This is a genomic window from Spirosoma arcticum, from assembly GCF_054779955.1.
Genome location: NZ_BAAGXG010000002.1, coordinates 403,700 through 519,042, shown reverse-complemented (window position 1 = coordinate 519,042; position 115,343 = coordinate 403,700). Strand labels below are relative to the sequence as shown.

Here is a 115,343-nt window from a genome sequence, read left to right as displayed (position 1 = left end):
CATGATGGCCGCCAAGTCGAATTCGGGCGTGTACCTGCAAGGACGCTACGAGGTGCAGTTGTTTGACAGTTGGGAGGTGCGCGGTCCGCGTACCATCGACAACGGCTCAATCTACGAACGCTGGGATGAGAAACGGCCCGAAGGGCAACAGGGCTACGACGGCCACGCGGCCCGCCAGAACGCCAGTCGGGCACCCGGTTTGTGGCAGCACCTGAAAATTTCATTTCAGGCTCCGCGTTTTAATGCGAATGGTCAGAAAACCGAGAACGCCCGCATGGTTCGCGTCGAGTTGAACGGTGTGGTCATTCACGAGGACGTTGAACTCACCGGCCCAACCCGCTCGGCTGCGTTTACTGATGAGAAACCCCTCGGCCCGCTTATGTTTCAGGGCGACCACGGCGCGGTGGCTTTTCGCAACATTCGCTATGTCAGTTACGACAAGCCACGGCCCCAGCTCATGAATCTGAAGTACGCCGTTTACAAGGGAAAATTTGAAAAGGAAGGTGAGTATGGCGGTAAAGCGCCCGAATCAGAAGGTGTAGCCACGGTGCTGTCGGCCGACGTAAGCCGCATTCCCAACGAATTCCTGATCCGCTACACGGGTACCCTGCGCGTGGCCGAACCGGGCGAATACCGGTTCAACTTAGACGCCGTTGGGGGCGGGGGTTTGCTTAAAATTAATAACCAGGCGGTGGTTGCACCCGGAGCCGGGTATGGCCACGCCAATGGCAAGCTGGTCCTGCCCAAAGGTGACGTACCGTTTGAACTGTTCTATTCCAAATTTGTCGACTGGGCGCAACCGGCGCTTGGCCTGGCGGTGGCGGGTCCGGGTATCCGCGAGTATGCCCTGAGCGCGGCCGATGCCCGCAACGGCGAAGAAGTGGACCCAATTATGGTGGAGTCAGCAACGAACACCATCCTGCGCAGTTTCATGGATTTGCCCGGTGAGAAGAATGAAAAAGGTCAAACTGTGCGCGTGGTTCATGCCGTGTCGGTGGGTAGTCCAGAGCAGGTGCATTATACGTACGATCTGGACAAAGGGGCATTGGTGCAGGTTTGGCGCGGGGCGTTCTTAGATGCGACGCCGATGTGGCACGACCGGGGCGATGGTTCCTCGCGGCCAATGGGTATGGTGCAACGCTTAGGGGCGCCCATGCTGTTTCTAACCAAACTCGCGTCGCCCCAGGCCAACTGGACAACTGACACAACTGGCTCGGGCTACCGGCCTAAAGGTTACGTGCTGGATGACGCCGACCGTCCAACGTTCCGATACATGAGTTTTGGCAGTTCGGTCGATGACAAAATTCGGGTGTTGGCTAATGGACAGGGCGTTCAGCGTGAAGTCACCATCACCAACCCGGCCGGTGATCTGTATGCCCGGTTAGCCAGCGGCACGACAATCAGCGCCATGGAAAACGGTATGTATCTGGTTGACGGGCAAGAATATTTGCGGATTGACGATGTGGCCGGGGCAAAACCCAGCATTCGGCCGGGCAGCAATGGACGGCAGGAGTTGATCGTGCCGCTAAAAGGAAAAGTGGTTTACTCGATCTTGTTTTAAATCCAATGAAAAAGATACTAACAACCCTCTTCGCCGTAGCTACAATGCTGACGGTTCGGGCGCAGGAGTCGCCCAAAGAGGAAGATTTCTACAAGATTTTGAAAGTGTCGGCTCCCGAAGGAACACTGCTCGAAGTGGGCGGGCTAACGGTACTGCCCGACGGAAACCTCGGCGTTGCTACGCGCCGGGGCGACGTCTGGATCGTGGAAAACCCAACGAGCCGCAAACCGTTCTTCCGCAAGTTCGCGTCGGGATTGCACGAGATTCTGGGCCTGGCCTACAAAGACGGGGCACTTTACTGCGCTCAGCGCGGGGAATTGACCAAACTGGTTGACACCGACAAAAACGGTAAAGCCGACGTTTTCGAGACGGTCTACGCCTGGCCACTGTCGGGGCACTACCACGAGTACAGCTTCGGCCCGAAGATTGCGCCCGACGGTACGTTTTTCGTGACGGGCAACGTGGCCTTCGGCGATGAAGAGTGGTGGCGGGGCGAAAGCCGGGTTCCGTGGCGCGGCTGGACCATGAAAATCAGCGAAAACGGCACCATGCAGCCGTGGGCGACGGGTATGCGCTCGCCCGCCGGACTGGGCATCTACGACAATGAACTGTTCTACGCTGACAATCAGGGCGACTGGATGGGATCGGGTGGCATTACGCACGTTCAGAAAGGATCGTTTGTGGGTCACCCGGCCGGTTTACGCTGGACGGGCATGGCTAATTCGCCTGTTAAGCTGACGACCGAGCAACTCTACGCCAAGGTTGATCCGCGCCAGCGCCGGGACGAAAACGGCCGGGCTATTAAACCCGAAAACGTAGTCAACGAAACACCCAATGTGCTGTATGCACTGAAAGAGCAATTTCCGAACGTCGATATTCAAACTCCGGCCGTCTGGCTGCCACACGGTGTGCTGGGCATCTCGAACTCCGAAATTCTGGAGATTCCGCAGGGCGTGTTCGGTCCGTTTGCGGGGCAGTTGCTAATAGGCGATCAGGGCATGAGCAAAATCTCGCGGGTGTTTATGGAAAAGGTCAACGGCGAGTACCAGGGCGGAGCCATCGAGTTACGCAACGGCTTCCGGTCGGGCGTGCTGCGAATGGCGTGGGGCAAAGACGGCTCCCTGTTCGTGGGCGAAACTAACCGAGGCTGGGGGTCGGCCGGGGAAGCCAACGAAGGATTGCAACGGCTGACCTGGAGCGGAGCCATGCCATTTGAGATGCGCACCGTGAAGGCCATGCCCGATGGGTTTGAAGTCGAGTTCACGAAGCCCGTCGACCGGAAGTCGGCCGAAGATCTGGCGTCGTACCGGGTCGAGAGTTTCATTTATAAATACCAGCCGGTCTACGGCAGCCCGACCATCAACAAAGAGGCCCTGCCGCTCAAAGGCGTGAAAGTGTCCGAAGATGGCATGAAGGCCCGGATCGTGGTGGGTGACCTGCGTAAATACTATATTCACCAACTGACGCTCGACGGCGTTCGGGGAGCCGAGGGGTCCTATTCGCTCGTTCACCCGATTGCCTACTACACGCTCAACAACATTCCTGAGGGGCAGAAACTGGCCATGAGCGATGTGAGCACGAAGAACTCCGCTACCGCTCCGGCAGCTACGGCAAAGCCAGCTACTGCGGTCGGTAAGAAAACCACGCCCGCCAAAGGAGCCAAATCAGCCGCCACGGGCGAATCCACGCGGGGTGCTAAACCGAAGTTGGTCGAAGGTCAGGCGGTGACGATGGCCAAAGCTCCGACGTATGACGAGGTGAAGGGCCTCTTGTCCCGCCACACCTGCTTAGCCTGCCACCAGACCAACAAACGGCAGGTCGGCCCGGCCTACGCCGACGTGGCGAAGCGCAAATACACCAACGACCAGATTGTGGAGTTGATCTATAATCCTAAACCGCAGAACTGGCCCGATTACGCGGTTGAAATGCCCCCCATGCCGCAGGTGCCCAAAGCCGACGCGCTGAAGATGGCAGCCTGGATCAATTCGCTGGCTCCGGGGAGTGGGAACACGTCGGCAGGCGCACCCAAGCCATAGAGTGGCATTTGAGTGTTTAGGCGTGTTGGCCTTTAAGTGTGTTCGTCATCCCGACGAAGGAGGGATCTCAAGTCTGATGCATAGTAGAGATCCCTCCTCCATCGGGATGACAAACACCCCAAAACGCCCAAACACCGTCAACTCGATACTCCTGAATACCCCGCTGATGCGTATACATTCGTTCAAAAGATTTGCCGTTGGCTTCGTTGCCGTACTCCTGTTAGTCGCCGGATATTACTGGATTCAGCCTGCGCAGGAAACTTCGGCAACCGAAGGTCAGCCCGCGGTTGCATTAGATACCTCCGTGGCTGTTACCGAACTGGACACATCCGCCATTGATACAGCATCAGTTAGGCTGGAGGCTGCTCCCCCAAAGCTGCCAATTGCCCCCGCGCCAACGCGGACCACTAAGGCCAAACCGGTAGCGGATGAGCCGGTTGCATCAGATCAGGAGTCGGCACCAGCGAAAACGGCTGAAAAACCCGTGCCACCGCCCTGCGATCAGCTCGTGATGCGCAACGGTGATTTGATAGACGCAAAAATTCTGGAGGTTGGCGTCGACGAAATTCGCTACAAGCGGTGCAACCACGACGACGGCCCCGATTATGTCGTCTCCAAATCTGATGCACTGAGCATCCGCTTCGCCAACGGTGATATCGAACGATTCCCGGGCCGGTAAAACCACCCGTCTGTTCTAATTCTAACGACAAGTGCAGCAAAGCGCACGGCATCAACCCGTTGATACCGTGCGCTTTGCTGCGCTTATAACTGAGTATAAATCCGCATAAAAAGCAAAAGATACAGTAGATCAGCGATGACTTGCTCTTTGGGTTTATATTCTCTAAGCAAGAATACTTTGATTTATTTTCATATATTATTAACCACTGTCCCCCGCATGAAACGAACTATACGTCTCAAATCTGGTGTGCTACTTTTTTTCCTATGGGCCGCTTTTGTGCTTACCACCGTTGCTCAGGCGCAGGATCGCCGGGTAACGGGCCGGGTTATATCGGGAAAAGACCAGCAACCGATTCCAGGTGTCAATATCCTGATTAAGAATACGCAAGCAGGAACAACGACCGACGCGAATGGAAACTTTTCACTGACCCTTTCTCCAGATCGCAACAATGGATCGGCAACACTCGTATTCAGTGCCATTGGGTTTGCGGGGCAGGAGGTAGCCATTGGCAATCAGTCGCAGGTGAACGTCACGCTTCAGGAAGGCGACCAGAATCTGAACGAGGTCGTCGTAACGGCGCTTGGCATCAAGAAGGAAGCCAAACGCTTAGGTTACGCAACTGCAATCGTGAATCCCGAACAGGTGACGACCAACCGGACTGTTAACTTCATGAACGCCCTGCAGGGCAAAATTGCCGGGGTGAACATCAGCAGTTTAGGTACAGGAGCGGCTGGCACGAGTAAAATCAGGATTCGGGGACAATCGTCGTTTTCTGGTCAGAACAGCCCACTCATCGTTGTCAATGGTGTTCCGATTGACAACTCAAACTTCGGCCAGAACAACGGCAACACGGGGGGCGACAATTCCATTGGTAACCGGGACCGGAACTACTCCGACGGGGGCGATGGCCTGTCGTCCATCAACCCAGATGACATTGAAGGTATGACCGTGCTGAAAGGCGGTACGGCGGCTGCGCTGTACGGGTCACGGGCTAAAGACGGCGCTATCCTGATCACGACCAAAACCAGAGGTTCCGGCCAGGGCATTGGCGTAACCTACAACAGCAACTTCACCACCGACCGGCCCCTGGATTTCACAGACTACCAGTACGAATATGGCCAGGGCGAATACGGCGTTCGTCCTCAGGCGGCCAACCCAACGTCGGGGGTGTGGAGCTGGGGCGAGAAGTTTGCGGGTCAGACTCAGGTGCTTTTTGGTGGTGTGACGGTTCCGTATCAGCCCGTTCGTAACCGAATCAATACGTTTTACCGCGACGGCTCAACCTGGACCAATTCGGTAGCAGTTTCGTCGGGCGGAGAGAAAGGCGGCTTCAGCCTGTCGTTGTCAAACACCGACAATAAGGGAATTACACGCAATAATACGTTCAACCGCAAAACCATCAACCTCGGTTTCAGCTACAACCTGTCGCCCAAACTGACCGTTACGGGTTCAATCAATTACTCGAACGAATACAACAAAAACCCGCCCCAGATCGCCCAGCAGGATAATAGTACGCCGACCGTGATTTACACGCTGGCTAATTCCCTGCCCCTCGATGTGCTGGAAGCGAATCAGATCAATCCGGCTACTGGCAACGAGTTTGTTTATTCGCGGTTTATGAACCGGACAAATCCATACTTCACGCTGAACAACAAATTTGAGAACATCCGCCGGGACCGGTTGTTTGGCAACGTTTCGGCCCGCTATAACTTCACAGACTGGCTGTATTTGCAAGGCCGGGTCGGTCAGGATTACTGGTCGAGGGATCAGGATTACAACTTTCCAACGGGGCAGGCATCGCTGGCAGCCGCTCCGGCTGGTTTCGTCAATGGAGCGTATACGCAGGAGGCCCGCCGTTTCCGCGAAATCAACGCCGACTTCCTGATTGGAGCGAACCGCAAATTTGGCGTGTTTGGCGTCGACATTACCGCTGGGGGGAATCAGTTATACCGCCGGAGCGACCTGAACAGTGTGCTGGCGACGGACTTCATCGTGCGCGGCCTGTATGTTCCCCAGAACGGGCGCGTGAAAGACCCCACCTATAGCCTCAGCGAACGGAAAGTCAATTCATTATACGGTGCGCTTGAATTATCGTATAAAGACTTCCTGTTTCTGAATGGAACGGTTCGTAATGATTGGTTCTCAACACTGGCCCCGGCCAACCGAAGCATTTTGTATCCGTCACTAACGGGTAGTTTCGTTTTCTCTCAGGCGTTCGACAACCTACCGGCCTGGCTTAATTTCGGCAAGCTCCGGGCCGCTTATGCCGAAGTTGGCTCCGATGGCGATGTGGCCCCCTACTCCAACAACCTTTTCTATTCGGTAAGCGGCAACTTGTTCCAGGGGCAGCCGGTCGGCATTATCGGCAGCGGTAACTCCAGCACTATTCCAAGTGCTACCCTAAAACCAAGCCGGACCGCCGAAGCAGAAGTAGGTCTGGAGTTGAAGCTGTTTAATAATCGGGTGGGGGTAGATCTGGCAGTTTATCGCAAAATCACGAGCGACCAAATCGTTCAGGCCCAGTCGTCCGACGCGTCGGGCTTTACCAGCACCCTGATTAACAGCGGTGAAAGCCAGAACCAGGGCATCGAAGTGTTGCTCAATTTGTCACCCGTCCGGACGAAGGATTTCTCGTGGGATATAACGCTGAACGGTTCGTATAACAAGACGAAACTGCTCCGGCTGCTGACCGACGATGACGGTAGTCCCGAAAAAGATTATAATAAGGACAAACAAGCCGAGCAAATTGTGGTCGGCAATGGCATTTACGTCGGCGACCTTCGGCAGGTGGTTGGTCAGGAATTGGGGCAGTTATACAGCTTTGGCTATCAGCGCGATGCGCAGGGACGCATCGTTCACGGGGGCGATGGTCTTCCTGTGCGGACACCCACACCCATCTCGTTTGGCTCGGCCCTGCCCAAATACATTGGTGGTATTACCAACGCATTTACGTACAAAGGGCTTAACCTGTCGTTCCTGATCGACTTTAAACTGGGTGGCAAAATGATTTCGGGAACCAACCTGAACGCATTCCGCCACGGCTTGCAAAAAGAAACGCTGGCGGGTCGGGGCGAGGCCGATAACAAGTTGGTGGGCGTTGGTGTAAACGATAAAAGCGAAGCCAACGCAATTCGGGCATTCGCGCAGGACTATTATTCGGTAGGCCGATCCAAAAGCTTAGGCGAACAGGTCGTGTACGATGCCGGATTCTGGAAATTCCGTCAGATTAGCTTAGGCTACGACTTCACCAAACTGTTACCCGCAAGCCTGTTTATCAAAGGTATACGTCTGAGTGCAGTGGCTAATAACGTGGCGGTTCTGAAGAAATGGGTACCCAACATCGACCCGGAGCAGTTCGGCTTTAGCTCGGATAACTTAGTCGGGCTGGAATCGACGGGGCTACCCATCACCCGTAGCGTTGGCTTTAACCTGAATGTCCGGTTTTAAACTTGGTTTTTGAGTATGTTGGTTTGTAGTTACTCCGGCGGCAGCGATTCTGCGTCAGTCAACTACAAACGGCACCGGCCGCCCGGCTCAAACTACAAACCACAAACTTCTTTTACACATGAAAAAAACACTGTTTTATATGCCCCTGATTGCGTTACTAATTGGGGTGAGCAGTTGCGATAAAGGGTTCGATGAACTGAATATCAACCCAACGGCGGCAACGGCCCTTAATCCTGTTTTCACGTTCAACAACGCGTTGATCAACACTACGTTTCCGGGATCGATGCTGGTGTTTGAAGAAGCCATTGTGCAACAGATGTTTTCGCCTAATTCAGGCGTGTTGGCCGGTGGAAATTTCAACATCGACAATCGCGGCCCGGTGGGGCCAAACGCAGCGCTCTGGCAACGCTATTACCGCGATGTGATTCGCTATCTGGTCGACGTTCAGAACCAAACGCAGGATAATGCCGCACGGTCTAATCTGTATAACATGACGCGTATCTGGAAAGCTTATGCGTTCATGGTGCTGACCGACAGCTATGGCGATATTCCTTACACGCAGGCGGGTCTGGGGTACATTAGTGCGAATGTTACCCCAAAATATGACGCGCAGGAGGGCATTTATAACGATATCATTAAAGAACTTACCGAAGCGGCTACGGCGCTGGATGCCAGCAAACCAACCGAAGCCGGTGAAGTCGTTTATGGGGGTGACATCAGTAAGTGGAAGAAATTTGCTTACTCAACCCTGCTACGGGCGGGTATGCGCCTGTCGAAAGTGAACCCAACGCTGGCTCAGTCGACGGTACAAAAAGCAGTTGCCGGGGGTCTTATGCAGGCAAACACCGACAACGGGGTCCTGCGAAATAACGCCAATTATCAGAATGTAGTCGGTCAGACGCTTAACTCGACCGAAGCCGCCAACTATTACCTAACGAAGTATTTTGTGGATTATCTGAAATCAACCAGCGATCCTCGCTTGCAGTCGATTGCGGTGCGCTACGTGGGTGCCAAAAGCGGTCCCGAACAAATAGCATCACGGGCTAACCGCGACCCAGCCGTGCAGATTGGGATGCCGCTTGGATTTGACAACGGTACGGTTCCAGCGCAGGCGATCAGGGATGGTCTCGCCAGTTTCTACGACTACTCTCAGTTGGATCGCACCCGCATGGGCAAACTCGACGCGCCTACGTTCTTCGTGACGTATGCACAAACGCAGTTGCTTCTGGCCGAAGCGACTCAACGGGGCTGGACAACGGGCAGTGCCGCTACTTCTTATAACGCAGGGGTAACGGCTCACATGAAACAGTTAGGCGATTATGATGCAACCTCTTTAGTGTCAGACGCCAATATCACAGCCTATCTTCAAAAGAATCCCTATGATGCTGCTGCCCGAGGTCTTGAGCTGATCAATACGCAATACTGGATAGCTTCTTTTCTGAACGGTCCGGAAGCGTTCGCTAATTTTCGGCGGAGCGGTTTTCCGGCCCTAACGCCAAACCCCTACCCTGGCAAGGAGATTAAAGGCAACTTTATCAATCGGTTATCCTATCCGGATTCTGAAGTTTCCGTCAACACCACCAACCGGCAGGAAGCCATCACGCGGCAAGGACTTGACAACCTCGATACGCGCGTCTGGTGGGATAAACAATAGAATTCGGTTCCCAGCGCTAAAGCGGTGGGCTGATACAAACTCTGGACAACGTGCTGGCATCGCCCGTGTTTCGTCCAGGATTTTTATTAGCCCACCGCTTTAGCGTTGGGCACCGTTGGGAGTATTATTCAGCCGGTTGGCCGTCGCCAATGGCCGGTCCGGCACCCGTATCGGCGGTGCCGCCAAGCGTATTGCTCTCAATAGTAGCGCTGTCTTCCTCGTCTTCAGCAATCGGCTCCAAACCGGCCATTTGTTCGGTGGTCAGGCCGCCGTTGGTGGTGCCTTCGCCTTCCACCCGGCCACGCCCCCGGTAGTGTCCTTGTCCATCATGTACGTTTTCATAGCGCTGCGTTTTGTTTACCCATAAACAAACCATCTGCCGCAATGTTCGCCTTAGCGTTGACCGCCAAATGACCATACACATACGGGGTGAGCAGGAAGCGGATAAGCGTCAAAAAAGCTTAAAATCTGTGCCTATTCAGGGTCTTTTTCGTTATATTCACACGATGACCGATTCTCAAAAAGATGTCCTTCGCAAAGCCGCTCTGTTTTGCGCCTACCAGGAACGGACCCAGCAGGAAGTTCGTGAGCGTTTGAAAGAATGGGGTGTTTGGGGTGATGATGCGGAAGAAATTATTGCCGAACTAATCAGCCAGAACTACCTCAATGAGGAACGCTTTGCCAGAGCCTTTGCGGGCGGTAAGTTCCGCGTTAGGGGCTGGGGAAAGCGAAAAATTAAGCAGCACTTGCAGCAGCGGGGCATCACCGGCTACAATTTCGATCAGGCCATGAAAGAAATTGCGCCCGAGGATTACCGCACCACCCTCGCCGATCTATTAGCCAAAAAACGCCGGAGCATCCGCGACGATAATCCGCTGGTAGTAAAACAGAAACTGGTTCGGTACGCTCTCAGCAAAGGATACGAGTCGGAGCTGATTTTTGCGGTGCTGGGCAGCGAGGAGTGAGCTACATTTCTCAGATCGGTCTTTTTTGCTCATTTTTGTCTGGTTACCATCCCGCTCTACTTCATGCCCCAACTTTTTTTGGACACCGAACGCATGGCCAACTTAACCAGTGGTATCGGTCAGGTTTGTCTGAATCTGGGTCGCGAACTAATCCGGCAACGGCCACCGGGTTGGGAAGTGACATTTCTGGTATCGCCCGAACAGGTGGGCCTCTTTGGTGACTCGGCCGCGTACATTACGGCAACTCGCTGGCGACAGGTGTGGCATCCCTGGAAATTTGATGTCTGGCATTGTCTATACCAGAATTCCCGGTATTTACCCAAGCGTTCAACTTCCTTTATTTATACCATTCTTGACCTCAACTACCTACAATTACCCAATTATTCAGTCTCGCGAAAGGCCCGCAAAAAAGTCCGTTACCAACGGCTTATCAATCAAGCGGCTGCGATAACGACCATTTCAGACTATGTAGCGCAGGACATCTGTCAACAAATGACAGTTACGCCCGACAAGCGCATCGACGTAATTTATCTGGGCATAAATTCACCTGCCGATCTCGAAACGATTTCGCCTTCGGTCAGGCCCGACAAGCCGTTTTTGTTCTTTGTGGGTATGTTGCAGCCGTACAAAAATGTCCACACGATGCTGCCGTTGCTGGAAGCTTACCCAGCGTATCAATTGGTATTAGCCGGTCCCGATCAACCAGCGTACAGCGAGACCATCCGAAAACAGGCCCGGCAAATGGGCGTTGACGAACGTCTTGTGTTTACAGGGATTATTGACGAGCCGACAAAATGGTGGCTTTACGCACATTGTGACGCGTTCTTGTTTCCGTCACTGCACGAGGGATTTGGCCTGCCAGTTATTGAAGCGATGGCCCTGGGTAAGCCTGTTTTCTGCTCTACGCTGACGAGTTTGCCCGAAGTAGGCGGCTCCGAGGCCTTTTATTTTTTATCGTTCGAGCCAGATGCCGTTGTGGAAACGTTCCGGCAGGGAATGAATGCGTATCGGAGCGACCCGGCTATGTCCGACCGGCTGCGGCAGCGCAGCCAGCAGTTTAATTGGGAAACCACGGCCGCTCAGTATTGGCGGTTGTATCAGGACGTATTGTCGGGATAATGCGCATAGGTGTTGAGTATGTGGGCGTTAAGATGCTTCGGCGTTTCGGGTAACCAAACACGTATACACGCAGAAATTCAATCACAAAAACTCACCGACGTACCGCTTCCATCGCGTGACAAAAGGAATTAATAGGCTCATGCGTAGTTGTATATCCCAGCGATTGCACATACTCGTCAAATGCGATAATGTTGTTCCGATCCTTGTCGATATCATGCACCTCAATGACCATCCGGCCAATGCGCCGGAGGAGTTCCGGGGCCGTGTGGTAGATGATGTCATACTCACCTCCTTCACAGTCTAACTTGAGCAGGTCTATTGCCTGTAATCCGTTTTTCTGAATAATATCGGCAAGCGTGATGCAGGGTACGGTTATTTTTTTGGTATTGTTTTCGTTGAATCCAGCAAAACTCGAAGCTACAACCTGAGCATTGTCTTCGGCTTCGGCAAATAGGTCTAACTGGTCGAAGGGTTGTCCGGTCACAGCCATCTGAAAGAGTCGGATGCTTGGTTGCAACCTTGGATTCTGCTCTAACGTAGTACGGAGCGTATCTACGTTTACAGGCAGTGGTTCGTAGGCATAGATGGTAGCCCGGTCGAGTTTCGATAGAAGCTGAATACCAAAAAAACCGACGTTTGCGCCAATGTCGATAACCACCGGTTCCGCCGGTAGTTTCTCTACCAACGTGTCGATTTCGTACACATCATTCATAAATATCTCTTTAAAGACCAGATATAAGGCTGCCGAGACTCGAAAGTGTATTGGCAGCGGCCTTGTGGTGAATTCAAAATCACGCTGGTGCCGCTTGCTTTTTCTGACAATGTACTCAATGGGGTTGGCGATGTGCTTCCACAACCTAAAATATCGATTGACACCGTATACAGCCATACGTTCGTTTTTTTATGTACAAACTTATCAAAATTCGCCGATCAGACTGTAACTACCTATGGGCGCTTCCAGAACCGGCAGTACGAACAAGTACACATTGCCAATAGTTTACATTCTATCCTGTCTAATGGGGGCCATGTTAAACTAGGTTTCTTTCCGAATCAAACCAGTTCACCACTCACTTACTACCTTAACCAATACAATGCGCACCAACACTGCATTTCTTCAGGTTACCTTAATGCTTACGGTTTCTTTACTCGCCACCTGCGCCCGCAACCCCGTTACGGGTAAGCGCGAGCTGAGTCTGATGTCGACTGAGCAGGAAATTGCCATTGGCAAAGAATCGCACCCGTCGATAGTGGCCAGCATGGGCCTGTACGACGATAAAAATCTCCAGGCGTTTATGAACGAAAAGGGCAAAGCAATGGCCAAAATATCGCACCGCCCCGACTTGCCCTACGAGTTCCACATCGTCGACTCGCCGGTGGTCAACGCTTTCGCCGTGCCGGGCGGATTCGTTTATTTTACGCGGGGTATTTTGGCTCACTTCAACAACGAAGCAGAGTTTGCCGGGGTACTCGGCCACGAGATCGGTCACGTTACGGCCCGCCACTCGGCTCGTCAGCAAAGTAAGCAACTGTTTGGCACACTCGGCACCATCGCCACGGCCATCCTGCTGCCTCAGGCCACCGAAGTTGCTCAGCAGGGAATTGGGTTGGCATTGTTGAGTTACAGCCGTGCTCATGAGTCCGAATCGGACGAAATTGGCGTCGAGTATTCGAGTAAAATTGGGTATGACGCCCATCAGATGGCCAACTTTTTCGCCACCATCAAGCGCATCTCCGACAATGCTGGTCAGGCCATCCCGACGTTCACGTCAACCCACCCCGATCCGGGCAGCCGCAACGTGAAGGTAAACAAGCTGGCAACGGAGTATCAGGCAAAAAACCCCGCCAACTACCAGACCAACCGCGATCAGTACATGCGCCTGATCGACGGAATCATGTATGGCGAGGACCCGAAGCAGGGATTTGTGGAGAACGACGCGTTTTATCATCCCGAACTGCGCTTTCAGTTTCCGGTGCCCCGTGGCTGGGACCATCAGAACTCACCATCACAGTTTCAAATGGGACCGAAAGAAGGCAAAATGGCCATGATTCTGATGCTGGCCAAAGGCAGTTCATTAGACGAAGCCGCCCAGAACTTAGTGAAGGAACTGAATCTGAAAGTATCGGAAAACAACCGCACGACCATCAACGGCAACCCCGCTTACGTGCTTATTTCGCAGCAGCAGCCCCAGCAGGAACAGGGACAACCGCAGCAACAGCAACAGCAGGACCCCAAAACGACCACGCAGATTGCGACGTGGCTCATTCAGTACAACAACGCCGTCTATGCCCTGCATGGTCTGTCGGCGGTGAACACGTTCGAGAATTCGTTTCGTACGTTCCAGAGCGTAGCGGGTGGCTTCCGGGCGCTCACCGACCCCGATAAACTCAACCGCAAACCCGAGCGCGTAGTGGTCAAAAGCGTTCCCCGCGACGGTTCGTTCAGCGAGGCTATGAGCAGTTTAGGCATGCCTGCAGCCCGGCTGGAAGAGTTGGGTACGCTCAACAGTTTAAAAGCCAATGACCGCGTCGCCCGTGGGTCGCTAATCAAAGTGATTGCACGGTAAAGTGCCGAGATCGCACTTTATAAATAGTCAAAATAAAAGCTGGTAAGAAGAATTTTTTCTTACCAGCTTTTTTATATTTTAGATATGGTTTGTTAAAACATATGTCATTGCTCAAAGCGGTTTAGTCTGTACTCTAAAAACTCTCTTTTAGGCTGGTATGTCTTTGGTACTCGAATAGGCTGATTCTCATAACGCCCGAAGTAATCTTGATAGAATTTTTTTGCTGATCCAACCTTCAACCGGCTCGAAATCAATATTTTGTAATCAGTATCAATGCAGATTAACCCTTTCTCATAAGCACGGTCGTACAAATTTGACAAGCAAAGACCGTTTTTTGGGTTCAGCCGCTCATGTTCGTTTTCGGCCCACGGCACAATATGTCCGGCAACCAGTAACTCCGGCAAATCGATTCCAGAAATAGCGCAACGGCTTTCGTAGGTTTTCAGAATCATTTGCCGGAAAACGCTCTGGTTTACCCGGACTTTAACGGCTCTGATTCTGACTTCACCTTTTAAGCCCTTAAGATCAAACTCGATTTCTGGATAAGTTTCTTCAATTGTTGTATGCTGATAATCCGCTAAAATCCGCTCGCTTTCATAAACCAGTTCCTCCTGATTATTGATGAATTCGTTCCAGATTGGCTCAACCTGCTTACGTCCGCCATCCATTCCTTTGACGCCACGCTTTTGGTGATAGGGGTCAACGTTGGCAAAATTGGTCAGACGGATTGCAACGGAATCAGGTGTTCGACGGCCCAGAATGGCAGCTAAATTTTTTACGTCTTCATTACCCTTATGTATCTTGCCGAAGGGAAGTTTTAGGTATAGATTAAACGCCAGAATTAATTCTTCGCGAGTCCAATTAGGAGAGCTTGCCATGAACGAAAATAACGATTTTGTATCTGGGCAGCACGAGGTCGGGGCTACCGGGCAGCTTTTCATCGTGGAGCCGGTAGCGGAATCCGTGGGCGTGGAGAAATTTGCGGACGATAAGTTCGGGCTTGGTGTCTTTACTCCGAACGCGGCTCATATTGAAGCTGCACGGTCCGGCGTTCCGGTTGCGCGGGTGCGCGGGTGCGTGTACGTTAGCCATGAAGGGGTTTGTTGAGCAGGTACTAAAACGCAGTGGCTGGTGTGGTTACCAGATTATTTCTATTATGTCTCGATAACGACTGAAGTTCCCGTCGGCGGAGATCAACCAGATCAAAACTTGCTTATCGAGCAGTAATCTCATTTTACATGTACTCGCTTAGATAGTCAAGTGGTTCGTTGAAATTGGCGGGTAAAGAGCCTCGCCCAGCCAGCGAACCAGCTTTACCCGGTTTTGAAGGGAAGGCAGTCCCCCTTCCCAGAAATGTCACAATCACTTCCGTCTCTTCCTGAATGGGTAGCGTTTCGTGCAGGATGATCTGGCCGTTTCTGTACGTTCCTTTTATGGCTGTCAACATGCGTACATTATTTCGTGTTTACTCCACGGTGATTCCTTTCTTGGTCAGATACGCGTCAATGTTGAAACGGTGCCCGTCCATGATTTCTACGTCTTTGTTCCAGTCGACGGTCTCAATGCGTTCGGGGGTGGCAATCATGACGACCTGCGCGTCGGTCAATACCCAAATGAGTTTTTCAACCCCAAATTCAAACAGTTTACGGGTCTTTTTGTAGATGTAGCCGCTTTCGGTCATTTCATCCGTGTCAGCTTCGATGGCCACCTCAATGGCGATTAGGGGCGGCACGTCGGCGTATTTTTTTGAAATTTTGCTGCCGGGAAACACACGCTGCTCAAAAATAGCAATGTCGTTGGCCAGATTTGTCTGATGATCGAGGTGTAGTCCGGCTTCGTTGATAAGAACGTTATACGTGTCTTCATCAATGAATCAGTTAATGAACCCCGTTAAATAATAAACAATAATGGCCTGAAGGCTGCTCGAACCCATAATATCCTGAATTGTTTTTTCACCTGATAACACGTCGCGGTAGCCCTTTCTATAAATGGGTTTACCATCCATAATCTCGTAGATCAACGCGTCAGGAACCCGTCGGCGGGGCCGGGTAACGGGTCGGCGGGGGGATTCAAGAGCAACAAGGGTCATGTGGGTATATAGTTTTTAGTTGATAAGCCGTCAGCCAAAACAGTGGCCGGACGTGTGGTAGCCGGTTAGTCAAAGATAGGCTTTTTCGGGCGGAACCTCCCCCCGGCCCCTGACGTTGCTGTTTAGAATAGACCGACCGCAACCAACGCAACGTGACGACCGAAGAAAAAGCCACCGGGCAAGCTGCCCACCTGACCGATATTGACCTGACGGGTTACGACCAGATCGACGTGCTGGGTGCCCGCGAACACAACCTTAAAAACATCGACGTCAGCATTCCGCGCAATAAGCTGGTCGTCGTAACGGGCATCAGCGGCAGCGGCAAATCGTCGCTGGCGTTCGATACAATTTATGCCGAAGGCCAACGGCGCTACATGGAGAGCTTCTCGGCTTACGCCCGCTCGTTCATTGGCGATATGGAGCGGCCCGACGTCGACAAAATCAATGGCCTCAGCCCGGTGATTTCCATCGAGCAAAAGACAACCTCTAAAAATCCGCGTTCTACCGTCGGCACGACCACCGAGATTTACGATTTTCTGCGGCTACTCTACGCCCGCGCCGGTGAAGCATATTCGTACCTGACGGGCCGCAAGATGGAGCGTCAGTCGCAGGATCAGATCATCGACACGATTCTCAGCCACTACGACGGCCAGAAACTGACGTTGCTGGCTCCGGTCATTCGCAGCCGCAAAGGCCACTACCGCGAACTGTTCGTGCAGATCGCCAAAACGGGCTACACCAAAGTGCGGGTCGATGGCACGGTGCAGGACATTGTGCCGAAGATGCAGCTGGACCGCTACAAAATTCACGACATCGAAATCGTGATCGACCGGCTCATGCCCAAACCGGACGACCGCTATCGGCTGAGTCAGTCGGTGCAGACGGCGCTCAAGCAGGGCAAAGGCGCCATGCAGATGCTCGACGGAGCGGGGCAGTTGGTGTACTTCTCGCAGAACCTGATGGACCCCGAATCGGGCATCAGCTATGATGAGCCGTCGCCCAACTCGTTTTCGTTCAATTCGCCCTACGGGGCCTGCCCGGTCTGCAATGGCTTAGGCGTGATCGAAGAGATTACGGAAGACTCCGTTATTCCCGATAAGTCATTGAGCATCAGCCGGGGTGCAATTGCTCCGCTGGGCGAATTTCGGGAACTGTGGATTTTTAAGGAGATTGAAGCGATTCTCAAAAAATACAAGCTGAACCTCAGTACGCCTGTTGCCAAGTTTCCTGATGATCTGCTCTACGCGCTCATGCACGGCACGGAAGACGAAGCCACCGTGCCGAGTAAAAAGTATCCGGGCGAAGATTATTACAGCTTCAAGTTTGAGGGCATTGTCAACTTTTTGAAGCGGCAGCAGGAAAACAGCACCGACAAAATTCAGGACTGGCTGAAGGATTTCATGGTCGTGAAAACCTGCCCGGAATGCGACGGTGCCCGGCTGAAAAAAGAGTCGCTGTACTTCAGGATGGACCAGAAAAACATCTCCGAACTGGCCCGCATGGACATTTCGGAACTATCGGCCTGGTTCGACGGCGTTGAAAGCCGCCTGACCGACCGGCAGAACGTAATCGGCAAGGAAATTTTGAAAGAAATCCGCAAACGCATCGGTTTCCTGCTCGACATCGGTCTCGACTACCTCACCCTCGACCGGCCCCTGCGGACGCTGTCGGGGGGCGAAGCTCAGCGCATCCGGCTGGCTACCCAGATTGGGACGCAGCTTGTGGGCGTGCTCTACATCATGGACGAGCCGAGCATTGGCCTGCACCAGCGCGACAACGTCAAATTGATTGACTCGCTCAAGAACCTGCGCGACCTTGGTAACACCGTTCTTGTGGTGGAGCACGACAAGGACATGATGCTCGAATCGGACTATATTCTCGACATTGGTCCCGGCGCGGGTCGGCATGGCGGGCAGGTTGTGAACCGGGGAACGCCCGACGAGTTCCTGAAAAACCAGTATGCCGGGCCAGCGGGCAACAGCACCACGGCTGATTACCTGAGCGGCCGCCTGAACATCGACGTACCTACGGAACGGCGTAAAGGCAATGGCAAATTTCTGATCATCAAGAACGCCACGGGCCATAACCTCAAAAACGTAACCTTGCGGCTACCACTTGGCAAAATGGTGACCATCACGGGCGTATCGGGCAGTGGCAAGTCGTCGCTGATTCACGAAACGCTGTTCCCGGTGTTGAACCGCCACTTTTTCCGGTCTAAGCGCGAAGCCCTGCCCTTCAAAACGGTGGAAGGGCTGGAGCATTTGGATAAGGTGATTGAGGTCGATCAGTCGCCCATTGGCCGGACGCCCCGCTCAAATCCCGCCACCTACACCGGCATGTTCTCGGACATCCGAATGCTGTTTGCCGAACTGCCCGAAGCCAAAATCCGCGGTTATAAACCGGGTCGGTTCTCATTCAACGTGAAGGGTGGCCGCTGTGAAGGCTGTGAAGGCGCGGGCATGAAAAAGATTGAGATGGAGTTTCTGCCCGACGTGCATATCATGTGCGAAACCTGCAAGGGCAAGCGCTTCAACCGCGAAACGCTGGAGGTCCGCTTTAAAGGCAAATCCATCGCCGACGTCCTCGACATGACCGTGGAGCAGGCGCTGGACTTCTTCGCCAGCCAGCCCAAAATCCTGCGTAAAGTGACGACCATGAACGACGTGGGTCTGGGCTACATCACGCTCGGTCAGCACGCCACAACGCTGTCGGGGGGCGAGGCCCAGCGGGTGAAACTTTCCGAAGAGTTATCCAAGAAAGACACCGGCAAAACGCTCTACATTCTCGACGAGCCAACCACCGGGCTACACTTTCAGGACATCGCCCACCTGCTCGACGTACTGAACAAACTCGCTAACAAGGGCAATACCGTCCTGATTATCGAGCACAACATGGACGTCATCAAAGTATCCGATCACCTCATCGACCTCGGCCCCGAAGGCGGCAACAAAGGCGGCTTCATCGTAGCCGAAGGAACGCCCGAAAAAGTGGCGGGGGTAGCCGGAAGCTACACGGGTAAGTTTTTGAAAGGGGAACTGGCGGTATAATCACAATGAAAAGCTCTGTTCAAATGTGAACGGGGCTTTTCATTGCGCAGTCTATCGCGCAAGCAATTCATTCACTGTTATTAGCAATCTGGCACAGACAGTGCCGCGTCGAATGAATCGGTTTCGAAGTGTGAGATGCTGTTCTTGACGGACGAGAATACCCGAACCATGCGTAGCGCCGGGAAAGCGTGCCAGACTCTCCGAAATATTCATTTTGTTTCGACATCGGAATACCAACATCATCTGCTTCTTTCTGCTCTAACACCGCGCTTTTCATAGTTCATATCGTTTGACCTAAGTATACGTACGAAAAAGTGCATTGCCTTCTGTGTCCATGTAGCGCGACACCAAAATCTATTATCTTCGCCGGTCTCAACTGCTCCATGAAATCCGCTTTATGCGTAACCCTTTGTTCTATATTCTTCTCCTTGTATTAATTGTTCTCGACGCGTGGCTGCTGGCCCATCCTAATCTGATTGGCCGGGCCGGGGTATTCTTTTTCGACTACGATTATGTCGACACCTTCCCTAAAGCGCTCGTCACAGTGGCTGTCGTGATAAGCGTCGCCTTATTCGTTTCCTGGTTGGTGGGACAATTGGGTCGGGTAATTGGATCAATTCTGCTGATTGCGCTGCTGGTCGTATCGGGCTACTGGCTGTTTGATAGCTTTCTGCTTTATAATTCAGGCGTTTATAAACTCACGGGCGCAGGCTTCCGGGCGGGAGCCATCCTGCTGCCGGGCTTGCTGGTGCTCGTATTTGGCAAAGGGGTTTCTGATGTGTTACAGACAAAACGCGCCCGCCGGTGAATAATCTGCTATTCCTGATCGCATGGCTGTTTACCGGCATGGTCTCGGCGCAGTCCGTTTACCTTCTCCGCTCCGACCGTGTATTTGATGGCGAAACCGTACACGAGGGTTGGGTTGTGCGCATCAACGGGAATAAAATCGAAGCTGTCGGTCCAGCAAATTCTGTATCGGCAGCGGGTGCCAAAAGCATTAACCTAACGGGTACCACCCTGATCCCTGGTTTAATTGAAGGGCATTCGCATTTGTTACTGCATCCGTACAATGAAACGAACTGGGACGATCAGGTTTTGCGGGAAGCACGGTCATTGCGGGTGGCGCGGGCCACGGTTCATGCTCAGAAGACCCTGCTGGCCGGTTTCACCACCGTGCGCGACCTCGGCACCGAAGGCGCAGACTACGATGATGTTGGACTGAAACAGGCCATTGAGCAGGACATTATTCCCGGACCGCGCATGATCGTCGTGACGCGGGCGCTCATCGCATCCGGCAGCTATGGGCCGAAAGGGTTCAGCCCCGACATTACCGTGCCGCAGGGAGCCGAAGAAGCCGACGGTCACGATGCGCTCATCCGGGCCGTGAGGACGCAAATCGGCAAGGGAGCCGACGCCATAAAGATATACGCCGACTACCGCTGGGGACTGATGGCGGAAGCCCGACCGACGTTTACGCTTGATGAACTGAAGTTGATTGTCGAGACGGCCCGCAGTAGTGGTCGGGGCGTGGTAGCCCACGCCAGCACCGCCGAAGGGATGCGCCGGGCTATTCTGGCTGGTTGCGAAACCCTTGAACACGGCGACGCCGGAACGCCCGAAATTTTTGCACTAATGAAAAAGAACGGCACGGCGCTCTGCCCGACACTGGCCGCTGGTGATGCTGTCAGTCAGTACCGAGGCTGGAAAAAAGGACAGGAACCCGAACCAGCCCGCATTAAAGAAAAGCGGGGGACCTTCAGACAGGCACTTGACGCGGGCGTAACCATCTGCGCCGGGGGCGACGTGGGCGTGTTCAGCCACGGCGACAACGCCCGCGAACTGGAAATGATGGTCGATTACGGCATGAAACCATTAGATGTGCTGCGCTCGGCCACGTCGGTCAATGCCGATGTGTTTCACCTCGCTGACCGGGGACGTATCCGACCGGGTTTGCTGGCCGATCTGGTGGCGGTTGAGGGTGATCCAAGTCGTGAAATAGGTGCCATCCGGCGCGTTCGACTGGTCATAAAAGGTGGCAAAATCTATAAACAATAAGACAAAACTAATTGCACTGCCAGCAGGTTACACAATTAAATAATAGAGGTTTTATGGCCTTTTCCGGTGATTTTCGTCCGTCGTTTAGGTTTTTGGACTAATTTCGCCGGGTTGCTACATAAGCATGAACCTAGCTTTCAACTACCCGCTAACCCGTTCTCTCAGATTATTCTACCCTGATCTTTTGTATGGCAAACGCTGCTGAATTAACCGTCGATGGCAAGTCCTTTTCATTCCCAACTCTGGAAGGAAGCGAACAGGAGAAAGCCTTCGACATCTCGAACCTCCGCGACCAAACCGGATACGTTACCTTAGACCGGGGCTATAAAAACACCGGCGCTACCCAAAGCGGCATTACATTTTTGGATGGTGAAGAAGGAATCCTCCGCTACCGAGGTTATTCCATCGAAGACTTAGCGTCGAAAGCCTCATTTCTGGAGGTCGCTTATCTGCTCATTTACGGCGACTTACCCACGCAGGAGCAGTTTGCTCAGTTCGAGAATGCCATCCGTCGCCATACGCTCGTCAATGAGGATATGCGGAAAATCTTCGACGGCTTTCCGGTTAACGCGCATCCGATGGGCGTTCTGTCGTCGCTGGTTAGTGCCATGAGCGCGTTTTATCCTGATTCGTACGAAGGATCGGGCCTGAACAACATCGACCTGCACATTACCCGGCTATTAGCCAAACTACCCACACTGGCCACCTGGTCGTACAAGCGGGCGATGGGCCACCCCATTAACTATCCCAAAAATAACCTCGACTACATCCCGAACTTCCTCAATATGATGTTCGCGCTACCGGTTGAGGACTACAACGTCGATCCGGTGGTGGCCGAAGCGCTGAACGTGCTGCTCATTCTCCATGCTGACCATGAGCAAAACTGCTCCACGTCGACAGTGCGGCTCGTTGGCTCGTCCCAAGCCAACATTTACTCGTCTGTTTCGGCCGGAATCAGTGCCCTGTGGGGACCCTTGCACGGCGGAGCAAATCAAGAAGTGATTGAGATGCTGGAAGAGATCAAAGCCGACGGGGGCGACGTCAGCAAATACGTCGATATGGCCAAAAACGCCAAGGCAACGGGCTTCCGGCTGTTTGGTTTTGGGCACCGCGTTTATAAAAACTTCGATCCCCGTGCCAAAATCATCAAGAAAGCGGCTGACGACGTACTCTCAAAATTAGGCGTTAACGACCCGGTGCTCGAAATTGCTAAAGGTCTGGAGGAGGCTGCCCTGAACGATGAGTATTTCGTGTCGCGCAAGCTTTACCCGAACGTCGACTTCTATTCGGGTATTATTTACCGTGCCCTGGGCATTCCTACTAATATGTTCACGGTGATGTTCGCCATTGGCCGCTTACCGGGCTGGATTGCGCAATGGAAAGAGATGCGCGAACAAAAGGAACCCATCGGGCGCCCCCGTCAGATTTATACCGGTGCTACCCTGCGCGAATTCAAATCCATTGAACAACGGTAATATTCGCGACCGACTTTTGCAACAAAAAGCCCTGGCCGTTTCGTTTGGCCAGGGCTTTTCTTTTGTGTTCTACTTGACGAATTAGTTTGCGGTATTCACGTGAGCCAATCTTAGTCGTCAATTTCGCCTTCATCGTCAGCCCCGGTAGCAGCCAGAACAGGATCGAGCAGGGCGGTCTCATCTTCGTTGATCTTGGCGCGAATCTTACCTTCCAGTTCGGCACTTAGTTCGGGATTGTCCAACAGCAATTCTTTCACAGCATCGCGGCCCTGAGCTAAACGGCTGGTTCCGTAGGAGAACCACGAACCCGACTTCTTAACGATTTCCATCTCGACGGCCAAATCAAGAATTTCGCCGACTTTCGAGATGCCCTGACCGTACATGATGTCGAACTCAACAACTTTGAACGGAGCTGCCAGTTTGTTCTTCACAACCTTTACTTTGGTACGGTTACCCACAACGTTGTCGGCTCCTTCTTTAATTTGACCAATCCGCCGGATATCAAGGCGAACCGATGCGTAGAACTTCAGCGCGTTACCACCGGTGGTCGTTTCGGGATTGCCGAACATAACGCCGATTTTCTCGCGCAACTGGTTGATGAAAATGCAGCAACATCCCGTCTTGTTAATCGTACCGGTCAGTTTGCGCAGCGCCTGCGACATCAGGCGGGCCTGAAGACCCATCTTGCTTTCACCCATCTCGCCTTCAATCTCAGCTTTTGGCACAAGCGCGGCTACTGAGTCAATAACGATGATATCGATAGCTCCCGAACTGATGAGGTGTTCAGTGATTTCGAGGGCCTGCTCGCCATTGTCGGGTTGCGAGATCAGAAGATTTTTGGTGTCGATGCCTAATTTCTCGGCATAAGCCCGGTCGAACGCGTGCTCGGCGTCAATAAAGGCTGCCAGGCCACCCGCTTTCTGTGCTTCGGCGATGCAGTGCAGGGTCAATGTAGTTTTACCCGACGATTCAGGACCGTATATTTCAACGACACGGCCGCGCGGCAAACCACCAATGCCCAGCGCCAGATCCAGACCCAGCGAACCCGTCGAGATCACCGGAACGTCCTCAACTTTGCTTTCGCTCAGGCGCATAACCGTACCTTTGCCGAATGCCTTATCGAGCTTCTCAATGGTGGTTTGCAGGGCCTTTAGTTTGTTATCAGCGGCAGTCGCCGTAGCCGTTGCCGAATCAGATTTAGCCATGTTAGGATGGTTGTTTAAACAGATAAAATTACCCAAAAAGGGCCAAAAAACCAAACGGTTTTTGAAAATTGTTGGTGGGGCTTGTCAGCCGCTCAGGGCCTTGCTTATGAAGTCGAAAAGCCCATTTGCTGACCAGCTAATAGTAGCAGCAAATGGACTTAATCAGGCATGAATCAGCTTGTTTACAATGTCGAATCGACCGGCACGGCCTGAGGCTGCGTGGGAGCCGTTTGCTGAGGTTGGGGTTGCTGCACCGGAGCCTGCTGCACGGACGGTTGCTGGTTGCCTGGGTAAGCCGATGGATCGCCGTAGGGTCGTGCCGCTGGACCAATCAATTCCACCGACGTAATGTAGTACTTGGTATCGCCGTTCCAGGGCAGGCGAATGATTTTCTCTTCGTAATGAAGCGTTACCCGCTGACCCGACTTAACGGCATTCGTAACCTGAGCCGCCACGGCGTCATCTTTCACCGAGAAATCAAAGTACTGAGGAGTCAGCGAACCGGTTTCGCCCGAAAAGCCGCCCACGTTGAGAACACCTTCATACGTTTTGAAGACGAAACCCCGTCGGCTGAATTTTGAGATTGTACCGGCGCGTTCGCCATCGCTGTAACTCCAACCGGTGAGCGCATACAAAATACCAAAAACAACTAATAGAAATAACAGGAAGTACAGTAACCCTCGCATAGAATTGGTTGGTTTAGTGGCGGTGTAAGACCGCACAAATAGACAAAAAAATTTAGGACATCCGTACTGATTCGTAAATTTTAGAACGACTGGCCGGGTTGATTGTTCGGTAAAATACCACTTGGCGCTGTATTATACCGAACAAAACGATAAACCATCGTCTAATTGTCGGCCTGCTTCGACAAACACAGCACGCCGTGGGGAGCAAAAACGAGGAAATTTCGCCCTGCATTTCGTTACTTTGCGCCCGGTTGGCCAACTGGCGTAACGACTTGTAGTCAACGTCGAAGAACTGGTGCGCCGGACCAATTGATTTTTTGTTGTTAACCCTCATAATTTTTGTAATGAGCACCATCCAAAGCATTCATGCCCGGCAAATTCTGGATTCACGGGGCAACCCGACCGTTGAAGTCGACGTGCGTACCGAAAACGGCTTTTTAGGCCGGGCGGCCGTACCATCGGGTGCGTCGACGGGTTCGCACGAGGCCGTTGAACTCCGCGACGACGATGCCAGTGTATACGTTGGGAAGGGCGTTTTAAAAGCCGTCTCGAACGTGAACGAACTGATCTTTCCCGAGTTGGTCGGCATTTCGGTATATGACCAGAATATGCTCGATAAGATCATGCTGGAGTTGGACGGAACCCCCAACAAAGGGCGGCTGGGAGCCAATGCCATTCTGGGTGTGTCATTAGCCGTGGCCAAAGCTGCCGCTCAGGAAGCCGGTATGCCACTGTACCGCTACGTGGGGGGGGTGGGTGCCAATACGTTGCCCGTACCCATGATGAATATTCTCAACGGTGGCTCCCACGCCGACAACTCCATCGATTTTCAGGAATTTATGGTTATGCCCGCCAGTGCACCAAGCTTCTCGGAAGCGCTGCGCATGGGCACCGAGATTTTTCACACGCTCAAGAAAGTACTGAAGAGCAAAGGCATGTCGACTAACGTTGGCGACGAAGGTGGTTTTGCCCCGAATATTCCTTCTAATGAGGAAGCGATTCAGATCATCTTACAAGCCATTGAGAAAGCGGGTTACCGGCCGGGCGAGGACGTGTGGGTGGCAATGGATGCCGCTGTATCCGAGTTCTACGATGCTGATACCAAACAGTACCATTTCAAAAAATCGACCGGCGACAAGCTGACCTCGTCCGAGATGGCGGGCTACTGGAAAGACTGGGTGAGCAAATACCCGATCCTGTCCATTGAAGACGGCATGGCCGAAGATGATTGGGAAGGCTGGAAAATGCACACGGACACGCTGAAAGGCACAAAAACGCAGCTCGTTGGCGACGACCTCTTCGTAACCAACGTCACGCGTCTGCAGCAGGGCATTGACCAGGGTATTGCCAATGCGATTCTGGTGAAGGTAAACCAGATTGGTTCGCTGACCGAAACCATCGACACGGTGAATCTTGCCAAGCGCAACGCTTACAAAAACATTATGTCGCACCGCTCGGGCGAAACCGAAGACGCGACCATTGCCGACCTGGCCGTAGCGCTCAACACGGGTCAGATCAAAACGGGTTCGGCCTCGCGTTCCGACCGTATGGCCAAATACAACCAGCTTCTGCGCATTGAAGAGGAACTCGGCGAAATGGCGTATTTTCCTGGGTTGAAGTTTTAAATGAAGAATGCTCAATGGGGGCCGCACGTGCGGCCCCCATTGAGCATTCTTCATTATTTATTATGAAAAAGCTCCTTTACCAACTCCGCAACTTCTACGTCGCCACCGCCCTGGCGTTATTGACGTGGATGATGTTTTTTGACGCGAATGACATCCCATCGCAGGCCCAGAATTGGTTGAAACTGCGTGAGTTAGAACAGGAAACAACGTTTTATCAGGCCGAGATCAGGGACGTACAGACCGCCCGGCGGGAAGTGCTTGGCAACGACCGGCTTCGCGAGAAGTTCGCCAGGGAGAAATACCTGATGAGAAAGCCGACCGAAGATGTATTCGTGATTGTAGACGAAAAAAATGAACCGCTGGAAAAGTAATGTATAATGTGCCGCGCGGGCGGCCCCGAATGATGAATGTATAATGGAGACCGAATCACTAATTGTACATTATACATTTACTATTATTCATTATGATAAACGTTCTCTTCGTCTGTTACGGCAACATCTGCCGGTCGCCGGTGGCAGAGGGCATATTCCGGTCGTTGGTTGCTGAGGCTGGATTGAATGAAGCGATTCAATGCGACTCGGCGGGAACAGCTTCGTTTCACCTGGGGCAACTCCCCGACCGCCGTACCCGCGAAAACGCTCTTGAACACGGCCTGACGCTTACTCACCGCGCCCGGCGCATGATTGGCGAAGATCTGGCGCAGTTCGATTATTTCGTGGCGATGGACGAAACTAACCTCGAAGCCATCGAAAAATTAAATTACCGCAGCACAGGTTTGCACACCAACGACACCATTTTTCTGCTGCGCGAGTTCGACCCGGACACCAGCGACCAGCCCAATGTGCCGGACCCTTACTACGAAGGACCTGACGTTTTTGAAGACGTGTACCAGATTGTAGCCCGCTGCTGCCACCAGTTATTGACCTACCTTATTAATGAGCGAATGGGTGAATTGCGAATTAGTGACACATAGAATATTCGCTCATTCGCAATTCACTCATTCACTTATCAGACTCATGAATAAAAAAGTCATTCTTCTCATTCTCGACGGCTGGGGTATCCCCCTGAAGCCATCCGTGTCGGCGATTGAAGCCGCCAACATTCCGTTTATGCGCTCGTTGTATCCCATCTACCCAAACAGTCGGCTGGACGCTTCAGGGCTGGCCGTTGGATTGCCAGTTGGGCAGATGGGCAACTCCGAAGTGGGCCACATGAACCTCGGTGCGGGTCGGGTGGTGTACCAGGATTTGGTGAAAGTTAATAAAGCGGTTGACGAACACACGCTCGATACCGAACCCGTATTGGTCGATGCGCTGAACTACGCCGAACGTACCGGCAAAAAGATCCACTTCATCGGCTTAGTATCCGACGGGGGCGTTCACGCGCACATCGATCATATTAAAGGGCTACTGTCTATTGCTCACGCGCATGGCCTGACGGACGTGTTCGTTCATGCCTTTACCGACGGCCGCGACACCGACCCAAAAGGCGGCATTGCTTACCTGACCGACTTACAGGCGCACATGGCCCAAACGACCGGGCAGATTGCCAGCGTGGTTGGGCGCTATTATGCCATGGACCGCGACAACCGCTGGGAACGGGTTAAAGTGGCTTACGACGCGATGGTGAACGGCGTTGGGAAGCAAGTGGCGGCCGATGCGGTTACGCAGGCCCTCCAGACATCGTACGACCAGGACGTAACCGACGAATTTGTGAAGCCAATTATCGTTGCGCAAGCCGATGGTTCGCCAGTGGCCATGATTGAGGAAGGAGACGTGGTGCTGTGTTTCAACTTCCGCACCGACCGGGGCCGCGAAATCACGCAGGCGCTAACCCAAAAGGATTTCCCGGAGCAAGGCATGAAAAAGCTGAATCTGGATTATATCACAATGACCAACTATGACAGTGATTTTGTGGGCGTGAAAGTCATTTTTGATAAAGATAATTTGCTGAACACTATCGGCGAAGTCATTGCCGGAATAGGCCGAAAGCAGATCAGAATTGCCGAAACGGAGAAATACCCCCACGTCACGTTCTTTTTCTCGGGCGGTCGCGAGGAGCCGTTCCCCGGAGAAAAGCGGTTACTATGCCCGTCGCCCAAAGAGGTGAAAACCTACGACCTCAAACCCGAAATGGCTGCTTACGACATCCGCGACGCTATCATCCCGGAGTTGGAAAAGGAAGAAGTGGATTTCGTCTGTCTCAACTTTGCCAATACCGACATGGTTGGTCATACGGGCGTATTTGAAGCCGTGGTGAAAGCGGCTGAAACGGCTGACATCTGCACAAAAGCCGTTGTCGAAGCCGCGCTCGAACACGGCTACACGACAATCATCATTGCCGACCACGGCAACGCCGAGTACATGATTAATGATGACGGCACACCTAACACGGCCCACACGACTAATCTGGTCCCCTGCATTCTGGTCGACAAAGACTACCACCCTGCGCTGAACGACGGCAAGCTCGCCGACATTGCACCCACCATTCTGCACCTGATGGGCATCCCGCAGCCACCCCAAATGACCGGTGTGAGTTTGATAAAAGACTAAGCACAAAAAAGCCGCCCTAAGCATTCAGGGCGGCTCTTTTGTGTCTTGAATAGGCATTGGCTGTTAAAGACACTCACATGTCGAACAGCATCCGGGCGGGGTCTTCCAGGATTTGCTTCACCCGAACCAGGAAACTAACAGATTCTTTGCCGTCGATGATGCGGTGATCGTAGGACAGGGCTACGTACATGATGGGGCGAATGACGATCTCGCCATTAACGACTACCGCCCGCTCCACAATGTTGTGCATCCCTAAAATGGCCGACTGTGGGGCATTGATGATAGGGGTCGACAGCATCGACCCGAATGTGCCGCCGTTGGTGATGGTGAACGTGCCACCGGTCATCTGCTCGATGGTCAGCTTGTTGTCGCGGGCCAGTCCGGCCAGCCGCACAATCTCCTTCTCGATCTGCGCAAAACTCAACTGCTCGGCGTTCCGAATAACCGGCACCACCAAACCTCGTTCGGTAGACACGGCAATCGACACGTCGCAGAAGTCGTTGAAAATCATGTTGTCGCCGTCGATCTGGGCGTTCACAGCCGGAAATTCCTTCAGCGCAATGCAAACCGCCTTGGTGAAGAACGACATGAAGCCAAGACCAACGCCATTCTTCTCTTTGAACTTGTCCTTGTATTTGTTGCGCAGGTCCATCACCGGCTTCATATCCACCTCGTTGAAGGTCGTAAGCATGGCCGTTTCATTCTTAACGGCCACCAACCGACGGGCGATGGTCCGGCGCAGCGAAGTCATCTTCTCGCGACGCTGTGCCCGTTCGCCGGTCATAACCGGAGCGGGGGCGGGTGCCGGTTTAGCTGCGGCCGGTTGCGCCGGAGAAACCGGAGCCGGTGGGGCAGTTTGGGGTTGAGCGGGAGCGGGTTGCGCTGGACTTGGTGCTGCATTCATGGCATCTTCCTTCGTCACGCGGCCACCTACGCCAGTGCCCTGAACCTGTTGGGCCGGAATGCCTTTCTCATCTAAAATTTTAGCTGCGGCCGGCGACGGATGGTGGACAGCGTATCCGTTTTGTCCGTTTTGAGCCGGTTCAGCAGTCGTTGTTTGCTGAGCGGGTTGCGCGGGAGCAGGCGACGACGTTGGGGCGGGCGCAGTAGCCGTTGCACCTGTTTCAATTTTAGCAATCAACGCGCCAATCGCGAGGGTTTCGCCCGCCTGCGCCACGATACGGAGCGTACCGGCGGCTTCGGCAGGAAGCTCGAAGGTTGCTTTGTCGGATTCAAGTTCGCATAGTACTTCGTCCAGCGCAACCTGATCGCCGTCTTTCTTGCTCCACGATGCAATAGTCACTTCTGTAACGGATTCGCCAACGGCCGGGACCTTCATCTCGATCACGTTCGTACCCGCCGATGCGTTAGCGGCCACCGGTGCACCAGACTGAGCCGGTTCGGCAACGGGTTGAAGCGCGGGAGTTGGATCTTGCTGCGACTTCACATTCTCCGGCTTCGCAGCGGCTGGTTGAGCGGGAGCGGGTGTCTCCGCCTTGGCTGGTTCGGGTGTCGGTGTGGCCGCAGGTGCATTACCCCCACTGTCGATGGTGCAGATGCTGGCGCCAATGGGCAGCACATCGCCTTCCTGCGCCAGAATATGAAGTACACCGTCGGCCTCGGCGGTTAGCTCAAACGTCGCTTTGTCGGAATCGAGTCCGCACAATACGTCGTCCATTTTCACCGAATCGCCTTCTTTTTTGTACCACGTACCGACGGTTACTTCGGTAATCGATTCTCCCACGGCGGGGATTTTCATGTCAACGGCCATGTTTTTATGGTTTGTAGTTTGTGGTTTGTGGCTTGTAGTTGCTAATGCCTAATCTGACGCGTCAGCAACTACAGACCACAAACTATAAACTCATTTACTCGAATGCTCTCCGAACGATGTCGGCTTGTTCCTGAGTGTGTCTTTTGGCGTAGCCCGTAGCGGGCGATGCCGCAGCCTCGCGCGAAACAACACGCATAGTAGACAATGCTGGGTTTCGGCTAACCAGTACGCGCAGCAGGTACCCCCAATAACCCATATTTTCGGGTTCTTCTTGAACCCAGATCAATTCTGCTTTTTTGTATTGGCCCAATACAGCTTCCAACTGCTTTTGAGGCAGCGGGGCCAGTTGTTCCAGCCTGACAAGGGCAACGTCGTCGCGCTGATCAGCCTGTTGTTTATCGAGAAGGTCATAGTATACCTTACCCGAGCACAGCAACACGCGTTTCACTTTTTTCGCCTTCGCATACGAATCGCCCAGCACTTCCTGGAAACTACCCTTGGTGAGTTCGTCCAGCGGAGAAACACACTTCGGGTGCCGCAACAACGATTTGGGCGACATGACCACCAGTGGCTTGCGGAATGACCACGCTAATTGCCGACGCATCAGGTGGAAGAAATTGGCTGGTGTCGTGATGTTAGCCACTACCATATTCTGCTCAGCGCTGAGTTGCAGGTAGCGTTCGGGCCGGGCGTTGGAGTGTTCGGGACCCTGCCCTTCGTAGCCGTGCGGGAGCAACAGGACTAAGCTGTTCTGAATGCCCCACTTCGACTCGCCAGCCGCAATAAACTGGTCGATAATCAACTGGGCACCGTTTGAGAAATCACCAAACTGCGCTTCCCAAATGACCAGCGCATGCGGATTTGCCATGGCGTAGCCGTACTCGAAGCCCAGTACGCCATACTCCGACAGCAACGAGTTATACACCTGAAACTTCTGCTGATCCTCCTGAATGAAATCGAGCGACGAGTAGGACTGGTTGGTTTCGGCATCGTGCAAAACGGCGTGACGGTGCGAAAACGTCCCCCGCTGCACATCCTGACCACTCAACCGAACGGGTCGACCCTCAACCAGCAATGACCCGTAAGCCAGCAACTCAGCGGTTCCCCAGTTTACCAGTTTAGTGTCGGTCAGCATCGTCTGCCGATCCTTAAGCAGTTTGTCGATTTGCTTCAGCGGTTTGAAGCCATCGGGAATTTTCACCAGCGCATCGCCAATGGTTTTCAGCGTCTCGGGCTGGACACCCGTTTCGGGCGACTGATCAAAATCGGAAGCTTCGGCAAACCGCAGTTCGGCCCAGTCCAGATCCAGCCGCAGGGGCTTGTACGGAATTTCAGCTTTCTGCTTAACCCGGTCGAGCCGGTCCTGCAGTTGCTTTTTAAACTCCGTATCCATGCGCGTTGCCAGTTCGGCGTCTACGTCGCCCCGCTCAATGAGCAGTTTATTGTAGAGTTCGCGTGGGTTAGCGTGCTTGTCGATGATCGTGTACATCGTCGGCTGGGTGAACTTCGGTTCGTCGGACTCATTGTGTCCGTAGCGCCGATAGCAAACCATGTCGATGAATACATCACGGCTGAATTTCTCGCGAAATTCAACGGCCAATCGGGAACAGAAAATAACCGCTTCGGGATCATCGCCGTTGACGTGAAAAATGGGCGCGTCGATAATCTTGGCGATGTCGGAACAGTAAATCGACGACCGGGCATCTTCAAAATCGGTCGTGAAGCCAATCTGATTATTGATGACGAAGTGGATTGTACCACCGGTCTGGTAGCCCGCCAGATTAGCCATCTGAGTCACTTCGTAAACAATACCCTGCCCCGCCACAGCCGCGTCGCCGTGAATCAGGATCGGCATAATCTTGGTAAAGTCCCCGGCGTATTCTTCGTCGGCCTGCGCCCGCACAAACCCTTCGACAACGGGGTTGACGGCCTCTAAGTGTGACGGGTTGGGGGCCAGTTTTACATTTATTTTCTTACCCGATTTAGTTTCGGTCAGGCTGGCGTAGCCGAGGTGGTATTTCACGTCGCCATCGCCGTGAGCCTGCTCGGGTACATTTCCTTCAAAGCCATCGAAAACGGCTTCGTACGATTTCCCCAAAATATTACAGAGGACGTTCAATCGACCCCGGTGGGCCATGCCAATCATCACCTCTTCGACGCCCATGTCGGCCGCCGTGCTGATAATGGTGTCCAACGCGGGAATGGTCGACTCACCCCCTTCGAGCGAGAATCGCTTCTGCCCTAAGTATTTGGTTGCCAGAAAGTTTTCAAAAACGGTCGCTTCGTTCAGTTTTTCGAGAATGCGTTTCTTCTCGTCACTCGTTGGCGAAAAGGTGAGCGCTTCTTTCTCAATCTTATTACGCAGCCAGTTCTTTTCATCCATTTCACGGATGTACATGTACTCGAAGCCGATGTTGCCCGCGTAAATTTTTCGCAGCGACTCCATAATGGTGCGGAGCGTGGCGGGACCGATGCCCAGCAGTTTACCCGACTCAAACGTAGTATCGAGATCAGCCTCAGTCAGGGCGTAGTCGGGCAGGTCGACGCGGGGCTGACGATCTTTTCGGGCTTTGAGGGGGTTCGTTTTAGCCAGCAAGTGCCCCCGCGACCGGTAGGCCTTGATCAGACTGGCCACCGAAACCTCCTTCTCTGCGTGACTGGCATCAACTGGTTTAACAGCCTGACCATTACTTTTGGCAGACGTGCCATTGGCCGCAGCACCGTTTGGTACCGTGTTGTTCGATTTGGTGCCGTTGGCGGTTTCGCCGTAGGTTAAGGAGAACTCAAATCCTTTAAAAAATTGCCGCCAGCTTTCGTCAACTAATTGAGGGTCTTGCTTATAAGACTGGTACAATTGATCTACGTAAGCTGCGTCGGAATTGGCAATGTATGAAAACTGGTCCATGACGGGGGCGCGTCGTTGTTTTGACTCGCAAAGGTAGCGTATAGGCTAAACACTTATCCCTAAAAATTATGGTTTTTATACCACTACGCGGTGACAACGACGCCCTTATCAACTGTAACAGCATTCATGCTGGTTTGGTTGAATCGACGACTTCTTACCAAGAGGTGCTGCATCGTTCATGATCCGGGGTTTTGAGTCAAATTTGAAGTCTGTCCGACTCCCGTTACCTTTAGGTCTGAGCTTAACAGTCTCCGCGTCCGGCTTGCGGCAAAAACGAAACAAATGCACCCTAACCAGCAGTTACTCACGTCGTTTTACGAAGCTTTTCAACGGAAGGACTTCGCCACCATGCAGGCTTGTTACGCCGACGATGCCGTATTTACGGATGCCGTGTTTCAAAACCTCAATGCCAGCCAGGTGCGGACGATGTGGGAGATGCTCATCCGGCGGGGAAACGATCTGGAACTGACTTTCTCAAACGTTGACGCCAACGATACAACCGGTTCCGCAGTCTGGACGGCCACGTATACATTCAGCCAAACCAAACGCCGGGTTGTAAACCACGTCAAGGCCAGTTTTGCCTTTAAGAATGGCAAGATCAGCCAACATACCGATCATTTTGATTTTTACAAATGGTCGAGACAGGCGCTTGGACTTTCGGGCTTATTGCTGGGCTGGACGGGCTTTCTTCAGAGGAAAGTGCAGCAAACGGCGTTGAAAAGCCTGACTAATTACATGAAGAAATAGCCGATTCGTTAAGCTGCGGGAGTGAGTCAGCCGCCGACCGAACTAACTTTTTGCCAAAGCTACTGTCGGCGGCTTTGGCCGTAGGTGCGTATATTTGACCATAAATTGCGCCGTTAACGCTACCCATGAACGTCGGAACCGCCCCGTCCTCTGCTTCTACTTCGTCACTCGCTCAGCGCTGGCAACGGGCACTGGGCGTCCGCCCGGACGAAGCCCACACGGTCAGGTTGTTTTTTATCCATAATTTTCTGTTGGGCATCGGCACCATACTGGTCTATGTGGCGGCTAACGCCATTCTGCTCGAAAATCAGCCCGAAACCAGCTTACCCATTGCCTACTTAGCGTCGGCGGCAGCAATGGTCGCCGTTGGCAAACTGTACGGCTATTATGAGCATCATCTGCTCTTGAGCAGCTTAGCCACGCGGGTCCTGCTAACCGTTATCGTTATGACCGTTGTGGTAGGTGCCTTAGTGGCGTTTGGCCATTCGGTGGCGGCTGCCGTAGCGATCATGGTTGGCTACCGGGTCGTTTATTTACTCACTAATCTTGAGTTCTGGGGTGTGTCGGCGGTCGTGTTCGACACGCGTCAAAGCAAGCGCTTGTTCAGCGTTATCAGCTCGGGCGACATGCCCGCCAAAGCGCTGGGAGCGATTCTGGCCGCTTTCGTACACGCTCACACGGGAATTTTACTCCTGGTTCTGGTTGCGTTCGGTGCGTTTCTGGCCGCCTTTTACACCCTTCAACAAACCATACAGTCCCACGAAGTTCATGCAGCCCACCGGCCAGCACGGGCTATTCGGCGCGAACCGTCGCGATTGGTTGGACAGCAGTTTGGCGGTAGTGATCTCATTTTTCTGATGTGCCTGAGTTTAGCGGCTCTGGCTGCCGTTGCCATTGAGATCGAATACAATTTTTTCGTCAACGTGAAACACCGGTTTCATGACCAATCCGACGTAATTACCTACGTCAGCATTGTACTCGCCCTGACGTACGGAGTAGCGATGCTGGTCAAGCTGCTGTTATCCGGCGCGTTACTCGACAAGTTTGGGGTGCGCCGGTCTCTGTTACTGCTGCCGCTGGTAGCGTTAGTCGGACTGGTTGGACTGATTGTCGTCCGGTGGATTGGGGCCGGAGAGACGGTGCTCTTAGTATATTTCTGCATCCTCTATTTAGTATTCGAGGTGGTACGCCGGTCGCTGTTCGACCCGGTATTTCTGGTCCTGTTTCAACCCTTGTCGCCCCCACAGCGGCTGAAAGGCCACACGCTGGCGAAGGGCCTTTATGAGCCGCTCGGACTGGGGCTGGCGGGGCTGATGATCCTGGCGATGCACAGCCATCCAGCCCTCGCCACCGCAATGCCCTTCGTCTGGATCACCCTGCTGGGTGGGGCGCTTTATTTGCTGCGCCGGACGTATCGGCACTACATGCATGAGTTGAACGACGCCATTGGCCGCCGGTTTCTGGAACGCGACCAGTTAGCGATGCCAACAGCCGCCAAAACAACCATGCTTCATCAACTCAGTAGCAATAACCCGACGGAAGTTGTTGCCGCACTCGGCTGGCTCGGTACCCACAGCCCCGATGAGCTTCACGGGCAACTACCGACGCTGCTCCAGCATGCCGACGCGACAGTGCGTCGCCGGACGCTGGCCTTGCTGACGGATCACAACCGGGCGGTTCCGCGTCAGCTTACCCACGTTGCACTGACCGATGCCGAACCGGCCCTGCGCGAACAGGCCGCTTACCTGCTCGGACGACGGATCAGCGCGGAACCCGGCGAACTGGCTCCGCTGCTGAATCATACCGACCTCAGTATTCGGCAGGGGGCGATCCGGGGCGTTCTGGAACTGAATCCGCACGACCCGGCCGGTCAATACAGCCTGACCGGGCTGGCTAACGACCCGGACCCACTCCGGCAGGAAATAGCGCTGAAGCTCATTGGTGCACTGCATTTGACCAATTTTGCCCCGGTGGTGAACCAGCGGCTAAGCAGCCCCAATAATACGCTGAGCAAAGCGGCCATTGCTGCAGCCGGGCAGTTGCCCGACCCTGAACTGACGCGTTTTCTGGTAGCGCACCTGACCGACAAGGGCATTGGCCGGGCCGTGGTAAATGCGCTGAAAACACGGGGGAGCGACGCCGTTCCCCTGATGCGGGCGGCATTGTCGACCACAAACCGGCTGCTGACAGAACGGATTGCGGCCATCTGTGGCACCATCCGCACGCCCGAGAGCCGCCAGTTGCTGAATGAGTTAGCCAGCCAGCCAGACTTGACGATACGGGGCGCGGCACTGCGGGCACTGCGCCGTTTCCCAAACATAACGACCGACGACGCCCTGTTCCGAACCTTGCTGAACGAGGAAATAGCCCTGGCGCACCGGTTGTTGCACGGCAGTCTGACAAACTCCGATCTGACCAGTACGCTCGATTATGAACTAACGGTACTGCTTCAACGACTGTTCGACGTGCTAACGCAGTTATACGACTCCGAAACCATCGTCGGGGCCAGACTTGGGGTCGGCCATCCGGCCCGCGAACGGCGGGCGAACTCGCTCGAGCTGCTCGACAACCTTATTCCAAGGACCGTTTACCAAACGATGCAGGTACTGATCGACGACCTGCCCCTGCCCGAAAAAGTTAGAATGCTGGATGCCGAACTCGGTCCGTTTGACAAGTCCGAATCCATCCGGTCTTTCATTGGACGCACGGGTGAAGCTGTTTTTTCGGCCTGGACGGTCAGTGTAGTGCTGCGCAGTTTGCCCCCCGCCGATGCCGCGCTGGTCCGTCAGTCCCTGTACTCTCAATCTCGTACGTTATCTCCCCTGCTCATGGATCATTCCACCGGCCATCAGAATCACATTCCTGACTATGACCGGGTACTGCTACTGGCCCAAACCCCTTTGTTTTCGCAAACGCCCGAAAATGTATTGGCCAGCATCACACCGATTATGAAAGAGGAACAACACGAAGCGGGCGAAACGATTTTCAACAAAGGCGACCTGGGCACGGCACTCTACGTCATTTACGCGGGCGAGGTCAGCATCCGCGATGGCGACACGGAACTGGCCCGCTTCGGTCGGGGCGACTTCTTCGGTGAACTGGCCCTGCTCGATACCGAAGCCCGGTCGGCCAGTGCCGAAGCCATCACCGACCTGCGGTTGCTGCGGTTGGATCAGGATGACTTTTTCGACCTGATGGAAGAGCGGGGCGAGGTGTTGCGCAGTATCGTCCGGAGTTTGTCGGGGCGCATCCGTCGGCAAAATGAGTTGCTGGCTGGGCGAACCACGACGCGGGCAGATAATTAATGCAGTATTTGTGTTAATTTGACCAGCAAACCTACACCTTCCTACAGCCATGTCAATTCCCGACGGAATAGGAACCGTTGTCATTGCTGCCTTAATGCTGCAATACCTCCGGCGGTTTCTGGACACGCAGACCCGAATGCCCGACTGGGACCACATCCTGAAACGAGTGTGGCCAGCCGCCGGTATCCTCATCGGTATTCTTGCTGTATTGAAAATAGAGCAGGCGTCAACAGTTTGGCTGTGGCTGGCGGTGGGGGCGATTATCGGCTACACGATCTGGCGGGCCTGGGAGTACCGACCAGCCCGAACCATTGCCCTGGCCTTCGCGCCATTCATTTTGACTACGATACTGAGTGAATTGATCGAGCAGATTGCACCCGGTTTCTACAAAGCGTCGGGCGACTATTTTGAGTCTGGGATAGGGTTCTCATTTGTCTGGCTGATTACGTTCGCCATTATCGCATCGAGGCAGAAGAAGTCGGTAGAAAAAGAACAGATAGAACGTGAACAGGAAGCCGAAAAACGCCGGTTGGTTGAGTTTCAAAACGCCGAACTCGAACGCCTGGTAGCCGCGCGGACCGCCGAAATTACCAGTCAAAAAGAAGAGTTAGAACATGCCATCGCCGAATTGAGAATGACCCAAACTCAGCTCATTCAGTCGGAGAAGATGGCCAGCCTGGGCGAACTGACCGCCGGCATCGCCCACGAGATCCAGAACCCCCTCAACTTCGTCAACAACTTCTCGGAGGTCTCCGTCGAACTCATCGACGAACTCACCGACGAACAACTCAAACCCAACCGAGATGCCGACCTGGAAGCCGACCTGCTGGCCGACCTCAAACAAAACCTCCAGAAGATCACCCAGCACGGCAGCCGGGCCTCCTCCATCGTGCGGGGCATGCTCCAGCACTCAAGGGCCAGCACCGGACAGCGCGAGCCGACCGACCTCAACGCCCTCTGCGAGGAGTACCTGCGGCTGGCCTACCACGGCCTGCGGGCCAAAGACAAGACCTTCAACGCCCACTTCACCACTGATCTGGATGCCAACTTAGGCCTGGTCACGGTGGTATCGCAGGACCTGGGGCGGGTGCTGCTCAACCTCTTCACCAACGCCTTCTATGCCGTGCAGCAGAAAAGTGGGCAAGCTGGAGCACTGACTGGTTTAAATTATCAACCAACCGTTCAGGTTCAGACGCGCTGCAAAGACGGCCAGGCTATAATCCGGGTCATCGACAATGGTATTGGCGTTCCTGATTCAGTCCGGCAAAAGATCTTTCAACCGTTTTTCACCACCAAGCCCACCGGCGAGGGCACCGGATTGGGGCTGTCGCTGGCCTACGACATTGTCACCAAAGGCCACAATGGCACATTAACGGTGGAAAGTCAGGAAGGAAAAGGTACGACGTTCACCATTGCGTTACCGGCCTAATGACCTGCTTATGCTGATAACATCGCGTTACCGAGTCATGCTGACTGCCCTCATTATGGTGCTGTTTGCCCCCACCCTGCTGGCACAGTCAATCACCGACAGTTTGCAGCGATGGCTGGCTACTCACCCTAAAGCCGACACGGGCCGCGTCAACCGACTGATTGCGCTGGCGCAGGCGATCCGCCCGGACGATTACGCGGAGTCCCTGTTGCAGGCGCAGGAAGCGCTGACGCTGGCGCGAAAACTGAGCTATCCTGTCGGCGAAGCGAAGGCGATGCTGGCGCTGGGGGTGGCCTACGGCGACCGCAACGATTACACGATGGCCGTTCAAACCCTAACCCAGGCCCGCCAACAGTTCGGACGACTGGGCGACCGCGTTGGGGCGGCCCGCGTACAGGGTCAGTTGGGCTGGATCGACACGCAGCGGGGCAACTACGTACCGGCCCTCACCGTGGGCCTACATTGCCTCAACTTAGCTAAGGAACTGGGCGATTCGGTACTCCTTCGGCAAACTACGGTCCGGCTCGCTATGCTCTACAGTCTGCTTGGTGACTACGACCAGGCCCTGCGCTACTACTCCACCGCACTCGATGGGCTGAAACAGTCGGGCGAAGAAGCTAATATTAGCCGGGTTCTGAACGGCATGGGTGAGCTTTACCGCCATCAGGGCGATTTGCGTCGGGCCGCGCGGTACTACAACAAAGCTATCCGGCTGGCCCAACGGTTAGACAACGCCGGACTGCGGGCCGAAGCCGAAAGTAATCTGGCCGCTGTGGAGGTGGAGGAAGAGATGTATGAGCAGGCGCTGCTTACCGGCCACCGGGCCTTACGGGTGATGCTGGCAAAAGGCGGCTACGAAGTGATTGCCTGGACACAAATTGTCTTGAGCCGGGCACACCTGCAGATCGGCCGGGCTGACAGCGCCATCTACTACGCCCGGCAGAGCTGGAATCTGAGTCGGCAAATTGGCTACCGGGAAGCCACCCGCGACGCCAGCAATATATTGGCCAAAGCCTATGCAAAAACGGGTAATTACCGGCATGCCTACGAATTCAACCAGGTTTATCAGGCCTACGAAGATACCCTGTCGGGACGGCAGACAAGGCAGCAGGTATCCTTATTGCAACAAAACGCTTACGCGGCTGAGCGAAAAGCGCAGGCTGCGCTTCGCCGGGAGGAGAGCCGACGCCAGCAGCAGTGGCTCATCACCGCCCTGATCAGCGTCGTGCTGCTGGCCGCCCTGGCCACCATACTGTGGCGCAGCTATCGACGGCAACAGCGGGCGAACGAGCAACTTCGCGAGCAGCAGGCCCGGCTGAAGGCCACGCAAAACCAGCTCATTCAGTCGGAGAAGATGGCCAGCCTGGGCGAACTGACCGCCGGCATCGCCCACGAGATCCAGAACCCCCTCAACTTCGTCAACAACTTCTCGGAGGTCTCCGTCGAACTCATCGACGAACTCACCGACGAACAACTCAAACCCAACCGAGATGCCGACCTGGAAGCCGACCTGCTGGCCGACCTCAAACAAAACCTCCAGAAGATCACCCAGCACGGCAGCCGGGCCTCCTCCATCGTGCGGGGCATGCTCCAGCACTCAAGGGCCAGCACCGGACAGCGCGAGCCGACCGACCTCAACGCCCTCTGCGAGGAGTACCTGCGGCTGGCCTACCACGGCCTGCGGGCCAAGGACAAGACCTTCAACGCCCACTTCACCACTGACCTGGATGCCAACTTAGGCCTGGTTACCGTCGTGTCACAGGACCTGGGGCGGGTGCTGCTCAACCTCTTCACCAACGCCTTCTATGCCGTGCATCAAAAGCAGAAACAAATTGGACTATCGGTTGGAGCTGCCAGTTACCAGCCTACCGTTCAGGTGCAGACGCGGTACGTGACTGGGGACGGTCAGGCTCAGATTAAAGTGATTGACAATGGCACGGGCATGCCCGAAGCACTGAAAACCAAAATTTTCCAACCCTTCTTCACTACCAAGCCCACCGGCGAAGGCACCGGATTGGGGCTGTCGCTGGCCTACGACATTATCACGAAAGGTCACCTGGGCACGCTCGACGTACAGAGTCGGGAAGGCGAAGGCACCGAGTTTATCATTAGATTGCCTGCATAGACAAACCCGTTTGATACGTTTGCGTAACCCTTCTCCATCAAAACGCTTATTTCTATAATGACATAATTATGCTTATGAAAATTTTAGTTGTCGACGACGAAATCGACGTGAAAGACCTCTTTGAACAGCGGTTTCGGCGCGAAATCCGAAGCGGTGAGTTTGCGCTTACGTTTGCCAACTCGGGCGAAGAAGCCCTGACGTATTTAGCCAACCGCCCCTCCGAAGTAGTCCTGATTCTGTCGGACATCAACATGCCGGGCATGAGTGGGTTTGAACTATTGCGGCATATTCGGTCCGACTTTAACGCCCCGCCCCCGCCCGTTGTCATGATGATTACCGCCTACGGTGACCCCGACTCGCAGCAGCAAGCCGTGCAGTTGGGTGCTAACGACTTCCTGACCAAACCGCTCGACTTTACCGTTCTCAAGGAAAAACTGCGCAGCATCGCATGAAGGCAAAAATATTGGTGGTCGATGATGAAACCGATCTTGAACTGCTCATAAAGCAGAAATTTCGGCGGCAGATCCGCGAAAAACAGTACGAGTTCCTGTTTGCCCACGACGGCGAAGAAGCGCTGGTTGTGCTCGATCAAAACCCTGACATCGATATGGTGCTGACCGACATCAACATGCCCGGCATGGATGGGCTGACGCTTTTGGTCAAGCTGCACGAGGCTAATCCAATGCTTAAATCGGTCATTGTATCAGCCTACGGCGACATGGACAACATCCGCACCGCTATGAATCGGGGGGCGTTCGATTTTATCACCAAGCCGGTTAACTTCGAAGACCTCGAAGTGACGATGCAGAAAACGATGCAGCACGTTGCCCAGCTTCGGCAAACGCTCCAGGCCATCAAGGAAAACGATATTTTGCGCATGTACGTCGATGAATCCGTGCTGGCTTTCATGAGTCGGTCCGAATTTGAAACGTCGCTCTCGGCCAGTGAAACGGTTACGGCTACGGTCATGTTTATCGACATTTGCGGATTCACGGCCATTGCCGAGCGAGAAACCGCCGACACGGTTGTGAAGCTGGTTAACCGTTATTTCGACGTGATGGTGAAAGAAATTATTGCGCAGGGTGGCCACATCGACAAGTTCATGGGCGATGCCGTGATGGCCGTATTCCGGGGCGAGTACCACCTCGACCGGGCCATTGAAGCGGGCTTGGGCGTTCGGGCGCAGATTGCTACCGTCGAAGACACTCTGCCCAACCATCCCAACTATCACCCGCAGGTAGCCATTGGCATCAATACCGGGGAAATGGTTTCGGGTAATATTGGCTCCCGAACCCTCCGGCGATTAGATTACACCGTCATCGGCGACGTCGTCAATATGGCGCAACGGCTTCAGACCGCAGCCCGTGCGGGTCAGGTCGTCATTACAGAATCGGCTCAGCAGAACGTAGCCGAGTCATTCACCTGCGAACGAATTGGCGAGGTAACGCTCAAGAACAAAGCGGTTCCGGTTGTGATTTATGATGTGGTTGGATAATCATTACGACGCGGTGCTACCTCCCAGCGTCAAATATTCCAGTACCAGCGCCCAGCAATGCGCTTCGCACTGCCAGCGCATTTGGGTAAACGACCGGTCGGCCCAACGGCGTACAATTGGTTGCTCGTAGGCCGTTAGTAAACCGGCGATGAAGAAGTGAAACGTGCTGAAATCCTGCTCAATGTCGGCTACCTCAATCACGGGCGGGCGCTCGCCCAGCCGGAGCAGCGATGTATTCAGCACAAGTTGCTCCATGCGGTTTGTCGCTTTCGTTAACAGATGTCGGGCATCAGCGACCAGGCGCGGGCGAATGGAAGCCAGTTCGGGCGGATCGAACGCGGCTATCAACCGCGTCAGGTGATAAATAATCAGCGAAGTTCGGGCATAGTGGGGTGCACAGCGAAACGGCTCCGACACGTACCGACCCGATTCCACCACCGCCCGCAGGTACGTTAGCGAGTCGGCTCTGTGCTGATCCAGAGGCACACCATACTGGTATAAACAGTACAACATATTGCTCATCGCGCAGGCGTCGAAGTCGATGCCCATGTTCTTGCCAAACCAGGTCGAATAGGCCCGCAGGTGGCGGTAGTCGGCAAACGTCGTTTGAATTCGCCGGGTGGTGCCGTTGGCGTGCTGCGCCAGTTTGGTTTTCAACCAGTTAAGTTCGTCAGGACGGTCGGCCGCTGCCGTTGGCTGGGTGGTAAGGTACACCATCGCCGTGTCGTCAATGTCGTCGGGAATGCGAAAATGATCGAAGTGGCGGAACAGATAACCGTTCGGAAAGTGCTGTGAGGGACGCGTGGGCCAGAAATTATACGTGCCCAGGCCGTCTTTGTTGCGAAACAGCGGGTAAGCCGCAACAGCACGTTCCTGAATTTGGTCAATTAACCGCTGCGACTCGGGCGAAATCACCGGACGCAGTTGCCGGAGCGTAAACACGGTGATGGCCGTGAAAAACACGTTTGTGTCGGGACGCCGGTACCCAATAGCCGGGTTGCTGCGCACCGACGGAAACAGACCGGCGTCCGTCTGTAAATCAGCAATGCGTTGGATGAGGGCGTCAGTGGTCAAAGGCTAAATTAATTCGTCCGTAAATTTTGGCAAAGTTAAACCGAACCGCATAGGTCGAACCGCGTAGGTGTTGCCAACGTTGATACGTTGCCATTTTTCAGATTAAGCCTGCATCTTTGCCGCCTGACTTGAGCGTACCTGATGTCCAACTTAATTTTATTTGACGACCCGGCCATCCGCGCGGCCTTATTACCCTTCACGTTTACACGACCCGTGGCGGGTATTCGTATTGGTATCCAGACGGTGGCCGGGAAATGGGCTGACTCGCTCGGCTCAACGCCTTCGTTTCTGACGGAATCGTATTTGCAGACTAAATTTTCGCAAACAGCCGGAGTTGATAATCTATACGTAAACGGAGCCGTTTGTCCGATGCCCGCCCTCACTGAGCGGTTGAAGGCGCTGAAGACAGGCGAAAGTCTAATTTCGCCCGGTGGTTTACTGCTCGCCCTGCGCACCGCTCACACGGCTACCGATGCTGCTCGACTGCCTCATTTGCCCCAACATACGCACACCTTCACCGGCACACTAACTATCGTGAAGCACCCGTGGGATATTTTTGTGCAGAATGGCGACCAGATCCGCGCCGATTTTGCCCGTATTACCGCTAACCGTGAATCGCAACCGCTTACGGACCCGTTTACCCGATGTTACGCGCCCGAAAACATATTTGTGGAACCCGGCGCTACGATCCGGGCCTCCATTCTCAATGCCGAGGGTGGCCCCATTTACATTGGCCGTAATGCCACCATCAGTGAAGGCTCTATTGTGATTGGACCCTTTGCACTTGGCGAAGGATCTACCGTGAACTGGGGTGGCAAAATGCGCAGCAACACCACCATCGGGCCGTTTTGTAAGGTAGGCGGGGAAGTCGGAAACTCCATCTTTTTCGGCTACAGCAATAAGGCCCATGACGGTTTTTTGGGGAATTCGGTCATTGGCGAATGGTGTAATTTAGGAGCTAATGTCAACAATTCGAACCTCAAAAACGATTATACCAACGTCAAGCTTCACAGTTACCCAACCGGACAACTTGAAGACACCGGTCGCATTTTCTGCGGATTGATGATGGCTGATTTTACGAAGGCCGGTATCAGCACTATGTTCAACACGGGCACGGTCGTGGGGGTTAGCAGCAACGTGTTCGGGGGTGGGTTTCAGCCGAAGCACATCCCCTCATTTTCGTGGGGTGGGGCCACCGACGGCTTCACCACTTACCGAATCGACAAAGCGCTGCAAGTGGCCCGCGAAGCGTTCAACCGCCGGAACAAAGCGTTCGATGCGGTGGAGGAAGGGGTTTTGAAAGCGATTTATTTAATGATGAATGATAAGTGATGAATGCGCTCGCAAGGCATATCATTCATCACTTATCATTCATCGTTCATCATTAGTAAGACGTGCAATTCTCCGAAATCATCGGTCACGACGATACCAAGCAGATGCTGCTGCGGGCGGTGCAAACCAATCACTTAGCCCACGCGCTGCTATTCGACGGCCCACCGGGCAGTGCTAATCTCGCATTGGCACTGGCGCTGGCGCAGTATGTTAACTGCGAAGACAAACTACAGAGCGATTCCTGCGGGCGGTGCGCATCCTGTGTGAAAATCCAGAAGTTTGTCCACCCGGACCTGCACATGGTGTTCCCGGTAGCCAACTTAGCGAAAGGAAAAACGTCGGAAGCGTATCTGACCGACTGGCGCAAATTCCTGCTCGATCAGCCCTACCGCACCTTAGGCGACTGGCTCGAAACGGTCGGGGCCGATAATAAGCAGGGCAATATATCGGCCGAAGAAGCCCGGAACATTCTGCAAACGCTGTCACTGAAAGCATACGAGGGCGCCTACAAGATCATGCTCATCTGGCTCCCGGAGTTGATGAACGGGACATCGGCTAACGCACTGCTGAAGGTACTGGAGGAGCCACCCGTACAAACACTTTTCCTGTTGGTAACGAACCAGCCCGACAAATTGCTCATCACGATCCTGTCGCGGACGCAGCGAGTGGCGGTGCGGGCGTTTACGGACGAGGAGGTAGCCACGCATTTACGCCAGCACCTGAATGTCGACGAAACCATTGCCCGGCGCGTGGCTTACCTGAGTGATGGTGATTTGTCGATGGCACTGAAACTTGGTCAGCAGGAAGACGCTGGCACTTCGGCGTCGGGTCAGCATACGTGGTTTGCCGAGTGGATGCGAATGTGCTACCGGCAGGATTTGCTTGGGTTGGTTAAACAGGCCGACCAGTTCGATGGTTTCAGCAAGGAAAAGCAGAAGGGCTTGCTCGACTACAGCATCCGGCTCTACCGCGATCTGTTTTTGTGGCAGCAGGGAGCCGGTGCATTGCTGCGCCTGCCCGATGATGAACTGGCATTTGTAAAGAATTTTTCCAAAGTGCTAACCAGTACGCATATCGAACACATTGTTGCCGATCTCAACGAATCGGCCTATCACCTCGAACGCAATGCCCGCGCCAAAATGATTATGCTCGATATGTCACTCACGTTCAGTCGATTGATCAAAACTAAGTTGTAAAGTAGTGTTTAGGTGTTTTAGTGTGTACGTGTCTTGTGCTTGCAGCTCTACACAAAAACTTATACACTCAAACACTGAAACACCCGCCGTGAAACCGCACATCCATGAAACCCAAGCAGATCATCGGCATGACGGACATTGTTGACTTTCCTGATCTGGGACTGTTCGATGTGCAGGCAAAAGTTGATACAGGCGCATTTACGTCGTCGCTGCACTGCAAAAAAGTCAGGTTAGTGCGGGTGGGGCTTCGGACTAAATTAAGTTTCTGGCTAATTGACAAAACCGGCGAGCCTGCCCGCAAGTTCTATAGCGATGAGTTCAGCGAGCGCATGATTCGTAACTCGTTTGGTGTATCCGAAAAGCGGTATGTTATCAAGACCCGTATTGTATTGTTTGGCCGCATTATTAAAGCGGAGTTTACGCTTGCCGACCGGGAACGGCTCAAAAACCCAGTGCTATTGGGCCGCAAATTGCTCCGCAACCGATTTATCGTCGATGTATCGCAGCGGAATTTGTCTTATCAACTAAAGGCATTCGGTCAGTCAGTGAGTAAAGCGAGTCAGTCAGTAGCTGACTACATCGGCGAACCGGCAGCAGCACAGGACACGCCAGCCTTCACTGACCTCCCAACTCATTGACTCACTACCGAACTAATGCGTATTGCCATTTTATCGGCCAATCCGGCTTTATATTCCACGAAACGACTCCTCGAAGCCGCCAATCAGCGTGGCCACGAAGGTGTTTTGGTAAATCATTTGAACTGCCAAGTTATGATTGAAGGTGGCAATCCTTCGGTACTCTACGAAGGCCGCAACCTGGAACCCTTCGACGCCATCGTGCCCCGAATCGGTGCATCCGTTACTGATTATGGATGCGCCATTGTTCGCCAGTTTGAGATGATGAAAGTGTTTACAACGGCTAAATCGCAGGCCATCATGCGCTCGCGTAACAAACTACGGAGTTTGCAGGTGCTGTCGAAAGCCGGCGTTGGATTGCCAAAGACGGTGTTTGCCAATCATCCCAAAAATGGCAGCGTCACCCAATTGATTGAGTTAGTTGGCGGGCCGCCTGTCGTGATCAAACTGCTGGAAGGTACCCAAGGGATCGGCGTGGTGCTGGCCGAAACGACCAAAGCTGCCAAATCGACCATTGAGGCCTTCTACGGCTTAAAAAAGCATGTATTGGTGCAGGAGTTTGTGGCCGAAGCCAAAGGGGCCGACATCCGGGCTTTCGTCATTGGCGGACGCGTGGTGGGTGCCATTCGTCGGCAGGGCGTGGAAGGCGATTTTCGCTCGAACCTGCACCGGGGTGGTAACGCCGTCGCCGTAACGTTGACCGCCGATGAGGAAAAAACGGCCATTGAAGCAGCCCGCGCCCTGGGTCTGAAAGTGGCTGGGGTCGATATGCTGCCCTCTGACCGGGGGCCGTTGGTACTCGAAGTCAACTCATCGCCGGGGCTGGAAGGCATTGAAACGGCCACCGGTGTCGACGTAGCCTCCGAAATCATCGCTTACATCGAAGACAAAATCCGAACCGACGAAGGCGATATGGTGGGCGTTTAAAAATGATGATGAATGGTGAACGCACTGCGATGCATTAATTTGCCGATCATTCATGCGCTTCGGCGGACCGATTTATTTTTCATCATTATTTTATGCCTCTCGACCCTGACCTAAAAAAAGCAATTGTCCACATGCCAGGTGTGGAAAAGGATAAGCTGTTGCTTCGGCTGATCGCCAAAGATCCGATCTTAGGCGAAAAGCTCCAGTTTGAACTGGTTGAACGGGGACAGACCGTTGACGACCGACGCGAATTGATCCGGGCGTTTATCCACCGGACGGCCGCTCTCAATGCCGATACGCCCGGCTGGCTAATGATGGACATGCGCACCGTTAGTGGCTATATCAGCCGCCATTTGAAGGTAACAAAAGACAAATACGGCGAGGTCGATCTGATGCTTCACATGCTCAACACCTTCTACGACCACAACGCGCACCTGCTCCACAAATACAATTCGCGCTCCGACAAGTGTGCCCAATACATTGCCAAGCGAACCGATCAGGTGCTTAAAAAAGCCAGTAAACTCGATCCTGACTACCACATCGAATTCGCCGATGGAATCAACAAACTGCTACAGTGGGTACACGGCAACGCCCCGGCCCACTACGCCCGGCAGTTGGGCCTGCCCAAGGAATGGGTGATGTGAGTGTTTTCAGTACGTCTTGGTCATGTCGGCGGGAATTGCCAGCACGAAATCGCCGAGGTTGCGACTTTCAGCGGCAGGCTTGTCGGGATCAGCTAACTCGACCGACGAGAGCGTCATAATTTTCAAATCAGGCCGCCCCTTGTGTAAGTACCAACTGATGCCCTCGAAATTCTTGGAGTGGTAATCGCCGTTGAAGTGCAACGCGGTTTGGTCTGGTTTCAGGTTTTGCAGAATAAAGTGAGCCATTGTCGCATCTTTAATAGCCTGAGCGCGGGCAAAATTAGCTGCGGCATCACCGCTGCCATGCGGGTTAGGCTGTTTACTGTCGGTTCCGTGGGCTGACCCCATCATCTCCAGCATAGCCTGATAGCCGGGCAGCGTCAGGTCGACGGTGAGGGGCAACGGAGCCATCTGGCGTTTAGCCGTATCAGGCAACGTATCGAGCGCGGCCAATCCCTGGCGCGACACTAAACTGGCGTACCGGCGCGGTACATTCGTGGCCACGAAGAGAATTTTCCGGTCGCGGGCCAGATCGACAAGCGGTTTGTAGTCCGTGTCGAAATTAGGCCATAGCCGGGCCTGTTTGGCCAGTTCGCTGCTGGTGGTGCGGCCCTGCACGTAGTCACTGAGGGCGGTTTGATTGTCGGCTTCGAACATTTCAGCGCCCAGCACAAGGTTGCCCCCTTTCAATGCGGCTAAATCCCTCGTCAGTTGCAGTTCGAGCCAGTGGCAGATGGGATTGTTATGCAACTCACCAAACAGTACCACATCCGCATCGGCGGCTTGCCTGAGCAGTTTGGCATAGGTCGTTGATTTTAACTTAGCATCGTAAAGTCGGTACGCGGGGCGGTCGGGACCGGAACGAAATGAAAAAGACAGCAGGCAAAGCAAAACCAGAGAAAGACGCATAGAGTCGGCAGGTCGGTTAATCTGGTAACTAATCCCATTCTTAATTAGTTACCCGTCTGTACGCAACAAGCTCTCCCCGCCCAATGACTTTGCTTGAATCGCTCCATCTGTTTCCTGCCTTTGCAACCGTGCCCGACGAGCAGCTTCAGTGGCTTATCGACCGCTCCGAGGAACAGTCGTTTCCGGCGAACCACGTCGTCAGTAAACCCGGCGATGTAGTAGATCACTTGACATTAGTGCTCGATGGCCGGATCGTGATCGACAGTGGACAGAACGGCTCGGGTGATGATATTGCCCGGTTTGAGCCGCACTCGTTCCTGGGTGTTTTACCCTTTTCGCGGCTCCGCGAAATCCGGAACCGGGTCATCACCGACGCCCCGACGCGGGTGCTTCAACTCCACCGCGACCACCTGCGCGAGTTGACCCAAACCAATTATGAACTGACCCAGGCGCTCGTTCAGCAAATGACGACCCGCGTTCGGGACTATACGCGCCAGACCCAGCAGGAAGACAAAATGGCGTCGCTGGGGCGGCTGTCGGCGGGGCTTGCTCACGAACTGAACAATCCCGTAGCGGCCGTTGTCCGCTCGGCCGATACGCTCAAAGAACACATGCGGGCCACGCCCGACGGCTTCAAGGCCATTATGCACCTCAGCCTGACCGACGAGCAGGTAGATTCGGTGAACGACGCTTTCTTCAGCAAAGTCGACCAAAAGTCGGCAAACGGTGGAATAGTGAGGCCGTCGCTGCTGGAGCGAACGACGCTGGAAGACGACGTAACCGACTGGCTCGACGATAATGGCATTGATGACTCGGTAGACCTGGCTGGGCCATTGGTTGAATTTGGATTCACAACGGACGATCTGGACGGGATTCTGGACAAGATTGGCGACGATAATCTGGCGGGTGTGCTGGGCTGGTTAGTCAATAATTTAGTGACCGAGAAGTTAGTTATGGACATCAGCGAAGCGTCTAAACGAATTTCGACGCTGGTTGGCTCCATCAAAAACTACACCCACATGGACCGGGGGGCGGGTAAGGAACGGGTTCCGCTTACGGAAGGAATCCGTAATACGCTGACGCTGCTGGATCACAAACTTCGCCGTAAACACATTGCGGTGACGCTCAACCTGCCGAACGATTTGCCAGAAGTATGCGGCTGGCCCGGCGAACTAAACCAGGTCTGGACCAACCTCATCGACAACGCCATCGACGCCCTGCCCGACGGGGGACAGCTCAGCATCAGCAGTGAACCGGACCGCGAGTTTGTACTGACGAAAATTACTGACAATGGACCGGGCATACCGGAAGACATTCGCGATAAAATATTTGAGCCATTTTTTACGACTAAAGAAATAGGTAAAGGCACCGGGCTTGGTCTGGACATTGTCCAAGGCGTGGTGAAACACCACAACGGCTCCATCAACGTGAAATCGAAGCCGGGCGAAACTGTGTTTAGTGTGTGCTTACCTATCGAATGAGTGAAAAACTTCGGCAATCGCTCATTCACTCCGCTTCGGCGGTCCAGTTTCGCTATTCGCTTATTCACTCTTTCACTCATTTGATGTATGAAACTCCCCATCATTTTTTCCATCGACGACGACCCGCAGGTGTTGCAGGCCATTCAGCACGATTTGCGGCAGCAGTACCGAAAACGATACCGAATCATGTCGACGACTTCAGCCCGCGAAGCACTCGATTCGCTGACCGAGCTCAAGAAGAAGGGGGAAGAGGTAGCCCTGTTCCTCTCCGACCAGCGGATGCCCGACATGACCGGCGTCGAGTTTCTGATTGAGGCCCGCAAGGTATTCCCAGTTGCCAAACGTGCCCTCCTGACGGCCTATTCCGACATCGACGCGGCCGTGCGGGCCATCAATGAAGTGCAGTTAGACTACTACATTGCCAAGCCCTGGGACCCACCGGAGGAGAAGCTCTATCCCGTGGTCGATGATCTGCTCAGCAACTGGCAGTCGGACTACCGACCCGGATTTACCGGCCTGAAGCTGATCGGTTATCAGTTTTCGCCCCGTTCGCACGAATTGAAAGATTTCCTGTCGGGCAACCTGATGCCGTATCAGTGGCTCAACATCGAAAGTGATCCCGAGGCTCAGGCCCTGCTCGATCTGCACGGACTGACGAACAACGATCTACCCGTTGCTGTTCTGGAAGACGGTACGGCCATGGTGCAGCCCAGCATTCAGGAAGTTGGGGCGCAAATGGGCCTGAGTCCAACGGCATCCGAATCGCTCTACGATCTGGCCATCATTGGCGCGGGTCCGGCCGGGCTCGCGGCAGCGGTCTACGGCGGTTCAGAGGGATTGAAGACTATTCTGGTTGATAAACGTGCGCCGGGTGGCCAGGCTGGAACCAGTTCCCGCATCGAAAATTACCTCGGTTTTCCGGCCGGGCTGAGCGGGGCCGAACTCACCAAGCGGGCCATTACGCAGGCTACGCGCTTCGGGGTGGAGTTTCTGGCCCCCCAGGAGGTCACATCCATTGAGTCCAAGGGGCAGTACAAATACATTCACATGGCCGATGGTAGTCAAGTTGTGACGCGGGCCATTGTGCTCAGCACGGGGGTGTCGTACCACAAATTGGACAACGAAAGTCTCGACCGGTTTTCGGGGGCGGGCGTGTATTACGGCGCGGCTACGACTGAAGCGTTTGCCTTCAAAGAGCAGCCGGTGTACATCGTGGGTGGGGGCAATTCGGCCGGGCAGGGGGCCATGTACCTCTCGCGGACGGCCTCGGACGTGTACATCTGCGTCCGGCGGCCCGACCTCTCCGAAACCATGTCGCAGTACCTGATCGACCAAATTGATAAAACACCCAATATTCACGTCCTCGGCTGCACGGAAGTGGTAGAAGCGCTCGGCAAGGAGCGGTTGGAGTGTTTAGTGCTGGAGAATATGGACACCCACGAACGGCGGACGGAAAAGGCGGGCGGGCTGTTTGTTTTCATCGGCACCAAACCCCTCACCGACTGGATAGAAATGGACATCATCAAGGATCCGAAAGGTTTTATTGCCACCGGCCGCGACCTCGGCAAATACGCCGAGTACAAAAAAGTGTGGAAACATAACCGCGAACCGTACCTGCTCGAAACGTGTAGCCCCGGCATTTTCGCGGCTGGCGACGTGCGGGCGGGGGCCATGAACCGCGTTGCATCGGCGGTGGGCGAAGGGGCAATGGCAGTGAGTTTCGTGCACAAATATTTGGCTGAGAGTTAATCGGCTGGGCATACGTCCAGTGACCGACCTGACCAATATATTAAGACTCAATATGAAGACGACAATCCTGTATGGCCCTATTTGGGCTTCCGTAGTTACAATGTTCCTGCTAAGTAGCTGCGGTGACCGTTCCAGCCAAACTAAAACCGAAACAACGTCTGACTCTACAGTCGCATCTCAAACGAGTGCTGTCTGTTATCGGCAGGTGGTAGGACGCGACACGACGAGCGTCCGTTTGGTCATTGACGGATCGTCGGTGACGGGTGAACTGGCCGTGCTGCCCGCCGAAAAAGACCGGGCGCAAGGCTCCATCAGCGGTACACGAACCGGCAGCCAGATCGTGGCCGACTGGCAGCGGTCGGGTGAGGGCGTGACGCAAGTTCACGAAGTAAATTTCACAATGGTCGGCGACTCGCTGCTATGGCGCGAAGGCGAACGAACCGAAAAACAAGGCAAATGGATATTGGCGAACCCGGATCAGGGGTTTCAATATAAACTGACGAAAGTTAACTGCGCCCCTCTGCCCTGAACGGCTCGTCACTTCAACCGATTGGCGAGGAACAAATAGGGCTTCAGAAAGTGGTTCTTGAACAAAATTTTCGGGTCGTCGGGGAACTGCTGATAATACGTTTCATCGGCATCCAGCACAATGGTTTGGCCAGCCCGTACAAAATGACTACTATTGAAATAAGCGGGTTTCTGGTAGTCAGGCAGGTTTTTCTGCACGGCCCGTTCCATATAACCGCCGAGAAACCGCTGATACTGCTTTTGGGCTTTTCGGCTGGGTTTATCCATTTTTTTAAAGACGTAGTTGAGCGCAATGCGGTTGAAAAACTTCTGACGCCGTATTGCATTAGGAATGTTGGCAAAGGGATTTGTTAGATTAAAATCGTCGGTGGTTTGAACAGACAACGGAAATTCGGGCACCCAATCCGCTGAGTTAATCACGTTGAACGCCCAACCATTCTGCGTGGCAATTTCGTAGTCATACGCATAGGAGAGATTCCCCGGCTTAGGACCGGCAATGCAGTAAGTCTTAAAGCGCACATTGGCAGGCAGGCGACTACCCAACTGGCTGTAGAGATACGACGTCATCAAAAAAGCGATGGCTCCCCCCTGACTGTCGCCCGTAATGATGAATTCTTTGGTACCTTTCCCAACGGCCGAGTCGAGTTTGGGCATTATATCTTTGGCTAAATACGCCATGCCAATCAACCAACCGGCATGGACAGCCGCTCTTGGGTTTTTAGCTAATTTGTAAGAAAAAGTATCATTGGCACTAAGTTGGATCTGGCCAGTGGCGGGTACCATCGCTGCATAAATGTTTTCAACCCACCCAGCGGGGTCCAGCGTCGTTCCCCGGATACTGATTACGCCCACGCCGTCGTCTCGTTGCCACAATTCCCATTTATTGTCTAACCCGACAACGGGTGAGCGGTATCCACGTTTGCAGCGGACCGGATCGCCGATGGTGACGGAGTCGACGAAGCCACCCGCAACGTGTAGCATTTCGATGAACTCGGCCTTATCAAAACCGGGTTTCAGTCGGGTTGTTTGCGCCGATACAGGCTCGAAAAACAGGCAAATGGCTGTAATGAGGAAAAGAATAAATCGTGTTTTCATGAGGTAAATTATTTTTTTCTTGACCTAACCAATTGATTAATAGTTTCGATTTCAGAGCCAGTCGACCAGTGATACGGCCACCCCGATTGTCGTTTGCCGGTGGTTGTAGTCGATCAGGGTTTCGCCGTAGCCGTGCAGAATCTGGAGGTCGCCCCGCAGGTTGCCTCTTACCGGAAACGTCCAGTCGAACTGCACCTGCCCCCGGTTTTTGGCCCCGCCCCGGAGCGAATGGCTGCCGACCACGGAAAACAGATTCCGCCCGGTTCGGTAAATGACCGTGGCGTCGGCCCGGCCAATATTGTCGGCTACGGCCGGGTTTTCGTCTTCGGCATCAGGGAGCCGCAGCCACGGCCGGAGCAGCACAACCCATTTGCCTCGTTCAAATCCCGCGTGCAGGATAACCCGGTTCCAGCTTCGCGAGAGCTGTATGGCCCGCCCATTAGACTGGTGGTTGAAGGCAATGCCAAGCATCCGGGTTTTCAGGCCGAGGAACGAAAAATTCGTAGCAAAGTTGAGGATCAGCTCCGGCTCGTAATTAGTCTCCCGAAATGGGCGCGAATACGTGGTATTATAAATTTGCCAGTGCGACTTCTGGGTGTAACCAACCCACAAATCACCGTGCCTGCCAAAGATGCCCTGGAGTGCTTTGACCTTCAGGCTCAACTGCCACCGGGCTTCGTATCGGCCCAGCTTAATGTCGTTGAGTGGGTAATTGTACGCCGGGTTTTCGCTGACAGGCTTTTCGTTCGGATCGCTCGACCAGCGCCCGGCCGTCACGTACAGGGGCTTATAGGGCGTGACCCGAAATGTTCCCTTCCGGGTGGCCGAGTCGAGTTCCCAGCGGTCAGACAGGGAGCGAAAAACGGGCTTCTGAGCAAATAACGGGTCCGTCTGCGCGAACACAGCAGCGTCGGGCTGGCAGATTCCGATAAGGACGGCAAAAAGTAACGGTGTAAGTCTACGAGTCATTCGCTACGAATTAACGGGTCCTGTGCCAACCTAAATCCTGAGGCAAAGCAACTACGTAAAAATCCCGGACGCACACAACAGGCGTCCGAGATAGTATCGAATCAGCAGAATAATACGTGTTGGTAATTTAACGGCGTCAGAAGAAATACGTCAGGCTCAACCGGGCGAAAAACGGGGTGCCGGGCGTGAAGTGAATTTCTTCAACCGGAGCGGCTTCGCCCCGCAGGCGGCTCTCGGTGGCAAACTGGGTTTCTTTCCAGCGCACGTCGAACAGGTTCTGCACCGATAGGCCAAGTGTATAGTTTCGTTTGGTATAGTTGGCCTGCAAATCGTTCACGAAGTAGCCCTTCGCCACAATCGAGTTGTCTTCGTTGGCCGGGCGGTCACTAATATATCGGTAGCGCAGGGAGCCGCTCCAAGGACCGGCGTTTTGCAGCGACAGCCCACCCGTGCTGGTAAACGTGGGAGCCAGCGGCAGGTAGTTCTGCCCGGCTTCGATACCGATGGCGCGGGGCTTGGCCGTGTTCAAATCGACATCGGCGTACAAGCTTTTTGTGAGTTGATACCGCACCGAAACGTCGATACCGGACCGGCGCGTCTGTCCGCCGGGTTCCACCACACCCGCATCGCCCACGTAGACAAACTCCTGCTGCAACCACAGATACCACGCAGCCGCGTTGATAAGCAACTTCGGAAAGGGCTTAAAAATCAGCCCTAAATCAGAACCGTATGCGGGCGGCAAAATTTCCCGGCCTCCCTGCGGAACAACTACCCGCGTGTCATTGGAGTGAAAGCCGCGGCCGGTGTTGAGGTATAGTTGCAACCGGGGGTTAACCGTGTAGTAGAGATTCAATTTGGGCGAGACAATGGAGGCACTGGCCCGTTTTTTTGTCTTGACCGGCTCCAGAAAATCTTCGTACTGGCTGCGGAAGTAGTCCAACCGAACGCCCGCATTAACCGTGAAGCGGTCCGAAACCTGCACCAACTCGTCGGCGTAGACGGCCGCGTTCAGTTCGTTGATGTTGCCGAGTTGAATTGGGTTTATCGTTTCTGTACGATTCTTCGTATGTGATAATTCAGTCGGTGTCGCTCCGGCTCCCGTTATGTCGTGCCGGTACTGAGCGCCCACGGTGGTGGTCCACTGACTGCGGCCTACGTTGGTTTGCGCCGAATAGCTGCCGTTGTAGCCGAACAGGTTGCGGTGTTCTTTCTGCCGAATCTGATCGCCGTTGAGCGAGTCTTCCAGAAAAAACGTGAAGTTCGAGTACAACTCAAACTGATAGTTGCTATAGAAAAACTGATTCTTGATGATGTGGTTACGGGGCGTCACCGTCACGAGTTGCACGTTGGCATTGGTGCGGCTGGTTTCGCCCCCTTCCGACGGGTCAACGGAGCCAAAAAAGCCGGTCAACCCCGATTCGACGGCCCGGTCGGGAATTTGGCCCGAGTGGTTCCACTTGCTCCAGAACGTCGAGCCGGTCAGCGTCAGGTTGGTATTGGGCGACAGGTGACCGTGGTATTTGCCAATGACGTTCAGGCGTTTGAAATTCTGCGGATTGTCGAAATACGAATTCGTGTACGAATACTCTGATGCCACGTAAGCCGACTGGTTTTTGGCCCGGCCCCGCGATCCCAGCAAATCCAGTCCACCAACGGCCCGAAATGTGTCGAACTGCCCGGCTTCGAGCTTCACGAAACTCTTGTCCAATGCCGTGCGCGTTCGAAAATTAACCCAGCCCGCCGTAGTGAAATTGCCTTTCTCCGCGTGGTACGGTCCTTTTTTGAAATCTGCTCCTTCAACTAACTCAGGAATGACGAAGTGCAGATCAGCGTAGCCCTGCCCGTGCGCGTGCGACACCATGTTGACCGGCATGTCGTCCACCGTCAGCCGAATATCGGTGCCGTGGTCGATGTCGAAGCCGCGCAGAAAAATCTGTTCGGCTTTACCGCCCCCCGCGTGCTGCCCAATGAAAAGGCCCGGCACCAGCCGCAGAATTTCCTGCGAATTGACAATTGGTCGCAGTTTTATATCCAAACTGCTGATTAGCTGCTGGTCGTGCGCCCGCAACGACGACACCACTACTTCGCTCAGTTCAACGGATGCGGTGCTGAGCGTCGTTTTGACCGTCGTAGTCTGGTCCTCCTGCACTGTCACGTCGACCGTTTGCTGCCTGAAGCCAACGTATGACAGTTCGATTTTGTACGACGCAGCCGCCAACTCCTCAAAGCGGTACTGGCCTAACTCGTTCGTTAGGGTAGCTTTGCCGAGACTGGATAGCCGTACGTTGACCCCGCGCAGGGGTAAGTTGGTAGCCTGGTCGTAAACCGTACCAGTAATGATGCCGAGGTGCGCGAATGCGGATAGGCTGATAAACGTGAGTAATATGAAAAGTAGGGCTGTTCTCATGGGATAAAGTATTGTTAGTAAAATTTGCGCCGGTATTGACGGCAAAGGTGTTGTCGGGCTTGTTGCCCGTTTGTTCTCGTCATTTTTCCGGCTGAACACGAGTTGCCTGCCAGGCCACCACTTGCCAGCGATTATTGGCAAACCGATACATGGCAGTATGGTAGGCTCGGACCAGCATTGGCGTACCGTTCGATATGGCGTCGTAGCGAGCCAGTCCGGTTGTGACCGCGATTGTGCCGAACAGACGTGCTGATGATTCCTCTACCGTAATGGAATTGTAGCTCGTTTGGCTGGTCTCAAGGTCGCGGATGTACTGGGCTTTGTTCTGTCGCTTGCCACTCGAATGTACCCATGTCAAGTCGTCGGCCAGCATCTGGCGGAGCTTGGCTACGTCACTTGTCCGGGTAGCCTCAAACCGTGCCTGCTCAAAGGCCAGCACTGATTTGGTGGTGAGTTGAGCCGTTTGCGCCAGGCTGGACAGCGGGTAAAGAAGTAAAAGCAGAAGTATGTTTTTCATGTGTTCAACCGATTTGGAATAGTCGGTAGGTAATAACTTGATAAACGCGGTAAGCTCCGGCACGTACCATCAGCGATCAAAGAGGGGGCGTAGTCGGATCAGGGACTGACGAATCCGGGTTTTAACTGTGCCTAAGGGTAAGGCTAAGTGATCGGCTATTTCAGGGTACGAGTACCCATACCAGTAGGCCAAGTTGACGACCTGCCACTGCTGAGGTTGTAATACCTGCCGAACCAGATGCTCGACTCCAATGATGTCGGTGACGGGTAGGCAACTGGGAGTCATTGGTAAACCGATTAACTCCTGGCAAAGCGTTACGGGATTTATTTTGCGTCGCCGTAGCGCATCAAGGGCGGTGTTGCGGGCAATGTTGAAGAGCCAGTTAAATAAACCGCTCTGCTCAGAGTCATACTGCTGGAAGCGTATCCAAACCTTCACGTAAGTGTCTTGAAGTAAATCTTCAGCTTCAATGGGGTCTTTTACTATGTGGTTTATCGTACCCAGCAGTGCCACGTAATAATTGAGATAGAGTTGCTGAAAGGCCCCCCGGTCGCCTTGCCGTAATTGGATCACCAGCATTGTTTCACTGTGATGAGTGGGTATTATTTTCCGGCTGGTGTGCACCCGCGTAGGACGCATAGTGTGCTGATATGTGGTCATTTGGAGTGAGTAATTTGGTGGTGACAGACTGCTTGGAAACAAGTAGATTTCAATTTGCTAATCAGGCATCTCGGCGGCTATGATTCCTCGTATAGTTGTTGCTGTAATGACCAAGCCAGAGGGGATTGTAAAGAAGAGTCAGCCCAGGCGGGCTGACTCTTGCCCGGTATTCTGTTTTCAATTGTCAAATTTTTTACCCCCGGCCTTCGCCAAAGGGATTGATTTTAGTGGTTGTGCCTATCGGACCATTACCTAATTCTTCTTCTTTGCCGCCATCATTTTTTCGTGTTCGGCTTTCATGGTCGCCTGTTCCTTCATCATCCGGGTGTCTTCGGCCATAATGCGCTCGTCGTCGGCCTGCATCTGGGCGTGGTCTTTGGCCATCTGCTCGTCCGAAACGTCACCTTTGTCGTGACTGGTCTCAATTTCGTCGTCTTTTTGCACCATTCGGGCGTACTCACTGACTAAGGCTTTGTGTTCGGCCACCATTTTCTGGTGTTCAGCTTCGAGCGACTCGTGTTCAGGGGAGCTAACCGTCATGGCTTCATGATCGGCTATCATCGTGGAGTCATCGGCCATCATCTGGGCGTGTGACGCCTTGATTTTCTCGTGGTTGGCTTCTAACCGGGCGTGGTCCGCTTCGGCTTGTGCATTTCCGGCGCTGTCTGTTTTCGATTGGCAGGCCGTGAAAAAGATTCCGCCCGATAGTGAAGCGGCAACGCCGAGGGTAATCAGTTGATTTTTCATTGGTTTACAAGGTATATGGTGAATACAGTGAGCGGGCAATCGAAGCAATAGCACCTCTTGATTAGTTGGCTTACCGGGCTTTTCCCGCAAACGTGTATTGGACACCCAAACCGACCGTACGCGGGGCCGATGGGGAGAAATTAGTGCGGTCGGTGGCGTTGTTACCCCGCGACGCGCTGGAAATGTACAGTTCGTCGGTCAGGTTCAGCACGTTCACGAACACCTCGACGCCCTTCCGCTCGTAACCCAGGCGGGTATTGATAACGCTGATGCCCCGCGCCCCAAACGCTCCCTGATTATCGTACCGAACAGTGTTGATCTGATTGAGGTAAAAAGGCGTCAGCCGCTGCCACTCAGCCGCCACGCGGAAGCCTTTCAGCCAGCGGGGTTTGTAGAATACTTCCGTATTGACAATCCAGCGCGGGGCCGACGGCATCTCTTTACCGCTGAGATTCTTGACCGCGTCGGCCTGACGCACGGATAGTTGGAAGTCCTCAAAGCGGTGCAGCGCGTTAGCTCCGCCCACCCGCACGAGCCACTCGCTACTTGGTTTGTAGGTCAGCCCAAATTCAACACCCTGGTGAAGCGTCCGTCCAACGCTCTGGTAATCCGTAGAATTATCAGTCTGACGAATTGACAGGAGTTCATTGGTGCCGTTAAGACGGTAGATCGAAACATCAGCATAGAGTTTGTTTTGCAGGGCCGAAAACCAGCCGCCCACTTCCATGTTCTCGAAACGCGCTGGTTGCAGATTATAATAGAACGGGGCCTGACCCGCCACTTGCTGCACACTCGGCCGCAGCCGGAAAATGGCCGTTAGTCCCGGTGGCGCGAATCCCCGCCCGTAGTTGGCGTATAGCCCGCGTCCGCGTCCCAGATCATAGACCATGCCCACTTTGGGGCTAACCTGCTCGTAAGACTTCGTACCCGACTTTTTGTCTAAGAAATTGTCATAATCGAACGACATCCGGTCGTAGCGCAGCCCGGCCGTGACGCGTAGGGCCTTGAGCGGGCTGAATTCGAGTTGCGAGTAGAGACCCGTATTATGGATTTGAGCTTCGTAATCACCCAGCACCACGTCGGGCCGGTCGTTCAGAAACGTGTATTTTTTCACCGACCGGCCATCAGCCCGCGTCTCGGCGGCTAAGTCGATGCTGAAGGCATTGTAACGCGTGGGTGTGTCGTCGTACGTGCCGCCGATAAGCAGTTTGGTGTTCAAAAAATTGAACCGCTGAGTGTGCTGGGCAATCAGGCCGTAGCTGTTGAAAATGCTACGTTGTTTCTCGCTGGTGGCGGTTTTGGCCCCGGTTGTCCACCGCACTGTATGGTTGGGCGCGAATCGGTAGTCGTTATAGCGGTGAAAAGCGGTCACGAACGTTTCGGCGTTGGCGTTCCAGGAATGATCGAGCGTTAGTCGCGACCGGGTGGCTTTCACGTTGCGGTACATAAAATCCTGACTCGTTTCGTACGACCGGCTGTAAAAGGCCGTGCTATCAAAACTCAGTCCTTCCTGCCCCTTGTAATCGTTGTAGGCATACACACCCGTGAGTCGGGTGCTTCCCGAAAGCTGGTATTCAGCTTTGACGTTCACCGCGTTTTTGACGTAGTCGGAGCGTTCGCGCCAGCCGTTCTTCTGATCGGACAGATAGCCACCAATGTACACGCCGAACTTACTCGACAGCATACCGCCCCCGCCGAATTGTAGCCGCCGAAAATTGTACTGATCGCCCTGAATCCCAACTTTCAAGGTCGGCACGGCGGTTGGCCGGTTTGTAATCAGGTTGATGGCTCCGCCAACGGCTTCCGGTCCGTAAATCGACGACACCGGGCCTTTCACCACTTCGATGCTGTTAATCATCATCAGGTTGGTTTCAATCAGACCGTTGTGATTGAACAGGCCCATCGGCCGAACGGGCACACCATCTTCCATGTACAGAAAATAGTTGGCCGTGGAAAGCGGCTGGCGAATGCTCATGCTGTGGCCTTCGCCGGTAAAACGCATCATAAACACGCCCGGCGTTTTGCTAATGAGTTCGGTCAGGCTGGTTGCTTTGGTGTCGTTGATCAGCGCAGACGAAATCTTCGAGATGGCTACCGGAGCCTCCGTCCGGAGCTGGGCCTCGCGGTTGGCCGTCACAATTACTGTCTGTAAATCTTCGGTTGCCGGTTCGAGGGCTACGTTGATGATCCCCGATGCGGGTACCTCGACCGTGACGCGCCGGTAACCTACCGACGAGATGACGACCGTTTTCGCATCCGACGATAACCGAAATGAGCCCGTTGCGCTGGCGGCCGAACCTTCTGCCGGGTTGGCGGTCATCACCGTGGCGCCGGGCAGCGGCTCTTTACTTTGGGCGTCGTAGATTTTGCCCCGAATCTGGCGTTGCTGAGCGTAAGCACTGGTTAGCAACACGTTAATCATTAGAAAAATGAATAAACTATGTTTCATGATCTTGTTCTTAGATAGGATGAATGAGATAGTTAGGCAGTAGCCAGCCGAATTTTGGGGATGCGCGATAGGCCAAAGCCGACGAATAAACTCGTCAGGGCAAGCAGACAAATAAGGTTGGCGATGTTGGTCGGAGCGAACAAAGGAAACCTCGGAGCGACGTAACGAAAGGAGGGAATTTTGTCGTAGTCAGCGGCTTTGAAACTCTCTTGCCGGAATATTTTTCCAGCGAAAAAGTCCCGGTAGGCTTCGTGCTGGCGAGTGGCGTCGGTCTGAAACGCGCGAAACTGCTCATCGCCCGTTCCTGCCACGTCGTTCAGCGACTGTTGCATGAACACCATCGGCGACAGAAACCGGTACGTACCAATCAGGCGTTGCTGGTTGCGGTACTGCGTCTCAAACTGCGTTTCGAGCGGCCGGATGGCGGCTTCAACGGCCAGTGTAGCGCGGACACTGCCGATGGCGAAGTCCTTGTAATTGACGGGTTTCCCTTTGGGCAGTAGTTCGGGATGGTCGCCGTAATACTGCGCCATCTTCTTGTCGCCTTCCTTCTTGACGTTGTCCGAAGCCTCGCGCGTTTCGGCGATGAGGTCGATACGCGATGGCATCGGGTGCGTCGCCGAAACAACTACGTTCAGCACCGTTGGTAGTACTAAGCCCAGCACGAGCCAGACACCCACCAGCACGGCCGCGTTGAAGCCCGTGTCGCGCCCCACGCTGTTGACCCAGAACGAGAGCCCAAACCAGAAGGCCGAGTAACCCATCGTTAGCAGAAACATAAATCCGATGGCCGGGGCGTTGTCAATCAGCGATACGCCCGTCAGCAACAATCCCGCCGTAGTTAGGGTCAGAAACGCTCCTGTCAGCAGCAGAAACCGAAATACGTATTTGCTGACGATAATCTGCCGTAGCGACGCCGTACTACTCATCAGCATGAACAGCGTTCCCTGCTCCCGCTCCGACGACACGAGGTTGTAAGTAAGGGCGATAATCAGGAGCGGTAGGAGGTAAATCAGAGCAAAGGAAAGATCAAAGCTGCCGTTGTAGAGAATCGACGCGTTCTCGATTTCCTCCCCGTGGTACAGCGCCTGTTTTTTGGCAAAAGCGAACTTGTAGTAGTATGGCTGCAAATCGCTTTGTCCTACTGAGACTACCGCCAGTGGCTCCGGCTGCTTGAATACGTACCGGTTGCCCCGCGAACTGGCCACCGTGTACGGAGCCGTTGGGTCACGATGGGAGTTACCCGCGAAGGGTTTACCCGTTCGTTCGAGTTCGGCCACCAACGCCCGGTTTTTGGCGATGCTTTCCGTTTCGACGCGTCCAATGTCGGCGATGGTTTGCTGCTGAAACTGAACCCGGCTGTGACCCGTCCAGATTGCAAAGGCCACGAAAAGGGACAGTAGACCAATACTGGCGGCCAGCGTTCGGTTGGCCCGCAGCAGGAGCCAGTCGTAGCGAATAATATGTGAAAACATGGTTTGTCCGTTTAGCGGGCCGTATGCCCGGTGGTTATTCGCGTCCGTCAATCCAGTTGCAACGTCCGGCTCGCCCGCACTAACAGCAACCCTGCCAGCATCGACCAAATCAGCAGCGTTACTACACTAATCAGTTGGTTACCAAGCATAAAACCAATGCCGGGTTGCCCGTATTGAAACTGATTGACCCGTTGCCAAAGGGCCGAACTCGCTTTGTAGCCCTGGTTCAGTTTAGCCCCATTCACCGTCTGGTCGTCGTTCATCGCTTTCTGGATGACGCGCCGGTGCGCTTCGGCTTTATCAGTGAAGTCGATGTGCTTGTCCATATCGGTGCCCGCCAACGCCCGCGAGAGATTGCGCATCGCCAGCGTCGGCGACAGTAGGTTGAACCATTCCATTACCTGCTCCTGCCGCTGAAACTGCCGGAATAGTCCACCGTAGTTTCTATCGTAGATTGTCCAGTCGCGGTTTTCGTTGGCTTGCAGGGCGATCCCGGCAAAACTGACCGGCAACTGCGACAGGCTATCGACGCCGTACTTCGCCAGTGTTTGTTTTTCAACGAGTTTACCGTAGTCCTGCGCTGAGGGTCCACCGTTGATGCCGGTTTCCTTATCGGTGATGATCTGTTCCGTGAATGCCAGCGCTGAGAGCGTGGGGGCGACTAACCGGGCGACGCTGCCGCATAAACGCGGCACCAAAAACGCCCCGAATGCCCAGAAGCCGAGCAGCCCAACCAAGGCCAGTCCCGATTGCTTCACCTGCGACGAGACAATGATGCCCAAACCCGCCCAGAACGCGTAGTATAGCCCGTAGAACAGAATCCAACCGGTCAGATTCGGCAGTGCATCAGCAAAAGCGGTTGCGCCACCAGCCAGGATCATTACGCCCACACTCAGGAGCAGAATCGGTCCAAAAATGTACAACAACACCACCTGTAGCACAGCCAACCACTTGCCCACCAGCAACTGACCCGCCGAGGCATTGGTGCTGAGCAAAATCCGTAACGTACCCGATTCGCGCTCTTTGCTGACGGCGTCGTAACTCAGCAAAATAAGGAGCAGCGGCATCAGGAATTGTAATACAAACCCGACCGTCAGCGAACCGAACCGCGACAATGTAGCCGAATCCTGAATGGTCCGCAGTTTGACATCGTTTTGGTTATGGGCTTCCAGCCATACCGCGCTGCCTAAGTAATCGTCCATGCCTTTATCGAGAATCGCCATCAGGGGCACGGGTTTGTAGGCGTACAGACCGTAGTGCGCAGCCGCGTGGGGACTTTTCGGGTCCTGATTCAGCCACTGCGTGTAGGATGTGCGTTGAGCCGTTTCATGTTCCGTATTCGTCTGACTGTAATACGAATAGCCCGTCAGCAGAGCGACAGCGAAGAGCACATAGAGTACTCCGCCTGCCCACCGAAACCGGCTCTCGCCCGCTAATTCAGCCCGTTCTTTGGTAACGATATGCTGAATCATGGCCGGGCGAAATTGGATGTCAGGTGGTCAGAAATCGCCGTCGATGGGTCCGCCAGTGGCGAAATCACCCGCAGGTACGTGGCTTCGAGTTCCTGATGAGTCAGCGCGTCGGCGTCGAGAACGCTTACTAACTCGCCCGACCGCATAATACCAATGCGGTCGGCGATTTCTTTAGCCCGGAATAGATCGTGGGTTACCATCAACACCGCCACCCCGTCGCGGCTCATCGATTTGATGAGCGACGAAAACTCATTACTCGCCAGCGGGTCCAGCCCCGAGGTGGGTTCGTCGAGGAACAGCGCACGGGCCTGTTTGGCAATCGCCAGCGCAATGCCGACTTTCTGCCGCATCCCTTTGGAGTAGGTTGAGACCCGACGTTTGTGCGCGTCGGATTGCAACCCGGCCTGGTTCAGAAACTCCGTCAGTTCAGTATCAGCGTACGTTTTACCCGACAATCCGCTTAAATAGGCTAAGTTTTGCAAGCCCGTTAATGCGGGGTACAGCACCACGTTTTCGGGAATGTAGGCAATGAACCTTTTCGTCTGATTTTGCCCCGCCACCACTTCGACCTCGTTGACGAAGCACTGCCCCGATGTTGGCTCGGTGAAACCCATGAATAGGTTGACGGCCGTAGTTTTGCCCGCTCCGTTGGCCCCCAGCAGGCAAAATACTTCGCCTGCCCGGATATGAAGGTTCAACCCGATCAGCGCGAGGCTGCCGGGGTATTCTTTGCGCAGTTGAATTGCTTTGAGCATAGTTCAGGTGCGTTGTGGTATCTTGACTATTCAGAATAGGCGCTCTTTCTCCACAATGCAGCAGTGTTGCATTGTGGAGATTACCTTGTTCAACCGTGACAGAATTGCACAGAAAAGTGCGCACACGTCCGTTCTGCGGTTGCTGCGGCAGAGAAAGAAGTAGCAGGAAAGAGAAGTGAGTAAGCAAGGGGCAGAGCCGCCTGCACTTAATTGGGGAGGCTACCAAGGGGGCGCATCAACAGCGCGGTACACGGTGGTCAGGGCGACCACCAGAAAACCACCTATCGACGCGTTGGTTCGGTAGATGGGCAGGAAAGAGAAACAAAGGTCGCCGGGCAGGCAATGCGCATCAATCCCGGTGATTTTGAGCGACGGCTGACCGTTGGGTACGCTGGTGTCGGCATTCGGACTAACGGTCAGGTCCGATAGTTCGTCGAGGCCCAGGTCCATACCATCAAAGTCTGAATAGCGGTCCTGGTGGTGGTGAACTTGGTGCGCGTGGGATTGGGCTACGGCGTAGCGCGGTTCGTCGGGGGCATTGATAAAACCTGTCCCTGTAATAAGCAGGTAGCTGATAAGCAGCAGCGTGGCGAACCAAACCCGGACGAACATGAATTTAGTGTATTGAACTGACTCGTCTACAGTGTGAAATTAGGATTCGTTTTGCGGGCGTCGGCAATGAATTTATTGCTGGCTTCGGCGTTGCCCATTGCTTTGGCGATGGCTCCGGCCCGCTGCAGCAATTCGGGGTCCTTAAGGCCCGTGCGGAGTGCTACCTGCATGTGCTCCTGCGCTTTGGGCACGTTTTTCTGATTGAAATAAACCCAGGCCAAGGCGTGGTTCACGTCGATATTCTTCGGCCGTTTTTGGTACTCCCGCATGCCGTACACGAGGGCCGAGTCCAACTGTCCTGTCTTGGTGTAGAGTTTACACAGTTCAAGATCAACCGAATGACCCGACTGGGCGTCTTCATCCAGCATCTTCACCACTTCGGCATACTTACGCTGCGCTTTGTCTTTGTCTCCCTGTAAGGCATAGATTTCGGCCATCTCTTCGTGGAACGAGAACTCGGGCATGATCTTAGCCGCTTTTTCCAACTCAGTCAGCGCCTTGTCGTATTCTTTTCTGGCTTTGAACACCTGAGCTTTACCCCGAAGTGCAAACGCGTAGCTGGGCCGAACGCTCAGGATACCGTCGTACTGCTGCTCTGCTTTATCCAACTGACCCGTTGTCTCGTACAGATGAGCGAGGGTATTTTTACTCCAGCACTGCGGCTCCGAACCGGGCAAACCGGCCTGCACGGCTAATTTCATCGCTTCGATAGAACTGGGGTAATTGCCGTAGATCTCCCGCAGGTACGAAGCCCGCGAATACGATTCGAGCGACGGCTTCAGAGCCTGCATCTTATCGGACATGGCCACGGCTTCTTCGTAATTACCCAACTCCACATTGGCATCGACCAACACGCCGTAGACATAGGCATTGCTGGGGTTAATCTGACGGGCTTTTTCGGCCAGATCGCGGGCTTCGGCAAACTGGTGCTGCGACATCTTCACTGATGATTTAAACGTCGTGGCCTCAAAGTTTTTCGGTTCGATAGTCAATACACCATCCAGAATCTGAAGAATGGCAGGGTAGTAATACGGGTGTTCGCCAGTGATGCGGGCCTCCGACAGATAGATTACCGCTACCTGTAGCCGGGGCTTCACTTCGTTTGGCTTCTCCTTGATCTTCGTTGTCAGCTCAGCGACTTTTTCTTTGGTTCGTTGCCATTCAACCGCTCCGGCCAATTCACCACGGCGTTCAAAGAGGGGCGGAATGTCGAGAGCAGAACCCGTTGCTGTAGTCTCTTTAGATTTGTTATCGTCGGTTTTACAACCAGACTGTAGCAGGAAAAGCAACGCTACGAAAGCAGACAGACAACCGGAAAGGACTTGTTTTGTCGTGATTGTGTGCATTTTCAGAAAGGTTATAAAGTTTGTGGTTTGTAGTTAATGGTTAGCTGACGCGTACAGTTTACGCGTCAGCCAACCACGAACTACAAACCACAAACCAATTTTTAGTTACGGATAATCTTAACCGTCTTGCGCTCGGCGGGTGTTGTCACCTGCAGGAAGTAAACGCCCGGTTGCTGACCTAAACGGAGGGTCCGGCGTTCGTTGCCGCTGGCTTCGCCAATAGTCTGCTGGTTGAGCAACCGACCTGCACTGTTGGTGATACCTAATCGCATCGACTGACCCGTTGCTCCGCTAATTTCGACCGTTACATCGTCGCCCACGATTGGGTTGCCAATTACCCGCACTGACAGTGGCTCGGAGCGTTCGGCACCAAGGCGTCCCATCATGCCACAGGGTGCGCGGAAATTGAAGTCGAAACTAACTTCTGACATTGGGTCACCCACGTAGCGGGCCAGTACCATGAGTGTGCTGCGGCTGTTCGGGTCTCCACGCAGTCCGGCCTCAATCTGCCGGTTTACACTGGTTCCATAATTGCCGTTGACAACGCCGGAAGCCCGGTACTCGACCACTCGATTGGGATCGCCCCCAACGCGGCCGAAGGTAATGTTACCCGTAGCGCAGTCGTAGCTCACCACCGTTGCTGCCAACGGCTGAGTCGTGGGTGGAGTCGGTGCCGTTGGACCAGCATACTGGTTACCCCGGAAAGCCCGCCACGGGTGTTGCTCATAGGGGAAACTCGTCCGTAGCGTCGTGTCATTTTTGGTAACACCCGCGTCGAAAGTAAGTACCCGCACCAGGTTAGGCGAAACCGGTGCTGTAGCCGTTGCGTCGTCGTAAAACAAACCAATGGCTGCCAGTACCACGCCACTCACGGCCTGCAACTCAATCGTTGTTATGTCATCCTCCAGTCGGCGGCCGTTGGGGAAACCGTCCATGTTGGGAATGAACTGCAACGCCGTCGAACCGTTGTAACGGCTATCGGTGATACCCAGCACGGCTGCCTGCACCAGACCCAGCGAGCTGAAGTCCGCACTGCTGCGGGGCGTGGCTGGAACGGCCATGTTCAGCCGTAACAGATCACCCAGAGTGGGCAGAAAATTGTTGATGAAGGGTTTACCAGCGGCCAATGGATTGCCATAAGGTTTGCCCGTCGCCAACTGATACGGGGGCAGGTTGGGTACGCCCGTGTAGAAGATAGGCAGCAAGTCAACGGCGCGGGGGCTTTTGTTATCGGGCAGCAGAATGCCGCCAAAAGCAGCTTCCGACAGCGCCGTACCATTCAAAGCAGGATTGCCTTTCAGGCCAAACAAACCGGGTTTGCCATTACGGAAGTCGAACGCGCCCAGCGAATTTGCCTGAATACGCAAGGGGGCTAAGCCCGGTACGGCCGTGCCGAACTGCGAATCGTCCATGTACAGCCCCAACTCCGGGTTAGTGAAATACTGGGCGAACTGGAGATCTTCGCCGTTGTAGGGCGACGCAGCGTTCCATTTGTCCTTCATGCCGATGGGGATAACGGCTTCGTTGGTCAGGGGCATGCCTAAGCGCGATACCTGCACAAACTTCCCATCGAATCCTACGTCACCACCGCCATATAACGTTCTGATCATTTGCCGACTGGCCGAAGCATATACACCGATGACATAATCGGGATCGAGGATGTTCGCGGCCTGCGCTACCGTCTTTTTGCCTTTCTGTAGGGTAGCAACCGGCACTTCAATGACGATGGAATGACAGTTGAACCCTGCTACGGCATCCCGGCCACTTTTGGGCCGTACGTTTCCTACGTCGAAAATGCCACCCAGATCAACAAAGAACGGGTCATCGACGGGTCCGCAGAAAATCTTCTCACCGGTAGAAGCCGTTATGATTGATTTCTGAACAAGTTCTTCGTACGACGCGGCTCCTAATCCTACGACTTTGTTTTCGATGGAGCGGGGACCGATGTTGGGTGGAGGAACACTTCCATTGGCAATAATCGTCTCGAAACTTTGGCCACCGTTCATACTGCGTTCGCAGGTGTACGTTGTTTTCAGGTTTTCTTTGCCCAGGCGAATCAGGAAGAACGTGGTTGGATCTTCGTTTACCCGCTTGAAGGTAAACCGGTACACGATGTCGCTGCCGTTGGTCGACGCGTTGTTATCGACGTGGACTTCATACCGGATGTTCTCGCCAAAGGTGTACCAGTTTGGGCCACCGGCCGGGTGTTCAAACGGAATGTAGTTGGCGATAAGCACGATGTTCTCGGCATTGGTCGTGCTCTTGAACGCGTATAGGTCGGTGTTGTCGGCCAACGGATCGTTCGAAATAAGGGGCGCTTCACGGTGTGAAGACGCAAGTACCCGCGTGGGTTGCAGAAAGCTAAGTGTCAGAGCCGCAACCAGGTATAAAATATTTTTCATGTTTTTCGTATGTTGTGGTCGTGACGGTTAGAACCTGGCTTTAGTAGGATAGTCGAAGCCTCTCCACGGATTTTGCACGTAAGGGAAACTGCTTTTCAGTCCCACATCATTCTTCGTAGGCCCGGAGTTGAACGTGAGCACGTTGACGAGTCTTGGTGTCACGGGACTGGCCGTTACGCCCGGTGTGAAGTCGTCGTACCACAAGCCAATTGCGGCTAATACCACGCCACCCACGGCCTGCAACTCAATCGTCGTCACGTCGTCCTCCAGTCGGCGACCGTTGGGAAAACCGTCCATATTGGGAATGAACTGAAGGGCCGCCGAACCATTAAACCGGGCATCCGTCAAACCCAGCACGGCCGCCTGCACCAGCCCGTTTGGACTGAAATCGGGGCTGTTGCGGGGCGTGGCGGGCACGGCCATGTTCAGCCGCAGCATGTCGCCCAGCGTTGGCAGAAAGTTGTTGATGAAGGGCTTGCCAACGGCTAAGGGGTTGCCTGCTTTGCCCGTTGCCAACTGATAGGGTGCTAAGTTGGGCACACCCGTGTAGAAGATAGGCAGCAGATCGACGGCGCGGGGGCTTTTATTATCGGGCAGCAGAATACCGCCAAAAGCAGCTTCCGACAGCGCCGTACCATTCAAAGCGGGATTGCCTTTCAGGCCAAACAAACCGGGTTTGCCATTACGGAAGTCGAACGAGCCCAGTGACTTGCTCTGAATACGCAATGCATTCAGCGACGGTACGGCCGTACCAAACTGCGAATCGTCCATGTACAGGGCCAACTCCGGGTTGGTGAAGTACTTGGCGAACTGGAGGTCTTCACCGCCGTAGGGCGACGTAGCGTTCCAACGATCTTTCATGCCAATGGGGATAACGGCTTCGTTGGTCAGGGGCATACCTAAGCGCGACACCTGCACAAACTTCCCGTCGTTGCCAACGTCGGCACCAGCATACAGCGTCTGGATCATCTGCCGACTGGCCGACGCCCATACGCCAATTACGTAATCAGGATCGAGAATATTGACGGCCTTGTCGATGTTCTTACCGTCTTTCTGTAACAGATCGACCGGTATTTTAAGGGCGATGGTGTGGACATTAAACCGGTTGAGGTTATCCACTGGCGGGTTGACCGGGTTCCCTTCCGGCCGGAAATTGCCCACGTCAAACGCCCCGGCCAAGTCGACAAAGAACGGATCATCGACGGGTCCGCAGAATACCCGCTCACCCGTGCTGGCGGTGGCGATGGCCTGCTGAGCCAGCGCGTCGTAGGACGAAGCACCCAAACCAACCGGGTTGCCTTCGATAGAACGGGGACCTACGTTGTTGGATGGCACAACGCCGTTCATCACAATGGTTGTGAAGGTATTACCACCGTCGGTACTTTTCTCGCATTTGTACGTGGTCTTCAGGTTTTGCTTACCCAGCCGGATGTAGAAGAACGTGGTAGGATCCTGGTTTACCTTCGAGAAAGTGAATCGGTACGTGATGTCGTCACCCGCCGTTGATGCTTTGTTTTTGATGTGAATTTCGTAGCGAACGTTGGTGCCGAAGTCGTAGAAATTCGGCGCACCATCGGGCGCTTCAAACGGGATATAGTTCGCAATGATCGTAATGGTGTTCGGGTCGTCGGGGCTTTTGAACGCGTAAACGTCCGTGTTGTCGGCGAGCGGATCTTGGGAGATCAGCGGGGCTTCGCGGTGGCTGGACGCATAGCCGAAACTGGCTACGAACAGACAAACGAAAAAGAGAAGACCGCCGTGCAGCCTTCGCAGTGTAGAACTAAATAGGCTCATACAGGTAGAAATTGTGAGACAAATAAAAACAGGTTAATGACGGAATTGCATCAAAAAGAGAAGATGTTCTCTTATGTACGTTGTGAAAGCACAGACCGGACGGGGTGTGCGCGTGCGGGGCTAACGGGCGGCTGTCACTGCTCAACAGCGCGGGGAGGGGAGGTACACGTTTTTTTCGGAGGGCTTTCGGTTTAAAAGTGGTTAGGGATGATTAATGGTGAGAAAAGGAACTGGTTAATTTCTGGTAATTATTTACTGACTGCTAACAGAGTAATTTTACTTACTCGATATCGATAGTTACGGAAGCAGGCAACTTTCAACGATGTTACCATTTTCTCCGCATGGATCAGATTAATAAAGGATGAAGTGCAAAAATTATACCGGGCTTATGGGAACTCTAATACCTTCATACGTATGGAGGTAACTTTTCAGATTGGAATTTGATTAAAATATTTCAATATTTTATAAATAATGTTTCGACATATTGACAACAAATCGGTAACATAACGATGGTAATTGAGTACTTTTTCACGTTAAGCAGGGTCGATTACTTGTCCATATTTGGATGATACGCACTGCTTTGTCACTTTTGGATATGGACAGGTGCTTTGCTTTTCCTGACGCAATAAGGTAATTTCATCAAAAACACTGCTGTTGTGCTCAAACGAACAGACTGCCTTCATCTCTCAAATCTGACTGACGTTCGGTCCGCCCGCGATTACGTTTGCGATGAGTGTATTATAACCGGCGACTCATGGGTACACTTACGGACGTGCCAAACCTGCGGCACCACGCTCTGCTGTGATTCATCACCGAACAAACATGCGACAAAGCACTTCCACGTCAGCGCTCATGCAGTGGTGGCTTCGGCTGAACCCGGCGAGCGCTGGCTCTGGTGTTACGCCGATGAACAGATGGTTACGTATTGATCGGGTAGCCCAGTAGTATATTGAACACCGCGCCGATTCTGACGGTTTAGTACACATGGTTGCCGAACAAACGCTCATTGATGAATACCTCCGCGTCCGGGCGCATTCCGAATCGATATGCCGGGGACTGGAAACCGAAGATTACGTGGTGCAGCCCACCGCCGACGTTAGCCCGCCGAAGTGGCACCTCGGCCACACAACCTGGTTTTGGGAAACGTTCGTGCTGGTGCCAAACGCGCCCGGCTACCAGGTTTTTCACGACGATTTCAGCTACGTTTTCAACAGCTACTACGAAACCGTGGGGAAGCGCGTACTGCGTACCGACCGGGGCAACCTCAGCCGCCCAACCGTGGCTGGCGTCTACCAATACCGTGCGTACATAGATGAACACATGAGTCGGTTTCTGGCCGATGCCGACGAGCTATCACCCGAACTTTATGCACTCATCGAACTGGGCACCAATCATGAACAGCAGCATCAGGAACTGCTCATTTCCGATATAAAGTACATCCTGGGTCACAATCCGCTTCTACCCGCCATTGCGATGCCGATGGTGACGCATCGGGAAAACCAGTTCCAGTCGGTTGCGGCAAGGCCACCAATCATTGTTTCTGAAGGAATATACACCATTGGTTACCAGGATGCGAGCGATGCGTCAGCCCCAGCGTTTCATTTCGACAATGAAGAGGGCGCTCATAAAGTTTACCTAAACGAAACTACGGTGGCTGGTAATCTGGTCACGAACGGCGACTACATGGCTTTCATTGAAGCCGGTGGTTATCAAAACTTTCGGCACTGGCTGGCCGACGGTTGGGCCTGGGTTAATACCAACGGTATTCAGGCTCCGCTGTACTGGCACCGCATTGATGGCGCGTGGTGGCAGTATACCTTCGATGGCCTGGTACCCGTCAATTTGAATGCGCCGGTCTGCCACGTCAGCTACTACGAAGCCGATGCTTATGCCCGCTGGAAAGGAGGTCGATTGCCGACTGAGTTTGAGTGGGAAGCAGCCCGCACCGGCCGGTACGCCGGTGCGATACCGGCGTACCAGTTGAACTGGAAAATGCGATGGGAATGGACCAATTCAGCCTATCTGCCCTATCCCGGCTTCACAACCGCCGAAGGAGCCGTGGGCGAATACAACGGCAAGTTTATGAGTGGGCAAATGGTCCTGCGTGGGGCGTCGGTCGCTACGCCCGACGGCCACTCCCGGCCAACGTACCGTAACTTTTTTCAACCAGACAAACGATGGCAATTCACGGGAATACGATTGGTGACTCAGTAGACAATACGATAGTGGAAATTAGTGTGACCGTTGACCCGGCCCTGATTGACGAAGTACGAACGGGTTTGCAAAAAACGCCCAAGCGGCTGTCGTCGCGGTTTTTCTACGATGCCGAAGGAAGCCGGATTTTTCAGGCCATCATGCACGCACCGGAATATTACCTGACCCGGTCGGAATACGAAATTCTCGATGTACACAAAGCCGATCTGCTGCATCTTTTCGCGTCCCCTGACCGGCCTTTTGAACTGGTCGAACTCGGCGCGGGCGACGGGCTGAAAACAAAACTTTTGCTCGGTCATTTTGAAGAGAACGACGCTCATTTTGCCTACGTCCCAGTCGATATATCGGCGGATGCGCTCGGTAGTTTAGCCGCTGACGTGAGCCAGCAGTGGCCCGACCTGCAGATTCATCCACGCCACAACGATTATTTCCAGGCCCTCGAACAACTTTCGCAGGAGTCCCATGCCCGCCGGGTGGTACTGTTTCTGGGATCGAACATTGGCAACTTCGCACCTGACGAAGCGGTTGATTTTTACCGGCAACTCCACGACCGACTCCAACCCGGCGATCTGGTGCTGACGGGCTTCGATCTACAGAAACATCCGGCAATTATTCACGCGGCCTATAACGACCAAGAGGGCCTGACGCGGGCATTCAATCTGAATCTGCTTCGGCGCATCAACCGCGAGTTGGACGCTGATTTCGACCTGTCCGCTTTCGACCATTATGAAACATACAGTCCTGAAACTGGCGAAGCCCGCTCTTACTTAGTAAGCCAGAAAGCGCAGACCGTGCAAATTGGGCAGTTAGATATGACCGTACCGTTTCAGTACGGCGAAATTATTCACACCGAAATATCCCGCAAGTTCACTCGTTCCCAAATCGAACAGTTAGCCCAACGCAGCGGCTTTTCGATGTCGGGCTGGTTTACCGACCCAAAAGGATATTTTGCTGATGTGGTGTTTGCGCGGTAAAAACGTCCCCACGAGCTTTAGCCCTCGTTTCGGCTACCCACTGCTACAGTATGACGAACGTAACGTGAATCCGTGAGCACGTTTCTGCCGTTCCGCGTGTCTTATACCCACTCATCCTTTTTCTGCTGCCTCCTGCGTTTATCTTAACAATATTTTTTGTCTGATTCCGACTACCCTGTTGTACTTTAATTGGGTAACCCGAAAGTCAGCACGTGAACGTCAGTCCTGTCACTAACTCAACCGTCAACATGACCAATCGCGAACAGCCATCGGTTGGTGAGACAGTGCGGAAGGAACGCAGTCGGCTGTTGACGTTCATCCGCCGACGCCTGCCCGACCCCGATGATGCCGAGGACGTGTTGCAGGATGTATTCATGGAATTAACCGAAGCGTATCAGTTAGCCAAACCCATTGAGCGCGTAGCGGCCTGGCTTTTTGCCGTAGCCCGCAACAAGATCAGCGACTGGTACCGGAAAACGCCCCCCGGCCGCACGGTCTCGCTTGATGTGACCGACGAGGAGAACGACGCCGGGACACCGGTGCTGGGAGCGTGGTTAGCCGCCACCGACGAGACCGGACCTGAAAGTGAATTCTTCCGCGAAACGCTGATGGATGCCCTTACCGACGCCCTCGCCGAACTGCCCGATGAGCAACGCGAGGTGTTTGTGCAACACGAACTGGAAGGCCGGTCATTCCGGGATATGGCTGCGGAATGGGACGTGCCGGTCAATACCCTGCTGTCGCGCAAGCGCTACGCCGTGTTGCACCTTCGCGAACGGCTGCGGGATTTGTACGATGATTTTCTGGACGAAAACTAAACCATTGCAAGAAACAATGAAACGATTCTGGATTCGCCGGGGATTACGCTTTCTCGTCTTCGCGCTGCTTTTCGTCGGGCTGGCCGGGCTGGCCGTTATGACGCTCTGGAACGCTTTGCTGCCTGCTATTCTGGGCGTGTCGGCCATTAACTTTTGGCAGGCACTGGGTATGTTAGTGCTCAGCCGGATTTTATTTGGTGGCGTTGGACGGGGTGGCTGGGGGCGCGGTGGCTACGGCCCATCGCACCGGCGGACCGGTCGGGCAGAATGGAAGCAGAAGATGACCGCACGCTGGCAGAACATGACGCCCGAACAACGCGAACAAATGAAGCAGCAGTGGCGCGATAAGTGCGGAGGTGGTCGACGGGGCCGTGACCAGCGGGGCCGTGGGCCGCAACCCGAGCAACCTAACTCCGGTGAGCCAACTGAGCCTGACAGCACAACGGCCTGACCGTTGAGTCGTTGATTGTAGGTGTATACCTGATGAGCAAACGTCACCAGGTGCGTTTGCTCATCATCTTGTCTAATTCGGGCTTAGTCATTGCTCCCAGCTCTGGATGCTGGCCGAGCCATTTCAGAAAGTCCGTTTTGATTTCGTCCGTCCACTGGCTGTCAATCTGACCCGTTGTGTAGCGACCTGATTTAACGACGTCGAAACCATACTGATCTTTACGAATGACAAATTCTGCAGTGCTGATAACCTGTTCGGCCATGTGAGCGGGCACAAAGAGGACGCCTTCCCGCTGGGCAATCACCAAATCGCCCGGCAAGACCATAACCTGACCAATACGAATGGGGGAATTCAGGCCCATGAGCACCATTTCTTCCAAAAAAGAGGGGTGAAAATCGCGAACAAACGCGTTGAATCCATTAATCGCCTGCAATTCCTGCAAGTCCCTGGCCGCTCCGTTAAAAACAACTCCGTTGCCGGTTTTGCTATAAATAGCATTGCCCAACGTAGCGCCCATGAGCGTTCCGCCCCCAATTTTCCCGAAAGCGTCGGCCACGTACACATCGCCCTTCGTCAGCGTTTCGATTGGCCAGGTATTCGTGTTGCCCTTTCTGCCCTGTTTGGTAATACCGCGCTCTTTAACGGCCTTTTCAACGTCCGGGCGGCTGGGCATGAACTGAGCCGTTACTGCCCGGCCAACCACCGGCACATCGTCTTTTATCAATTTCCAGTTGCCTTCAAATTGGTTCGTGTAGCCTTCATTCTTCAGGACCGTCCACGCATCATCAATACCAATTTTTTTTGCCCGCTGAACTAAATCATCCGAAATCTTTGGCCGACCATCCGCGAACCGCTCTCCTTTCCACTCGGATGTCAGAAAGGTTAATTCTTCTTTTGGAATCGTTTGAGCAAGCAACGGGTGAGCGACGCAGCCAATAGCAACAAGAGGGACTAAACAGGCAATGTTTACGTTCATTCGTATGGTGGATTAATGTCCTTTTGCTAAATAAGCCTCTACATCCTTTTCGGTTATTGCTAATTTTTTGGGGTATTTGGCAACCCACGTTCTGAACTCACCCTTGATTTTATCCGACCAGTCACCGTGTATCTCGCCAGATGGATACTTGCTTTGCTGAAGCAGTACCCGCTCAAACTCGTCGCGAAGGGCGGTCATTTCCGAAGCCGACACCAGCCCTTCGACGAGGTGAGCCGGGATAAACACGGTTCCGTATTCATTGGCAAACACAACATCGCCCGGCAACACCGTCACCTCACCAATGCGAATGGGTGCATTGATCGACGTTGGCGTCATGTCTTTGATGTAGGATGGATCATGACCTTTCACCCAGGCATTGAAGCCTTTCGTGTCCTTCAGTTCCTGCATATCCCGAACCGATCCGTAAAAGATAACGCCTTTACCCGTTTTGCCATAAATAGCATTGCCGAGGCTCGACCCAATCAACGTTCCATCCTTGATCTTACCGTACCCATCGGCTACATAAACGTCCCCCTTTGTTAATACGTCAATGGGCCAAATGTTGATACCGCCCTTTTGCGAACGGCCTTCGGCTTTACCCTGCGCTCGGACTAAGCTGTCGAGGTCGGGGCGGGTAGGCATGAACTGGGCCGTGACGACCCGGCCAGTCATGGTTTGACCAGGATTCAGCATGATCCAGTTCTTTTCGACCTGGTTTCTATAGCCCTTATTGCCTAAGTAACCCCAGACTTGCTCCAGCGTACAATTTTGCAGGCGGTCGAGCACCAAGTCAGGCACTTTCGGACGACCATCGGGCGAACGTTCGCCTTTCCAGTTTGCCGTTAACGCAGTGACGTGTTCAGGTGACGAACCCACCCGTTGAGCCTGCGCTGGATAAATTGCCGAAAGAGTGAAGAGTGTTAATGCAAACAGCGTTCTCTTTATCATCGCGTTGTTTCTTAAATCTGCAGGGTCTTTTAGACCTTACAGGTTTAAAAAGACAGTTGAATAAGTAAAATACTGGCATTTGTTTATTTTGTGAATAAACAATGCTGAACCAAGATGCCCCGTCTTCATGAAAAAATTCTTCGCTCACCTATCATCATCCGGCGCGTCTGCTGACCGCCGTGATTTCCTGCGCAAGGCCGGGTTAGGCGGCCTCTCGCTTGGTCTCTCATTCGACGGTCAGCACGACCGGGAGTTGGAGTTTATCACCCAGAAAGTGAGTCGTGATTCTAAACCGTCGGACCTGAAAATTACGGACATGCGCGTGGCTGTTCTGAGCGGGGTTCCGTTCAGTAGTCCCATCATCCGCATCGACACGAATCAAGGCTTAGTGGGCTGGGGCGAGGTACGCGACGGAGCCAGCGCCAATTACGCGCTGATGCTCAAAAGCCGGATACTGGGTAAAAACCCCTGCAACGTCGAGCAGATATTCAAGCAAATAAAGCAGTTTGGAAACCACAGCCGGGCGGCTGGGGGCGTCTGTGGCGTTGAAATGGCCCTGTGGGACCTGGCGGGCAAAGCGTATAACGTGCCTGCTTATCAACTGCTGGGCGGCAAATACCGTGATTTTGTTCGTCTGTATGCCGACACGCCCGAATCAAACACCTACGAAGGGTTCGCGGAGAACATGAAAAAGCGGAAGGATCAGGGCTACTCGTTTCTGAAAATGGACTTTGGCATCGGGATGCTGGCCGGTCAGCCTGATTTGCTTGTAAACGCCAACAACTGGAGCGTGAAGCGGCAGTGGGATGACCGGGAAATGGGGAAACTGGGCAACTACGCGAATACAAAGCACCCGTTTACGCGGATTCAGGTCACCAAAAAAGGCTTGGATAAATTAGTGGAGCACGTGGGTAAAATACGCGACATCGTCGGGTACGATACGCCCTTAGCGGCTGACCATTTCGGCCACTTCGACGTTAACACGGCCATTCAGATTGGCCGGGCAATGGAACCGTTCCGGCTGGCGTGGCTCGAAGATCTCGTCCCGTGGTTTTACACCGATCAGTGGAAGCAGATTACGGATGCCATCGACACGCCAACGCTGACGGGTGAGGACATCTACCTGAAAGAAGATTTCATCAAACTCATCGACGCTAAAGCCATCGACATGATCCACCCCGATCTGGCTTCATCGGGTGGTTTGCTGGAAACCAAAAAGATTGGCGACTATGCGGAGGAAAAAGGAATTCCGATGGCAATGCACTTTGCCGGATCGCCCATTTGTATGATGGCCAACATTCACTGCGCAGCCGCCACGGAGAATTTTGTAGCTCTCGAACACCACGGTGTGGACGTAGCCGGTTGGGAAGACATCGTTACGGGTCTTAAGCCAATTGTTGATAAAGGATTCGTGAAAGTGCCGGATGCCCCCGGTTTGGGAGTGAATCTTAATGAGGAAGCCGCGAAGCGTTTCCTGAAAAAAGGCGCTACCTGGTTTGCACCCACCGATACGTGGAACACCAAAGATTCAGCAGATCGCGAGTGGAGCTAAAAGTGAATGTAAAATGCATAATGAATAATGGTGCCCGATTGTCCCATTATTTATTACGCATTTTACATTAATAAATTCTCCAGCGCCTTCGTTAAATCGCCGTACTGGTACTGAAAATCTGTTTCCTCGGTAAGGCGCTTGTTTAGAACGTAGTTGCCACCCGTGACGGTGATGGATAGCTCGCCAAACATCAGCTTAATAACGAAATTGGGAATGTTGGGCAACACCATCGGGCGATTCAGCACCCCCGCAATGGCCCGCGTCAGGGTCTCGTTGGTAACGGGCGTGGGCGCAACCGCATTGTAAACGCCCTGCCACGATTCATCGTTTATAGCCTGTACGTACAGTTGGCACAGGTCGTCGAGATGAATCCACGAAATATATTGCTGCCCTGACCCAATGGGTGCCCCGGCTCCCAACCGCACCGGCTGGGCAAGCTTGGGCAAGGCACCACCCGCCATTGTCAGCACCACGCCCGTCCGAAACTTCACCGTGCGAATGCCGAGCGCAGCCACCTGATCTTCCGATTGCTCCCACGCCCGCGTTACCCGCGCCAGAAAATCGGATCCGCCCGAACTGGTTTCGGTCAGCGGGCGGTCGCCGGTGTCACCCCCGTAATAACCAATGGCCGATGACGCAATGAATGACTTTACCTTATACGGATTTTTCGCCAAGGCCCGCGCCAGTAATTCGGTCGATTCGGTGCGTGAGCTTAAAATTTCGTCTTTTCGTGCACCGGTCCAGCGTTCGTCGGCAATGCCCGCTCCGGCGAGATGAACGATGTGATCGGCCGACTGAATGGCATGGGGGTCGATGTGCCCGCGCTTAACATCCCACTGATAGGTTTTCACATGAGGAACCTGAGTAGGTGACCGGCTCAGATAGGTAACAGTATACCCTTGTTGTTGAAGCAGATGCGTCAGCCGACGGCCGATGGTGCCAGTACCGCCGGTGATTAACACGGTTTCATTCATGGATAGGAGTGGTACGTTCGTGAGGTAGTAACCCGATAAACCGGTTTGTGGTTTGACCGGTCAATCTTCGGCCAGCGTCCGCGAAATATTCATGCGGTAAACGCCCAAGGCAGGCAGGGCAGCGGCCAGCAAACCAATCAGCACCGCTACACCCAGCAACACCCATTCCTCAGGTAGAATGCCGAACGCTCCCAAATCGTAGTGGTACTCCGACGAGACTGTGCTTGAGAACAGCCAAAGCCCAACCCGGCTGAGTAAAACGCCCAGCACGAAGCCAATCAGGGCCAGTACTAAGCCTTCGAGCAGTAACATGCCGAACAATTGCGCCCGCGTGGCACCCATTGACAGCATCAGGGCCATTTCGTAGCGTCGCTCCTTCAGCGAGTTGTAGAGCGATACAAACACACTAATACCCGAAATCAGCATAATTGCGATGGCCAGACCGCGCAACGTGTCAACACCTACACCCAGCAACGAAAACAGCCGGTTGATTTCAATGTTCGGCAAAGCCGCCTGTAGCTTAGAATTGGTGTTGATGCCCCGCGCCAGCATCATCCCCATCGGATTCCGAAACTTAACGAGCATACTGGTAATCTCGCGGGGTTCTTCCTCATGGGATTCCCCTTCGTGCCCTTCGCCCTCCTCGTGGTGTTCGTGAATGGCCCACACGCTCGACACGGGCGTCAGTATGAGCTGATCGGTGACGGTGTTGGTGGCGTTCAGTATCCCCACAACCGTATATTTCGAGTCGGCGTGTTGTTCACCTTCGGCATCAAGTCCATGCGACCCGCTGAATGTATCCCCAATTTTTAGCTCAGCCCCGGTTGCCACACGCGGCCCGATAACCACGTCAAGGTCTTTCCCGAACAAGCGCCCCTGTGCAAGTGTAGCGCCAAAATGATCAAGGTATTTTTGGGTGGTCCCCACCACCCGAAACGACCGATAGTTGTCGCCCATCGCGAGCGGAATGGCCGTTTTAATCATCGGGTTACGCGTGAGCCGTTCCGCTTCGTCGAGTGGAATGTTACCCACCGGCGAGTCGATCTGGTAGATACTGGAGAGAATCAGTTGTAGTGGACTCCCCTTGGCCCCCACCACCATGTCGATGCCCCGGATGTTCTTACGAAACTGATCATCCAGTTGCTTGTTGAGCAGCAGCAGCAACGAGATAATCGTGATTCCGAACGTCATGAGCAGACCGCTGAGAAAACTGCTCAGCGGCTTGTCTTTCAGGTTACTCCAGCTTATTTTGAACAGGTTCATCGAAGTTTTTAGATAGATAGCTGGTGCCGGATCACCCGTAGAATTTCATTGCCCCCCTGCCCCAGAATGCTCTCGGCCAGTTCGTGACCAAGCGATTCGGCCTGAGCAACCGGACCAACAAAAGTTTCGCGCAGGAGTTGGTTACCGTCCAGACCGATCAACCCGCCGGTCAGGCTAAGCTGCTCCTTCTGGTGGGTCGCCAGCGCAAACACCGGAATGCTGCACCCGCCCTCTAACCGGCGCAGAAATGACCGCTCGGCTTTCAAAACGGCTTCGGTTGGCTCGTGGTTAGTCAGTTGCCGGACCGCGTTTAGTTTGTCGAGGGGTAAGGTGTCGGCCGCTTCGATGGCTACGCTGCCCTGCCCCACGGCGGGCGTAAAGTCGTCGACGGGCAAGTATTCGGCAATCAGATCGTCGTACTGCATCCGGTGGACACCAGCGTAGGCCAGAATCAGCGCGTCGCACTGCCCCTCGTCGAGTTTACGCAGCCGGGTTTGCAGATTACCCCGCATGTCGACAACCTGAATATGAGGGCAAAAATGCCGCAGCATGGCTACCCGGCGCGTCGATGAGGTACCTACAACAAACGCTTTCCCACTCGTGAGCGACAGCGTTTTGTCGTGACTAATTAATGCGTCGTTGACCCGTTCGCGCTCGGTGAAGGCAATGATGCCCAAGTCAGGCGGTAGTGATGACTGCAAATCTTTGGCACTATGAACAGCAATATCAACGGTGCCCGAGCGGAGCTGGTCTTCCAGTTCCTGTGTAAAAATGCCTTTGCTGCCAATCTTGGCCAGGGACCGATCCAGTATCAGATCACCTTTGGTTTCAATGAGCACCAATTCCGATGTCAGCCCCCCCGCTCTCAAAAGCGTTTGTATATGCTCCGCCTGCCAGAGGGCCAACTGGCTACTTCGTGTTCCGATTCTGATATGCATACGAAGACAAAGATACAATCAGATCAGCACCGAAACAGGCGCTGAGTGGCCAAAACGTGTCGAACGTTGTAGAACAGAAACCCCATAAAGACCACAATTTGCAACACCACAGTTCCCTCAACAATTCTTTGCCTTTATGACAGATCACTACTCATTTATTGCCTTGACAGCGTCAAAACGGCATTTATCAGCCAAAGCAAGTCTTATTTACTGCCAGGCTGACGGGGATTTTTGGCTACGTTAGATTAGGCACGAGGTTTGTTTATAAAATAGTAATTGACTAGTAAACAGCAACTCCTATGAAAGCGGTAGAAAATGTATTTCAGGGAACGGGTGGTCAGGTTGATTTACTCAATACCCTATACGGTGGCTCAAGTCAGACGACCATGAAAATAGAGCGCGAAGAAGAGCGGCTCATTATCAAATTGTCGGCTCCGGGAGTAAGTGCAAACTCGTTTAACGTACTTATCGAAGGCACTAAACTTGTTCTTTATACCCTGCTCGTCAGTACGTCGAACCGGCAGATTGAGGATGGCGGCAGTCAGCGTTTAGCGGTGCCCATGTTTCTGCGTGTGCTGGACATTCCGTCTTTTGTCGATGTCAATCAGATTGAGGCCGTTCATGAGCGTGGTCAGGTGCTGGTAACTCTGCCGTTTAAAGATGAGGAGCACATGCACCGTCGAATCGACATCAAAGACCTGTTTTAAGTACGTTTTCCCATCCGGGGTCCTTGCCGACTCTGTAGCCTATAGATCAGATTACGAGCCACCTCTACGGAAGTGGCTTTTTGTTTGTACCCTCCCAGAACGTATGCTATATACGACATAATAAGCTGACAATCAGGTATTAAATTATTTTATAAGAATTACGCAAAAACTTATTCACGCTAAATTTTACAATGTGCTGATTGCGTACAGGTTATCTTTTATCCAGCGTAAAGAGCGGACAGACTGTTGAATAATACAACTTGCAGAAGTGACGGGAACGCCTAATTTTGTTGAAACGATAGTTTTCTCATCTTCTCAATTTAGTTCAGTTGACAAAACTGGCAATTCTAATAAAACACATTCCCGATATGGTACAACACGACGTAATTGAGCCGATTCTGAAAGAAGATAAAAACCGCTTTGTGCTTTTCCCCATTCAACACTGGGATATTTGGGAATACTATAAAACCCACGAAGCGTCGTTTTGGACTGCCGAGGAGATTGACCTCGCTCAGGACATGCCGCATTGGAACAGTCTTAACGACGGAGAACGGCATTTCATCTCGCACGTATTGGCGTTTTTCGCAGCCTCCGATGGAATCGTTAATGAAAATCTCGCCGTCAACTTTCTTTCGGAAGTGCAGTATGCCGAAGCCAAGTGTTTTTACGGTTTTCAGATAATGATGGAGAACATCCACTCGGAAACGTACTCCCTGTTAATTGATACCTACATTAAAGATTCTGCCGAGAAAGACCGGCTTCTGAATGCCATCGACACCATTCCTTGTGTTCAGAAAAAAGCCGAGTGGGCCTTGCGCTGGATTGACAACGGCACCTTCGCCGAGCGTCTGATCGCCTTTGCGGCTGTAGAAGGCATTTTCTTCTCTGGTTCGTTCTGCTCCATCTACTGGCTCAAAAAGCGCGGTTTAATGCCGGGCCTGACCTTTTCTAACGAACTCATCTCGCGCGACGAAGGCCTGCACCGCGACTTTGCGTGTATGCTCTACACCGATCACATTCAGAACAAGATGCCTGAGTCGGCGGTGTATGACATCATCCGTAACGCCGTCGAAATTGAGCAGGAGTTTGTATCCGACGCGCTGCCGGTGTCGCTCATCGGCATGAACGCCGAGTTAATGAAACAGTATATTGCCTTCGTAGCCGATCACCTATTAACCACACTCGGTCTCCGCAAAATATACAACGTCACCAACCCGTTCGACTTCATGGACATGATTTCGTTACAGGGCAAGACCAATTTTTTCGAGAAGCGCGTCGGCGAGTACCAGCGGGGCGAAGTGATGGCCAAGTTCAAAGCCATGAAAGCCCAGGCCATGCAGCCGCAGGGCGATTCGACCACAGCCCCCGCAGCGGTTGAGGAACCAAAAGGGTTTGTGTTAGACGCTGACTTCTAAATTTCATCGTACAGGCTACAAACAAAAAATGCCCCGATGATCGGGGCATTTTTTGTTGACTCTGGTACCAGGAGCGGGAGTCGAACCCGCACGGGCTTGTGGCCCACAGGATTTTCGTACCAACTACAGCTTTCGCTGCTCGCTGCCCTATGCAACGATTTGTGGTCTGGACTTTCTCTTCACCGTATCCCGTTTTCGGGACCGTAGGTGCCACCTTTTAAGTCTCTACACCTTCCACACTAACTTTCGTTAGCGGGCTTGGCTCGGGATTGCCAATCGATTGCTCGATAAGGTTTCCCCGAATTTAAGCGGTTCTACGTCGGTCGTTTCCAAGCGCGCACTCAATTTTGTCTAAGTCCGGCGTGTCTACCAATTCCACCATCCCGGCATTCATCCCAACAAATTGGGCATTTACGAAAAAAGCACCGTCGGGCGGTGCCTTTTTCGTGGAGCGAAAGACGGGGTTCGAACCCGCGACCTCGACCTTGGCAAGGTCGCGCTCTACCAGCTGAGCTACTTTCGCATTATTCCCCGAAGCGGTGACCAATCTACCCGTCTGTGGCGAATTGGGAATGCAAATTTAGGGTGTTTTCGCCATTTGTCAAGTCTTCGATCCTAAAAAATTTAGGAAATGACGGGCTGTACAAGGTTAAAAACTGACTAAGAATGAGTTAGACTGGTAATTTACTTCACGATAACAACCTGCGAAATCATTCTCTCAGTCAACATAAACAGTATTTAGATTACTGGCAATCGCATAACTTTCGATTAGAACCCATAGTTATACAGCATATCCAGCGTTAACAAAGCAGTTTACCCCGTTCCGGCGGAATACCCACGCAATGAGAGACCATTCCAGTGCATACATTAACGGTATCGGTACGGCCGTGCCAGCCTATTCGTCTACGCAGCAGGAAGCCGCCCTGTTCATGGCCGATGTATTACAACTTGATGAACGCGACAGTCGGCGGTTGATGGCTCTGTATCGCCACACGCGCATCGACCGGCGTCATACCGTATTGGCCGACTACGTTCGCCCTCGCGAAGAGTACACATTTTATACCAACTCGCCCGGCATGGAGCCGTTTCCAACGGTGGGGCAGCGCATGGGCTTATACCGGCAGGAGGCCGTTCCACTGGCGCTGAAAGCCATCCATGATTGCTTTACCAGCTACCCCGATTTTGACCTGCAGACGATTACGCACTTGATCACAGTTAGTTGTACGGGTCTGTATGCACCGGGACCGGACATTGAGATCATCGAAGCACTGGGACTCCCAACAACCACCCAGCGATTAGCCATCAACTTCATGGGCTGCTATGGAGCCTTCAACGGGCTGAAAACGGCTGATGCCATTGTTCGGGCCGACACCGATGCCAAAGTGCTGGTCGTCTGTGTTGAACTTTGCACGATTCATTTCCAGAAGAAAACCGAAACTGATCACCTGCTCTCCAATGCACTGTTCGCCGATGGTTCAGCAGCCGTGCTTGTGGAAGCGCAGCCTAGGCCTGACCTGGCTTTTCGGCTACGGTCGTTCTATTGCGATCTACTACCGGAAGGCAAAGAGGCAATGGCCTGGCACGTCAGCGATTTTGGGTTCGAGATGACGCTGACCTCGGCCGTGCCGACATTTATCCAGCAGGGCATTGGCCAACTGATGGAGCGGTTGCTAAACCAGTGCCAGCTCACACTCGACGACGTGGGTCATTATGCGCTGCATCCCGGTGGGCGACGGATTCTGGAGGTAATTGAGCAACAATTAGGCATTACTGCTCACGACGACCGCCACGCCTATGAAGTGCTGCGTCAGAATGGCAATATGTCGTCGGCGACGGTGCTGTTTGTGCTGAAAGAGATCTGGAACGAACTGGCCACCGGCGAGTTGGACGTAAATCCCGACCGGCCCAATATTCTAAGTTGTGCATTTGGGCCGGGCCTAACGCTGGAGTCTATGGTGCTGGAAGCGATAGTGGCCGAGCCGGAGTACGCTACGTTAGAACTTTCCAACGCATCAGCCCGAGTTTTGTGAGCATATACAGCAACGAGGTTCTTAGTACACCTAAGCCGTAAATGGAACTGCGGGTGAAATTTATGGACGATGCCTCTTCAAAATACTTGGTTGGACAAGTTACTTCAGCAATTTCGTAGCCCTTGTAAAAAATCTGAGCGATCATCTCATTATCGAAAATGAAGTCGTCGGAATTGTGTGTGAAGTCTAAATTACGCAGTACATCGCCCGAAAACGCCCGATACCCCGTATGGTACTCGGATAGCTTCTGATTCATCAGCAGGTTTTGCGTAAACGTCAGAAAGCGGTTGGCAATGTATTTGTACATCGGCATTCCGCCTTTAAGTGCACCTTTACCCAATATGCGGGATGCAAACACCACCGGATACAGCCCGTTGCCAATGATCGAAATCATGGCGGGGAGCAGCATCGGCGTGTATTGATAATCGGGGTGAAGCATCACCACAATGTCGGCACCAAGTTCGAGGGCTTTAGCGTAGCAGGTTTTTTGATTACCGCCGTATCCTTTGTTCCTGTCGTGGCGAATGACGTAACGGATACCCAACTGACGGGCTACGTCGACGGTATTATCGGGACTGGCATCATCGACAAGGATAACATCGTCGACAAGGTCAAGTGGAATTTCGCGGTAAGTACGTTCCAGCGTTAGGGCAGCCCGGTAAGCAGGCATGACCACAATAACTTTGCTACCATTAAACATGGTTCAAAACTAACGCCCAACGGCCATTATGCCAATATTTTGCCCCACAAACAACGTCCCTTCGGCAGATTGAACGTAGTTTTACTTTCGCAATTCAACCATTAAGGCTGGGTAAGGTACCTTTTCTACCCACGTCAATAACCTATGTTTACCAGCGAAACTTCATTTTTTCTGGCCTTCGCGGCTTTCGTTCTTGTTGTCATGGCGCTTGACCTTGGGGTGTTCTCCCGAAAAAAGAGCCATGTCGTCCATTTTAGAGAAGCGGCCATCTGGAGCGCTATTTGGGTTGCTCTTTCCGTTGCTTTTTATTTCTTCCTGAAAAATTATGGCTACTTAGTCCATGGCATTACCGACCTGACCCGGCTTCAGGAAATTCGGGACCGCTACGCTGATCATGTCGATTTTGTGCCGGGTGATTTTGCGGCCAGTTTAGCCCGTTTTCAGGACAACATGGCGCTGGAATACATCACTGGCTATTTGGTTGAATACTCCTTGTCAGCCGACAATATTTTCGTTTTCATTCTAATTTTCAATTCATTCGGCGTTCGGGAACGGTACTACAAGAAAATTCTTGTTTGGGGAATCCTGGGAGCCATTGTCCTGCGGTTTGTCTTTATTTTTCTTGGAGCCGCTCTGTTAGAACGGTTCGACTGGATCATCTACATCTTCGGAGCTTTTCTGGTTTACACCGGTGTTCAATTATTCTTTCAGAAGGAGGAAGACGAGAAGATTGAGCCGAGCAGCCATCCCGTTGTGCGGTTCGCCAGTAAATACTTAAATGTGTATAACCGCAACGTAACGGATAACTTTTTCGTCCGTCGGAAGTCAGACCGAAAGCTGTTCGTAACGCCCCTGTTTCTTATTGTTATTGTAGTAGCTTTCACCGATCTGATCTTCGCAGTCGATTCAATTCCGGCCATTTTTTCAATCACCAAAGACCCCTACATCGTCTTTTTCTCGAACGTATTCGCCATTATGGGTCTGCGGTCGATGTTCTTCTTCCTATCGAGCATTATCAGTCAATTCCGCTTTCTGAAGACAGGATTGGCCGTTCTGTTGACGTTTATCGGCGTTAAAATGCTGACCGAACACTGGCTGGAAGAGCTGGGTTTTAAACCCGTTTATTCGCTCTACGTTATCGTTGCTATTCTGGGGGTGAGTATCCTGGCCTCATGGCTTATACCAGAGAAGAAGCCGGAAAGTCTGAACCAAGATTTAACCAAGATTTAACCGATTTACGGGATTTGCTTTCATACGCGTTCTACTCCTGTAAACCAGTCAAATCTTGAAAATTATAGTTCAGAAAACGGTTCTCAGCGCCTTCCGCCGACGCCTGACCAACCTTGGCAGTCGCAACCGGTCGCTGCTGCTGACAAGTCTGCCCGCCAGTCAGTTTCTAGATCTGCACGAAACCAATTTTCTGCTTAATAAACCATCATTTAACCTTATTGCCAATCTGATTGGGCGTAAAACGTCGGTGCCTGTGTGCGAGGTACTCGACGCCCGCCAGGAACGCAGTAACGAAGTCAGCCGCAAAGTCCGGCGCATCGACCGCACCGCCCGGTTCATTAAGGAAGAGAGCGGCACCGACGATCTGTACGTTGGCTGGCCCTTTGTGCGGGGTAAATTCATGGATGGCACGGTTGTGCATGGGCCGTTGCTGTTCTTTCCGGTGCAGCTTTCGCAGGAGGGTAGATTCTGGAAACTCACGCGCCGGAGCAATGAACTGGCGTTCTTAAATTCCACGTTCGCCCTTGCCTACGGCCAGTTTAACCAGCTAAAACTACCGGACGACCTGATTGAAAAAACGGTGGACGATTTTGACAAAGACCCATTGGTCTTCCGGACGCAACTGTACGAATGGCTCAAAGAGACGCCAGTTGAAATCAACTTCAACCCGGATTTATTCACGGATCAACTCCAGTTTTTTGATAAACAAACCGCTAAAAGTCTCGACCAACTCGAACGTGCCGGGGAATTAAAACTGTACTCAGAAGCCGTGTTGGGCATTTTTCCGCAGGCAGGATCGTTTCTGGTACCCGATTACGATGCGCTGATAGGACGAGAAGGGAGTGAAAAAGAGGAGATGGAAATGCCGTTTGCCGGTGTAGACTGGGAGCTGGCAAACAAACCAAATGATTTCTCAATTTCTGAGCGATTTATTCGCACTCCTCTCCCACTCGATGCCGCGCAGGAAGCGGCCGTGCGGGCGGTTAAGTCGGGGCAGTCGATTGTGGTTCAGGGGCCGCCCGGCACGGGCAAGTCGCAGCTAATTGCTAATCTGATGGCTGACTCGGCTGCATCGGGCAAGCGTGTTTTGTTGGTATGTCAGAAACGAGCGGCCCTCGATGTGGTGCACGAACGGCTTCGTCAGGTGGGAATGGCCCCGTTTATGGCCTTGATTCATGACTTTCAGGACGACCGACGAACGTTGTACGCTCAGCTTGCGGAACAGATTGAGCAAGTTGACACGTACCGCCAACAGAACAACGGCTTAAACGCCGTGTTGCTCGAACGGGACTTTGAACAGGAAAGCCGCCGGATCGACGAAGCAATCACGAGTTTGAACGTGTTTAAAGATGCCCTGTTCGACACGGCTGAATGCGGACTGTCGGTCAAAGAGCTTTATCTAACCAGCAGTCCTCAGAAACCAACCGTTGAGTTAGGGGATGTCTATTTACAATTTCCCTTTTCTGTTGCAGACGACTTTGTCCGACGATTGGCTGATTACGCGGGGTATCGGCGACGGATTGGCACGACACATCCCTGGGACGACCGGGTCAATTTTGCCCATTTCACCGCGCAGGACACAGCTAAAGCAGAGCAGGTACTTGTGCGCTGGTCGCAAACAGCGGATTTAACAAAGGAACAGCTGCGTATGCTGCTTGACCGGCCACTTTCGCGGGCCGAACTAACCGACTGGCTGGCGCACGACGGGGAATTAACGGCCTTACTGGCGTTGCTCAACACACCCGATGCAACGGCGCTGTGGGCAATCAGTCAGGTGCTGCGTACAAACCCAGCCCATCCGGCTCAAAAAATCGGTGAATCAGCTCTGGAGGTATTGATAGCGGATTGGGAGGAAACACTGGCGCTACCCGGTCCTGAATGTAGTCTTCAACCTATTGACCGACCCGCTTTTCAGATTCTATTATTCAGTGCGCTCACCGCCCGCTCGTCGTGGGTTCGCTGGCGTTGGTGGCAACTGACTGATCCTGGCAAAGTACAGCTTCAGCGAGTGGCCTTAGCCAACGGATTAACTCTTTCAACAGTTGACTTACAAACGCTCAAAATAAAGATTGATAAACGTCTTCAATTAGCGACAATCGACCATCAGACGGAGCTGTTGCTTACTGGCTTGCCCGTTCCCAATACGCCCGATGGGTTACGACTTGTGGGCCGCGCCCGACAGCTAATTGATCGAATAAATACCATCCAGCCACTGCATATTTTACCAGCATGGGTTTGGACAACTCATCAGCAGTTTACCAATGTCGTAACGAGCGTACTAACCATTGCAACGACAATAGTGGCTGAGCAGAGAATCGGCAAAAGCTACTTGACTGATAATCAGCTAAATCTTGTTTGGCAAAATGGCGAGTACGCGCAAACGTTACGCACCGCCCTTCGGCAGGATTTTGATCTTCTGATCGGAGCAGACCAGTTGAAAGCGGGTTTTTCTGATGCCGAACGAACCGTTATCGGGCGATTAGCAGACATGGCGTCTTCCCGGTGGGTAGCCACGTTTCAAAACGCCCTCTGCCTGACCTGGATCGACCATATTGAGCAAAAACACCCGCAACTTCGTAGCGTTTCGTCGCTCAGAATGGATCAGATTGAGCAGGATTTGCAGGAGAGTGTTGGGCGAAAGCAAGCCCTTAGCCGTGCTATTCTGTTAGTAAAATTGCGCGAACAAACGTACCGAAACTTGACCTTCAACCGGTTAAGCAACGTAATTACTTACCGCGACTTGTTGCATCAGACAACGAAGAAGCGCAACGTATGGCCCGTTCGGAAGTTGATGGAATCGTTTGACAGTGAGGTGTTCAGGGTGCTGCCGTGCTGGTTAGCCTCACCCGAATCGGTATCGGCTATGTTTCCCCTACGCGATGATTTGTTTGATCTGGTGATTTTTGACGAAGCCTCGCAGTGTTTTGCGGAACAGGGTATTCCAGCCATGGCACGGGGCAAACAGGTCGTTGTCACGGGTGACAACCAACAACTCCGCCCCAGCGACTTATACCGAACGCGCATAGACGAACCCGAACCTGACGACGAAACGCCCGTTGCGATGGAGGTCGAATCGTTGCTTGAACTGGCAGTTCAGCAACTGCCGCAAGTATCACTGACCGAGCATTATCGTAGCCGTTCGCTTGATCTGATTGCTTTCTCGAACCAGCATTTCTACCAGAACAAACTCTTGCTCCTTCCTCCTTTCAGCGATGCGAATGGGCATGAACCAGCTATTCGCTATCTGCACGTGAATGGCACATGGCAACAGAATAAAAACCCAGTTGAAGCCGAGGCCGTTTTACAGTTGCTCAGCCAGGTTGCAGTAGACCTGCCCGGTCGTTCGGTGGGCATCGTTACGTTCAACTATCCGCAACAGCAACTGATTCAGGATTTGTTGGACGACCGGCGTTCTGTTCCCTCACCGACCCATCGGACCGCCCCAACCCCTCTCCCAGAGGGCGAGAGGAATATATCACCTAACCCAGATAGCCTTACTCCCTCGCTCTCTGGGAGAGGGGTTGGGGCGGTCCGACGGGTCGGTGAGGGAATATTTGTAAAGAACATTGAAAACGTGCAGGGCGATGAGCGCGACGTTATCATTTTCTCGGTCGGCTATGCACCCGATGAGCACGGGCGATTAACTATGCAGTTTGGCAGTTTGAGTATGCACGGTGGGGAAAACCGCCTGAACGTGGCCGTTACCCGAGCGCGGGAACGGGTCTACCTGATCACAAGTTTGTGGCCCGACCAATTAATTGTAGATGAGACTGCCAACAAAGGTCCCAGATTGTTAAGAGCTTACCTGAACTACGCCCTCAACGTATCTCAGGGCCATTTCCGCCCCACGCCCCAACCCAACGTCCTGTTGCCCACCACTTCGTTACTGAAAAATCTACTGGCAGCTCAACATCCTGACTGGCTACCCGAACTTCCCTTCGCTGATTTAACTGAAAAGAACGGCGACACCTACCAATCGTTAATCTTAACCGATGATGATGCGTATTACCAGCAAACGCCCAAACAGGCTCATGCTTATCTACCAATAGCGTTGCAAACCCGAAAATGGCCGTTTCAGCGCGTCTGGAGTCGGGAGTTTTGGCGAAAATGGATGGATTAAAAAATTGCAAATTAATAGTCCAAGTCTCTGTTTACTCCTTCAACATTCCTACAAACTGATCGAACAGATAGCGTGAATCGTGCGGCCCCGGTGACGATTCAGGATGGTATTGTACCGAAAAAGCGGGCTTATCTTTTCGCCTGATGCCCTCGATGGTTTTATCGTTCAGGTTGATGTGCGTCAGTTCAACGTTGGCGTGATCCATTATTTCCTCAGCCCGCACCGCAAAGCCGTGATTCTGCGACGTAACTTCACAATGCCCCGTAATCAGATTCTTAACTGGATGGTTCAGACCTCGGTGGCCATTATGCATTTTATAAGTTGAAATGCCGCTGGCCAACGACAGTATCTGGTGACCTAAACAGATGCCAAATAGGGGCTTTTCATTGTCCAGCGCCTGCTTCACCGTCTCAACAGCGTAGGGCATAGCGGCCGGGTCACCAGGTCCGTTAGCAATGAAGTACCCATTAGGCTTCCAGGCAGCTAAATCGGCGTAGGGAGTTTGGGCAGGAAACACTTTACAGAACACACCCCGTTCGTTAAAGTTGCTCAAAATGCTCCGTTTAACACCCAGATCCAGCACAGCAACTCGTAGGTCGGCCTCAGGGTTACCTTCCTCGTAAGCCTCGGTCGTGCAAACTTCCGATGACAGTTCTAACCCCGCCATGTCGGGCACTTCCTGCAATCTGGTCAGCAGAGCAGCGGAATCAAGGATTTCGGACGAAATGATGCAGTTCATTACTCCTTTCGAGCGAATATAACGGACCAACTGCCGCGTGTCGACGCCATGAATACCAACGATGCCAGCCCGCTCGAAATAATCCTGCAACGACCCGTCAGCGGTGTAACGCGAGTGAATGCCGGAGAAAAAATTACAGACCATTCCTCGAATCTTCACTCCGCCCGACTCTTGCTCAGCATCGTGCAATACACCGTAATTGCCGATGTGCGAAGTTGTGTTGATAATTACCTGTCCATAGTAAGATGGATCAGTATAGATTTCTTGGTAGCCGGTCATACCCGTGTTAAAACAGATTTCTCCCCCGGCTGTACCAACTTTTCCAAGAGCAAGTCCCCGGAATACTGAACCGTCTTGCAAAACCAACAGCGCTTCGGGTTGCTGCGTATGTTTCATGAGTGCGTTTTGGTAAAAAAGCCTAAAAAAAGGGGCTAACCGTTCCGGCTAACCCCAATTTCATACAAATAACTATTCTCTCATTAGTCTTGCTTCTTCTCATTATCAGACGGCTCCCCAAAGACCGATGGGGCCTGATCTGTCTGATCTTCTTTCGTTAGGTCGGAAACGGGAGCAGCAACCGGTGCTTCCGGCGTCTCGGTCACCGTAGTATCTTCCGTATTTTCCGACCCAGATTCTGCTTTAGCTTCTTCTTCAGTAGCAACTACGGTTGCAACCGGTGCCGAATCTTCAGTAGCCGGACGCGCCCCCCCCCCCCGGCGGCTCCGACGGGTTTTTGTTGTAGCGGTTGCTTTCTCAGCAGCCGCTGATAGCAGAACTTCGTTGAAATCAACGAGTTCAATCAGGCACGTTTCAGCATTATCGCCCAACCGGTTGCCTAATTTGATAATTCGTGTGTAGCCGCCCGGACGGTTAGCGATTTTGTCGGCCACCACTCCGAATAATTCTTTCATCGTCTCTTTATCGTTCAAATGCATGAACGTAATACGACGGTTTTGGTAGGTATCTTCCTTGGCCCGAGTCAAGATAGGCTCCACAAACTTGCGAAGTTCTTTGGCTTTGGCAACCGTCGTTTCCACACGCTTGTGCAGAATAAGCGACGACGCCATGTTCTCCAGCATCGCTTCGCGGTGCGAATGCGTCCGGCTTAAGTGGTTATGTTTTTTACCGTGTCTCATTATAGTGTATAAGTGTTTGTGTGTTTACGTGTTTCGTGCCGGAGTAAGCTCACAAACTCAAACACATAAACACCAAAACACTTTTTGGCTTAATCTTCGTCTAATCTGTATTTGACGACGTCCATACCAAACGTCAGATTCTTCTCTGCAACAAGCTGCTCTAACTCCGTCAATGACTTCTTACCAAAGTTGCGGAACTTCATCATATCTGAAATCTCCAGCCGGACCAAATCACCCAACGTGCGAACGTCAGCCGACTTGAGGCAGTTGTAGGCCCGAACCGACAAATCCAGATCCGCCAATGACGTCTTCAGCAACTTCCGCATATGAAGCACTTCTTCATCTACAACATTCTCTTCTTCCAGTTTAGCCGTTTCAAACGTCATCGTCTGGTCGGAGAACAGCATAAAATGCTGAATCAGGATGTAAGCCGCCCCCTTCAGTGCTTCCTCGGGATGAATAGAGCCGTCTGTTTCGATATCCAGTAACAGCCGTTCATAATCCGTTTTCTGCTCAACCCGCGTATTTTCAACGCTGAATTTAACGTTCTTTATCGGTGTGTAGATAGCATCGATAGGAATGTGGCCAAATGGAAGCTCGTTAGCGCGTGGCTCGTCCGCAGGCACATATCCACGACCTTTCTCTACGAAGATTTCCATCTCCAGTTCCCGAGTGTCATCAATGTGACAAAGTTCTAACTCGGGATTTAACACCTCGAACGAGGGCGAAAACTTAGAAATATCACCGGCTTTTAAAACCGATTGCTTTTTGATGTTAACCGTGATTTTGTTGTCAACCATGTCGTTGATCTTCTTAAATCTGACCATTTTCAGATTAAGGATAATCTCCGTCACGTCTTCAACGACGCCCTCAATAGATGAGAACTCATGTAATACACCAGGAAATTTGACACTCGTGATGGTGTACCCTTCCAGTGAAGACAGCAGAATGCGCCGTAACGCGTTGCCGATTGTTACACCATATCCTTTTTCGAGGGGTTTAAATTCAAACACACCGTGAAAGTCGTCGGCTTTCTCCACTACGACTTTGTCGGGCATTTGGAACGCTAATATTGACATACGTTTCGTATCGTTTAAAGCAGTTCTCTGCCTTGGCGTGAAGACTGAAATACAGTTTGCAAGATTACATTGGTTGTTCTGACTGGTTACCGGTTCGCTCCGGCGCAATTAAAACCAAACCGCTGAATCCGAAAACCATCTATATCAAAGAAAGCAGAACTCTACAGAGCGCTGCCAACTCAGTTATTTCGAATACAATTCAACGATGGCCTGCTCGTTGAAGTTCTCCGGAATTTGATCGCGTTCGGGGTAACTAATAAACTTACCCGCCATCTGTTGGCCATCCCACTCCACCCAGTTGTAACGCTTCGTATTACGGGCTGACAGGCTTGAGGAGACAGCTTCCAGCGACTTCGATTTCTCCCGAACACCGATAATTTGTCCCGGCTTAAGCGAATAGGAGGGAATATTCACTACCTCACCGTCAACAATAATGTGCTTGTGTGAAACCAACTGACGAGCTGACCGGCGTGAAGTTGCGATACCCAAACGATACACCGTATTGTCTAAGCGGGCTTCACACAGTTTCAACAGGTTCTCGCCTGTTATTCCTTCCCGAACCTGGGCACGGTGAAACAGCGCACGGAACTGACGTTCCAGAATACCGTACGTGTATTTTACCTTTTGCTTCTCAATTAACTGGAGCGCATATTCAGATTGTTTCCGCTTGCGGCCCCGACCGTGCATACCCGGTCCATAGTTTTTTTTCTGAAGCGCCTTGCTGGGTCCCATAATAGGCTCACCAAACTTGCGCGAAATTCTGGCCTTCGGCCCAATGTAACGTGCCATTCTTTATTTATGAATACATGTAAAAACCTGGACAGACACAACCTAATGTCGCCTGCCCTTATTCATTTATTGTCCGCGAAAACGCGTTAAACGCGACGGCGCTTCGGTGGCCGACAACCGTTGTGCGGCATAGGAGTAATATCGCGAATCGTGGTCACCTCAATTCCCGAATTCTGAATAGTACGGATAGCCGATTCACGACCGGACCCTGGACCTTTCACAAAAACTTCGGCTTTCCGCATGCCCAAATCATGAGCGACGGCAGCACAATTTGATGCAGCCGTCTGAGCGGCATACGGCGTGTTCTTCTTCGAGCCGCGGAAGCCCATTTTACCAGCCGACGCCCAGGAAATAACCTGACCGTTCATATTGGTAATCGAGATAATGATATTGTTGAACGTTGCCCGGATATGCACCTGACCAACAGGTTCAACAATTACTACCCGCTTTTTCGCTTTGTCTTTGCGTTTTGCTTGAGCCATTTTCTGAGGTAATCGTCAATTTGCCATTGCGTATCATTACTTGCTGTCTGATCTAACATCAAACAACCACAAATGTACCGCATGACGATGAACGACCTGTTTATTACTTAGTTACCTTCTTCTTGTTTGCTACTGTTTTCCGCTTCCCTTTGCGAGTACGTGAGTTATTTTTGGTATGCTGTCCGCGAACCGGTAATCCTTTCCGGTGCCGAAGTCCCCGATAACAACCAATGTCCATCAAGCGTTTGATGCTCAACTGCACTTCGGAGCGTAGCGCACCTTCCACCTTGTATTCGTTTGATATAGCATTACGCACGGCGCTCGCTTCATCGTCCGACCACTCACTCGCCTTCTTATCGACGCTGATTCCAGCGTCAGTAAGAATTTTCTTGGCCCGGCTCCGGCCGATGCCAAAAATGTACGTCAGCGCAATTTCGCCCCGCTTCTTGTCTGGAATGTCTACACCTGCAATACGTGCCATGCTTAACCTTGTCTTTGTTTGTAACGGGGATTCTTTTTGTTAATCACGTACAGTTTCCCTTTCCGACGGATCACCTTGCAGTCTACGCTGCGCTTTTTAATGGACGCCTTGACCTTCATGGTTAAACCTTGTTTTTGGTGTTTCAGCTGTTAAATGAGTAAGCACATGCACAAGTGGCAAATACCAAACACGTAAAAACTTAACACTATTTATACCGATACACTATCCTTGCCTTACTTAAATCATAAGGCGACATTTCTAATTTTACGCGGTCTCCGGGTAAAATCTTGATGTAATTCATCCGCATTTTACCAGAAATATGAGCGATAACTTCATGCTTGTTGGCCAGTTCGACCCGAAACATCGCATTTGATAACGCTTCTAAAATCACACCATCCTGTTCAATTGAATTCTGCTTTGCCATGTTCGCTTTAAGCCGCCATCAGTTCTTGTGTTTCAACCATCAGGCTTGTATTAGCGGTGACTGCCTCAATGTATTCAAAGGTTGTTAATATCTCTGGTTTCCCTTTGCGGACTGCCACAGTGTGCTCAAAGTGAGCTGATGGCTTGCGGTCAACTGTCCGAATAGTCCACCCATCACGTTCCTGCACAACCCCTTTCTTGCCGAAATTAATCATAGGCTCAATAGCCAGAATCATTCCTTCGCGCAGTTTAGGACCTTGTCCCCGTTTACCGTAATTAGGAACTTCGGGAGCCTCATGTAACTCCTGACCAACACCATGGCCCACTAATTCCCGAACCACCGAGTACCCAAACTTTTCCGTGTACGCTTGAATAGCATACCCAATATCACCAACCCGATTTCCTTCAACTGCCTTCTCAACACCAAAATATACTGATTCCTTGGTCCGGGTTAACAACCGACGCACTGCGGGAGATACTTCACCGATTGGGTAGGTATAAGCACTGTCGCTGTGATACCCATTCAATTTTACACCACAGTCAATTGATGCAATGTCTCCATCCCGTAATTCGTATCGACCGGGAAGTCCATGCACAACTACATCGTTAATAGATATGCAAAGGGAGGCTGGAAACTTGTTATAACCTAAGAAAGAAGGATGGCCACCGTTATCTTTAATGAACATCTCAGCAACTGCATCAAGTTCCTTCGTAGCAATACCAGGCCGAATCAGCTTTGCCACTTCGGCATGAGCCTTTCCAAGCACCTGAGCACTGATTTTTATCAGGTCGATTTCTTCATCGCTCCTGAGGTAAATCATTTTATCTTTTTTATCCGAACCGGCCATCTCTGCTTACGCTGCTGCTGTCTCGCTTGTCCGTCCCTGCACACGACCCGACTTCATTAACCCTTCGTACCGACGCATGAGCAAATAGCTTTCTACTTGCTGCAACGTATCCAACACAACACCTACCATAATAAGCAGAGACGTACCACCGAAGAACTGAGCGAAACCACTGGTCATACCAAACAAGTTGGCAATGGCAGGCAGAATCGCCACGATGGCAAGCATAATAGCACCTGGTAGCGTGATGCGATCCAGCACAGTACCAATGTAATCAGACGTTTGAATACCGGGCTTTACGCCTGGAATAAACCCTCCACTGCGTTTCATATCGTCGGCAATCTGAACCGGATTAACCGAGATCGCCGTGTAGAAGAACGTAAAGACAATAATCAGCAAGGCAAACAAAAGATTATACTGCCAACTCGTGTAGCTTGCAAAAGCGTTTTGAACGTTTGCAGCAAAATCACTCCTCTCCGCAAAAATACCTGCTACGTATGTTGGTACGAACATCAACGCTTGGGCAAATATAATCGGCATAACACCAGCAGCATTGAGCTTCAGAGGTAGATACTGACGCTGACCGCCTACTACTTTATTACCAATAACCTGCTTAGCATATTGAATTGGAATCCGACGAACGGCCTGAGTCAGCACCACTGCGCCCATAACTACAAAATACAGGGCAACCAATTCGAGCACAAAAATCAGAATACCACCCGTACCACGCGATTGTTGTTCACCAATAATGGCCTGCGGTAGCCGCGACACAATTCCAATCATGATAATCATCGATATACCATTACCAATACCCTTGTCTGTGATGCGCTCACCCAGCCACATGCAGAAAATGGTGCCGGAAGTCAGAATAAACAGAGACGAGATGGTAAACAGCGCACGATCAATGAGAAGGGCCTCATTTGGGATTGTTGTTTGAATGTACGTAATGGCCTGCACCGCAGTAACCCCAATCGTAAGCACCCGCGTTATCTGGTTCAGCCGTTTTCGCCCTGACTCCCCTTCTTTCTGCATTTTCTGAAAGTAAGGTAATGCCAGCGTGAGTAGCTGAATAGCAATTGATGCCGATATATACGGCATAATGCCCAACGCGAAGATTGATGCTTTGCTGAATGCTCCTCCCAAGAAGGTATCTAGCAAGCCAAGTAAACCCTGAGGATTGAGGTTTAGCTTGTTTGGGTCGACACCCGGTAACACAATTGCAGAACCAAGGCGAAACGCCGTGATAAACAACAACGTATTGAGAATGCGACCCCGCAACTCGTCAATAGAGAAAATATTTTTGAACGTACTGATGAGTCGGTTCATAAGATAGGGCGGCTTGAGCCGTGCTCACTCGTTTAGTTCGCTGCTTCTTCTTTGACTTTCCGTTCAGGCACAACCGCCTTACCACCCGCTTTTTCAATTGCTTCTTTAGCACTAACGGAAAAAGCGTGGGCATGAATTTCAACGGCTGCCGTCAGTTCACCGCGACTCAGCACCTTTACCAAGTCCTTACGGCTAACCAGTCCGTGGGCGAGCATAAAATCCATATCTACTACCGTTGCGTTGGTTTCATCAACCAGAGCCTGAATAGCATCCAAGTTCAGGGGTTTGTATTCAATGCGGTTAATGTTTTTGAAGCCGAATTTTGGCACACGACGCTGCAATGGCATTTGACCACCCTCGAAGTGTGTCTTGCGGCTATACCCTGAACGCGACTGCGCTCCTTTGTGGCCCCGCGTGGATGTTCCACCCATGCCTGAGCCTTGCCCGCGTCCGACTCGCTTGCGCTCTCTGACGGAACCTTTTGCCGGTCTAAGGTTGCTTAAGTTCATTAGTCAATAATTAAAAAAGTTGTATTTTTTAACCTTCAGGTCCATAGTACAGGCACCTGAAAGCTAAAAGGATCGCAAAATTACTAAATTTCTTCGACCTTCACTAAATGCTGCACTTTAACAAGCGCACCTTTCAATGAATCGTTATATTCGCGCTCGACGCTACGGTTAATTTTGCCCAAACCAAGCGATTTGATAGCGTTCTTCTGTGTTTGTGGACGGTCAATAGTGCTTCTGACCTGCGTAATTCGTACCAATGCCATGTCTGTTGCTGTTTATTAGCCGTTAAACACTTTCGCTAAACTAATCTGACGCTGAAACGCTACTTGATGAGGTAGACGCATTTTGAGCAGAGCAGCCAACGTTGCTTTTACCACATTGTGCGGGTTTGACGATCCTTTTGACTTCGCCAGAATATCACGAACACCAGCCGACTCCAGTACGGCACGCATAGCACCACCGGCAATTAGGCCCGTACCCGGAGCAGCTGGTTTAAGCAGAACAAAGCCTCCACTAAATTTCCCTTCCATTTCATGGGGAACCGTGTGCTTCAGGAGAGGAATCTGAACCAAGTTCTTCTTGGCATCTTCTACGCCTTTAGCAATAGCATCAGTTACTTCGTTCGCTTTGCCTAAGCCGTAGCCGACAACACCATTTCCATCGCCAACAACGACAATTGCCGAAAAACTGAATCGGCGGCCACCCTTTACTACCTTCGCCACACGATTGATGGCCACCACCTTTTCTTTCAGGTCGGCTTCGTTAAATTTCGTCGGTCTTGCTGAGTTGATATTCATCGTTTAGAACTTAAGGCCTCCCTCGCGGGCTGCTTCGGCCAATGCTTTTACTTTACCATGGTATAAGTAGCCATTACGGTCGAATACGACTGAGTCAATATTCTTGGCAACCGCTTTCTCCGCCAGCCTTTGTCCGACTTTCTTCGCCGTCTCAAGGTTGTTCCCTTCTATCTCACTCTTTAACTCAATCGAGGAAGCAGCCGCCAGCGTATTGCCAGCAACATCGTCGATGAGTTGCGCGTAGATTGCCGTGTTTGAACGAAAAACTGACAGACGGGGCCGTTCAGCCGTACCTGAGAGCTTAGCCCGGATACTAAATTTGATCCGCTGTCTTCTTGATAGTTTGTTTGCCATGTTATTTGATTCCGACCAAATAGGCGATTATTAGTTTACTTTTTCGACGAAGATTTACCAGCTTTCCGGCGAACCTGCTCACCAATGAAGCGAATACCTTTGCCTTTGTATGGTTCGACTTTACGCAACGAACGAATCTTAGCCGCTACATCACCAAGGAGTTGCTTGTCTGACCCCTCCAGCGATACTTTCGGGTTTTGGCCTTTTTCAGTAATGGCTGTTACTTTAATTTCTGTTGGAACCGCCAGATACACGTTGTGCGAGTAACCAAGTTGCAGTTCGAGAACATTGTTGGCAACCGATGCTTTGTAACCAACGCCGATTACCTCAAGATCAAGCTTAAAACCTTCGCTAACGCCCACAACCATGTTACTTACCAGTGACCGGTACAGACCATGCAGTGCTTTATGGCGCTTCTGTTCAGTTGGGCGCGATACTTGAATCTGCCCTTCTTCGATGGCCACTGATATGTCAGGATCTACCGTTTGAAACAGCGTTCCTTTAGGCCCCTTAACCGTCACGACGTTCTGGTCGTCAACGGACAGCGTTACATTGCTGGGTAGGGCAATTGGTTTCTTACCTATGCGTGACATCGTTCAGTTCGGATTAATAGACGTAACATAATACCTCACCACCTACGTTCAGCACCTTGGCTTCTTTGTCTGTCATCACGCCTTTGGAAGTCGAGATAATAGCTACACCTAAGCCGTTCAGAATACGCGGCAAATTATCGGCACCCCGATATTGGCGCAGACCCGGGCGGCTAATGCGCTGTAGGTCAACGATAGCCGGTTGCTTCGTCGTCGGATTATACTTCAGCGCAATTTTGATGGTGCCCTGCGGTGTACTGTCATCGAACTTGTAGTTCTGTATGTACCCTTTTTCGTACAATACCTTGGTTAACTCTTTTTTTATGTTGGAAGCAGGAATCTCCACAACCCGGTGTTTAGCCCGGATAGCGTTTCTGACACGTGTCAGGAAATCTGCTATTGGATCTGTAGTCATTCTGAGCGTTGCGTTACTTGCGAATAGCTGATTTACAGAAAGTTCGCAAAATTACGGAAACTGAATATAATGATGTAATATTGACTGGACCTACCAGCTTGACTTGGTTACGCCCGGAATTTTACCCGCCGATGCCATTTCACGGAATGTTACTCGTGAAATGCCAAACTTACGCATATACCCCCGTGGTCGACCTGTCAAGCTACAACGGTTGTGCAGGCGAACAGGTGATGCATTTTTAGGCAACTTGTCCAGACCGATATAATCACCAGCTGCCTTCAGGGCTGCCCGCTTGGTTGCATACTTAGCCACCATTGCTTCGCGTTTCCGCTCCCGTGCTTTAATTGATTCTTTTGCCATTGTCTTAGCGCTTCTATCGGTTGTTATTTACCGCCTTTTGAAAACGGCATACCCATTGCTTTTAGCAGCTCATAGCTTTCATTATCGGTCTTAGCGGTCGTCACAAATGTGATGTCCATTCCCGAAATACGAGCTACTTTATCGATGCTGATTTCTGGAAAAATAATCTGCTCCTGCACACCAAATGTGTAGTTACCCCGACCATCAAAGCCTTTATCACTAATGCCTTTGAAATCCCGAACACGGGGTAGCGACACCGCCGTCAGCCGATCAAGAAACTCATACATCTTTACACCACGCAACGTCACTTTCGCACCAATGGGCATTTTCTCCCGTAGCTTGAAATTAGAAACGGCCTTTTTCGACATTGTCGGAACGGCTTTTTGCCCGGTGATAATTGTCAATTCCTCGACACCCACGTCGACCAACTTCTTGTCGGCCACAGCAGCTCCAATTCCTTTGTTGATGACAATTTTGCTCAGACGCGGCACTTGCATGATCGACTTATACTGAAATTTGTCCTTCAACTGAGGAACAATCTCACTTACGTATTTTTCTTTGAGTCTTGGCGTTGCCATTTTGTTAGACTTTTCTGGTGTTACTTACGGATGACAACGTCAGGAATGAAATTGCCCGTCTTCTTTGAGAAGCGCTGCAACTTGCCTTTGTCGTTTTCCTTACGACCCGTGCGGGTAGGTTCGCCAGTGGCAGGATCAACCAACTTCAAATTACTGATGTGGATTGAACCTTCTGTTTTCTCCAACTTTCCCTGCGGATTGGAAGCCGTCGGTTTCATGTGCTTGGTAATCATGGCAACGCCCTCAACACGAGCACGATCTTTCTCCACGATAACTTCTTGCACAACACCGCGCTTGCCTTTCGAGTTACCACCAATCACGACGACCATATCGCCCGTCTTGATGTGAAACTTGTGTTTCGGAAGCGTTACTTTCTTTTCCATTGCTTACAATACCTCCGGGGCTAACGATACAATTTTCATAAACTGCTTCTCGCGCAATTCGCGGGCTACGGGTCCGAAAATCCGGGTGCCGCGCGGCTCATCGTTTGCATTCAGTAACACGGCGGCATTGTCTTCAAACCGGATATAAGAACCGTCTTTGCGACGAATTTCTTTTTTAGTCCGAACGACAACGGCTTTTGATACCGTGCCTTTTTTCATACTGCTGGATGATAAGGCCTGTTTCACGGTGACGACGATCTTATCACCAACCGATGCATACCGTTTGCCCGTACCACCCAAGACGCGAATAACGAGCACTTCCTTAGCACCACTGTTATCGGCTACGCCTAACCTTGATTCTTGCTGTAGCATGGCTTACTTGGCCTTTTCGATGATTTCGATTAATCTCCAACGTTTGTTCTTACTCAGCGGGCGGGTTTCCATGACACGTACTGTGTCACCGATACCACACTCATTTTTCTCGTCATGAACCGTCAGTTTTTTGGTCTTGTTCATGAACTTGCCATACATCGGGTGCTTCACCTTGCGATCAATTGCTACAGTGATAGTCTTCTGCATTTTGTTGCTTGTAACCCGCCCAATCCGCTCCTTCCGGGCGTTCCGTCCTGATTCCGTTTCAGCGTCTGTTGATGGAGCAGCCACTGCAGTAGCCTGCGGCTGTTCTGACGTTTCGGCAACGAGCGTTTCTGTTACCGGCTGCGGTGCTTCTACATTTGCCGGAGTTGATAGTTCTTCCTGCGGTGCTGGTGCTTGTTGCTCTTCCATTGTCGTATCTATTGGGCTTGTGCCGATTTAGTCGTCAGTTCCGTATGCAGTGTAAGCAGACGAGCAACCCGTTTACGGCTCTCACGGATGCGCATTGGATTCTCAATAGGAGATACCGCATGAGCAAAACGTAATTTCAGCAGGCGATCCTGTTCAGCACCGATCTCGGTACGAATCTCATCGGCCGACAATCCTTTTAAATCTTCTTTTTTCATCTTATTCGTCGCTTAGAAAAACTATTCGTCGACTTGCTCTTGATAATCGCGCCGAACTACAAACTTGGTTCGAACCGGCAACTTTTGAGCAGCTAAGCGTAGCGCTTCCATTCCTGTTGCCAAATCAACGCCCGTTGTCTCGAACATGATAGTACCGGGCTTTACTACGGCGACCCAGTACTCAGGGGCACCTTTACCTTTACCCATCCTAACCTCAGCCGGTTTTTTGGTAATCGGCTTATCGGGGAAAATACGAATCCAAACCTGGCCTTCGCGTTTCATAGCCCGCGTAACGGAAATACGGGCAGCTTCAATCTGGCGGGCCGTAATCCGACCCGGCTCCAGCGATTTGATACCGAACGTACCAAAGGCGATCTCGTGACCGCGCGATGCGATGCCAGGAATTCTGCCTTTGTGCTGCTTGCGGAATTTGGTTCTTTTTGGCTGTAACACAGTCGTAAGTCTATTTTATATTTCTGAGTTTTCCAGTGTTTATGTGTTTCTGATGATCTTCATTGACCAGATTTATGTACTGAAACACTCAAAAACTCGGTTACTTTATCGTCTTGGCCCGCCACCGCCACCGCCACGATTACCCCCTGGGGCACCGCCACGATTGCCGCCCTGACCGCCCCCGCGGTTGCCACCTTGGCCACCCGGAGCACCACCGCGATTGCCACCCTGGCCACCACCACCACGGTTACCACCTCGGTCGTTACCGCCCCGGCCACCCCGGTCGCCACCTTCACGGTCGCCACGAGGACCACCCCGACGGTCGCCCCGGTCGCCTGCACCACTGGTAGTGCGTTCGCCCGCCTGCGCCTGCGTCATCATAGCAGCTGGCGACAAGTCACGCTTACCATATACTTCACCCTTAAAAATCCACACTTTAATGCCGATTTTGCCATATACAGTTTGTGCTTCTGATAGGGCGTAATCAATATCAGCACGCAACGTATGGAGAGGCACCCGGCCTTCTTTGTATTGCTCTGAGCGGGCAATCTCTGCACCACCCAACCGACCCGACACTTTTACTTTAATTCCCTGCGCCCCCACCCGAACAGCCGACTGAATGGCCTGTTTCATAGCACGCCGGAACGAGATACGCGCTTGTAGCTGCTGAGCGATTGCTTCACCAACGAGTTTAGCATCGATTTCGGGCCGCTTAATCTCGAAAATATTGATCTGGACGTCTTTGCCCGTAATCTTCTTTAATTCTTCTTTAATCTTGTCGACTTCGCCACCGCCTTTACCAATCACAATACCCGGACGAGCAGTGTGAATTGTTAGTGTAACACGCTTGAGAGTGCGCTCGATCACAACCCGCGCAATGGCTCCTTTCGGAATACGGGCCGCGATGTACTTCCTGATTTTTTCGTCTTCAACGAGTTTATCTGCAAACTCCTTGCCGCCGTACCAGCTCGATTCCCAGCCCCGCACAATGCCAAGTCGCAGGCCAATCGGATTTATTTTTTGTCCCATTTGCTATTACTCGTTTTCAGAGGGTTGGGTGGTTGCTTCGTCTAACACCTGTTGGGCCGCGCTGTCAACCACAATTGTGATATGATTCGAACGTTTCCGAATCCGGTGGCCGCGACCTTGGGGAGCCGGACGCAAACGCTTTAGCATCGGACCACCATCCACAAAGATCGTTTTGATATACAGGTCCGCGTCTTCGATACGCTCGTCTTCGTTCTTTTGCTGCCAGTTGGCAACAGCCGACAGCAGCACTTTCTGCAACGTGGCGGCACCAGCCTGTGGCTGGTATTTCAAGAGTCCCAACGCCCGGCTGACGCGCTGACCACGAATTAGGTCGGCGACCAACCGCATCTTACGGGGCGACGTGGGCACATCATTAAGTCTTGCTACTGCTTCCATGTTTCTTATAGTCGTTAGTCATCAGTCAGTAGTCGTTAGTGGCTTGTCAATACTAACGACTGACCCACTATCGACTGGCGACTATTAACGTTTGCCCTTGTCTTTTTTTGCTGTGTGACCCCGGAAGTTCCGCGTTGGAGAGAATTCGCCGAGCTTGTGACCGACCATGTTCTCGGTGACGTACACCGGAATGAACTTATTGCCGTTGTGTACAGCAAACGTGTGGCCTACGAAATCCGGCGAAATCATCGAGCGACGCGACCAGGTTTTGATGACCGATTTCTTACCCGAATCGTTCTGCGTCTGAACCTTATTGTCCAGCCGAAAATCAATGTATGGGCCTTTTTTGAGTGAACGTGCCATTTATATCGGTTACTTTTTGCGTCGGCTAATAATCATGCTTTCAGATGCCTTGTTCTTCTTGCGGGTCTTCTGACCTTTGGCAAACTGGCCATTGCGTGAGCGGGGGTGTCCACCGGATGCCCGGCCTTCGCCACCACCCATCGGGTGATCGACTGGGTTCATTACCACGGCCCGGACGCGGGGACGAATACCTAACCAACGATTCCGGCCGGCTTTACCCACCACGACGTTCATATGGTCGGCATTCGATACCGAACCCACCGTCGCCATACCCGCGCTGAGTACCCGGCGGGTTTCACCCGACGGCAACCGCAGGATAGCGTACTTATCCTCGCGACCGACTAATTGCGCATACGTACCAGCCGAACGGGCCATCGAGCCACCCTTACCCGGCGTCAGTTCGATGTTATGAACGATGGTACCAATCGGCATAGCGTTCAGCGGCATAGCGTTACCCACATCGGGCGTTGAGCCAGCACCGGATTGAATCGTTTGTCCGACTACAATGCCCTGAGGAGCAATAATGTAGCGTTTTTCGCCATCGCCATACTGTACTAAAGAAATACGGGCGGTGCGGTTTGGATCATATTCTACAGTCAGAACTTCGGCGGGTTGGCCGACTTTATCGCGCTTAAAGTCAATAATGCGGTAATGCCGCTTGTGACCTCCACCAATGTAGCGCATAGTACGGTGGCCTTCGTTGTTCCGGCCACCGGATCTTTTAATGGGCTCCAGCAGGCTCTTCTCCGGCTTGGAAGCTGTTATTTCCGCAAAGTCGGGTGCTACGCGGAAGCGTGTACCCGGCGTTATCGGTCTCATTTTTTTAACACCCATGACTGATTAATTGATGAGAGCAATGCTCGGTTTACAGGTCAGCGTAGATATCGATTACTTCGCCTTCCGCCACCGTTACAATTGCCTTTTTGGTGGTTGGGGTCTTGCCCGTGACAACACGTCCGTTGATGTTTTTGCTACGCTTTTTGCCCAGTTGCCGCATCGTATGAACCGCTTCAACGTTAACACCGTACATTTTTTCGACGGCTTTCACGATCTCAAGCTTGTTTGCTTTCAGTTCGACCTCAAAAGCATACTTTCCCAGCTTGTTCAGGCCCGTCATCTTCTCCGTGACAATTGGTCGTTTCAGTACGTTCATGATCTTACTTATCAAATATCGTTTGAAGGTTTGACAGCGCTTCTTCACTGATCAGTACCTGATCGGCGTTCATCAGATCGTAGGTATTGACCTGCCAGGCCGTCGTTACTTTGGTCTTCTGTATATTCCGGCTCGACAGTACAACATTCAGATTAACCTCGGGCAGAATCAGCAGCGTTTTGCGGCCCGTCAGGTTCATATCGTTCAGGAACTGAATATAGTCCTTCGTACGGGGGGCTTCGAGCTTGATGTTATCAATTACCGAAATCCTGCTGGCCTGCGCTTTTACAGCTAAAGCCGATTTGCGAGCCAGTGATTTTACTTTCTTATTGAGCTTAAAGCTATAGTCGCGGGGGCGTGGTCCGAAAATCCGGCCACCACCAACAAACACCGGCGATTTAGCGCTACCAGCGCGGGCACCGCCCGTACCTTTTTGTTTTTTCAGTTTGCGGGTCGAGTGAGCGTTTTCAGCCCGTTCTTTCGCTTTGTGCGTTCCTTGCCGTTGGTTGGCTAAGTATTGTTTCACGTCGAGATAAATCGCGTGTTGATTCGGCTGGATACCGAACACGTCTTCCGGCAGCGTGACCTTTTTGCCTGTGTCCTCGCCCTTGCTGTTATATACGATTACTTCCATGGCCTATTTCTCAATAATAACGTATGAATTTTTGGCTCCTGGAACCGAACCACTAACAACGAGCAGGTTTTGCTCGGGCATCACGCGCAGAATACGCAGGTTTTGCACCTTTACTCGGTTACCACCCATCCGGCCTGCCATACGCAGTCCTTTGAACACGCGCGAGGGGAACGAACAGGCACCAATAGAACCTGGCGCACGACCCCGGTTGTGCTGACCGTGGGTTTGACCACCAACACCGGCAAATCCGTGACGCTTTACAACGCCCTGGAAACCGCGTCCTTTAGCTGTTCCAACTACATCAACAAACTCCTCTTCGCTGAATACATCGGCAACCGTGAGTGTTTCACCCAAACTCAACTCTTTCTCAAATTCTTTAAATTCGACGAGTTTACGCTTAGGCGTAGTGCCAGCCTTTTTGAAGTGGCCCATCTCCGGTTTGTTGCTGTGCTTTTCTTTCTTTTCGCCGAAACCCAGTTGCACAGCCGTGTAGCCATCTTTCTCAACGCTACGGACTTGGGTAACGACACAGGGACCTGTTTGAATCACTGTACATGCCAGAGCCTGCCCGTCCGCATTGTACACGCTGGTCATCCCGATTTTCTTGCCAATTAAACCAGACATTTGTGTTTGTTTAAAGTAAGCAGGTAATTAAAATACGCTTTCCCGACTCTGAATCGGGCCGCAAAGGTAGGCAGTTTTTCAGACGAATCCTATATCTGCTTATCAATCAGGCCCATTGAACGACATAGAAAAAGGTCGGGCGCACAGCACCTGACCTTCAGCAGCAGACAATATCCAGTAAGGCAGGATTTGTTTGCCAAAAAGTCAGGTGTGGTTTCTGCCGGGTCACGTAGACCGTAGCGGACCTTCACCCTCGTATGTCGTTGTAATGTACTCCGAGTTTGGGAGTGCAAAAGTAGGGAATAGTCAGGAGAAATAGAAAATTTATTTTGACGAAGTTTGAGCAGGTGTTCGACGCAGCCACTCCATCCAGTCCTTGGCAACCTCATCACCCCGGTAAACTTTATCGATTATTTTTCCGAACGTATCGCGCTTCATCTGGAAAAATTGATGGTCGTGATCATAATACGGTTTCAGGGTCAGATTCTTTTTCCCGTGGGCGATGAATTCTAAGGGCAGCGTATCTAAACTCGGAGCCATTTCCTTGTCTGCCGTTCCATAAGCGATATACAACGGGGTATTAATCTTGAGTAAATTGGGTAGCGTTGGCTGAGAGAATGAGTACCAGGCCCGGTACGTATCGCCAAATGACTTGTCTACGGAATCTGGGTTTTTACAGATGTCCTCCCAAATCAGGTACATCTTATCAATTTGTTCCTGTCCCTCCTTGGGTGTCATTTCGCCTTTTTCTACGCGTTCACGAAATTGTTGTGTCATTACTTCAAACCGCCGACCCTGTTTTCCTGAGAGCAGAATGGTATGTGTAATGCTCTTATTTCGGTTACCTACTAAATCGGCACCAACAGTAAAGCCTTCGGAGCCACCACAAAACACAACTTTTTTCGACTCAATCCACGGTTGTTCGACGAGGTAGTTAATGACCTTGTCGCATTGGTCAACGTAGCGTTCGAGGTAATTATTGGCTAAGTATTTCTTGCTAATGAACTTCTCCGGCGGGTTCGGCTGACTAATCGCTTTTGCGTACTCGTTGTAAAATGTTGTATCGACGACCAGCCGAACACCCGGCTTTTGAATCATTACAAAATGGTACTCGTCTTTGTAATCGCGAAAATGAAAGGGCGTAGCTACGTAATATTTGTCGCCAACCAAGTGAATGAATGGAGCCGGTTGAGACCCTTGGCGAAACAGGAACAGCGGCTTTTTTATCTTCAAATCTGCTTTAATCCCAAATACAATGAACGTGGTTGTGTCTTTGCCGTCGGGCAGGTGGAAGATTTGGCAGAGGTCCTCCAGCCGAGTAGTTTGGGCAGTGGCTTGGGAACTGACCCAAATAAGTGCGAGAAGCAACACTCTTTTCATGATGCCTGGTTGTTATGTCAGGCAAATCAGCAATCTTTTCTGGACGAGAACAAGGCGTTTAACGTTTGTTGAGGTTTTTTAACAAAACTGCCGCCAGTCCAGAACTCATTCATTCCAGACTGGCGGCAGTCACTACTTATGAATCTACAAATTTCAATTACAAGTGAATCGCTTCGCCATAAGCGGCTTCGGTAGCGTCTTTAATAGCTTCCGACATGGTTGGATGTGGGTGAACGGTTTTCAGAATCTCTTCGCCAGTCGTTTCCAACGCACGGGCGGCAACCACCTCAGCGATCATTTCTGTTACGTTCGTACCAATGAGGTGCGCCCCTAAAAACTCACCGTACTTGGCATCAAAAATGACTTTTACGAAGCCTTCCGGTACGCCACCGGCTTTGGCTTTGCCCGATGCGGTGAACGGAAACTTCCCAACTTTAAGCTCATAACCAGCTTCGCGGGCGGCTTTTTCAGTGTAACCAACCGACGCAATTTCGGGCGTGCAATACGTACAACCCGGAATGTTGTTATAATTCAACGGCTGAACGTGCGGCTGCCCGGCTATCTTCTCGACGCAGATGATGGCTTCGGCGGAGGCTACGTGCGCCAGGGCCTGTCCTTTGGTTACGTCACCAATAGCGTAATAGCCTTCAATGTTAGTCCGGTAGTAATTGTCAGTTACGATCTTGCCCTTATCGACCATGATGCCGACCTCTTCCAAACCGATGTTTTCTATATTGGCGACCACACCCGCTGCCGACAGCACAATCTCGGCGTCGAATGTCTTTTCCCCGTCCGGCGTTTTCACGTACACTTTACAGCCGTTGCCACTGGTGTCCACCTTTGTCACTTCCGACTTGGTGTAAATATCGACACCCATCTTCTTGTACTGCTTGGCGAGTTCTTTGGAAATATCCTCGTCTTCAACAGGTACGACATTAGGCAGAAACTCGATGATTGTCACTTTCGTGCCCATGCTGGCGTAGACGTAAGCGAACTCGACGCCAATGGCTCCCGAACCGATGATGAGCATGGTTTCGGGCCGCTTTTCAAGCGTCATCGCCTTGCGGTATTCGATTACCTTCTCGCCATCGATTGGAACGGCTGGCAGTTGACGGGCGCGACCTCCGGTGGCAATGATAATGTGCTTAGCTTCGTAATCGGTGACTCTGCCATCAGCACCCGTCACCTCTACTTTCTTACCCGGTTTCACCTTACCAACACCAGACAGCACGTCAATTTTGTTCTTCTTCATCAAAAACTGAACGCCCTTACTCATACTGTCGGCCACGCCCCGGCTCCGTTTAATGACGGCTCCGAAATCGGCTTTCGACTCACCCGAAATAGTGATGCCATAGTCGTTGGCGTGTTTAATGTATTCAAAAACCTGCGCCGATTTGAGCAGGGCTTTGGTGGGAATACAGCCCCAGTTTAAACAAATACCGCCGAGGCTTTCGCGCTCGACAACGGCCGTTTTCATACCCAATTGCGAAGCCCGGATGGCCGCTACGTAGCCGCCCGGCCCGCTACCAACAACGATCAAATCGTACGGTGATGCCATTTTTTATGAACAATGAAAAATGTAGAATGAGAAATGCGTTCCGGCGTACCGGTTACGAATGATGCCCTTGTTTATGAAACACAAAGGTAGAATGAAAAGTTGGGACGCACCGGACTACGCCAAATCCGAAATCTCATGGATAAGATTGTAAACTTGCATTAGGCCGAGGTAGATGGGGACGATGGGGTTGTCGGAAGGTAAGACGGTGAACTGAGATAGAAAGGAAGTTTGGTCACCTGACTGAAGCACAATGCCAATTTGCCTGCTTTGCTGCAACGAACGGGGAGATTTACCACCGTTATTACCCAACCAGTGATACATATACTCATTAAGAACCGCCGAATTGATACGCAGCCCATCCGGCATAGTGGCCACCAGATGATCCAATAACTCAGTCTTGTTATTCTTGGCGTATTCAGTAAGTATTGAGCTATCGAGAACAAGGTTGCTGATCATACACGTCGTACTTGTCCACCTGATAGCCTGAGTTTTTCATCGATCCTTTAAACTTCTGAATAATTTCCAGACGCGAAGGTTTATCCGGTTCTGTCTGCTTATCAGACAAAGACCGCACAATAACCTCAACTTCGGCTTTATCGACGCCTTCGGGCAAGTCGATGACCAACTGCTGGTTGCCCCGCTCAATCGTTTTAAAGTAATGCTGCACCGCTTCCATAGTCCAGTCGTTTTCTGACAAATATAGTCCTTCCCCGGAAACAACAGCCCCCGCCCGTTTTGTTCTATCTTTGCAGCCCAAACCGGAGCAGGAGAACTATCGCTCCGGCGAACCGTTCTAATAAACCAACACACGACAAGTTCATGACAACTGACCAGTTGACCGACTTGAGGACCAGAGTAGAGGCCCTGAGGAGGTATCTTTGACTACGATACGAAAAAAGAGCAATTAGCTCAACTCGAACAACAAACGTTTCAGCCCGAGTTCTGGACCGACGCAGCCCGCGCCGAGGGCGTGATGAAACAGGTACGCGGCCTGAAAGGATGGACCACTGGCTACGAGAAACTCAACAGCCAGTTTGGCGACCTCGAAACGCTGTTCGAGTTCTACGAAGCAGGTGAGGTTCTGGAGGAAGAAGTTGATGCCGAAGGCCAGAACGTGTCGGCCACGCTCGAAGACCTCGAACTCAAGAAAATGCTCGGTAATGAGGAGGATCAGCTCAGCGCGGTGATCGAAATCAACGCGGGCGCGGGTGGTACCGAAAGCCAGGACTGGGCCGAGATGCTCTACCGAATGTACATGCGCTGGGCCGAAAAACACGGCTACGGCCTGAAGCAAGTTGACTACCAGGATGGTGACACCGCCGGCATTAAGTCGGCAACGATTGAAGTGGATGGCCCGCTGGCATACGGTTTCCTGAAATCCGAAAACGGCGTTCATCGGTTAGTGCGTATTTCGCCGTTTGATTCTAACGCCCGCCGACACACGTCTTTCGCGTCGGTGTACGCTTATCCGCTGGTCGATGATACGATTGAGATTGAGGTTAATCCAGCCGATATTGACTGGGATACCTTCCGATCGGGCGGAGCGGGTGGCCAGAACGTTAACAAAGTAGAGACGGCTGTGCGGCTTAAGCACAAGCCATCGGGCTTGATTATCGAGTGCCAGCAGGAACGGAGTCAGTTGATGAACAAAGAAGTGGCCATGCGGCTGCTCAAATCCAAGCTGTACGAAATTGAAGTGCAGAAACGCAACGCGGCCCGTGCGGAGGTGGAAGCCAGTAAGCAGAAGATCGAATGGGGGTCGCAGATTCGCTCCTACGTGCTGGACGACCGGCGGGTGAAAGACCACCGCACCGGTTACCAGACATCGAATACCGAAGCGGTACTCGACGGCGACATTGACCCGTTTATCAAAGCGTTTCTGCTGGAACAGGAATAAGTGACTGCGTATGTAGGTGTTTGGGTATGTAAGCGTATGAGACGAATCTGGACGGAGGCTACAAACGTAAGCACCTCCGTATCCAGAACTAAATACGTTGAAACTCGCCCTCCTGCTCAGTTCCCTCTTACTCACCTGCGCTCAACCCGCTGACATGATTACGAATCCCGATGCCGCTGACTATACGTTTTCGTACTTGGCGCTCGGTGATTCCTATACCATTGGTGAAAGCGTTGATGCGTCGGCGCGGTGGCCGGTACAGCTCGCCGGGCTGTTGCGGCAGGACGGTATTGACGTAGCCGACCCGGATATAATCGCCAAAACGGGCTGGACAACCTCCGAACTCCAGGATGCAATTGGAAACAGCGGTAATCAGAAAACATACGGCCTTGTCTCGTTGCTGATTGGTGTTAATAATCAATACCGGGGTCAAAGCCAGGATCGCTACCGAACTGAGTTCCAGGCGTTGTTGCGAAGAGCCATCCAGTTTGCTAGGGGCAAAACTAACCATGTGTTCGTGCTGTCGATTCCCGATTGGGGCGTTTCGC

General features: G+C 52.6%; 110 protein-coding genes and 1 tRNA gene (2 of these 111 running past the window's edge). 43 read left to right on the top strand and 68 right to left on the bottom strand.

Annotated features, from left to right (window positions below; all coding sequences use genetic code 11):
- From ACYVHB_RS06650 to ACYVHB_RS06630, 5 genes are all read left to right on the top strand, one after another.
- Positions 1-1,561 carry the 3' portion of a family 16 glycoside hydrolase gene (locus ACYVHB_RS06650; RefSeq protein ID WP_461050776.1) on the top strand. The gene continues 350 nt to the left of window position 1, outside the view, so the window shows 1,561 of its 1,911 coding nt (coding positions 351-1,911); its start codon lies off the left edge, out of view; its stop codon occupies positions 1,559-1,561.
- 5 nt (positions 1,562-1,566) lie between these two features.
- A complete protein-coding gene (locus tag ACYVHB_RS06645; protein WP_461050774.1) occupies positions 1,567-3,597 on the top strand; it encodes a c-type cytochrome in 2,031 nt (676 codons plus the stop codon).
- Between the two features lie 106 nt (positions 3,598-3,703).
- Positions 3,704-4,276 (top strand): hypothetical protein, encoded by a 573-nt coding sequence (locus ACYVHB_RS06640; RefSeq protein ID WP_461050773.1) that lies wholly within the window; start codon positions 3,704-3,706, stop codon positions 4,274-4,276.
- Positions 4,277-4,492: 216 nt separating this feature from the next.
- On the top strand, positions 4,493-7,723 hold the full coding sequence (locus tag ACYVHB_RS06635; protein WP_461050771.1) for a SusC/RagA family TonB-linked outer membrane protein: 3,231 nt from the start codon (positions 4,493-4,495) through the stop codon (positions 7,721-7,723).
- Positions 7,724-7,841: 118 nt separating this feature from the next.
- Positions 7,842-9,377, top strand: coding sequence for a SusD/RagB family nutrient-binding outer membrane lipoprotein (locus ACYVHB_RS06630; RefSeq protein ID WP_461050770.1), 1,536 nt, complete (start codon positions 7,842-7,844; stop codon positions 9,375-9,377).
- A 124-nt stretch (positions 9,378-9,501) separates the two neighbouring features.
- Here the strand turns inward: ACYVHB_RS06630 and ACYVHB_RS06625 are convergent, their stop codons facing one another.
- Positions 9,502-9,795, bottom strand: a complete 294-nt coding sequence (locus ACYVHB_RS06625; RefSeq protein ID WP_461050768.1) for a hypothetical protein — start codon at positions 9,793-9,795, stop codon at positions 9,502-9,504.
- An 88-nt stretch (positions 9,796-9,883) separates the two neighbouring features.
- On the opposite strand from ACYVHB_RS06625, the gene ACYVHB_RS06620 reads away from it, so the two are divergent.
- Together ACYVHB_RS06620 and ACYVHB_RS06615 are read left to right on the top strand one after the other, a co-directional pair.
- Positions 9,884-10,342: a regulatory protein RecX gene (locus tag ACYVHB_RS06620; RefSeq protein WP_461050766.1), complete on the top strand. Its 459-nt coding sequence runs from the start codon at positions 9,884-9,886 to the stop codon at positions 10,340-10,342.
- 63 nt (positions 10,343-10,405) lie between these two features.
- Positions 10,406-11,461, top strand: coding sequence for a glycosyltransferase family 4 protein (locus ACYVHB_RS06615; protein ID WP_461050765.1), 1,056 nt, complete (start codon positions 10,406-10,408; stop codon positions 11,459-11,461).
- A 91-nt stretch (positions 11,462-11,552) separates the two neighbouring features.
- On the opposite strand, the gene ACYVHB_RS06610 is transcribed toward ACYVHB_RS06615, so the two are convergent.
- Positions 11,553-12,173 (bottom strand): FkbM family methyltransferase, encoded by a 621-nt coding sequence (locus tag ACYVHB_RS06610; protein ID WP_461050763.1) that lies wholly within the window; start codon positions 12,171-12,173, stop codon positions 11,553-11,555.
- A 379-nt stretch (positions 12,174-12,552) separates the two neighbouring features.
- On the opposite strand from ACYVHB_RS06610, the gene ACYVHB_RS06605 reads away from it, so the two are divergent.
- Positions 12,553-14,025 (top strand): M48 family metalloprotease, encoded by a 1,473-nt coding sequence (locus ACYVHB_RS06605; protein ID WP_461050761.1) that lies wholly within the window; start codon positions 12,553-12,555, stop codon positions 14,023-14,025.
- Between the two features lie 104 nt (positions 14,026-14,129).
- Here the strand turns inward: ACYVHB_RS06605 and ACYVHB_RS06600 are convergent, their stop codons facing one another.
- From ACYVHB_RS06600 to ACYVHB_RS06580, 5 genes are all read right to left on the bottom strand, one after another.
- Complete coding sequence (locus tag ACYVHB_RS06600) at positions 14,130-14,903, bottom strand: HNH endonuclease (RefSeq protein ID WP_461050759.1); 774 nt, start codon at positions 14,901-14,903, stop codon at positions 14,130-14,132.
- The gene (locus ACYVHB_RS06595; protein WP_461050757.1) at positions 14,887-15,117 is read right to left on the bottom strand and encodes a hypothetical protein; all 231 of its coding nucleotides are present in this window, start codon (positions 15,115-15,117) and stop codon (positions 14,887-14,889) included. Before ACYVHB_RS06595 ends, ACYVHB_RS06600 begins: the two co-directional genes overlap by 17 nt.
- A 142-nt stretch (positions 15,118-15,259) precedes the next feature.
- Positions 15,260-15,472, bottom strand: coding sequence for a hypothetical protein (locus ACYVHB_RS06590; protein ID WP_461050755.1), 213 nt, complete (start codon positions 15,470-15,472; stop codon positions 15,260-15,262).
- Between the two features lie 18 nt (positions 15,473-15,490).
- Positions 15,491-15,757, bottom strand: a complete 267-nt coding sequence (locus tag ACYVHB_RS06585) for a hypothetical protein (RefSeq protein ID WP_461050753.1) — start codon at positions 15,755-15,757, stop codon at positions 15,491-15,493.
- Positions 15,758-15,898: 141 nt separating this feature from the next.
- Entirely contained in the window at positions 15,899-16,114 is a 216-nt protein-coding gene (locus ACYVHB_RS06580) for a hypothetical protein (protein ID WP_461050751.1), read from the bottom strand.
- A 152-nt stretch (positions 16,115-16,266) separates the two neighbouring features.
- Here ACYVHB_RS06580 and uvrA point away from each other — a divergent pair, with 152 nt between their 5' ends.
- From uvrA to ACYVHB_RS06560, 4 genes are all read left to right on the top strand, one after another.
- Entirely contained in the window at positions 16,267-19,161 is a 2,895-nt protein-coding gene (gene uvrA, locus ACYVHB_RS06575) for an excinuclease ABC subunit UvrA (protein WP_461050750.1), read from the top strand.
- Between the two features lie 397 nt (positions 19,162-19,558).
- The gene (locus ACYVHB_RS06570) at positions 19,559-19,969 is read left to right on the top strand and encodes a hypothetical protein (RefSeq protein ID WP_461050748.1); all 411 of its coding nucleotides are present in this window, start codon (positions 19,559-19,561) and stop codon (positions 19,967-19,969) included.
- Positions 19,970-20,007: 38 nt separating this feature from the next.
- A complete protein-coding gene (locus tag ACYVHB_RS06565; protein WP_461051036.1) occupies positions 20,008-21,216 on the top strand; it encodes a metal-dependent hydrolase family protein in 1,209 nt (402 codons plus the stop codon).
- Positions 21,217-21,404: 188 nt separating this feature from the next.
- Positions 21,405-22,691, top strand: coding sequence for a citrate synthase (locus ACYVHB_RS06560; RefSeq protein ID WP_461050746.1), 1,287 nt, complete (start codon positions 21,405-21,407; stop codon positions 22,689-22,691).
- 110 nt (positions 22,692-22,801) lie between these two features.
- Here the strand turns inward: ACYVHB_RS06560 and recA are convergent, their stop codons facing one another.
- Both recA and ACYVHB_RS06550 read right to left on the bottom strand, forming a co-directional pair.
- Positions 22,802-23,896, bottom strand: a complete 1,095-nt coding sequence (gene recA, locus ACYVHB_RS06555; protein WP_461050744.1) for a recombinase RecA — start codon at positions 23,894-23,896, stop codon at positions 22,802-22,804.
- A 182-nt stretch (positions 23,897-24,078) separates the two neighbouring features.
- A complete protein-coding gene (locus tag ACYVHB_RS06550; protein ID WP_461050742.1) occupies positions 24,079-24,582 on the bottom strand; it encodes a hypothetical protein in 504 nt (167 codons plus the stop codon).
- 344 nt (positions 24,583-24,926) lie between these two features.
- Here ACYVHB_RS06550 and eno point away from each other — a divergent pair, with 344 nt between their 5' ends.
- The 4 genes from eno to gpmI all read left to right on the top strand — a co-directional run bounded on the left by eno (position 24,927) and on the right by gpmI (position 28,759).
- Positions 24,927-26,207 carry a phosphopyruvate hydratase gene (eno, locus tag ACYVHB_RS06545; protein ID WP_461050740.1) on the top strand — a complete coding sequence of 427 codons (1,281 nt, stop codon included), beginning with the start codon at positions 24,927-24,929 and terminating at the stop codon, positions 26,205-26,207.
- A gap of 62 nt (positions 26,208-26,269) precedes the next feature.
- The gene (locus ACYVHB_RS06540) at positions 26,270-26,578 is read left to right on the top strand and encodes an FtsB family cell division protein (protein ID WP_461050738.1); all 309 of its coding nucleotides are present in this window, start codon (positions 26,270-26,272) and stop codon (positions 26,576-26,578) included.
- Between the two features lie 92 nt (positions 26,579-26,670).
- Positions 26,671-27,180, top strand: coding sequence for a low molecular weight protein-tyrosine-phosphatase (locus tag ACYVHB_RS06535; protein WP_461050736.1), 510 nt, complete (start codon positions 26,671-26,673; stop codon positions 27,178-27,180).
- 43 nt (positions 27,181-27,223) lie between these two features.
- On the top strand, positions 27,224-28,759 hold the full coding sequence (gene gpmI / locus ACYVHB_RS06530) for a 2,3-bisphosphoglycerate-independent phosphoglycerate mutase (protein ID WP_461050734.1): 1,536 nt from the start codon (positions 27,224-27,226) through the stop codon (positions 28,757-28,759).
- 73 nt (positions 28,760-28,832) lie between these two features.
- Here gpmI and odhB read toward each other — a convergent pair whose 3' ends face one another.
- Positions 28,833-30,530 carry a 2-oxoglutarate dehydrogenase complex dihydrolipoyllysine-residue succinyltransferase gene (gene odhB / locus ACYVHB_RS06525; protein ID WP_461050732.1) on the bottom strand — a complete coding sequence of 566 codons (1,698 nt, stop codon included), beginning with the start codon at positions 30,528-30,530 and terminating at the stop codon, positions 28,833-28,835.
- A 94-nt stretch (positions 30,531-30,624) separates the two neighbouring features.
- Complete coding sequence (locus ACYVHB_RS06520; RefSeq protein WP_461050731.1) at positions 30,625-33,435, bottom strand: 2-oxoglutarate dehydrogenase E1 component; 2,811 nt, start codon at positions 33,433-33,435, stop codon at positions 30,625-30,627.
- Positions 33,436-33,717: 282 nt separating this feature from the next.
- Between ACYVHB_RS06520 and ACYVHB_RS06515 the strand changes: the two genes are divergently transcribed.
- The 6 genes from ACYVHB_RS06515 (at position 33,718) to ACYVHB_RS06490 (ending at position 42,536) form a co-directional block, all read left to right on the top strand.
- Positions 33,718-34,182 (top strand): nuclear transport factor 2 family protein, encoded by a 465-nt coding sequence (locus ACYVHB_RS06515; protein ID WP_461050729.1) that lies wholly within the window; start codon positions 33,718-33,720, stop codon positions 34,180-34,182.
- A 125-nt stretch (positions 34,183-34,307) separates the two neighbouring features.
- Complete coding sequence (locus ACYVHB_RS06510; protein WP_461050727.1) at positions 34,308-37,487, top strand: cyclic nucleotide-binding domain-containing protein; 3,180 nt, start codon at positions 34,308-34,310, stop codon at positions 37,485-37,487.
- Between the two features lie 49 nt (positions 37,488-37,536).
- A complete protein-coding gene (locus tag ACYVHB_RS06505) occupies positions 37,537-38,916 on the top strand; it encodes an ATP-binding protein (RefSeq protein WP_461050725.1) in 1,380 nt (459 codons plus the stop codon).
- 37 nt (positions 38,917-38,953) lie between these two features.
- Positions 38,954-41,041: a tetratricopeptide repeat protein gene (locus ACYVHB_RS06500; RefSeq protein ID WP_461050723.1), complete on the top strand. Its 2,088-nt coding sequence runs from the start codon at positions 38,954-38,956 to the stop codon at positions 41,039-41,041.
- 74 nt (positions 41,042-41,115) lie between these two features.
- Entirely contained in the window at positions 41,116-41,493 is a 378-nt protein-coding gene (locus ACYVHB_RS06495; protein ID WP_461050721.1) for a response regulator, read from the top strand.
- Complete coding sequence (locus tag ACYVHB_RS06490) at positions 41,490-42,536, top strand: adenylate/guanylate cyclase domain-containing protein (protein WP_461050719.1); 1,047 nt, start codon at positions 41,490-41,492, stop codon at positions 42,534-42,536. Before ACYVHB_RS06495 ends, ACYVHB_RS06490 begins: the two co-directional genes overlap by 4 nt.
- Positions 42,537-42,539: 3 nt before the next feature.
- Here the strand turns inward: ACYVHB_RS06490 and ACYVHB_RS06485 are convergent, their stop codons facing one another.
- Positions 42,540-43,610 (bottom strand): hypothetical protein, encoded by a 1,071-nt coding sequence (locus ACYVHB_RS06485; protein ID WP_461050717.1) that lies wholly within the window; start codon positions 43,608-43,610, stop codon positions 42,540-42,542.
- Positions 43,611-43,751: 141 nt separating this feature from the next.
- Here ACYVHB_RS06485 and ACYVHB_RS06480 point away from each other — a divergent pair, with 141 nt between their 5' ends.
- The 5 genes from ACYVHB_RS06480 to ACYVHB_RS06460 all read left to right on the top strand — a co-directional run bounded on the left by ACYVHB_RS06480 (position 43,752) and on the right by ACYVHB_RS06460 (position 48,344).
- Positions 43,752-44,942, top strand: a complete 1,191-nt coding sequence (locus tag ACYVHB_RS06480) for a putative sugar nucleotidyl transferase (RefSeq protein WP_461050715.1) — start codon at positions 43,752-43,754, stop codon at positions 44,940-44,942.
- 62 nt (positions 44,943-45,004) lie between these two features.
- Positions 45,005-46,138, top strand: coding sequence for a DNA polymerase III subunit (locus ACYVHB_RS06475; protein ID WP_461050713.1), 1,134 nt, complete (start codon positions 45,005-45,007; stop codon positions 46,136-46,138).
- A gap of 104 nt (positions 46,139-46,242) precedes the next feature.
- The gene (locus ACYVHB_RS06470) at positions 46,243-46,776 is read left to right on the top strand and encodes an ATP-dependent zinc protease family protein (RefSeq protein WP_461050711.1); all 534 of its coding nucleotides are present in this window, start codon (positions 46,243-46,245) and stop codon (positions 46,774-46,776) included.
- 15 nt (positions 46,777-46,791) lie between these two features.
- Entirely contained in the window at positions 46,792-47,700 is a 909-nt protein-coding gene (gene rimK / locus ACYVHB_RS06465) for a 30S ribosomal protein S6--L-glutamate ligase (protein WP_461050709.1), read from the top strand.
- A gap of 92 nt (positions 47,701-47,792) precedes the next feature.
- A complete protein-coding gene (locus ACYVHB_RS06460) occupies positions 47,793-48,344 on the top strand; it encodes a hypothetical protein (protein ID WP_461050707.1) in 552 nt (183 codons plus the stop codon).
- 6 nt (positions 48,345-48,350) lie between these two features.
- Here the strand turns inward: ACYVHB_RS06460 and ACYVHB_RS06455 are convergent, their stop codons facing one another.
- On the bottom strand, positions 48,351-49,253 hold the full coding sequence (locus ACYVHB_RS06455) for a ChaN family lipoprotein (protein ID WP_461050706.1): 903 nt from the start codon (positions 49,251-49,253) through the stop codon (positions 48,351-48,353).
- Positions 49,254-49,336: 83 nt separating this feature from the next.
- Between ACYVHB_RS06455 and ACYVHB_RS06450 the strand changes: the two genes are divergently transcribed.
- From ACYVHB_RS06450 to ACYVHB_RS06440, 3 genes are all read left to right on the top strand, one after another.
- Positions 49,337-50,734, top strand: coding sequence for a sensor histidine kinase (locus tag ACYVHB_RS06450; protein ID WP_461050704.1), 1,398 nt, complete (start codon positions 49,337-49,339; stop codon positions 50,732-50,734).
- Between the two features lie 87 nt (positions 50,735-50,821).
- Positions 50,822-52,483 carry an NAD(P)/FAD-dependent oxidoreductase gene (locus ACYVHB_RS06445; RefSeq protein WP_461050703.1) on the top strand — a complete coding sequence of 554 codons (1,662 nt, stop codon included), beginning with the start codon at positions 50,822-50,824 and terminating at the stop codon, positions 52,481-52,483.
- A 52-nt stretch (positions 52,484-52,535) separates the two neighbouring features.
- Complete coding sequence (locus ACYVHB_RS06440) at positions 52,536-53,012, top strand: hypothetical protein (RefSeq protein ID WP_461050702.1); 477 nt, start codon at positions 52,536-52,538, stop codon at positions 53,010-53,012.
- Between the two features lie 8 nt (positions 53,013-53,020).
- Here the strand turns inward: ACYVHB_RS06440 and ACYVHB_RS06435 are convergent, their stop codons facing one another.
- The 14 genes from ACYVHB_RS06435 to ACYVHB_RS06370 all read right to left on the bottom strand — a co-directional run bounded on the left by ACYVHB_RS06435 (position 53,021) and on the right by ACYVHB_RS06370 (position 71,711).
- Positions 53,021-54,106 carry a lipase family protein gene (locus ACYVHB_RS06435; protein WP_461050701.1) on the bottom strand — a complete coding sequence of 362 codons (1,086 nt, stop codon included), beginning with the start codon at positions 54,104-54,106 and terminating at the stop codon, positions 53,021-53,023.
- A gap of 51 nt (positions 54,107-54,157) precedes the next feature.
- Positions 54,158-55,075, bottom strand: a complete 918-nt coding sequence (locus ACYVHB_RS06430; RefSeq protein WP_461050699.1) for a phospholipase A — start codon at positions 55,073-55,075, stop codon at positions 54,158-54,160.
- Positions 55,076-55,211: 136 nt separating this feature from the next.
- Positions 55,212-57,482, bottom strand: coding sequence for a TonB-dependent receptor (locus tag ACYVHB_RS06425; protein ID WP_461050697.1), 2,271 nt, complete (start codon positions 57,480-57,482; stop codon positions 55,212-55,214).
- A 79-nt stretch (positions 57,483-57,561) separates the two neighbouring features.
- The gene (locus ACYVHB_RS06420) at positions 57,562-57,999 is read right to left on the bottom strand and encodes a nuclear transport factor 2 family protein (RefSeq protein WP_461050695.1); all 438 of its coding nucleotides are present in this window, start codon (positions 57,997-57,999) and stop codon (positions 57,562-57,564) included.
- A gap of 69 nt (positions 58,000-58,068) precedes the next feature.
- The gene (locus ACYVHB_RS06415; RefSeq protein WP_461050693.1) at positions 58,069-58,578 is read right to left on the bottom strand and encodes an RNA polymerase sigma factor; all 510 of its coding nucleotides are present in this window, start codon (positions 58,576-58,578) and stop codon (positions 58,069-58,071) included.
- Between the two features lie 333 nt (positions 58,579-58,911).
- Positions 58,912-59,406: a hypothetical protein gene (locus ACYVHB_RS06410; protein ID WP_461050691.1), complete on the bottom strand. Its 495-nt coding sequence runs from the start codon at positions 59,404-59,406 to the stop codon at positions 58,912-58,914.
- 70 nt (positions 59,407-59,476) lie between these two features.
- Positions 59,477-61,855 carry a TonB-dependent receptor gene (locus tag ACYVHB_RS06405; RefSeq protein ID WP_461050689.1) on the bottom strand — a complete coding sequence of 793 codons (2,379 nt, stop codon included), beginning with the start codon at positions 61,853-61,855 and terminating at the stop codon, positions 59,477-59,479.
- Between the two features lie 32 nt (positions 61,856-61,887).
- Positions 61,888-63,330 carry an ABC transporter permease gene (locus ACYVHB_RS06400; RefSeq protein WP_461050687.1) on the bottom strand — a complete coding sequence of 481 codons (1,443 nt, stop codon included), beginning with the start codon at positions 63,328-63,330 and terminating at the stop codon, positions 61,888-61,890.
- Positions 63,331-63,377: 47 nt separating this feature from the next.
- A complete protein-coding gene (locus ACYVHB_RS06395; RefSeq protein WP_461050685.1) occupies positions 63,378-64,802 on the bottom strand; it encodes an ABC transporter permease in 1,425 nt (474 codons plus the stop codon).
- The gene (locus tag ACYVHB_RS06390) at positions 64,799-65,557 is read right to left on the bottom strand and encodes an ABC transporter ATP-binding protein (RefSeq protein WP_461050683.1); all 759 of its coding nucleotides are present in this window, start codon (positions 65,555-65,557) and stop codon (positions 64,799-64,801) included. The genes ACYVHB_RS06395 and ACYVHB_RS06390 overlap by 4 nt, the downstream gene beginning before the upstream one ends.
- A 219-nt stretch (positions 65,558-65,776) precedes the next feature.
- Entirely contained in the window at positions 65,777-66,169 is a 393-nt protein-coding gene (locus tag ACYVHB_RS06385; RefSeq protein WP_461050681.1) for a hypothetical protein, read from the bottom strand.
- Between the two features lie 26 nt (positions 66,170-66,195).
- The gene (locus tag ACYVHB_RS06380; RefSeq protein ID WP_461050679.1) at positions 66,196-67,515 is read right to left on the bottom strand and encodes a tetratricopeptide repeat protein; all 1,320 of its coding nucleotides are present in this window, start codon (positions 67,513-67,515) and stop codon (positions 66,196-66,198) included.
- A gap of 101 nt (positions 67,516-67,616) precedes the next feature.
- Complete coding sequence (locus ACYVHB_RS06375) at positions 67,617-69,917, bottom strand: DUF4331 family protein (protein WP_461050677.1); 2,301 nt, start codon at positions 69,915-69,917, stop codon at positions 67,617-67,619.
- Between the two features lie 27 nt (positions 69,918-69,944).
- A complete protein-coding gene (locus ACYVHB_RS06370; RefSeq protein WP_461050675.1) occupies positions 69,945-71,711 on the bottom strand; it encodes a DUF4331 domain-containing protein in 1,767 nt (588 codons plus the stop codon).
- Between the two features lie 656 nt (positions 71,712-72,367).
- Between ACYVHB_RS06370 and ACYVHB_RS06365 the strand changes: the two genes are divergently transcribed.
- From ACYVHB_RS06365 to ACYVHB_RS06345, 5 genes are all read left to right on the top strand, one after another.
- Positions 72,368-72,640: a UBP-type zinc finger domain-containing protein gene (locus ACYVHB_RS06365; protein WP_461050673.1), complete on the top strand. Its 273-nt coding sequence runs from the start codon at positions 72,368-72,370 to the stop codon at positions 72,638-72,640.
- Between the two features lie 55 nt (positions 72,641-72,695).
- On the top strand, positions 72,696-73,925 hold the full coding sequence (egtB, locus tag ACYVHB_RS06360) for an ergothioneine biosynthesis protein EgtB (protein WP_461050671.1): 1,230 nt from the start codon (positions 72,696-72,698) through the stop codon (positions 73,923-73,925).
- Positions 73,889-74,899, top strand: coding sequence for an L-histidine N(alpha)-methyltransferase (gene egtD / locus ACYVHB_RS06355; protein WP_461050669.1), 1,011 nt, complete (start codon positions 73,889-73,891; stop codon positions 74,897-74,899). The genes egtB and egtD overlap by 37 nt, the downstream gene beginning before the upstream one ends.
- Before the next feature lie 248 nt (positions 74,900-75,147).
- Positions 75,148-75,717, top strand: a complete 570-nt coding sequence (locus ACYVHB_RS06350; protein ID WP_461050667.1) for an RNA polymerase sigma factor — start codon at positions 75,148-75,150, stop codon at positions 75,715-75,717.
- A gap of 16 nt (positions 75,718-75,733) precedes the next feature.
- Positions 75,734-76,168 carry a hypothetical protein gene (locus ACYVHB_RS06345; protein ID WP_461050665.1) on the top strand — a complete coding sequence of 145 codons (435 nt, stop codon included), beginning with the start codon at positions 75,734-75,736 and terminating at the stop codon, positions 76,166-76,168.
- Between the two features lie 43 nt (positions 76,169-76,211).
- Here ACYVHB_RS06345 and ACYVHB_RS06340 read toward each other — a convergent pair whose 3' ends face one another.
- Entirely contained in the window at positions 76,212-77,144 is a 933-nt protein-coding gene (locus ACYVHB_RS06340) for an RraA family protein (RefSeq protein ID WP_461050663.1), read from the bottom strand.
- Positions 77,145-77,156: 12 nt separating this feature from the next.
- A complete protein-coding gene (locus tag ACYVHB_RS06335) occupies positions 77,157-78,092 on the bottom strand; it encodes an RraA family protein (RefSeq protein WP_461050661.1) in 936 nt (311 codons plus the stop codon).
- 127 nt (positions 78,093-78,219) lie between these two features.
- Here ACYVHB_RS06335 and ACYVHB_RS06330 point away from each other — a divergent pair, with 127 nt between their 5' ends.
- Positions 78,220-79,644 carry a mandelate racemase/muconate lactonizing enzyme family protein gene (locus ACYVHB_RS06330; protein WP_461050660.1) on the top strand — a complete coding sequence of 475 codons (1,425 nt, stop codon included), beginning with the start codon at positions 78,220-78,222 and terminating at the stop codon, positions 79,642-79,644.
- 62 nt (positions 79,645-79,706) lie between these two features.
- Here ACYVHB_RS06330 and ACYVHB_RS06325 read toward each other — a convergent pair whose 3' ends face one another.
- From ACYVHB_RS06325 to hemC, 3 genes are read right to left on the bottom strand one after another with little or no spacing between them, the layout of a single operon-like run.
- Positions 79,707-80,618 carry a TIGR01777 family oxidoreductase gene (locus ACYVHB_RS06325; protein WP_461050658.1) on the bottom strand — a complete coding sequence of 304 codons (912 nt, stop codon included), beginning with the start codon at positions 80,616-80,618 and terminating at the stop codon, positions 79,707-79,709.
- Positions 80,619-80,678: 60 nt separating this feature from the next.
- On the bottom strand, positions 80,679-81,881 hold the full coding sequence (locus tag ACYVHB_RS06320) for an ABC transporter permease (RefSeq protein ID WP_461050656.1): 1,203 nt from the start codon (positions 81,879-81,881) through the stop codon (positions 80,679-80,681).
- A gap of 8 nt (positions 81,882-81,889) precedes the next feature.
- Positions 81,890-82,819 (bottom strand): hydroxymethylbilane synthase, encoded by a 930-nt coding sequence (gene hemC / locus ACYVHB_RS06315; RefSeq protein WP_461050653.1) that lies wholly within the window; start codon positions 82,817-82,819, stop codon positions 81,890-81,892.
- Between the two features lie 299 nt (positions 82,820-83,118).
- On the opposite strand from hemC, the gene ACYVHB_RS06310 reads away from it, so the two are divergent.
- Positions 83,119-83,526: an Hsp20/alpha crystallin family protein gene (locus tag ACYVHB_RS06310; protein WP_461050651.1), complete on the top strand. Its 408-nt coding sequence runs from the start codon at positions 83,119-83,121 to the stop codon at positions 83,524-83,526.
- Positions 83,527-83,894: 368 nt separating this feature from the next.
- Positions 83,895-84,941, top strand: coding sequence for a ribonucleotide-diphosphate reductase subunit beta (locus ACYVHB_RS06305; RefSeq protein WP_461050650.1), 1,047 nt, complete (start codon positions 83,895-83,897; stop codon positions 84,939-84,941).
- 447 nt (positions 84,942-85,388) lie between these two features.
- Here the strand turns inward: ACYVHB_RS06305 and ACYVHB_RS06300 are convergent.
- A tRNA-Gly gene (locus ACYVHB_RS06300) sits at positions 85,389-85,464 on the bottom strand.
- Between the two features lie 319 nt (positions 85,465-85,783).
- Here ACYVHB_RS06300 and ACYVHB_RS06295 point away from each other — a divergent pair.
- Positions 85,784-86,971, top strand: coding sequence for a type III polyketide synthase (locus tag ACYVHB_RS06295; protein WP_461050648.1), 1,188 nt, complete (start codon positions 85,784-85,786; stop codon positions 86,969-86,971).
- Here ACYVHB_RS06295 and ACYVHB_RS06290 read toward each other — a convergent pair.
- Positions 86,931-87,671, bottom strand: a complete 741-nt coding sequence (locus tag ACYVHB_RS06290) for a glycosyltransferase family 2 protein (protein ID WP_461050646.1) — start codon at positions 87,669-87,671, stop codon at positions 86,931-86,933. The genes ACYVHB_RS06295 and ACYVHB_RS06290 overlap by 41 nt on opposite strands.
- Before the next feature lie 144 nt (positions 87,672-87,815).
- Here ACYVHB_RS06290 and ACYVHB_RS06285 point away from each other — a divergent pair, with 144 nt between their 5' ends.
- On the top strand, positions 87,816-88,901 hold the full coding sequence (locus ACYVHB_RS06285; protein ID WP_461050644.1) for a TerC/Alx family metal homeostasis membrane protein: 1,086 nt from the start codon (positions 87,816-87,818) through the stop codon (positions 88,899-88,901).
- 61 nt (positions 88,902-88,962) lie between these two features.
- On the top strand, positions 88,963-93,021 hold the full coding sequence (locus tag ACYVHB_RS06280; protein ID WP_461051034.1) for an AAA domain-containing protein: 4,059 nt from the start codon (positions 88,963-88,965) through the stop codon (positions 93,019-93,021).
- 31 nt (positions 93,022-93,052) lie between these two features.
- Here the strand turns inward: ACYVHB_RS06280 and carA are convergent, their stop codons facing one another.
- The 34 genes from carA to ACYVHB_RS06110 form a co-directional block, all read right to left on the bottom strand.
- On the bottom strand, positions 93,053-94,156 hold the full coding sequence (carA, locus tag ACYVHB_RS06275) for a glutamine-hydrolyzing carbamoyl-phosphate synthase small subunit (protein ID WP_461050642.1): 1,104 nt from the start codon (positions 94,154-94,156) through the stop codon (positions 93,053-93,055).
- Positions 94,157-94,239: 83 nt separating this feature from the next.
- The gene (gene rplQ, locus ACYVHB_RS06270) at positions 94,240-94,896 is read right to left on the bottom strand and encodes a 50S ribosomal protein L17 (protein ID WP_461050640.1); all 657 of its coding nucleotides are present in this window, start codon (positions 94,894-94,896) and stop codon (positions 94,240-94,242) included.
- An 89-nt stretch (positions 94,897-94,985) separates the two neighbouring features.
- A complete protein-coding gene (locus ACYVHB_RS06265) occupies positions 94,986-95,975 on the bottom strand; it encodes a DNA-directed RNA polymerase subunit alpha (RefSeq protein ID WP_461050638.1) in 990 nt (329 codons plus the stop codon).
- 183 nt (positions 95,976-96,158) lie between these two features.
- A complete protein-coding gene (gene rpsD / locus ACYVHB_RS06260) occupies positions 96,159-96,764 on the bottom strand; it encodes a 30S ribosomal protein S4 (RefSeq protein WP_461050636.1) in 606 nt (201 codons plus the stop codon).
- 86 nt (positions 96,765-96,850) lie between these two features.
- On the bottom strand, positions 96,851-97,246 hold the full coding sequence (gene rpsK, locus ACYVHB_RS06255; RefSeq protein ID WP_080238324.1) for a 30S ribosomal protein S11: 396 nt from the start codon (positions 97,244-97,246) through the stop codon (positions 96,851-96,853).
- Between the two features lie 103 nt (positions 97,247-97,349).
- Complete coding sequence (rpsM, locus tag ACYVHB_RS06250) at positions 97,350-97,727, bottom strand: 30S ribosomal protein S13 (protein ID WP_461050634.1); 378 nt, start codon at positions 97,725-97,727, stop codon at positions 97,350-97,352.
- A 2-nt stretch (positions 97,728-97,729) separates the two neighbouring features.
- A complete protein-coding gene (gene rpmJ / locus ACYVHB_RS06245; protein WP_091512700.1) occupies positions 97,730-97,846 on the bottom strand; it encodes a 50S ribosomal protein L36 in 117 nt (38 codons plus the stop codon).
- 86 nt (positions 97,847-97,932) lie between these two features.
- Positions 97,933-98,151 (bottom strand): translation initiation factor IF-1, encoded by a 219-nt coding sequence (gene infA / locus ACYVHB_RS06240; protein WP_009284801.1) that lies wholly within the window; start codon positions 98,149-98,151, stop codon positions 97,933-97,935.
- 7 nt (positions 98,152-98,158) lie between these two features.
- On the bottom strand, positions 98,159-98,998 hold the full coding sequence (gene map / locus ACYVHB_RS06235) for a type I methionyl aminopeptidase (protein ID WP_461050632.1): 840 nt from the start codon (positions 98,996-98,998) through the stop codon (positions 98,159-98,161).
- A gap of 6 nt (positions 98,999-99,004) precedes the next feature.
- Positions 99,005-100,321, bottom strand: a complete 1,317-nt coding sequence (secY, locus tag ACYVHB_RS06230) for a preprotein translocase subunit SecY (RefSeq protein WP_461050630.1) — start codon at positions 100,319-100,321, stop codon at positions 99,005-99,007.
- A 32-nt stretch (positions 100,322-100,353) separates the two neighbouring features.
- Positions 100,354-100,830, bottom strand: a complete 477-nt coding sequence (gene rplO / locus ACYVHB_RS06225; RefSeq protein WP_461050629.1) for a 50S ribosomal protein L15 — start codon at positions 100,828-100,830, stop codon at positions 100,354-100,356.
- Positions 100,831-100,913: 83 nt separating this feature from the next.
- Positions 100,914-101,093: a 50S ribosomal protein L30 gene (rpmD, locus tag ACYVHB_RS06220; protein ID WP_461050627.1), complete on the bottom strand. Its 180-nt coding sequence runs from the start codon at positions 101,091-101,093 to the stop codon at positions 100,914-100,916.
- Positions 101,094-101,108: 15 nt separating this feature from the next.
- Complete coding sequence (rpsE, locus tag ACYVHB_RS06215) at positions 101,109-101,627, bottom strand: 30S ribosomal protein S5 (RefSeq protein WP_461050625.1); 519 nt, start codon at positions 101,625-101,627, stop codon at positions 101,109-101,111.
- Positions 101,628-101,630: 3 nt separating this feature from the next.
- Positions 101,631-101,981: a 50S ribosomal protein L18 gene (gene rplR / locus ACYVHB_RS06210; protein WP_461050623.1), complete on the bottom strand. Its 351-nt coding sequence runs from the start codon at positions 101,979-101,981 to the stop codon at positions 101,631-101,633.
- A 35-nt stretch (positions 101,982-102,016) separates the two neighbouring features.
- Positions 102,017-102,574, bottom strand: a complete 558-nt coding sequence (rplF, locus tag ACYVHB_RS06205) for a 50S ribosomal protein L6 (RefSeq protein ID WP_461050621.1) — start codon at positions 102,572-102,574, stop codon at positions 102,017-102,019.
- Between the two features lie 13 nt (positions 102,575-102,587).
- Positions 102,588-102,986, bottom strand: a complete 399-nt coding sequence (gene rpsH, locus ACYVHB_RS06200; RefSeq protein ID WP_461050619.1) for a 30S ribosomal protein S8 — start codon at positions 102,984-102,986, stop codon at positions 102,588-102,590.
- 90 nt (positions 102,987-103,076) lie between these two features.
- Positions 103,077-103,346, bottom strand: coding sequence for a 30S ribosomal protein S14 (gene rpsN / locus ACYVHB_RS06195; RefSeq protein ID WP_461050617.1), 270 nt, complete (start codon positions 103,344-103,346; stop codon positions 103,077-103,079).
- A gap of 23 nt (positions 103,347-103,369) precedes the next feature.
- Positions 103,370-103,924 (bottom strand): 50S ribosomal protein L5, encoded by a 555-nt coding sequence (rplE, locus tag ACYVHB_RS06190; RefSeq protein ID WP_461050615.1) that lies wholly within the window; start codon positions 103,922-103,924, stop codon positions 103,370-103,372.
- 20 nt (positions 103,925-103,944) lie between these two features.
- Positions 103,945-104,307 carry a 50S ribosomal protein L24 gene (rplX, locus tag ACYVHB_RS06185; protein WP_461050613.1) on the bottom strand — a complete coding sequence of 121 codons (363 nt, stop codon included), beginning with the start codon at positions 104,305-104,307 and terminating at the stop codon, positions 103,945-103,947.
- A 3-nt stretch (positions 104,308-104,310) separates the two neighbouring features.
- Positions 104,311-104,679 carry a 50S ribosomal protein L14 gene (rplN, locus tag ACYVHB_RS06180; RefSeq protein WP_461050611.1) on the bottom strand — a complete coding sequence of 123 codons (369 nt, stop codon included), beginning with the start codon at positions 104,677-104,679 and terminating at the stop codon, positions 104,311-104,313.
- Between the two features lie 3 nt (positions 104,680-104,682).
- Positions 104,683-104,970, bottom strand: coding sequence for a 30S ribosomal protein S17 (rpsQ, locus tag ACYVHB_RS06175; RefSeq protein WP_461051032.1), 288 nt, complete (start codon positions 104,968-104,970; stop codon positions 104,683-104,685).
- Positions 104,971-105,101: 131 nt separating this feature from the next.
- Positions 105,102-105,308: a 50S ribosomal protein L29 gene (gene rpmC, locus ACYVHB_RS06170; RefSeq protein ID WP_461050610.1), complete on the bottom strand. Its 207-nt coding sequence runs from the start codon at positions 105,306-105,308 to the stop codon at positions 105,102-105,104.
- Positions 105,309-105,329: 21 nt separating this feature from the next.
- Entirely contained in the window at positions 105,330-105,761 is a 432-nt protein-coding gene (rplP, locus tag ACYVHB_RS06165; protein ID WP_461050608.1) for a 50S ribosomal protein L16, read from the bottom strand.
- 105 nt (positions 105,762-105,866) lie between these two features.
- Positions 105,867-106,790: a 30S ribosomal protein S3 gene (rpsC, locus tag ACYVHB_RS06160; RefSeq protein WP_461050606.1), complete on the bottom strand. Its 924-nt coding sequence runs from the start codon at positions 106,788-106,790 to the stop codon at positions 105,867-105,869.
- Positions 106,791-106,796: 6 nt separating this feature from the next.
- Positions 106,797-107,186 (bottom strand): 50S ribosomal protein L22, encoded by a 390-nt coding sequence (rplV, locus tag ACYVHB_RS06155; RefSeq protein WP_461050604.1) that lies wholly within the window; start codon positions 107,184-107,186, stop codon positions 106,797-106,799.
- 84 nt (positions 107,187-107,270) lie between these two features.
- Positions 107,271-107,549: a 30S ribosomal protein S19 gene (gene rpsS / locus ACYVHB_RS06150; protein WP_018618700.1), complete on the bottom strand. Its 279-nt coding sequence runs from the start codon at positions 107,547-107,549 to the stop codon at positions 107,271-107,273.
- A gap of 9 nt (positions 107,550-107,558) precedes the next feature.
- Positions 107,559-108,383 carry a 50S ribosomal protein L2 gene (gene rplB, locus ACYVHB_RS06145; protein WP_461050602.1) on the bottom strand — a complete coding sequence of 275 codons (825 nt, stop codon included), beginning with the start codon at positions 108,381-108,383 and terminating at the stop codon, positions 107,559-107,561.
- A 31-nt stretch (positions 108,384-108,414) separates the two neighbouring features.
- Positions 108,415-108,702 (bottom strand): 50S ribosomal protein L23, encoded by a 288-nt coding sequence (gene rplW / locus ACYVHB_RS06140; RefSeq protein WP_080238282.1) that lies wholly within the window; start codon positions 108,700-108,702, stop codon positions 108,415-108,417.
- A 4-nt stretch (positions 108,703-108,706) separates the two neighbouring features.
- Positions 108,707-109,336: a 50S ribosomal protein L4 gene (gene rplD, locus ACYVHB_RS06135; RefSeq protein ID WP_461050600.1), complete on the bottom strand. Its 630-nt coding sequence runs from the start codon at positions 109,334-109,336 to the stop codon at positions 108,707-108,709.
- A gap of 3 nt (positions 109,337-109,339) precedes the next feature.
- Positions 109,340-109,960, bottom strand: coding sequence for a 50S ribosomal protein L3 (gene rplC / locus ACYVHB_RS06130; RefSeq protein ID WP_461050599.1), 621 nt, complete (start codon positions 109,958-109,960; stop codon positions 109,340-109,342).
- A 324-nt stretch (positions 109,961-110,284) separates the two neighbouring features.
- The gene (locus ACYVHB_RS06125) at positions 110,285-111,340 is read right to left on the bottom strand and encodes a hypothetical protein (protein ID WP_461050597.1); all 1,056 of its coding nucleotides are present in this window, start codon (positions 111,338-111,340) and stop codon (positions 110,285-110,287) included.
- Positions 111,341-111,497: 157 nt separating this feature from the next.
- Entirely contained in the window at positions 111,498-112,898 is a 1,401-nt protein-coding gene (lpdA, locus tag ACYVHB_RS06120; protein ID WP_461050595.1) for a dihydrolipoyl dehydrogenase, read from the bottom strand.
- Between the two features lie 114 nt (positions 112,899-113,012).
- On the bottom strand, positions 113,013-113,354 hold the full coding sequence (locus ACYVHB_RS06115) for a PIN domain-containing protein (RefSeq protein WP_461050593.1): 342 nt from the start codon (positions 113,352-113,354) through the stop codon (positions 113,013-113,015).
- Positions 113,329-113,574, bottom strand: a complete 246-nt coding sequence (locus ACYVHB_RS06110) for a hypothetical protein (RefSeq protein ID WP_461050591.1) — start codon at positions 113,572-113,574, stop codon at positions 113,329-113,331. Before ACYVHB_RS06110 ends, ACYVHB_RS06115 begins: the two co-directional genes overlap by 26 nt.
- A gap of 143 nt (positions 113,575-113,717) precedes the next feature.
- On the opposite strand from ACYVHB_RS06110, the gene prfB reads away from it, so the two are divergent.
- Positions 113,718-114,795, top strand: a protein-coding gene (gene prfB / locus ACYVHB_RS06105; RefSeq protein WP_461050590.1) for a peptide chain release factor 2 whose coding sequence is annotated in 2 segments (ribosomal slippage) — positions 113,718-113,777 and positions 113,779-114,795 — 1,077 coding nt in all. Because the reading frame shifts where the segments join, the coding sequence is not laid out codon by codon here.
- Between the two features lie 154 nt (positions 114,796-114,949).
- Positions 114,950-115,343 carry the 5' portion of an SGNH/GDSL hydrolase family protein gene (locus ACYVHB_RS06100; protein ID WP_461051031.1) on the top strand. Its footprint extends 239 nt past the window's final position, so only the first 394 of its 633 coding nucleotides appear in the window; the start codon lies at positions 114,950-114,952; the stop codon falls past the right edge of the window.

Excerpts from the sequence above, each read along its gene's own strand:
- recA (WP_461050744.1), bottom strand. The coding sequence starts at position 23,896 with ATGGCTAAATCTGATTCGGCAACGGCTACGGCGACTGCCGCTGATAAC.
- rpmD (WP_461050627.1), bottom strand. The coding sequence starts at position 101,093 with ATGGCATTGGTACGAATTACGCAGGTCAGAAGCACTATTGACCGTCCA.
- ACYVHB_RS06390 (WP_461050683.1), bottom strand. The coding sequence starts at position 65,557 with ATGCTCAAAGCAATTCAACTGCGCAAAGAATACCCCGGCAGCCTCGCG.
- ACYVHB_RS06410 (WP_461050691.1), bottom strand. The coding sequence starts at position 59,406 with ATGAAAAATCAACTGATTACCCTCGGCGTTGCCGCTTCACTATCGGGC.
- ACYVHB_RS06560 (WP_461050746.1), top strand. The coding sequence starts at position 21,405 with ATGGCAAACGCTGCTGAATTAACCGTCGATGGCAAGTCCTTTTCATTC.
- ACYVHB_RS06470 (WP_461050711.1), top strand. The coding sequence starts at position 46,243 with ATGAAACCCAAGCAGATCATCGGCATGACGGACATTGTTGACTTTCCT.
- rpsN (WP_461050617.1), bottom strand. The coding sequence starts at position 103,346 with ATGGCAAAAGAATCAATTAAAGCACGGGAGCGGAAACGCGAAGCAATG.
- ACYVHB_RS06625 (WP_461050768.1), bottom strand. The coding sequence starts at position 9,795 with ATGGTCATTTGGCGGTCAACGCTAAGGCGAACATTGCGGCAGATGGTT.
- rpsD (WP_461050636.1), bottom strand. The coding sequence starts at position 96,764 with ATGGCACGTTACATTGGGCCGAAGGCCAGAATTTCGCGCAAGTTTGGT.
- rpmC (WP_461050610.1), bottom strand. The coding sequence starts at position 105,308 with ATGAAAAAAGAAGATTTAAAAGGATTGTCGGCCGATGAGATTCGTACC.
- ACYVHB_RS06415 (WP_461050693.1), bottom strand. The coding sequence starts at position 58,578 with ATGCTGGTGATCCAATTACGGCAAGGCGACCGGGGGGCCTTTCAGCAA.
- ACYVHB_RS06425 (WP_461050697.1), bottom strand. The coding sequence starts at position 57,482 with ATGAGAACAGCCCTACTTTTCATATTACTCACGTTTATCAGCCTATCC.
- eno (WP_461050740.1), top strand. The coding sequence starts at position 24,927 with ATGAGCACCATCCAAAGCATTCATGCCCGGCAAATTCTGGATTCACGG.
- ACYVHB_RS06320 (WP_461050656.1), bottom strand. The coding sequence starts at position 81,881 with ATGAACCTGTTCAAAATAAGCTGGAGTAACCTGAAAGACAAGCCGCTG.
- ACYVHB_RS06610 (WP_461050763.1), bottom strand. The coding sequence starts at position 12,173 with ATGAATGATGTGTACGAAATCGACACGTTGGTAGAGAAACTACCGGCG.
- ACYVHB_RS06460 (WP_461050707.1), top strand. The coding sequence starts at position 47,793 with ATGCCTCTCGACCCTGACCTAAAAAAAGCAATTGTCCACATGCCAGGT.
- ACYVHB_RS06325 (WP_461050658.1), bottom strand. The coding sequence starts at position 80,618 with ATGAATGAAACCGTGTTAATCACCGGCGGTACTGGCACCATCGGCCGT.
- ACYVHB_RS06110 (WP_461050591.1), bottom strand. The coding sequence starts at position 113,574 with ATGGAAGCGGTGCAGCATTACTTTAAAACGATTGAGCGGGGCAACCAG.
- ACYVHB_RS06635 (WP_461050771.1), top strand. The coding sequence starts at position 4,493 with ATGAAACGAACTATACGTCTCAAATCTGGTGTGCTACTTTTTTTCCTA.
- ACYVHB_RS06605 (WP_461050761.1), top strand. The coding sequence starts at position 12,553 with ATGCGCACCAACACTGCATTTCTTCAGGTTACCTTAATGCTTACGGTT.
- ACYVHB_RS06115 (WP_461050593.1), bottom strand. The coding sequence starts at position 113,354 with ATGATCAGCAACCTTGTTCTCGATAGCTCAATACTTACTGAATACGCC.
- ACYVHB_RS06435 (WP_461050701.1), bottom strand. The coding sequence starts at position 54,106 with ATGAAAACACGATTTATTCTTTTCCTCATTACAGCCATTTGCCTGTTT.
- ACYVHB_RS06335 (WP_461050661.1), bottom strand. The coding sequence starts at position 78,092 with ATGATAAAGAGAACGCTGTTTGCATTAACACTCTTCACTCTTTCGGCA.
- rpmJ (WP_091512700.1), bottom strand. The coding sequence starts at position 97,846 with ATGAAGGTCAAGGCGTCCATTAAAAAGCGCAGCGTAGACTGCAAGGTG.
- ACYVHB_RS06285 (WP_461050644.1), top strand. The coding sequence starts at position 87,816 with ATGTTTACCAGCGAAACTTCATTTTTTCTGGCCTTCGCGGCTTTCGTT.
- ACYVHB_RS06640 (WP_461050773.1), top strand. The coding sequence starts at position 3,704 with ATGACAAACACCCCAAAACGCCCAAACACCGTCAACTCGATACTCCTG.
- ACYVHB_RS06440 (WP_461050702.1), top strand. The coding sequence starts at position 52,536 with ATGAAGACGACAATCCTGTATGGCCCTATTTGGGCTTCCGTAGTTACA.
- ACYVHB_RS06565 (WP_461051036.1), top strand. The coding sequence starts at position 20,008 with ATGGTCTCGGCGCAGTCCGTTTACCTTCTCCGCTCCGACCGTGTATTT.
- ACYVHB_RS06500 (WP_461050723.1), top strand. The coding sequence starts at position 38,954 with ATGCTGACTGCCCTCATTATGGTGCTGTTTGCCCCCACCCTGCTGGCA.
- rpsM (WP_461050634.1), bottom strand. The coding sequence starts at position 97,727 with ATGGCACGTATTGCAGGTGTAGACATTCCAGACAAGAAGCGGGGCGAA.
- rplW (WP_080238282.1), bottom strand. The coding sequence starts at position 108,702 with ATGAACGTACTGAAACGACCAATTGTCACGGAGAAGATGACGGGCCTG.
- rpsS (WP_018618700.1), bottom strand. The coding sequence starts at position 107,549 with ATGGCACGTTCACTCAAAAAAGGCCCATACATTGATTTTCGGCTGGAC.
- ACYVHB_RS06450 (WP_461050704.1), top strand. The coding sequence starts at position 49,337 with ATGACTTTGCTTGAATCGCTCCATCTGTTTCCTGCCTTTGCAACCGTG.
- ACYVHB_RS06265 (WP_461050638.1), bottom strand. The coding sequence starts at position 95,975 with ATGTCAATATTAGCGTTCCAAATGCCCGACAAAGTCGTAGTGGAGAAA.
- ACYVHB_RS06615 (WP_461050765.1), top strand. The coding sequence starts at position 10,406 with ATGCCCCAACTTTTTTTGGACACCGAACGCATGGCCAACTTAACCAGT.
- rplN (WP_461050611.1), bottom strand. The coding sequence starts at position 104,679 with ATGCTACAGCAAGAATCAAGGTTAGGCGTAGCCGATAACAGTGGTGCT.
- ACYVHB_RS06405 (WP_461050689.1), bottom strand. The coding sequence starts at position 61,855 with ATGAAACATAGTTTATTCATTTTTCTAATGATTAACGTGTTGCTAACC.
- ACYVHB_RS06310 (WP_461050651.1), top strand. The coding sequence starts at position 83,119 with ATGAAAGCGGTAGAAAATGTATTTCAGGGAACGGGTGGTCAGGTTGAT.
- carA (WP_461050642.1), bottom strand. The coding sequence starts at position 94,156 with ATGAAACATACGCAGCAACCCGAAGCGCTGTTGGTTTTGCAAGACGGT.
- rplQ (WP_461050640.1), bottom strand. The coding sequence starts at position 94,896 with ATGAGACACGGTAAAAAACATAACCACTTAAGCCGGACGCATTCGCAC.
- ACYVHB_RS06420 (WP_461050695.1), bottom strand. The coding sequence starts at position 57,999 with ATGAAAAACATACTTCTGCTTTTACTTCTTTACCCGCTGTCCAGCCTG.
- odhB (WP_461050732.1), bottom strand. The coding sequence starts at position 30,530 with ATGGCCGTTGACATGAAAATCCCCGCCGTGGGAGAATCGATTACCGAA.
- ACYVHB_RS06495 (WP_461050721.1), top strand. The coding sequence starts at position 41,116 with ATGAAAATTTTAGTTGTCGACGACGAAATCGACGTGAAAGACCTCTTT.
- map (WP_461050632.1), bottom strand. The coding sequence starts at position 98,998 with ATGGCCGGTTCGGATAAAAAAGATAAAATGATTTACCTCAGGAGCGAT.
- ACYVHB_RS06645 (WP_461050774.1), top strand. The coding sequence starts at position 1,567 with ATGAAAAAGATACTAACAACCCTCTTCGCCGTAGCTACAATGCTGACG.
- ACYVHB_RS06455 (WP_461050706.1), bottom strand. The coding sequence starts at position 49,253 with ATGCGTCTTTCTCTGGTTTTGCTTTGCCTGCTGTCTTTTTCATTTCGT.
- ACYVHB_RS06295 (WP_461050648.1), top strand. The coding sequence starts at position 85,784 with ATGAGAGACCATTCCAGTGCATACATTAACGGTATCGGTACGGCCGTG.
- rplX (WP_461050613.1), bottom strand. The coding sequence starts at position 104,307 with ATGGAAAAGAAAGTAACGCTTCCGAAACACAAGTTTCACATCAAGACG.
- ACYVHB_RS06540 (WP_461050738.1), top strand. The coding sequence starts at position 26,270 with ATGAAAAAGCTCCTTTACCAACTCCGCAACTTCTACGTCGCCACCGCC.
- rpsH (WP_461050619.1), bottom strand. The coding sequence starts at position 102,986 with ATGACTACAGATCCAATAGCAGATTTCCTGACACGTGTCAGAAACGCT.
- ACYVHB_RS06580 (WP_461050751.1), bottom strand. The coding sequence starts at position 16,114 with ATGACCCTTGTTGCTCTTGAATCCCCCCGCCGACCCGTTACCCGGCCC.
- ACYVHB_RS06490 (WP_461050719.1), top strand. The coding sequence starts at position 41,490 with ATGAAGGCAAAAATATTGGTGGTCGATGATGAAACCGATCTTGAACTG.
- rplV (WP_461050604.1), bottom strand. The coding sequence starts at position 107,186 with ATGGAAGCAGTAGCAAGACTTAATGATGTGCCCACGTCGCCCCGTAAG.
- ACYVHB_RS06430 (WP_461050699.1), bottom strand. The coding sequence starts at position 55,075 with ATGACTCGTAGACTTACACCGTTACTTTTTGCCGTCCTTATCGGAATC.
- rplD (WP_461050600.1), bottom strand. The coding sequence starts at position 109,336 with ATGGAAGTAATCGTATATAACAGCAAGGGCGAGGACACAGGCAAAAAG.
- ACYVHB_RS06590 (WP_461050755.1), bottom strand. The coding sequence starts at position 15,472 with ATGTTGACAGCCATAAAAGGAACGTACAGAAACGGCCAGATCATCCTG.
- ACYVHB_RS06330 (WP_461050660.1), top strand. The coding sequence starts at position 78,220 with ATGAAAAAATTCTTCGCTCACCTATCATCATCCGGCGCGTCTGCTGAC.
- ACYVHB_RS06620 (WP_461050766.1), top strand. The coding sequence starts at position 9,884 with ATGACCGATTCTCAAAAAGATGTCCTTCGCAAAGCCGCTCTGTTTTGC.
- ACYVHB_RS06340 (WP_461050663.1), bottom strand. The coding sequence starts at position 77,144 with ATGAACGTAAACATTGCCTGTTTAGTCCCTCTTGTTGCTATTGGCTGC.
- rplE (WP_461050615.1), bottom strand. The coding sequence starts at position 103,924 with ATGGCAACGCCAAGACTCAAAGAAAAATACGTAAGTGAGATTGTTCCT.
- egtD (WP_461050669.1), top strand. The coding sequence starts at position 73,889 with ATGGCAATTCACGGGAATACGATTGGTGACTCAGTAGACAATACGATA.
- ACYVHB_RS06510 (WP_461050727.1), top strand. The coding sequence starts at position 34,308 with ATGAACGTCGGAACCGCCCCGTCCTCTGCTTCTACTTCGTCACTCGCT.
- rplC (WP_461050599.1), bottom strand. The coding sequence starts at position 109,960 with ATGTCTGGTTTAATTGGCAAGAAAATCGGGATGACCAGCGTGTACAAT.
- ACYVHB_RS06400 (WP_461050687.1), bottom strand. The coding sequence starts at position 63,330 with ATGTTTTCACATATTATTCGCTACGACTGGCTCCTGCTGCGGGCCAAC.
- ACYVHB_RS06375 (WP_461050677.1), bottom strand. The coding sequence starts at position 69,917 with ATGAAAAATATTTTATACCTGGTTGCGGCTCTGACACTTAGCTTTCTG.
- rplB (WP_461050602.1), bottom strand. The coding sequence starts at position 108,383 with ATGGGTGTTAAAAAAATGAGACCGATAACGCCGGGTACACGCTTCCGC.
- ACYVHB_RS06385 (WP_461050681.1), bottom strand. The coding sequence starts at position 66,169 with ATGTTCGTCCGGGTTTGGTTCGCCACGCTGCTGCTTATCAGCTACCTG.
- egtB (WP_461050671.1), top strand. The coding sequence starts at position 72,696 with ATGGTTGCCGAACAAACGCTCATTGATGAATACCTCCGCGTCCGGGCG.
- ACYVHB_RS06125 (WP_461050597.1), bottom strand. The coding sequence starts at position 111,340 with ATGAAAAGAGTGTTGCTTCTCGCACTTATTTGGGTCAGTTCCCAAGCC.
- ACYVHB_RS06505 (WP_461050725.1), top strand. The coding sequence starts at position 37,537 with ATGTCAATTCCCGACGGAATAGGAACCGTTGTCATTGCTGCCTTAATG.
- gpmI (WP_461050734.1), top strand. The coding sequence starts at position 27,224 with ATGAATAAAAAAGTCATTCTTCTCATTCTCGACGGCTGGGGTATCCCC.
- ACYVHB_RS06480 (WP_461050715.1), top strand. The coding sequence starts at position 43,752 with ATGTCCAACTTAATTTTATTTGACGACCCGGCCATCCGCGCGGCCTTA.
- ACYVHB_RS06520 (WP_461050731.1), bottom strand. The coding sequence starts at position 33,435 with ATGGACCAGTTTTCATACATTGCCAATTCCGACGCAGCTTACGTAGAT.
- rpsE (WP_461050625.1), bottom strand. The coding sequence starts at position 101,627 with ATGAATATCAACTCAGCAAGACCGACGAAATTTAACGAAGCCGACCTG.
- ACYVHB_RS06370 (WP_461050675.1), bottom strand. The coding sequence starts at position 71,711 with ATGAGCCTATTTAGTTCTACACTGCGAAGGCTGCACGGCGGTCTTCTC.
- rplR (WP_461050623.1), bottom strand. The coding sequence starts at position 101,981 with ATGGCAAACAAACTATCAAGAAGACAGCGGATCAAATTTAGTATCCGG.
- ACYVHB_RS06350 (WP_461050667.1), top strand. The coding sequence starts at position 75,148 with ATGACCAATCGCGAACAGCCATCGGTTGGTGAGACAGTGCGGAAGGAA.
- ACYVHB_RS06630 (WP_461050770.1), top strand. The coding sequence starts at position 7,842 with ATGAAAAAAACACTGTTTTATATGCCCCTGATTGCGTTACTAATTGGG.
- hemC (WP_461050653.1), bottom strand. The coding sequence starts at position 82,819 with ATGCATATCAGAATCGGAACACGAAGTAGCCAGTTGGCCCTCTGGCAG.
- secY (WP_461050630.1), bottom strand. The coding sequence starts at position 100,321 with ATGAACCGACTCATCAGTACGTTCAAAAATATTTTCTCTATTGACGAG.
- ACYVHB_RS06535 (WP_461050736.1), top strand. The coding sequence starts at position 26,671 with ATGATAAACGTTCTCTTCGTCTGTTACGGCAACATCTGCCGGTCGCCG.
- rplF (WP_461050621.1), bottom strand. The coding sequence starts at position 102,574 with ATGTCACGCATAGGTAAGAAACCAATTGCCCTACCCAGCAATGTAACG.
- ACYVHB_RS06515 (WP_461050729.1), top strand. The coding sequence starts at position 33,718 with ATGCACCCTAACCAGCAGTTACTCACGTCGTTTTACGAAGCTTTTCAA.
- ACYVHB_RS06290 (WP_461050646.1), bottom strand. The coding sequence starts at position 87,671 with ATGTTTAATGGTAGCAAAGTTATTGTGGTCATGCCTGCTTACCGGGCT.
- lpdA (WP_461050595.1), bottom strand. The coding sequence starts at position 112,898 with ATGGCATCACCGTACGATTTGATCGTTGTTGGTAGCGGGCCGGGCGGC.
- ACYVHB_RS06600 (WP_461050759.1), bottom strand. The coding sequence starts at position 14,903 with ATGGCAAGCTCTCCTAATTGGACTCGCGAAGAATTAATTCTGGCGTTT.
- ACYVHB_RS06595 (WP_461050757.1), bottom strand. The coding sequence starts at position 15,117 with ATGGCTAACGTACACGCACCCGCGCACCCGCGCAACCGGAACGCCGGA.
- ACYVHB_RS06445 (WP_461050703.1), top strand. The coding sequence starts at position 50,822 with ATGAAACTCCCCATCATTTTTTCCATCGACGACGACCCGCAGGTGTTG.
- rimK (WP_461050709.1), top strand. The coding sequence starts at position 46,792 with ATGCGTATTGCCATTTTATCGGCCAATCCGGCTTTATATTCCACGAAA.
- ACYVHB_RS06570 (WP_461050748.1), top strand. The coding sequence starts at position 19,559 with ATGCGTAACCCTTTGTTCTATATTCTTCTCCTTGTATTAATTGTTCTC.
- rpsC (WP_461050606.1), bottom strand. The coding sequence starts at position 106,790 with ATGGGACAAAAAATAAATCCGATTGGCCTGCGACTTGGCATTGTGCGG.
- ACYVHB_RS06395 (WP_461050685.1), bottom strand. The coding sequence starts at position 64,802 with ATGATTCAGCATATCGTTACCAAAGAACGGGCTGAATTAGCGGGCGAG.
- ACYVHB_RS06345 (WP_461050665.1), top strand. The coding sequence starts at position 75,734 with ATGAAACGATTCTGGATTCGCCGGGGATTACGCTTTCTCGTCTTCGCG.
- rpsK (WP_080238324.1), bottom strand. The coding sequence starts at position 97,246 with ATGGCTCAAGCAAAACGCAAAGACAAAGCGAAAAAGCGGGTAGTAATT.
- ACYVHB_RS06380 (WP_461050679.1), bottom strand. The coding sequence starts at position 67,515 with ATGCACACAATCACGACAAAACAAGTCCTTTCCGGTTGTCTGTCTGCT.
- rplO (WP_461050629.1), bottom strand. The coding sequence starts at position 100,830 with ATGAACTTAAGCAACCTTAGACCGGCAAAAGGTTCCGTCAGAGAGCGC.
- ACYVHB_RS06550 (WP_461050742.1), bottom strand. The coding sequence starts at position 24,582 with ATGCGAGGGTTACTGTACTTCCTGTTATTTCTATTAGTTGTTTTTGGT.
- infA (WP_009284801.1), bottom strand. The coding sequence starts at position 98,151 with ATGGCAAAGCAGAATTCAATTGAACAGGATGGTGTGATTTTAGAAGCG.
- ACYVHB_RS06305 (WP_461050650.1), top strand. The coding sequence starts at position 83,895 with ATGGTACAACACGACGTAATTGAGCCGATTCTGAAAGAAGATAAAAAC.